Source organism: Kitasatospora purpeofusca (assembly GCF_000718025.1).
In the GTDB taxonomy this organism is placed as follows: domain Bacteria; phylum Actinomycetota; class Actinomycetes; order Streptomycetales; family Streptomycetaceae; genus Kitasatospora; species Kitasatospora purpeofusca.
The window spans coordinates 1-113,761 of sequence record NZ_JODS01000030.1; the positions used below are offsets into that span (position 1 = coordinate 1).

The following is a 113,761-nucleotide window of genomic DNA, read 5'->3' on the forward strand; positions in this document are numbered from 1 at the left end:
ACGCTGACGTTGTCGAGGGCGACCACGCGGGTCTCGCCCTCCCCGTAGACCTTGTTCAGGCCGGTGGCGCGGGCGGCCGCCCGGCCGGTACGGACGGCGGTTGCGGTCGACGTGCTCACGGGGTGCTCCTCGGGTCGGGCATGGCGGACCGGGCCGTGCGGCTCCGGAGGCTGGCCGGCCGGGGCCCTTCCAGGGGCGTCCGGCCGTACCTCCATGCTCCTTCCGGTGATCATGGTTTCTCGTCGCTCCGCCGGACGGTTGGCCCGACCACCGCTGGGCGTACGCCCAGGTGGCGCCCTCCTCCTGCGGTATGACACCGACCCTGAGCGGAGGGCCGGTGGCCGGATCGAGCGGGTCGAGTGGCCAAATCACGAACTGTTCGTCAGATGGCAAGGAAACATGACAACTTCCCCGCCTCGGAACATGCGAAAGGGGATGCCGGGCGACTAGGCTCAGGGGTGGCCCGCACGGGGGCGGAGCGCTGCTCTCCGTTCCGCCGGCCGGGCCGGGTCCGCAGAAGCCCAGATGGTGGAACGCAGACACGGGCAGCTTAAAACTGCTTGGCCGAAAGGCCGTGCCGGTTCGAGTCCGGCTCTGGGCACCGACTCGCGGGGACGCCGACCGGCGTCCCCGCCGGACGTCAGCGGCCGAATCGTTCTCGCGGCGGATGCCGATTCCTTTGCCAAGCCATTACCCTTGTGCTGCGGGCGGTGCAGTGCCGCCACGGAGGGAATGAGCAATGAGAAGCAGCAACCCGGTCTTCTCGCGGGAGGGGTCCTTCACCCGCGAGTCCGGCTACGCGGGTTTCGGGACCACCCAGACCCCGCCGGCCGGGAGCCAGTACGCAGGCAGCCCCTACGGCAACAATCCGTACGGGAACAACCCGTACGCCAACAACCCCTACGGCCAGCAGCCCCAGGGCGGTGCGCCGCTGACCGACGAGCAGCTCGCCGGGATGTACAACGCGCCCTCCGCCGGTCCCGCGGCGACGGGCCGGATGACGCTGGACGACGTGGTCGCGCGCACCGCGATGACGCTGCTCACCCTGGTCGCGGCCGGCGGTCTCGCCTGGGTCGCGCTGCCGGAGCGGAACTTCGGCCTGGCCGGCGTCGCCTCGCTGATCGCGTTCGTGCTCGGCATGGTGATCTCCTTCAAGCGGAGCGTCAGCCCGCCGCTGATCCTGCTCTACGCGGGCCTCCAGGGCTTCGCGCTCGGTGCGATCACCAAGGTGTTCAACAGCGTCTGGGAGGGCATCGCGATCCAGGCGGTGCTGGGCACCGCGGCGGTGTTCGCGGCGATGCTGATCGCCTACAAGACCGGGCGGATCCGGGTCACCCCGCGCTACACCCGGATCGGCATCGCGATCGCCATGGGCTTCGTGCTGCTGATGCTGATCAACCTGGTCGCCTCGCTGTTCGGCGCCGACATGGGCCTGCGCAGCGGCCCGCTGGGCATCGTGGTCGGCCTGGTCGGCATCGGCCTCGGCGCGTTCTTCCTCTCGCTGGACTTCGCGGCGGTCGAGGAGGCCATCGCGCAGGGCGCGCCGCAGAAGGAGTCCTGGCGGGCGGCCTTCGGGCTCACCCTCTCGCTGGTCTGGATCTACATCGAGATGCTGCGGCTGATCGCGATCCTGCGCGGCGACGACTGATCCTCGGTCGTACGACCCGCTGTACCACCACTGCCGCCGGGCCCCGGAGCGACCGCTCCGGGGCCCGGCGGCTTTCGTTCCCGGTGGCCCGTATGCTCGCGGGCATGTCCGAGACGTCCGATGAGAAGACCCTGGCCGAGGCCGTCGACGCCCTGGCCGACCGGTTCCGCGCGATGCCGCAGAGCCGGCTGCTCGGCGCCGTCCCCGGACACCCCTCGCGGGCCGCGGCCGGACTGGCGCTGGCCCGCTGGCTGGCGGAAGCGGCGCGGGCCGCCGAGGCGGTCCGGGTCGACGGCGGGGCGGACGGCGTGCCCGCGCACGAGCTGCCGGACGTCGGGGTGTTCGCCGTCGGCGACCAGCTCGCCGTGGTCGGGCACGACCTGGCGGCGGCGCTGGCCGCGCTGCCGGGGGACGCCGCGGTGGCCCTGCCGGACGGCCCGCCGGTGGCGGCCGGGGCGGTGCGGGCCATGGCCGTGCGGCGGCTGGTGGAGGCCTCGGCGGCGCTCTGAGGGCCCCGAGGCGCAACGGCGGAACGCCGAGGGCCGGCCGGATCGGTAACCCCCTCGATCCGGCCGGCCCTCGGCGTCGGCGCGCCCGCGTCGGCGCGCTCGGGTCAGATGCTGGCCACCACGCGGTCGGCGAGCACGTACACGGCGTCCTCGTCGGTGGAGAAGGTCAGCGAGTAGGAGCCGGAGAACCGGGAGCCGCCGAGCAGTCGGACGTTCTCACCGGCCCGGACGGCGTCGATCAGCCGGTACGCGGCCTCGCGGTCGCCCGGGGCCACGCAGAGCGTGGTGCCGTCGGCGAAGGCGTAGACGTCCAGGGTGCCGAGCGGTCCGGGGCGGACGTCGATCAGTGCGGTGCCCTCGTCGGCCAGCGTGGCCAGCCGGGTGTCGGTCCACTCCCGGGACGGCGTCTGGCTGGGCACGAAGTCGGGGTGCGAGGGGTGGCGGCGCGGGTCGGGCGCGGTGGCCGGGGCCTCCTCGACGGCGGCCTCGGCGTCCAGCAGCCCGGCGTCCAGCCCGGTGGCCAGCAGGTCGGCCTCGCGGCGGGCCCGGGCGTCGCCGGTGCCCTCGCCGGCCGGGTGGCCACCGGCGGGGTGGCCGGCCGGGTGGGCGGGGCGCAGCGGGCTGCCGCCCTCGGGGCCGGTCCCGGTGCCGCCGTCGCCGATGAGGTCCTCCAGCGCCGAGCGCAGGGCCTCGCCGAACTCCGGGTCCATGGTGCCCGGGTGGTCGGCGTTGTCGGCGGCCTCGTTCGGCCCGGTGGGGCGGGGGAAGAAGAGCGGCCACTCGTCGGTGGTGCTGAAGACACCGGCGAACGGGGAGTCGAACAGCGGCGCGTCCTCGGCCGCGCGGGCCTCCTGCTCGGCCCAGAACGCCCGGGCCTCGGTGATCTCCCGCTCGCGGTCGGCGGCCAGGGCCTCGGCGACGGCCCGGCGTATCGCGGCCTCGTCGACGGTCGGGGCGACCGCGGCCTGTGCGTCCAACCGGCGGGAGACGCCCCGGAGGTGGACCAGCACGGCGGTCGAGACGGCGATCAGGATCAGCAACAGGATGGTGTAGACGGCGCTCACGGAACGTACTCCTAGGGAGGAGTGGAACGGGGTTACCTCTCCACACTGCCCCATCCGGCACTGTTACCGCAGTGGCCAATGTCCAATTTGTCGGTGACTTTCGCTCTTGTCCCCAAATTGTTAGGTAGGACCGCTCTACGCAGCGGAGTTGATCCGCTCCGCACCGTCGATTTCCGGTCCGGAAACGAAAGAAAAGAGGGCCGGATCGACCTCGCGGTGTGATCCGGCCCTCAATTACGCTGTGTCACTCCAAATGGGTGGTCTGGACCCTTCGGGGTTGACAGCGCGAGGTCAGCTCAGGCGCTCCAGAACCATCGCCATGCCCTGGCCGCCGCCGACGCACATGGTCTCCAGACCGAACTGCTTGTCGTGCCACTGCAGCGAGTTGATCAGGGTGGTGGTGATGCGGGCGCCGGTCATGCCGAAGGGGTGGCCGACCGCGATCGCGCCGCCGTTGACGTTCAGCCGGTCCAGGTCGACGCCGAGGTCCCGGTAGGACGGGATCACCTGGGCGGCGAAGGCCTCGTTGATCTCGACCAGGTCGATGTCGCCGATGGACAGGCCCGCCCGCTTCAGTGCCTGCCTGGAGGCCTCGACCGGGCCGTAGCCCATGATCTCGGGGGAGAGCGCGCTGACGCCGGTGGAGACCACCCGGGCGAGCGGGGTGATGCCCAGCTCGCGGGCCTTGGTGTCGGACATGATCACCAGTGCGGCGGCGCCGTCGTTCAGCGGGCAGCAGTTACCGGCGGTCACCGTGCCGTCCGGACGGAACACCGGCTTCAGGCCGGAGACGCCCTCCAGGGTGACGCCCGCGCGCGGGCCGTCGTCCGTCGAGACCACGGTGCCGTCGGGGGTGGTGACCGGGGTGATCTCCCGCTCCCAGAAGCCGGCCTTGATCGCCGCCTCGGCGAGGTTCTGCGAGCGCACGCCGAACTCGTCCTGCTCGGCGCGGGTGATGCCCTTGAGCGCGGCGAGGTTCTCGGCGGTCTGGCCCATCGCGATGTAGGCGTCCGGCAGCAGCCCGTCCTCGCGCGGGTCGTGCCACTCGCCGCCACCCTCCTCGGCCCGCTTGGCGGTGCGCGCCTGGGCGTCGCCGAACAGCGGGTTCATGGTGCCGGGCATGCCGTCCGAGGTGCCGTTGACCGACCGGGAGACGGTCTCCACGCCGGCCGAGAGGAAGACGTCGCCCTCGCCGGCCTTGATCGCGTGCAGGGCCATCCGGGTGGTCTGCAGCGAGGAGGAGCAGTAGCGGGTGATGGTGGTGCCGGGCAGGTAGTCCATGCCCATCTGCACCGCCACGATGCGGGCCAGGTTGTGGCCCTGCTCGCCGCCGGGCAGGCCGCAGCCGAGCATCAGGTCGTCGATCTCGCGCGGGTCGAGCTGCGGCACCTTGGCCAGCGCGGCCTGGATGATGTGCGCGGTCAGGTCGTCCGGGCGGACGTCCTTCAGAGAGCCCTTGAAGGCCCGGCCGATCGGCGAACGGGTGGCGCTGACGATGACGGCTTCGGGCATGGCGGGCTCCTCGCTGAGTGGCGGCGGACAGGCGTCCGGGAGGAAAGTTACCGTCTGGTAGCTCAGTCGTCACCCGCCCCGGTGTGTGAGCTGGCCGACGTGTTGCCGGGCGCCGGACCGGCGCTCCCGGAGAGCCCCCCGGACAGGCCCTCGGGCGGGCTCCCGGGTGCCCCGTCGGACGGCCCGCCGACCGGTGCCCCGGTGGCCCAGGAGCCCGGCAGGCCGACCCGCAGCCGGTGCCGCAGCAGCGCCCAGCGCCCGGCCGCGCCGTCCGCGCCGCCGACCGCCGCCACCTCGCTGCCGGACCGGTCGGCCGCGGCCGCCGCGGCCACCGCCACCGGCAGCACCGCCTCGCCGGGGACCGGCCCGTCGGCCGGCTCCTCCTGCGGCCAGAGGCCCAGTGCGGCGCAGACCGACGGCAGCACGGCCATCGCGGCCGTCGCGTAGCCCTGGGCGGAGGGGTGGTAGCGGTCGGCGGCGAACATCTCCGGCCGGGCCGCGAACTCCGGGCCGAGCAGCGAGCCGAGCGAGACCGTCCGGCCGCCCGCCTCCACCACCGCGATGGTCTGCGCGGCGGCCAGCTGGCGGCTGACCCGGCGGGCCACCCAGCGCAGCGGCGGGCGGACCGGCTTGATGGTGCCGAGGTCGGGGCAGGTGCCGACCACCACCTCGCAGCCGGCGGCGCGCAGCGCGGCGACCGTCTCGCCGAGCTGGCGCACCGCGAGCTGGGCCGGGCTGTGCCGGGTCACGTCATTGGCGCCGATCATGATCACGGCGATGTCCGGGCGGCACGCCAGGGCCTGCTCCAGCTGGCCGGCCAGATCGGCGGAGCGGCCGCCCGAGAACGCCACGTTCACCAGCCGGACCGGGCGCTCGGCGACCGAGGCGAGGCCCGCGGCGAGCAGCGCCCCCGGGGTCTCCCGGGCCCGCAGCACGCCCAGGCCGGCCGCCGTGGAGTCGCCCAGGAAGGCCAGCACCAGCGGCGGCTGCGGCGCGGCCGCGCGATCGGCGAAGGCCTCGCCGTAGACCCCGTCGGCCCTCGGCGGGTCGCCGTCCAGGATGCCGATGGCCTGGACGGCCAGCTTGCTCTCGGTCAGCAGCAGGCCGACCAGGCCCACCCCCAGTACCCCCAGCCCGCCGCCGCCGTACGCCGCCGCGGTGGCGATCCGCCGGGCCACCCGGGCCCGCGACTGCTGTGTTCCTGGCACCCCGTGCCCCCTTCGCGTCCTCGTGCCACCCCGACGGGTGCCGTTCCCGATGCGTGTACACCCCTAGTACCCGCCCGGGACGCGGCCTACGACGGGGGTGGGCCGTTCGTGGTGCGCACGGGCTCTCCGGGGCGCCCGGTACGGCCTACGCTTGCGGTACCGACAGCACTCGTATGCCCACACACCGGGAGGACCCCCGTGCGGTACCACAATTCGATCATCGACCTGGTCGGCAACACGCCGCTGGTCAAGCTGAACAAGGTCGCCGAGGGGATCAGCGCCACCGTGCTCGCCAAGGTCGAGTACTTCAACCCCGGCGGCTCGGTGAAGGACCGCATCGCCATGCGGATGATCGAGGCCGCCGAGGCCTCGGGCGCCCTCAAGCCCGGCGGCACCATCGTGGAGCCGACCTCCGGCAACACCGGTGTCGGTCTGGCGATCGTGGCCCAGCAGAAGGGCTACAAGTGCATCTTCGTCTGTCCGGACAAGGTATCCACCGACAAGATCAACACCCTGCGCGCGTACGGCGCCGAGGTGGTCGTCTGCCCGACCGCCGTCGCCCCCGAGCACCCGGACTCGTACTACAACGTGTCCGACCGCCTGGTCCGGGAGACCCCGAACGCCTGGAAGCCGGACCAGTACTCCAACCCGGACAACCCGGCCTCGCACTTCCACTCCACCGGTCCGGAGCTGTGGGAGCAGACCGAGGGCCGGATCACCCACTTCGTGGCGGGCGTCGGCACCGGCGGCACCATCTCCGGCACCGGCAACTACCTGAAGGAGGTCTCCGGCGGCAAGGTCAAGGTGATCGGCGCCGACCCGGAGGGCTCGGTCTACTCGGGCGGCACCGGCCGGCCGTACCTGGTCGAGGGCGTCGGTGAGGACTTCTGGCCGACCGCCTACGACCGCGACGTCGCGGACGGCATCGTCGCCGTCTCCGACAAGGACTCCTTCCAGATGACCCGCCGCCTGGCCAAGGAGGAGGGCCTGCTGGTCGGCGGCTCCTGCGGCATGGCGGTCGTCGCCGCGCTGGAGGTGGCGCGCGGGCTCGGCCCGGACGACGTCGTCGTGGTGCTGCTGCCGGACGGCGGCCGGGGCTACCTCTCGAAGATCTTCAACGACGACTGGATGGCCGACTACGGCTTCCTGCCGTCCGCCACCGACGAGGCGCACATCGGCGAGGTGCTGGCCCGCAAGGACGCCATCGAGCACGAGGGCATTCCGCAGTTCGTCCACATGCACCCCAACGAGACCGTCGCCGAGGCGGTACGGGTGCTGCGCGAGTACGGCGTCTCGCAGATGCCGGTCGTCTCGCCGGGTGCCGGCCACCCGGACATCATGGCCGGCGAGGTGATCGGCTCGGTGGCGGAGAAGCTGCTGCTGGAGGGCGTCTTCGCGGGCGACATCCAGCTGACCGACACGCTGGACCGGGTGATGTCCAAGCCGCTGCCGGTGGTCGGCTCGGGCGAGACCGTCACCAACCTGATGACGGTGCTGGAGAAGGCCGACGCCGCGGTGGTGCTGGTGGAGGGCAAGCCGCAGGGCATCGTCACCCGCCAGGACCTGCTCGGCTTCCTGGCCGGCAGCCGCCTCGGCCACTGAGCCCCGCCGCCCACCGAGCCGCGGTCAGCCGCCGCCCCCGACCCGGTGGCTGAGGAACCGTGGGGCACCGGTTCCGTTTCCGGGCGAACCGGTACACCGGCGTCATCTCCGTGCAGCACGGGCTTAACACGACTGCGGCATGGTTGTGCACACGGCAAGACGCCGAACGGGACGACAACGACCGGCCGGGAGCGGCTCCCCGGCGGCACGGTCCGTCCCGGGCACGACGGTCGGTCCTGACCCGGCCGGTGGTGTCCCTGTCCGCGGAGACGCCGTCGTCCCGCCCCTGCCCGGCTCCGGCCGGCTGCCAGGGTGAGGCGGCTCCCGGACACCCGCGCCGCTCGGCGCGTCCGCACGGCTCCCGGGTGGGGGAGACGGGCGGAAGCGGTGGGGCCGGTCCCTCCTCGAAGGGGGGACCGGCCCCGCTGCGTTTCTCCGGCGCCTCCCGGCGTTCACCGGCGCCTCCCGGCGGGCGGGATCCCGTAGTCTCGGCGCATGACCAGCACTGACACGACCGGCCAGGACAGCCCGCGCTACGTCCGGCTCAGCATCGAGCTCATCGCCGAGATCACCGACGAGGGCGCCCTCAAGGCGGCGGCGCTCGAGCAGGTGACCGCGGACGAGTACCTCGACGACGAGGAGCGCGCGCAGTCCGTCGAGGCCATCGAGGTGGACCCGGCGGGTTCGCTCGCCCACTTCATCGACCCGGTGGCGCTGCTCGGCGACGTCCCGGGTGTCGAGCTCGCCTCGGCGACCTGGGAGTCGGCGAACACCGACTTCGACCCCGAGGACGGGGACTGGGACGAGTACGCGGTGGAGGAGTCGGCCGAGTAGGGCTCGCCCGCCACTTCCGACGAAAGCCCGGCCTGCTGTCCGCAGGTCGGGCTTTTTGTCCATATTTGGCACTTGGTTTCGTCTTCTCATACGATCGCAAGCCGTTGGTGTTGGAACCGTGAACGTACGGATTGCGTTTTTGTATCCGTAATGCCCGGATGAGCAGCAGGGAGTGGGCGACGTGACGGCACGGGACGGTCAGGGCCGGTCGGCCGCGAGCAGCTGGAGCCGACGCGGTGTACTCGCCGGGCTGGTCGGTGCCCCGGTACTGCTGCTGGCGGCCTGCAACGACACCAAGAGCGCGGACAACGGCGCGGGCACCGGAACGACGGGCGCCGGCGGTTCCGACGGCTCCGGCGGCACCGGTTCCGGAAGCGGACAGCCGACGGCGAGCGCCACCAGCACCCCGTCCCCGAAGACCTCGGTCGCGGTGATCACCGTCACCCCGGCCGACGGCACCACGGCGGCCGGCTTCAGCGACCCGGTCCGGGTCGCCGTCGCCGGCGGCACCCTCACCTCGGTCAAGGTCGCCGACTCCACCGGCAAGGCGCTGGCCGGCGCGCTGTCCGACGACGGCACCGTCTGGACCTCCGCCGCCTCCCCGGCCAGCGGCACCAAGTACACCGTGACCGCCGCCGCCGTCGACAAGGACAAGCTGGAGGCCGACGCCAACGCGGTCTTCACCACCGCGACGCCGGCCAACACCTTCGTGGGCTACTTCACCCCCGAGGACGGCTCGGTGGTCGGCGTCGGCATGCCGGTCTCGATCAACTTCAGCAAGCCGGTCACCGACCGCAAGGCCGTCCAGCAGGCCATCACCGTGGTGGCCGAGCCGGGCGTCGAGATCGTCGGGCACTGGTTCTCCAGCACCCGCCTCGACTTCCGCCCGCAGCAGTACTGGGCCAAGGGCACCAAGGTGACCGTCAAGCTCCGGCTCAAGGACGTCCAGGGCGCCAAGGGCGTCTACGGCACCCAGTCCAAGGACGTCCGCTTCACCGTCGGCCGGGCCCAGACCAGCGTCGCCGACCTCGCCACCAAGAAGCTCACCGTCACCACCGACGGCCAGGTCAGCGCCGTCTACGCGATCTCCGGCGGCTCGCCCGAGTTCCGCACCTGGGGCGGCAAGATGGTGATCACCGAGCAGTACCAGCAGACCCGGATGAACTCGCAGACCGTCGGCCTCGGCAGCGAGTACGACATCCCGGACGTGCCGCACGCCCAGCGACTCTCCACCTCCGGCACCTTCATCCACGGCAACTACTGGTCCCCCGCGTCGACCTTCGGCAGCCAGAACACCAGCCACGGCTGCGTCGGCCTGCGCGACGTCAAGGGCGGCGAGGACGCCAACGCGGACGGCTACAAGTTCTTCAAGAGCTCGATGATCGGCGACGTGGTCGAGGTCACCAACTCCGGGGACAAGACCGTCGTCCCGTCCAACGGCCTCAACGGCTGGAACATGGCCTGGGCCGACTGGAAGGCCGGCAGCGCGGTCTGACGCCCCCGAGGCCCGCGGGGGCCGCGGGAGGTCGCACCGCGCGAATTCCCGGTCGCGAGGACAGAACCCCACCCGCCCCCCGAGGAGTCAGGGGGGTGTGAAACGCGAGCAGAGGGAGCGCCTGGACGCCGAGTTCAGCGCGTTCGTGGTCGGCATCGGGCCACGGCTGATCAGGCTGGCCGAGCTGCTGACCGGTGATCCGCACCGGGCCGGTGACATCGTGCAGTCGGCGCTGGAACGCGCCTACCTGCACTGGCCCAGGATCACCGCGAACGCGGACGACCCGGCCGCCTACGTGCGCCGGATCGTCGTCAACCAGCACCGCGACTGGTGGCGGCGGCCGCGCAACCGCGAGCTGCCCACCGACCACGCCCCCGACCGGCCGGTGCCGGCGGACTTCGCCGAGCAGCAGGCCCAGCGGGCCCTGCTGCGCCAGGCGCTGGCCGCCCTCACCCGGCGCGAGCGGGCGGTCGTGGTCCTGCGGTACTACGGGGACCTGAGTGAGGCCGAGACCGCTGCCGAACTGGGCATCGCGCCCGGGACGGTCAAGTCCACGCTGCACCGGGCGCTGTCGAAGCTGCGCGCACGGCCCGAGCTCGCCGACCGCACCGGCGGTCCGGCGGGCCACGACCCGAGCGACATCGAGGTGGCGGTATGAACGGCGGCACGGAATTCGAGGACCGGCTCGGCGAGCTGCTGACCAGGGAGGACACCGCCTGGGGGGCGGGGCGACCCGACCCGGCGGCGGTCATCGCCGGGGCGCGGCGCCGGCGGGCCCGGCGGCGGGTCGGCACCGGGGCCGCCGCGCTGGCGGTCGCCCTGGTCTGCGGGGGGACGGCGCTGACCCTCGGCGACCCCCGGCCGGCCGGCGGCGCGGCGGGCGCGGCGGGGGCGGCGGTCACGACGACGGCCGCGGTGCTGCCCGGCGCGGCCCCCGCGTCGGCGGTGCCGGTCGCCACGGGGGCGGGGGCGCAGCCGGACTCGCCGGTCCGGCTGGTGGAGCCCGGCAAGCAGCTCACGATCGCCGACGGCTACCGGATGAGCGTCACCGCGACGCAGTCCTGCGTCGAGAAGTGGGAGCAGGCCACCGGCACGTGGGAGCAGCCGTTCGGCTGCCGCGACGCCACCAGCGACAACCTCGACCACAGCCGGCCCACCATCGGCGCGCAGAGCCTCGGGGACGGCGAGCGGACCGTGGTGACCGGCCTGTACCTGGGCCCGACGCCGGCCCGGATCCTGGTCGAGCTCAACGGAGTCCAGGTGGTCGCCGACCTGGTCGCCACCACGGAGATGAACGGCTGGACCGCCTACTACGCGGTGGTTCCGGGCGCCGCCCGCTCCTCCTCGGGGCCGAACGGGCCCGACGCCTCCCCCTCCGTCGCGGCCTGGGCCGCCGACGGGACGCGGCTCGCGGACCTGATCGCCCCGCGCCGGTCCGACCCTTGGGCCGCCGCGGGCGCACCGGCCGCGGGCTGACGGCTGACGGCCGGGAGCGGACGGCGGACGGCGGGCTGCGGACTGCGGACGGAGCCGACGGACCCGCGGTCGAACGCGAGGGCCGAAAACCGCCGGACTCCCGGGGGCGGCGGCGGGAGGGTGGGGGCATGACGACCACCACTCCTCCCGCTCCGCCCGCCCCGTCCGTCCTGACCGTCCGGGCCATCGACCGGGCCGTGCACCGCTCCCTGCTGGTGCGCGACGACGCCGGCCGCCCGCCGGTCCGCTCGGTCGACGAGACCGGCGGCGCCCCGCTGCGCTGCTGCCTGGCCCGGGCCGGGGCCGGGGAGCGGATCGCCCTGCTGAGCTACGCGCCGCTGCGGCGCTGGGCCGCCGAGACCGGGGCCGAGCCCGGCCCGTACGAGGAACTCGGCCCGGTGTTCGTGCACGACGGCCCGTGCGAGGGCCCGGCGACCGGGGAGGGCTGGCCGGAGGGCTTCCACGGCGGGCAGCGGGTGCTGCGCGCCTACGACCGGCGCGGGCACATCCTCGGCGGCGTCGTGGTGCAACCGGAGGCCGCCGAGGCGGGCGCGGCGGTACTGCTGGCCGACCCGGAGGTGGCCGTGGTGCACGTCCGGGCGGTGGAGTTCGGGTGCTTCATGCACGAGGTCCGGCGGGGTTGACCGCGCACGTGCGGGGGGCCGCCGACCGGGGGCTCACGAGCGCTTGGCGTAGTCCCCGTAGCCCTGCCAGTCCAGGACGACCGCCGGCTCGTCGCCGACCACCCAGGCGTCGTGGCCGGGCGGGCAGACCATGAAGTCGCCGGGGCCGAACTCGCTCTCCTCGCCGTCGTCCATGACGATCTTCAGCCGCCCCGAGATCATGTAGCCGACGTGCGCGGCCTGGCAGCTGTCCGTCTTCGCGATCGGCTTGACGTGCCGGGACCACTGCCAGCCGGGCCGGAACACCGCCCGCCCGACGCCCCCGGCGTCCAGGTGGACCAGGCGCAGCTCGCCGGTGTCCGCCTCGAACGGGCGGACCTCCTCGGGATCGGTGTCGAAGTTCCTGCGGATGAGAACGGCCATGGGGTGCTCCTCGGGTCTCCAAGGGACAGGAGCGGCCGCGCCACCGGGGCGGGTGGTGCGGCCGCCCTCCTGGTCCCTCCAGTCTGCGCCCGCCGGGCGCGGGGCGGAACCCCCGGCGGCTCAGCCCTGGGCGCCCGTCCTGGCCACGCCGATCGGGCAGCTGGCGCCGGTGCCGCCCAGACCGCAGTAGCCGTTCGGGTTCTTGGCGTCCGACAGGTACTGCTGGTGGTACGGCTCGGCCGGGAAGAACGGGCCGGCCGGGGCGATCTCGGTGGTGATCGGGCCGAGGCCGAGCGCCGTCAGCGCCGGCTGGAAGGCGTCCCGGGTCGCGGTCGCGCTGGCCGCCTGGGCGGGGGAGTGGGTGTAGACCGCGGAGCGGTACTGGGTGCCCACGTCGTTGCCCTGGCGGTTGCCCTGGGTCGGGTCGTGCGCCTCCCAGAAGGTCTTCAGCAGCCGCTCGTAGGAGATCACCGCCGGGTCGAAGACCACCCGCACCGCCTCGGTGTGCCCGGTCAGGCCGCTGCACACCTCCTCGTACGTCGGGTTCGGGGTGTGGCCGCCCTGGTAGCCGACCAGCGTCGTCCAGACGCCGGGCAGCCGCCAGAACGTCCGCTCGGCGCCCCAGAAGCAGCCGAGACCGAAGTCCGCGACCTCGAACCCGTCGGGATACGGGCCGGTCAGCGGGTGGCCGAGGACGGTGTGCGGCTCGGCCGGCGTGAAGTCGGGGGCCGCCCGGCCGGGCAGAGCCTGGTCGGCGGGGACGAGCGAGGTCTTGTGGCGATTGAACAGCACGGCCTGCTCCAACGGTTCGACAGGGGTTGCGGACGTTCCAACGCCGTCGCCCGCCCGGTGATTCCGGACAGTCCCCGGCGGCCGGGAGCCTTCCGGACGCCTTCCGGGCGGCGGCCCGGCGTTCGCCGACTACGCTCGGAGCATGACCGAGCACCAGCTTCCCCAGGGCTTCGAGACCCTCGCCATCCACGCGGGTCAGGAAGCAGACCCCCAGACCGGGGCCGTCGTCACGCCGATCTACCAGGTGTCCACCTACAAGCAGGACGGGGTGGGCGGCCTGCGGGGCGGCTACGAGTACAGCCGCAGCGCCAACCCGACCCGCACCGCGCTGGAGGAGTGCCTCGCGGCGCTGGAGGGCGGCTCCCGCGGCCTCGCCTTCGCCTCCGGCCTGGCGGCCGAGGACACGCTCCTGCGCACGATCCTCAAGCCGGGCGACCACATCGTGATCCCCAACGACGCCTACGGCGGCACCTTCCGGCTCTTCGCCAAGGTGCTGACCCGCTGGGGCGTCGAGTTCTCCGTGGCCAACACCCAGGACCTGTCCACGGTCCGCGAGGCCCTGCGCCCCAACACCCGCGCGGTCTGGGTGGAGACCCCGTCCAACCCGCTGCTGGGCATCACCGACCTGGCCGCGCTGGCCGAGATCGCGCACGGCGCCGGCGCGCTGCTGGTCGTCGACAACACCTTCGCCAGCCCGTACCTGCAGCAGCCGATCGCGCTGGGCGCCGACGTGGTCGTGCACTCGACCACCAAGTACATGGGCGGCCACTCCGACGTGGTCGGCGGCGCCCTGGTGATCGCCGAGGCCGGGCTGGCCGAGGAGGTCGCCTACCACCAGAACGCGATGGGCGCGGTCTCCGGCCCGTTCGACGCCTGGCTGGTGCTGCGCGGCATCAAGACCCTGGGCGTCCGGATGGACCGGCACAGCTCGAACGCCGAGAAGGTCGCCGAGCTGCTGGCCGGCCACCCCAAGGTCAGCCAGGTGCTGTACCCGGGCCTGCCCGAGCACCCCGGCCACGACATCGCCGCCAAGCAGATGAAGGCCTTCGGCGGCATGGTGTCGTTCCGGGTGAACGGCGGCGAGGAGGCGGCGGTCGAGGTCTGCAACCGGGCCGAGCTGTTCACCCTCGGCGAGTCGCTGGGCGGCGTGGAGTCGCTGATCGAGCACCCGGGCCGGATGACCCACGCCTCGGTGGCCGGTTCGGCGCTGGAGGTCCCGGCCGACCTGGTGCGGGTCTCCGTCGGCATCGAGTCGATCGACGACCTGCTGGCCGACCTCCAGCAGGCGCTGGGCAAGTAGCGCCCTCCGCTTCTCAGGCGCCCTGCCGGCCCGCCGAGTACGACTCCATCGAGTGGTTGAAGCGGGCCAGCAGGGCGCAGAACACCTGCTGCTCCTCGGGCGGCCAGTCGGCGACCAGCTGACGCGTCAACTCCGTCCGCCCCGCCCGGACTTCGGCCAGCCGATCGGCGCCGAGCGGGGTCAGGGCGAGCCGGACGGCACGCCGGTCGGCCGGGTCCTGCACCCGGCCGACCAGGCCGGCCGCGACCAGCGGGGCGACCTGCCGGGTGACGGTGGAGGAGTCCACCCCCAGCGCGTCGGCCAGGGCCTTGACGTTGGCGGGGCCGAGGCGCTCCAGCCGCTCCAGCAGCAGGTAGGCGGCCCGGACCAGGGCGGCCACTCCGTCGGATCCGCGGACCTGTTCCATTCTGCGGGCGAACACCGCCAGCTGGTACTGGAGTTGCGTGTGCACGGGGTCGGTGAGGTCGGAGGCCAGGGGCGAGGTCGTCGTCATCGCGGCTCACGATCATCATGCGGTGAGAGAGGCTCAGAAGCAGCAGCGTACGCGGGCCGGGCGGGCCCGGGAACAGGGCCGACGTCCCCGGGCGGGGCACCGGAGGCACCTAGGCTGCTGTCATGCACAGCTGGCCGATCACCCTCGACGATGTCCGCGGCGCCCAGAAGATGCTCGCCGGGGTGGCCCGGACGACGCCGATGGAGGGCAGCCGCCACCTCTCCGCGCTGGTCGGCGCTCCGGTCCACCTGAAGTGCGAGAACCTCCAGCGCACCGGCTCGTTCAAACTGCGCGGGGCGTACGTCCGGATCGCGGGCCTCTCGCCGGTGCAGCGGGCGGGCGGCGTGGTGGCGGCCAGCGCCGGCAACCACGCCCAGGGGGTGGCGCTGGCGGCCTCGCTGCTCGGGGTGCGCTCCACCGTCTTCATGCCGCTGGCCGCGCCGCTGCCCAAGGTCGCGGCGACCCGGGAGTACGGCGCCGAGGTGCGGCTGCACGGGACGACCGTGGACGAGGCGCTGCAGGCCGCCCAGCGGTACGCGGAGGCGAGCGGGTCGGTGTTCATCCACCCGTTCGACCACCGGGACATCGTGATCGGGCAGGCCACGGTCGGGCTGGAGATCCTGGAGCAGTGCCCCGAGGTGCGGACCGTGCTGGTCGGGGTGGGCGGCGGCGGACTGCTGGCCGGGATCGCGGCGGCGGTCAAACCGCTGCGGCCGGACGTCCGGGTGGTGGGGGTGCAGGCGGCGGGCGCCGCCGCCTACCCGCCCTCGCTGGCGGCGGGGCGTCCGGTGTCGCTGGAGCGGTTCGCCACCATGGCCGACGGGATCATGGTGGGACGGCCCGGGGACGTGCCGTTCGAGCTCGTCAACACCTTGGCGGACGGGGTCCGCACGGTGTCGGAGGACTCGCTGTCCCGGGCCCTGCTGCTCGGCCTCGAGCGGTTGAAGCTGGTGGTGGAGCCGGCCGGGGCGGCGCCGATCGCGGCGCTGCTGGAGCAGCCGGACTCCTTCGAGGGGCCGGTGGTGGCGGTGCTCTCCGGCGGCAACATCGATCCGCAGCTGATGCAGCGGGTGCTGCGGCACGGCCTGGCGGCCGCCGGCCGGTACCTCTCGCTGCGGGTGCGGCTGGCGGACCGCCCGGGCGCGCTGGCGGGGCTGCTCGCGGTGCTGACCCGGGTCGACGCCAATGTGCTGGACGTGGCGCACGTGCGGGTCGATCCCCGGCTGGGGCTGACCGAGGTGGAGGTGGACCTGCACCTGGAGACCAAGGGGCCGGAGCACTGCGCGGCGGTGCTCGGCGAGCTGCGGGACGCGGGGTTCGTGGTCTCCGCGTAGGGATCGCCGAACGGGGAGTACGGGGACCGCGCAGGGGCCTCTGCACGGGGCCGGGGGGCTCCGGAGTCGCTGGCCCACCGGGAATGGGGGCAGAGTGGGACAGACCACATGTTGTCCCGCGCAGTCGTCCCCGCCCTTCCGTCCCTCCCCGAGGAGATGAGGCAGGCCCATGGCGCCAGCCATCCAAGCCGAGAACCTGGTGAAGACCTTCGGCGACGTACGAGCCCTGGACGGCGTCAGCCTCGACGTCCCCGAGGGCACGGTGCTCGGGCTGCTCGGCCCGAACGGCGCCGGCAAGACCACCACCGTGCGCGTCCTCACCACCCTGCTCCAGCCCGACTCCGGCCGTGCCACGGTGGCCGGCGTCGACGTCCTCAAGCACCCGAACCGGGTCCGCAGCCTGATCGGCCTCTCCGGCCAGTACGCCGCGGTCGACGAGTACCTCACCGGCTTCGAGAACCTCCAGATGGTCGGCGAGCTCTACCAGATGCCGGTCCGCGCGGCGAAGGCCAGGGCGCTCGAACTGCTGGAGTGGTTCAACCTCACCGAGGCCAAGGACCGCATCGCCAAGACCTACTCCGGCGGTATGCGCCGGCGCCTCGACCTGGCCGCCGCCCTGGTGGTCCGGCCGCCGGTGATGTTCCTGGACGAGCCCACCACCGGTCTCGACCCCCGCAACCGGCTCGCCCTGTGGGAGGTCATCGAGACCCTCGTCGAGCAGGGCACCACGTTGCTGCTCACCACCCAGTACCTGGAGGAGGCCGACCGCCTCGCCCACGACATCGCCGTGGTCGACCACGGCCGGGTGATCGCCCGCGGCACCGCCGACCAGCTCAAGGCGCAGATCGGCGGCGAGCGGATCGAGGTCGTGGTGCACCGGGCCGACCTGGTCGCCGAGGCGGTGGCCGCGCTGTCCGGCTACGCGCTGGGCGAGCCGGCGCTGGAGAAGAACACCCGCCGGATCACCGTCCCGGTCAGCGGCGGCGCCCGGGTGCTCGCGGACGTGATCCGCGAGCTGGACGCCCGTTCGATCGAGATCGACGACATCGGCCTGCGCCGGCCGACCCTGGACGACGTCTTCCTCTCGCTCACCGGCCACCACACCGAGGCCGACCAGGAGGAGGGCGGCGGCAAGGGCCGCTCCGGCGATTCCGGCACGGACGAGCGGGCCGTCCCGGCCGGGAAGGAGCGGTGACATGACCAGTGCCACCGAGCACGCCATCGGCGGGGCGGTGCCCAAGCAGCGCCGGGGCGTGGCCGCCGTACTGCACGACTCCTGGGTGGTCGCCAAGCGGAACCTGCGCCGGATGACCCGGATCCCCGAGATCGTGGTGTTCGGGCTGATGCAGCCGGTGATGTTCGTGCTGCTGTTCTCGTACGTCATGGGCGGCGCGATCCAGATCCCCGGGACGGAGTCCAGCTCCTCGACGTACATCCAGTTCCTGATGGCCGGCATCTTCGCCCAGACCGTCACCTTCGCGGTGGCCGGGGCCTCGGCCGGCATCGCCGAGGACATGTCCAAGGGGCTGGTGGACCGGTTCCGCTCGCTGCCGATGACCCGCTCGTCGGTGCTGGTCGGCCGCACCCTGGCCGACCTCTGCCAGACCGCCTTCACCCTGGTGGTGCTCGCGGTGGTCGCGCTGCTGGTCGGCTGGCGGATCCACCACGGGTTCTGGTCCGCGCTGGGCGCGTTCGGGCTGCTGCTCCTGCTCGGCTACGCGTTCTCCTGGATCGGGGCGCTGATCGGCCTCTCGGTGCGCAGTCCGGAGGCGGCCACCTCGGCCGGGCTGATCTGGCTGTTCCCGCTGACCTTCATCTCCAACGCCTTCGTGCCGGTCAGCTCGATGCCGGGCTGGCTGCAGGGGATCGCCTACTGGAACCCGTTCAGCGCCACCGTGCAGGCCTGCCGCAACCTCTTCGGCAACCAGGTCGGGCCGGTGGACGACGTCTGGCCGATGCAGCACGCGGAGCTGATGTCGGTGCTCTGGTCGCTGGCGATCATCGCGGTGTTCTCCTGGCTCTCGGTGCGCAAGTACCGCTCGGCCGCGGGCTGAGCGGGGCGCGGGCCGAGCGCGGGCCGGGCCCGGTACGGATGCGCGAAGGGCGGCCGTGGCAGGTGCCACGGTCGCCCTTTTCGCCCGTCCGCCGGTCCGGCGGAGCGAGGATCAGCCGGTGTAGGGCTTGACCTCGATGATCTTGACCATGGCCCGCTTGCCGTTCGGCAGCTCGTACGTGGCCTCGTCGCCGATGGTCTTGGCGTCGATGGCGCGGCCCAGCGGGGACTGCGGCGAGTAGATCTCCAGGTCGTCGTCGCCGGCCACCTCGCGCGAGCCCAGCAGGAACTTCATGGTGTCGTCCACGTCGCCGTCGAAGGCGACCGTGACGACCATGCCCGGCGCCACCACGCCCGAGTCGGCCGGGGCCTCGCCGACCTTGGCGCGCTCCAGGAGCTGGGTGAGCTGGCGGATCCGCAGCTCGTACTTGCCCTGCTCCTCCTTGGCCGCGTGGTAGCCGGCGTTCTCCTTGAGGTCACCCTCCTCACGCGCGGCCTCGATCTTCTGCGCGATCTCGATCCGCCACGGGCCGGTCAGGTGATCCAGTTCGGCCTTGAGCTGGTCGTAGCCGGACTGAGTGAGCCAGGTCACGTTCTCGCTGGTCTGGGTCACGGGTGCTCCTCGTAGGTGCTGGGGCTGTGCTGAGGGTGTGAGTCGTCAGCGCGTAGGTGGATGCTGATAACGGTCTTAACTACAAAGCAACGCCCGCTCCCGTACCAGCTGGTGCGGAAGGGGCGAAACCACGAGCCTAACAACTCCTGCCGACAATCGGGAGGGTCGTTGGCGCGTCATTGACGGTGGCGTTGCGCCGGGGTGTACAGGACCGGTGGGCGGGACTCCCCTACGGATGCCCGCCCGTCCGGACGAATATGCGCCGACCACCGGGCCGGCCGCCACCGGATTCCCGGGGCGGGCGGGACCGGAATCCCGGGCGGGTCGGCCTTGCCCCCGGCGCGTTCCGTCACCCGGAGGGCTAGGCGGGCGTACAGCCCAGCAGCTCGGCCGTGGTGCCCCGGGCGGTGGTCCGCAGACTGACCACCGCGTCGTAGCCGGTGCCCGACGCGGGAACGGGGAAGTCGGCGACGCCGACCACCGCGCCGTCCTCGCCCTGCGAGCGGACGGTGCAGCTGCCGGCCGTGCCCTCGGTCTTGCGCACCGCCAGGTGCAGCTGGAGCTCGCTGTCCGAGACCGCCTGGAAGGTCGGCACGGTGCCGTTGATCCGGGTCTCCCGGATCAGGTACGAGCCGCCCAGCCAGGCGATCAGGCCCAGCAGCAGCACCCCGCAGACCGCGCCGATCACCTTGAGCCGGCGGTCGGTCTCGCGGTCGCCGCGCCGCCCGTAGCGCCCCTCGGGGAGCCGCGGGGTCCGGGTGCCAGCACTCATGGGGCTCAGTCCTCTCGTGAGGAGGAGGCCGCGCGGGTGGTGCGGGGGAATGCGGGGCTCCTCCAGTCCGTCACTATAGGAGGGGCACGCCCGCGGCCGGTCCGGCGGGGGCGGGGCTCGGCCGTGTCGCGCCGTGCGCGGCGGCCGCTCCCGCGTGACGCGGCCCCGAGAGCGGCTCGGACGGTGGGCAGACCGGATAGCGCCGGACGCCCGGACTTTGTGGAAGGAACGCACGCGTTGAGTGAGCAGTTGCGACTGATGGCGGTGCACGCACACCCGGACGACGAGTCCAGCAAGGGCGCGGCGACCATGGCCATGTACGTCGACCAGGGGGTGGACGTGCTGGTGGCCACCTGCACCGGGGGGGAACGCGGTTCGGTCCTCAACCCGAAGCTGCAGGGCAAGCCGGAGATCGAGGAGAACATCCACGAGGTACGGCGCAAGGAGATGGACGAGGCCCGCGCGATCCTCGGGGTCAAGCAGGCATGGCTGGGCTTCGTGGACTCGGGCCTGCCCGAGGGCGACCCGCTGCCCCCGCTGCCCGAGGGCTGCTTCGGCCTCCAGGACGTCAAGGAGGCGGCCGAACCCCTGGTCCGCCTGATCCGGGAGTTCAAGCCGCAGGTCATCACGACCTACGACGAGAACGGCGGCTACCCGCACCCCGACCACATCATGACCCACAAGATCACCATGGCGGCCTTCGACGCCGCCGGGGACCCCGACGCCTACCCCGAGGCCGGCGAGCCCTGGCAGCCGCTGAAGCTCTACTACAACCACGGCTTCCCGATGGGCCGGATCCGCGCCCTGCACAAGTACCTCAGCGAGAACGGCCACGAGTCGCCCTACGGCGAGTGGATCGCCGGCTGGGAGAAGAGCGGCCGCAAGGAGCGCGAGATCACCACCCGGGTCCGCTGCGACGACTGGTTCGAGACCCGGGACCGCGCGCTGATCGCGCACGCCACCCAGATCGACCCGGACGGCCCGTGGTTCCGCGTCCCGCTGGAGGTCCAGCGCGAGGTGTGGCCCACCGAGGACTACGAGCTCGCCCGTACCCTGGTCGACGTGGACCTGCCGGAGGACGACCTGTTCGCCGGTCTGCGTACCCCCAGCCTGACGGCCGAGTCGGCCGACACGCGGGACTGAAGCACCCCCCGACGGCCCGGCTCCCCGTGAGCCGGGCCACCATAGAGATATGAGTGCCCCCGTGAACCTCACCCACCTCGCCGCCGAGCTCGCCGTCGACGACGCCAAGGTCACCCCCGGCCTGCTGGGCTTCGTCGTCTTCGCCGCCCTCGGCGTGGCCACCTGGTTCCTGGCCAAGTCGATGAACCGCCAGTTCAAGAAGGTCGACTTCGCCGAGGAGCCGGAGGCCCCGAAGGAGTGAGGTCCGGCCCCCTCCCGGGCGCCGATGCGCAAGGATGGGGGCATGCCGAACCGCCTCGCCGACGCCACCTCGCCGTACCTGCAGCAGCACGCCGACAACCCGGTCGACTGGTGGCCGTGGGGACCGGAGGCCTTCGCCGAGGCGGAGCGCCGCGGCGTACCGGTACTGCTGAGCGTCGGGTACGCCGCCTGCCACTGGTGCCATGTGATGGCCCACGAGTCCTTCGAGGACGACGGCACGGCGGCGTACCTCAACGAGCGGTTCGTCGCCGTCAAGGTCGACCGGGAGGAGCGCCCGGACGTCGACGCCGTCTACATGGAGGCGGTCCAGGCGGCGACCGGGCAGGGCGGCTGGCCGATGACCGTCTTCCTGACGCCCGGGAAGGAGCCGTTCTACTTCGGCACCTACTTCCCGCCCGAGCCCCGGCACGGCATGCCCTCGTTCCGGCAGGTGCTGGAGGGCGTGCACGCGGCCTGGCGGGACCGCCGGGACGAGGTCGGCGAGGTCGCCGGGCGGATCCGGGCCGATCTGGCCGAGCGGGCCTCCGTGTACGCGGTCGGCAGCGGGGTGCACACGCCGCCCGGGGAGGCCGAGCTGCACGAGGCGCTGGTCGGGCTCAGCCGTGATTTCGACGAGCGGCACGGCGGCTTCGGCGGGGCGCCCAAGTTCCCGCCGGCCATGGTGATCGAGTACCTGCTGCGCCACCACGCCAGGACCGGCTCCGAGGCGGCGCTGGAGATGGCCGTCCGCACCGGCGAGGCGATGGCCCGCGGCGGCATCCACGACCAGCTCGGCGGCGGCTTCTCCCGGTACGCGGTGGACGCCCGCTGGGTGGTACCGCACTTCGAGAAGATGCTCTACGACAACGCGCTGCTGCTCCGCGCGTACCTGCACCTGTGGCGCGCGACCGGCTCCCCGCTGGCCCGCCGGACGGCGCTCTCCACGGCGGACTTCCTGCTGCGCGAACTGCGCACCCCCGAGGGCGCGTTCGCCTCCGCGCTGGACGCCGACAGCCTCGACGAGGAGACCGGCGCCAGCAGCGAGGGCGCCTACTACGTCTGGGAGCCGGGCCAGTTGGTCGACCTGCTCGGTCCGGCCGACGCGGCCACCGCCGCCCGGCTGTTCTCGGTCACCGCCGAGGGCACCTTCGAGCACGGCACCTCCGTGCTCCAGCTCCTCGCCGACCCCGAGGACCCCGCCGAGTACGAGGCGATCAGGGCGCGCCTGCTGGCGGCCCGCGCGGAGCGCCCGGCGCCCGCCCGGGACGACAAGGTGGTCGCCGCCTGGAACGGCCTCGCGATCGCCGCCCTCGCCGAGACCGGCGCCCTGCTGGACCGCCCCGACCTGGTCGCCGCCGCCGAACGCGCCGCCGACCTGCTGCTCGCCGTCCACCTCACGCCCGACGGCCGGCTGCTGCGCACCTCCCGCGACGGCCGCCCCGGCGCCAACGCGGGGGTGCTGGAGGACTACGCCGACACCGCCGAGGGCTTCCTCGCGCTGTACGCCGTCACCGGCGAGGCGGAGTGGCTCCAGCTGGCCGGCGGGCTGCTCGACACGGTGCTCAAGCACTTCGCCGACGAGGCGACCGGCGCCCTCTACGACACCGCCGACGACGCCGAGGAACTGATCCGGCGCCCGCAGGACCCGACCGACAACGCGACCCCGTCCGGCTGGACCGCCGCCGCGAACGCGCTGCTCGGCTACGCCGCCTACACCGGTTCGGAGCGCCACCGGACCGCCGCCGAGCGGGCGCTCGGCATCGTCGGGGCGCTTGCCCCCCGCGCGCCCCGGTTCGTCGGCTGGGGCCTGGCCGCCGCCGAGGCGCTGGCCGACGGGCCGCGCGAGGTCGCGGTGATCGGTCCGGCCGGCGACCCGGCGACGGCCGCGCTGCGCCGGACCGCGCTGCTGGGCACCGCGCCCGGCGCGGTGGTCGCGTTCGGCGAGCCGGGCGCGGGCAGCGACGACGTCCCGCTGCTGGCCGGCCGACCGCTGGTCGACGGCGCGCCCGCCGCGTACGTCTGCCGCCACTTCACCTGCGACGCCCCGACCACCGACCCGGCTGTGCTCGCCACCCGGCTGGGCGCGCTCCAGGACGTGCCCGGCCAGTAGAAGAGCGGCAATAGAAGAGCGGCAGCAGAGGAGCAGCAGCAGAGCGGCAGTGGAAATGCGGTGGTGGGAGGCGCGGGAGCCGGGGGAGCATGGGACATGCCCTGGACCATCAGCAGCTCCCTCGACGACTTCCGCGCCCGGGCCGGCGGGTTCCTCGCCGCGCACCCGGCCGAGAACACCGTCCTGCTCACGATCACCGACCGGTTGGCGGCGCGCGGCCCGCACTACTACGGCGACGGCGTGCCGGTGTTCGGCTGGTGGAGCGCCGAGCCGGACGGGCCGGTCGCCGGTGCCTTCCTGCGGACGCCGCCGTTCACCCCGCGGCTGGGGCTGATGCCGGAATCGGCCGCGGCCGAACTGGCCGCCGAACTGGCCACCGAGCCGGCCGCCCGGCCGGCCGGGTCCGCGACGCTCACCGGAGTGGCCGGCGGTGCGCCCGCGACGCTGGCCTTCGGGGCCGCCTGGGCCGAGGCCACCGGCACCACGAGCACCGTCAGGACGAACGAACGGCTCTACCGGCTCGGCGAGTTGGCCGATCCGCCGCGTCCGCCGTCCGGCCGGTCCCGGCTCGCCGGAGCGGCCGACCGCGAGCTGCTGATCCGCTGGTTCGCCGAGTTCGCCGACGAGGTGGACATCCGGATACCCAACCTCGCGACGGTGGTGGACGACCGGACCGCCGCCGGCCAGCTGCACCTGTGGGAGGACGGCGGGCGGCCGGTCGCGGTGGCGGGGGCCAGCGCGGTGATCGCCGGGATGTCGCGGATCGGCCCGGTCTACACCCCGGGCGACGCCCGGGGCCGGGGCTACGCCAGCGGCGTCACGGCGGCCGCCTCGGCCGCCGCCCTCGCCCGGGGTGCGGCGGAGGTGCTGCTCTACACCGACCTCGCCAATCCGACCAGCAACTCGATCTACCAGCAGATCGGTTACCGGCCGGTGGAGGACTGTGTGGAGCTGGCCTTCGGCGACTGAGGCTCGCCTGCCGCCGCCCGACAGCTGCGGGAGCGGGAACCACCGGCGCCGGGCCGGCGTCGGACCGGTGGGGCAGGGCAGGGCAGGGCAGGCGGGCGGAGGGGGCGCGACGGTGGACGCGGTACTCGCACGGGCGGCCCGGCTGGGGCCGCTGGAGGCGGCGGTCGGAGCACTGGCCGGCAACCTCGCGCTGTTCGTGGTGGCCCTGCTGGTCGGGGGCTGGCTGGTCCGCCGCTTCGGCGACCGGCGGCTGACCCCGGCCCCCGCGCCGCCGGAAGGCCGGGAACGGCTGCTGACGGTGGTCGCGGTGCTGCTCAACTCGGCCCTGGGGCTGGTCGGTTGGCTGCTCTGGCGAGCCGGTCCGATCCGGCTCACCGCGGGCACCGGGCCGCGGGCGCTGGCCGATCTGCTGCTGTTCTCGCTGGTGATGGACGCGCTGATGTACGGCGGCCACTGGCTGGCCCACCGCCGTCGGCTCTACCGGCTGGCGCACGAGCTGCACCACGCCTACCCGGACCCGCGCCCGGCCACCCTGTTCGTGCTGCACCCGCTGGAGGTGCTGGGTTTCGGCGGGGCCTGGATCGCAGTGCTCTGCCTCTGGCCGGGGATGTCCGCCGCGGCGCTGGCCGGTTACATCGGCGTCAATCTGGTCTTCGGTCTGCTCGGGCACCTCGGGGTGGAGCCGTTCCCGGTCCGGGTCCGGCGGCTGCCGGTGTTCCGCTGGGTGGCGCTGCCGATGTTCCATGTCGGCCACCACCATGACCCCTCGGTCAACCTGGGCTTCTACACCACGGTCTGGGACCGGTTGTTCGGCACCGTCGACCCTCGCTACGACGCCCGCCGACTGGCGTCGGACCCCGGCCGGTACGACCAGTAGCCGCCGGTGCCGGGTCGGGGCCGGCGCCGGGGTCGGTGCGGTCCGGCTACTCCCAGTCCCAGCTGATGCCCAGGAGGCAGGGCCGCAGGGCGGTCGCGACCAGATGGACGCAGTGGTGGCCGTCGAGGGTCAGCTCCTCGGTCTCGTAGGGCCGTTCGGCGGGGGAGCGGCGGGCGAAGCGGTGGCAGCGGACGGGGAGCGCCGCGGGGTGGAAGGTGATCTGGAGGACGTACTGCCCGGCGCCCGAGTTGAAGCCCCGGACGTACTCGCAGCTGGGGGTGGGGGACGGGGCGTCGTCGAAGCCGTAGCCGAGCAGGTGGGTGTCGCCCGCGCGCAGCCGCCGGTCCAGCAGGAGTTCGGCGACCAGCAGGTCGTGGGCCTGGTCGCGGCGGATGCGGCCGGGGCGGCAGTTCTCCTCGGCGCGGACGCCGACCCGGGTGATGTCGCTGCCGGGGTCGCCCTGGTGGATGGCGAGGTAGCGGTCGATCCCGTCCCGGTGGGCGCGCAGGGCGTGCTGGGAGTCGCGGCGCCGCAGCTGGCGGTCGGCACCGATCCGGATCCGCTCGATGTGGGTGATGGTGTGCAGGCCGGTGTCGCGCGGGCTGGACAGCTCGGTGAGCAGGTCGTCGACGGCGGTGGCCGGGCTGATGAGGTCGCGGTAGGGGCGGACGGGCGGGCCGGCCGGCTCGGCGGGTGTGCCGCGCCGGGGGCCCAGCAGTCTGGTGAGGGAGTGCGCGGGGAGGTCCAGGACCCGCTCCAACTCCCGTACCGCGCGCAGCGACTCCGGCCGCTCGGGGCGGCGGTGGCCCTGCTGCCAGTAGCTGAGGCTGGTGACCCCGATGTGGACGCCGCGCAGCGCGAGGTGGTCGCGGACCCGGTGCAGGGCGAGGCCCCGGACGGCGATGGCGGTGCGCAGGGCGAGGTGGAACGGGCCGGTCCGCAGCGCGGTGGCGAGGTCGGGGTGGTCGGTCCGCTGCATGCGGCCTCCTCGGGGGCGGACGGGGCTGGCCCGGTCGGTCGTGAATATTCACATGTGGAGGGGGGTTTGTCACCGGTCGGGGCGTGACTGGCTGGGGTTCCCGGGCCGGCGTTCACAACGGGGCGGGTGCGTTCACACCCGGTGGAAGGGGCTCCGAGGGGCGTTGACCGGCCATGTCAACAGCGCGATGCTCGGTGGCGCGATCCGGACCGCACCCCCACACCTCTCGACTCCTCTGCCTGTCGCAAGGAGGACAATCCCCCATGTCAGTCGCACGGACACGCCTGCGTCGCACCGTCTCGGTGCTCGCACTCGGCGTCCTCGGCCCGGCGCTCAGCGTCGCGGCCGTCACGCCGGCCCAGGCCACCCCCACGGCCTCGTCCGCCTCCGTCCAGGCCCAGCGGGTACAGCCCGCGGCCGCAGGTGCCACGGCCGATCTGGCCGGCACCTTCAAGAAGCTCAACATCACCATGCAGCAGCAACAGCAGACCAACTGGTGCTGGGCGGCGAGCGGCAACACCATCGCCACCTGGTACGGCTACACCTACAGCCAGAACCAGTTCTGCAACGCCGCGTTCGGCCGTTCGACCAACTCCAGCTGCCCCAACAGCCAGGCCACGCTGGGCGATGTGCAGAACGGCCTGAGCTGGGTCGGCATCAACCCGGGCTCCTACGTCACCGGCTATCTGCGCTACAGCACGGTGCAGACCGAGGTGAACGCCAACCGGCCGATCGAGACCCGGATCCAGTGGAGTTCCGGCGGCGGCCACATGCACGTGGTCTACGGGTTCGACACCTCCAACAACTGGGTCTACTGGGGCGACCCGTGGCCGTCCAACACCCGTTACAACTGGGCGGACTACAACTACTACGTGTCGAACGGCACGTTCTCCTGGACCCACTCCCTGTACCGGATCGGCGCGTGAGGGGCGACATGAGCAGCATGCGTGATGCCGCGGCCGTCCGCGGCGCGACGGTCGTCCTGCTGGCCGCCGGCCTCGGCCTGGCCCTCGCCCCGGCCGCCTCCGCGGCCGGATCCGGCGGGGTGCCCGAGCCGGTGCCCGCGGCGGAGCTGGCCCAGGCCCGCGGCGCGGTGCAGAGTCCGGCGGTGCTGGACCAGGTGGGCCGGTTCTTCGCCCGCAAGGGCGCCCCGTCGACCGGGCAGCTGACGGTCGGGGCGGCCGAGGAGGCTTCGGGTGCGGCCGCCGCCGCGCCCAGGCTGGCCGGTGACACCGTGCCGGTCTACCTGCTGGACGCGGACTTCGTGTCCGGCGCCCCGGGCGCCCCGGTGGCCCGGGCCGAGTTCACCGCGAGCAAGGTGGTCGCGGCGGACGGCCGGATCGCCTCGGTCTGGACGGTCAAGCAGAACGGCGGCTGGCGGGTCGTCAACATCGCCACCGGCGGCGACGAGAGCGACTACGCGGCGCGGGCGGCGGCCGGCGGTGGCGGCACGGCGTTCCGCGAGCCGCAGATCAACGCCTGGTACGTGCTGCGGGACGGCCGGGTGCTGCCGCTGGACGACGAGGCGCGCCGCTCGGTGGGCGAGGCCGGGGTGAGCCTGGCCTCGTACCAGGGGCTGGTCCGGCAGCGGTACGGCGACAAGCTGCCCGGCTCGGCGTACGACCGGGCGGGCAAGGGCGGCGGCTACGAGCCCGGCGCCCAGCAGGCCGCCGGTGCACCGGTGAACGGCGGCAGCGCGCTGCCGGCCGTGACGGCGGTCGCGGCCCTGGGCGTCACCGCGCTCGCGGGCGCGGGCCTGGCGCTCCGGCGGCGGGCGGCGGTGCGCTCGGCGGATCCGCGCGGCTAGCGGATCGGCCCGGACGGCGGACCGGCGGCGGGGCGTTGAGCCCGGCCGCCGGTCCTGCCGTGCGTCACGCCTCGCTGAACCCGTCCTCCAGGATCGCGAAGGTGCGGTGGACGAGTTCGACGATGTCCTCGGTGCCGCCGCCCTCGGCCCACTGCAGCACGGTCTCGGTGGTGGCGCCGCCGATCGCGGCGGCGATGATCCGCATCGCGTAGGTGGGCTCCCGCACCCCGGCCCGCCGGGTCAACGCGGTGAGGTAGAGCTGCTGGGACTCATTGCCGCTGTCGATCATCCGGGCGCGCAGCGCGGGCACGTCCTTGGTCAGCCGCATCCGGACGAGCAGTTCCTCGCGCTCGTGCTCCAGCAGCTGCCGCAGCAGCCCGATCAGGGCCTCCCGGCAGGACCGCAGGAACGGTTCGTCGGCGGGGCGGGCGAGCAGGGCGTCGATCATCGCCGGGTCGTACTCGTCGGTGAGGACGAGGTCCTCCTTGGTGGCGAAGTACCGGAAGAAGGTGGACGGGGAGACCTCGGCGGCGGCCGCGATCTGGTCGACCGTGGTGTTCTCGTAGCCCTGCTCGGCGATCAGCCGGTAGGCCTCGCGCCGGATGGTCTGGCGGGTCTTCAGCTTCTTCCGCTCGCGCAGCGACAACGGCGCCTCCAGCATCGCCTGGATCGGGTTGCCCGTTCCGGCCGGAGGTGCCGTTGCCGACTGCGGTGCGCTCATGTCTTCGATTATCCGTGATCGGTCGCGGGCACGACGGCCTGCCCGGGCTCTCCCGGTTCCCCGGCGGGCGCGGCCGCTCCGGCGGCGGCACTCCCGGCCCCGGCACCCCCGGCGGCGGCCGGCTCCTGCTGGGCGGTGGCCCTGGCGGGTTCGGTGGCCGGCATCCGCAGCGCCACGAGCACCGCCGACAGCACCGCGATCACCCCCGAGACCAGCAGCACGACCGTCATCCCGTGCACATAGGCACCGTGCGCCGAGGCGGCCAGGGCGGGGTCGCCGGTCGCGGCGGCGACCGCGTCGGCGGCGACCACCGAGCGTCCGGCCCGTTCGGCCGCGCCCGCCGCGAGCCCGCCGGTGTCCAGCGCCCCCCGGTAGGAGTCGGCCAGCAGGCTGCCGAACACGGCCACCCCGATCGCGCCGCCGACCTGGCGGAAGGTCTGCAGCAGCCCCGAGCCGACGCCGGCCCGGGCGGGCGGCAGGGTGAGCAGGGCGGTGGCCTGCGCGGTGATCAGGGACAGGCCCATGCCGACCCCGAGCAGGGTGAGCCAGACCGCGGCGAGGGCGTAGCCGTCCGAGACCTCGGTGCGGCTGCCGATCAGCAGCGCGCCGGCCAGCAGGGCCAGCCCGAGCACGATCACGGCCCGGGGGCCGGTCCGGGCGACCAGCCGGTCGCTCAGCCGGGCGGCCACCATCAGGCCGAGCATCATCGGCATCAGCCGCAGACCGGTGCCGAAGGCGTCGGCGCCGAGGACGCTCTGGAAGTACAGCGGGAGGACGAAGAAGGCACCGAACAGGACCAGTGACACCAGCGTCGCGGCCACCGTCGACCAGCGGAAGCCGCCGTCGGCGAGCAGGGCCAGATCGAGCATCGGGGCCTGTTGCCGCCGGCTGCGCAGCACCAGCGCGGTGAGCGCGACCAGCGCGCCGCCGACCGTGCCGAGCACCAGCGGGTCGCTCCAGCCGCGCTCGGGGCTCTCGATGATGCCGTAGGTGAGCGCGGCCAGTCCGCCCGCGCCGAGCAGGGTGGCGGGCAGGTCGATCCGGGGTGCGGCCGGGTTGCGGGTCTCCGGCAGCAGCAGGGTGCAGGCGGTGATGCCGATCACGACCAGCGGCAGGTTGATCGCGAAGATCGCGCCCCACCAGAAGTGCTGGAGCAGGAAGCCGCCGATCAGCGGGCCGAGCGGGGTGCCGACGGCCAGCGCGGCGGCCAGGATCGCGGTGGCGCGGCGCTGCTCGGCGGGCGGGAAGAGGCCGGGGATCACGGCCATGGACATCGGCATGACGAGGGCGCCGGCCAGGCCCATCGCGGCCCGGGCGGCGATCAGGGTGCCCGGGCTGTCGGCCAGCATGCCGACGGCCGAGGCGAGGCCGAACAGGCCGAGGCCCAGGGTGAGGGTGAAGCGGCGGCCGAAGCGGTCGCCGATCAGCCCGGCCGGGAGCATCACGGCGGCGAACACCACGGTGTAGGAGTCGACGATCCACTGCTGCTGCCCGGTGGTGGCCTGGAGCTGCGAGGCGAGCGTGGGCAGGGCCACGTTCAGGACCGTCATGTCGAAGCTGATCACGAGGACGCTGAGTGCGACCGCGACGAGGGCGAGCCAGCGCCGCGGGTCCGGCCCGGGTGGGGCCGCCTGGTCGGTGGGCGGGGTGGACACGGGAACCTCCGGGGCCTGCAAAGGGGAGTCTCTGTCAAATGACAGTAACTCCCAGAATATGGGCGCCCGTCAATGCCGAATCATGGTTCCGAATCGACTACTCTCCGTGATGTGTCCTGGAAGTGCGCGTTCCGCACGGGGAATTGACGCAACGTTGATCTGTCGTTCGCCGCCTTTGGGCGGTTACGGGTGACTGTCGGTAGATACCATGTGGCCGTCGGTCAGTGCGGACCGGTGCGTGCCGAGAGCGGAGAAGGGGTGGGGCGGCACGGGCCGACCACGAGCCCGGCGCAGGAAGGGGAAGCCGAAATGGCCGATCGGGAGTCGGGTGCCCAGATCTGGGGCGCCGCAGTGGTGGTTGCCTCGGCGCTGGCCGTGGTCGCGGCCTATCTGATCAACGGTGCCGCACTGGTGCTGCTGGTCGCCGGGGTCGAGGTGCTGCTGTTGATGGTGTACGTGGGCCGGCGCTGGCGGCTGCTCCGCCAGGCGCCCGAGCCGGACCGCCGGGCGGCGCCGAAGGGCCATCGGACGGCGGGCGGCACGGTGGACGCCGCGCACTGCGAGCGCTGCCGCCGGGCCCGGGAGGCGATCGACGCGCGGCAGGCCGGGCGCCAGCCGCGGACCCCGCACGCGTACGACCGTCACGACCACCACGACCGGTCGCGCGAGCGTCGGCGCGAGGGGCCGCGCGAGCACGGGTCGTACGAGCACGCGCCGCACGAGCGGGCGTCGCACGAGCGCCCGGTCCGGGAGTGGACAGCGGAACGGGCGGCCGTCCGGTCGCACGACCGGTCGACCGCCCGTCATGGGGCGCCGGGTTCAGCCGGCCGCGCTGTAGGCCACCAGTGAGACGCCGACGTACTGGGTGATGAAGGCCCCGAGGGTGAAGGCGTGGAACACCTCGTGGAAGCCGAACCAGCGGGGTGACGGGTCGGGCCGCTTGAGCCCGTACACCACGCCGCCGATGCTGTAGAGCACCCCGCCGACGATCATCAGCACTATCACCGCGACCCCGCCCGTGCGCAGGAAGTCCGGCAGGTAGAACACGGCGGCCCAGCCCAGCGCGATGTACACCGGCGTGTACAGCCAGCGCGGCGCGCCGACCCAGAAGACCCGGAACGCGATCCCCGCCAGCGCACCGCCCCAGACCGCCCAGAGCAGCACCTGCCGGGCGGCGCCGTCCAGCAGCAGGATGGTGAACGGCGTGTAGCTGCCGGCGATGATCAGGAAGATGTTCGCGTGGTCCAGCCGGCGCAGGATCGCGTCTCCGCGCGGGCCCCAGGTGAACCGGTGGTAGACCGCGCTGACCCCGAAGAGAAGCCAGGCGCTGACCGAGTAGATCGTGCACGCGACTCTCGGGGCCCCGGGTTCGGCCAGGCAGATCAGCACGATCCCGGCGGCCACGGTGGCGGGGAACATTCCGGCGTGCAGCCAACCGCGCCACTTCGGCTTGAGCGGCGCACGCTCCGCGCTCTCCAGGAGCTCAGCAGTCATGAGCCGCATGCTACCCGCTACCTACGGATCCGTAGGTTACCCACCCGTAGGAAGTGGCGCTCATCACGACTTGGACGTTTTGGAGCATTGGCGGAGGGGGTGGAGGGGGTGCGAGGCCCCTCGCAGTGCACTGCTACTGGCTGGTAATCATCCTTACTGTAGTAAAAGATGCGTCAACTTTGCCTTCTTGCCGCGTTCCGGCCCAAGGTGCGGAGCTACGCTGCAAGCACCCTCAACCCCCGCTACGCCGTCTCCCCGCCGGGATGGCGTGAAACGGAGCGATCGTGTCGAACGAGAACTCGGCTGCTCTCAGCGCCGCGCCGACCCGCCACCAGCGCCTGCTGGCGTGGGTGCGCGAGATCGCGGAGATCACCCAGCCGGACCGCGTCGAATGGTGCGACGGTTCCGAGGAGGAGTACCAGCGCCTCGCGGACCTGCTCGTCGCCCAGGGCACTTTCAAGAAGCTCAACGAGGACAAGCGACCCAACTCCTACTACGCCGCCTCCGACCCCACGGACGTGGCGCGGGTCGAGGACCGGACCTTCATCTGCTCCGAGCAGGAGAAGGACGCCGGCCCGACCAACCACTGGAAGGCCCCCGCCGAGATGCGGGAGATCTTCCAGGGCGAGCAGGGCCTGTTCCGCGGCGCCATGAAGGGCCGCACCATGTACGTCGTCCCGTTCTCGATGGGCCCGGTCGGCTCCCCGCTGGCCGCGTACGGCGTCGAGATCACCGACTCCGCCTACGTCGCGGTGTCGATGCGCGTGATGACCCGCATGGGCCGCGCGGTGCTGGACCAGCTCGGCGAGGACGGCGACTTCGTCAAGGCCGTGCACACCGTCGGCGCCCCGCTGGCCGAGGGCCAGGCGGACGTGCCGTGGCCGTGCAACAGCACCAAGTACATCTCGCACTTCCCGGAGAGCCGCGAGATCTGGTCCTTCGGCTCCGGCTACGGCGGCAACGCCCTGCTGGGCAAGAAGTGCTACGCGCTGCGCATCGCCTCGACCATGGCCCGCGACGAGGGCTGGCTGGCCGAGCACATGCTCATCCTGAAGCTCACCCCGCCGTCGGGCGAGGTCAAGTACGTGGCCGCCGCCTTCCCGTCGGCCTGCGGCAAGACCAACCTGGCGATGCTCCAGCCCACCGTCCCGGGCTGGAAGGTCGAGACGATCGGCGACGACATCGCCTGGATGCGCTTCGGCGCCGACGGCCGCCTGTACGCCATCAACCCCGAGGCCGGCTTCTTCGGCGTCGCGCCGGGCACCGGTGTCGACACCAACGCCAACGCGATCGACACCCTCTGGGGCAACACCGTCTTCACCAACGTCGCGCTCACCGACGACGGCGACGTGTGGTGGGAGGGCCTCACCGACGAGAAGCCGGCCCACCTGATCGACTGGCGGGGCGACGACTGGACGCCGGAGTCCGGCACCCCGGCGGCGCACCCGAATGCCCGCTTCGCCGTCCCGGCCGCGCAGTGCCCGACCATCGCCCCCGAGTGGGAGGACCCGGCGGGTGTGCCGATCTCGGCGATCCTGTTCGGCGGCCGCCGGGCCACCGCCGTGCCGCTGGTGACCGAGTCCCGCGACTGGCAGCACGGTGTCTTCCTGGGCGCCAACATCGCCTCCGAGAAGACCGCCGCCGCCGAGGGCACCGTCGGCGAGCTGCGTCGCGACCCGTTCGCGATGCTGCCGTTCTGCGGCTACAACATGGGCGACTACTTCGCCCACTGGCTGAAGATCGGCGCCGCGGCCGACGCCGCCAAGCTGCCGAAGATCTACTACGTGAACTGGTTCCGCAAGAACGCCGACGGCCAGTTCGTCTGGCCGGGCTACGGCGAGAACAGCCGCGTGCTCAAGTGGATCGTCGAGCGCCTGGAGGGCAAGGGCGAGGGCGTCGAGACCCCGATCGGCGTGCTGCCGACCGTCGAGGGCTTCGACCTGAACGGCCTGGAGCTGTCGAAGGAGGACCTCGACCTGCTCTTCACCGTCGACGCCGACATCTGGCGTCAGGAGGCCGCGCTCGTCCCCGCGCACCTGGAGATGTTCGGTGAGCACACGCCCACCGAGCTGTGGGACGAGTACCGAGACCTGGTCGCCCGCCTCGGCTGAGCCTGAGCCTCAGCAGGAGCGGTAGAGAGACCGGTGTGCCGCACGAAACGCGCACCGGTCAGCGACAGGACGGCCGGAGACCCGACGGACGATCTTTCCCCGACCAAGGAGATCGCCCGACCGGGACTCCGGCCGTAGCGTTTTTCCGAGTGCCCCGAGTGCCCCGAGTGCCCCGAGTGCGCCGCGGCCGGGCCCGGTGTTCCGGAACGCCCCGCTGCGGGGGCGCTACGGCTGGGTGTAGCCGCTCAGGAAGACACCGATCCGGGTGACCGCGTCGGTGATCTCCTCCGCGCGCGGCAGGGTGACCAGCCGGAAGTGGTCCGGCTCGGGCCAGTTGAAGCCGGAGCCCTGGACCAGCAGGATCCGCTCGGCCCGCAGCAGGTCGAGCACCATCCGTGCGTCGTCCTTGATCTTGAACACCTTCGGGTCCAGCCGGGGGAAGGCGTACAGCGCGCCCCTCGGTTTCACACAGCTGACCCCGGGGATCTCGTTGAGCAGCCGGTAGGCGGCGTCCCGGGACTCCAGCAGCCGCCCGCCGGGCAGCACCAGGTCCTTGATCGACTGCCGCCCGCCGAGCGCCGCGGCCACCGCGTGCTGGGCCGGCATGTTGGCGCACAGCCGCATCGAGGCCAGGACGGTCAGGCCCTCGACGTAGCTGCGGGCCCGGGTGCGGTCCCCGGAGAGCACCATCCAGCCCGAGCGGAAGCCCGCGACCCGGTAGGACTTGGACATGCCGTTGAAGGTGACGCAGAACAGGTCGGGTGCCAGCGTGGCCAGCGGGACGTGCTCGGCGTCATCGTAGAGGATCTTGTCGTAGATCTCGTCCGCGTAGATCACCAGCTGGTGCCGGCGGGCGATCGCGACCAGCCCCTCCAGCACCTCGCGCGGGTAGACCGCGCCGGTGGGGTTGTTGGGGTTGATCACCACCATCGCCCTGGTCCGGTCGGTGACCTTGGCCTCGACGTCGGCGAGGTCCGGGTACCAGTCGGACTGCTCGTCGCAGCGGTAGTGGACGGCGGTGCCGCCGGCCAGCGAGACGGAGGCCGTCCACAGCGGGTAGTCCGGGGCGGGGACGAGCACCTCGTCGCCGTCGTCCAGCAGCGCGGTCATCGCCAGCTGGATCAGCTCGGAGACGCCGTTGCCGAGGAAGACGTCCTCGACCGTCAGGCCGTGCAGCCCGCGCTCCTCGTAGTGCATCACCACGGCGCGGCGGGCGGAGAGCAGGCCCTTGGAGTCGCCGTACCCGTGCGCGGAGGAGAGGTTGCGCAGGATGTCCTGGAGGATCTCCGGCGGCGCGTCGAAGCCGAACAGTGCCGGATTGCCGGTGTTGAGCTTCAGGATGCGGTGGCCCTGTTCCTCCAGCCGCATGGCCTCTTCGAGCACCGGACCGCGGATGTCGTAACAGACATTGGCGAGCTTGCTGGACTGGATGACCTGCATGCCTGCCTACTTTAGGGGCACGAACGGGCGGCCCGGCGCGTGTCGTGGGACACCCGTCGGACCGCCCGGACGCTGCTGTTCCGCTACCCCTTCGATCGGGAGGCGGAGGCGTCAGCTGGCCTTCCAGATCAGCGGCTGGGTGTCCAGAACGCTACCGAAGACGAGGAACTGCGGCGGGGTGCCGTCCGGAACGAGATAGACGGCACACTGCTGCTGGGTCTCGCCGTCGGCCAGGGTGCCCGGCTTCTTGCCGGAGTCGCACTGCGGGATCGACCGCAGGACGGTCGGGGCGGACAGGATGCCGGTGCCCTTGGGCTCGGTCTGCACCTTGAACCGCATCATGAAGTACTCGTCCTGCAGCGGGGCGCCGGTGCGGTTGGTGAAGTTGACCGTCACGTAGTACGGCGTCCTGCCCGCGGTGTCGGCCGGCTTCCAGTTGTACGGCGCGATCTCGGCCGCGGTGCCCTTGACCACCGAGACCGGGGTGACGTCGGCCTTGGTCTTGCCGAGGTAGCTCCCGGTGGCGGTGAGCGCGAGCGGGTTGTCGAAGGTGATCTTGCTGTTGCCGCCGCTCGCCCCGCCGATCGGGTTGCCGCTGGTCGCGGCCGAGGGCAGGCCGCCCGCGGTCGGGCTGCCGCCGCCGGCCGCGCCGCCCGCCGCACCGGCCGCGGGGGCCGAGGTCGGGGCGGCGGCCGTCGGGGCCGCGGTGATCCCGCCCGCCGGGGCCGAGGTGGGCGCGGCGCCGGTCGGGGCGGCGGTGGTCCCGCCCGCCGGGGCGGAGGTCGGGGCGGCGGTGACGGCCGGGTCGTCGTTCTCCGGGCCGCAGGCGGTCAGCGCGAGTGCGAGCGCGGCCACCGGAACGGCCGCGCGCAGAGTGTTCCGAAGCTTCGTCAAGGTGTGTCTCCCCCGTGGATGATGTGGTCGGTGCGGCGCCGCGGATCGGTGGATCCGAGGTGCCGTCAGTGTCGGACGCGGACGGTGTCCGGTCGGTTCCGGAGCGGAACCCGCCGGATCGTACCGCCACCGGAGGAGGAGGGGGCAAGCCGTGATCGCGATCGTGCTGGGAGCGGTCCTGGCGGGGCTGCTGGTGGCACCGGCCCTGCGCGGACTTGTGGTGCGGTACGCCGTGCCCGAGGACCAGCCGTGGTGCCTGGCCTGTCCGGCCTGCGGGCGCGCCCTGCGCGGCCTGCCGCCCACCGGCGGCTGCCCGGGCTGCCGGACCGGACTCGGCCCGGGCCCGTGGCGGGTGGAGGCGGTCACCGCCGCCGCGGCCGCCGCCGCGCTGACCGCGGCCCACCCGGCGGACGCGCTGCTGCTGCTCTGGCTGGCCGGCCCCGGGGTGGTGCTCGGTTTCACCGACGCCCGGGTGCACCGGCTGCCCTACCCGCTCACCTGGACGCTGGCGGCGGGCCTCGCGCTGCTGCTGACGGTGCTGGAGCTGGTGGACGGCAGCCCGGTGACGCTGCTGCGCTGCCTGCTGGTGGCGCTCGCGGCCGGGGCGCTGTTCGAAGTCCCGGTCCAGCTGGGCCGGATGGGCCCGGGGGACACCGTGCTGGCGCTCGGCCTCGGGGCGCTGCTCGGCCGGTACGGCTGGACCGCCGCGCTGGCCGGCCTGGCCGCCTTCGTGCTGCTGGCCGGGCTCTGGTCGGTCGGCGTCCTGCTGGTGGCCCTGGTGCGGCGCCGGCCGGTGCGGGGCCGGGAGGTGCCGCTGGGTCCGTTCATGCTGCTCGGCACCCTGGTGGCGGTGCTCGGGCACTCCGGCTGAGCCGGGCGGGGCCCGGGTCCGCCCGGGGCCGCCCGGATCCACCGGGGAAAGCGGACGGGCCCGCCGTACCGGTCGGGTACGGCGGGCCCGGCGCCGGCGCGCCGGCCCCACCCTCAAGGGGAGGCGCGCCGTGGGGGTGAGGTCCTCTGGCTACGGCATCTGGTGGACGAACGGGCCGACCGTGTTGGAGAAGGAGTTCCCGTTGACGGAGTCCCAGTTGGTGGACCAGGTCATCGCGCCGCGGATGGTCGGCCACTTGGCCGGCGGGACGAAGCTGCCGCAGTTCTTGCCGGTGGCCAGGCAGTCCAGCGCGTTGTTGACGACGCTCGGCGCGACGTAGCCGCCGCCGGCCGCCTTGCTGGAGGCCGGGACGCCGATGCCGACCTGGTCGGGCCGCAGGCCGCCCTGGATCTGGGTGCAGACCTGCGAGGTGATGAAGTCGATGGTGCCCTGGGTGTAGACCTTGCCGTCGCAGCCGTTCATGCCGCCCGAGTTGTAGAACTGGGTGTTGACGACGGTCAGGATGTCCTTGGTGTTCAGCGCCAGCTGGAAGTAGGCGCCCGCGGTGGAGTACATCCCGATGGTCTCCGGGGCCATCGTCAGGACGAAGCCGGGGCCGACCTTGGACTGGAGGCTGTGCAGGGCGTTGCCCATCTGGGTCGCGTTGACCCCGTTCTCCAGGTCGATGTCGATGCCGTCGAAGCCGTAGTCCTTGATGACGGCGTAGGCGGTGTCGGTGAAGGCCTGGGCGGCGGCCGCGTCGTTGACCGAGATCGCGCCGTTCTGGCCGCCGATGGAGAGGATGACCTTCTTGCCGGCCGCCTGCTTGGCCTTCACGTCGGCGCGGAACTGGGCGTCGGTGTAGCCGCCGAGACCGGCCGAGAGCTCGGCGTCCAGCTTGAAGGTGATGGCGCCGGGGCGGTTGGCGACCGAGTCGGCGAAGGACACCGCGATGATGTCGTACGCGCTCTGGACGTCGCTCAGCTTCTGGAGGTTGTTGCCCTTGTTGTCGAAGTTGTGCCAGTAGCCGGTGACGACGTGCTTGGGCAGGCCGGTGGTCGGGTTGCCGGTGCTGGTCGCGGTGGGCGTCGGGGTCGCGGTCTGGGTCGGCGTGGCGGTCGCGGTCGGCGTGGCGGTCGCCGTGGGGGTGGCGGTCGCGGTCGGGGTCGTGGTCGCCGTGGGGGTGGCGGTCGCCGTGGGCGTCGGCGTGGGGGTGGCGGTCGGGCTCGGGGTGGAGGTGCCGCCGGGGCCGCTCAGCACCACGTCGTCGGCGAGGTAGGCGCTCTGGCCGTACCAGCCGTGCAGGTAGACGGTGACGCTCCGGGCGCTCGCGCCCGTGGTGAAGGTGGAGGAGAGCTGGTTCCAGCTGTTCTGGTTGGACCAGCTGCTCGGGTCGGTGCCGCCGGTGCCGCGGGCGCCGAGGTAGACGTAGGGGCCCTGGACCCAGGCGCTCAGGGTGTAGCTGGTGTTGGGCAGCACGCTGATGGTCTGCGTGCACTCGGCGGTGTCCGCCGCGCCCGGGGTGGCCTGCAGCGCGCCCGAGCCGGAGTGGACCGGCGTGGTGACCGCGCTCGCGGAGCCGGTACAGGTCCAGCCGCCCAGCGAGCCGTCGAAGCCGCCGTTGGCGACGAGGTTCCCGGCGGCCGCGTTGGCACCCCCGGCGAAGAGGGCGAGGCCGGTGCCGGCCAGGGCCAGGGCGGTGGCGCCGGCCGCGAGGACCGGGACGGGGCCGCGGCGGCGCTTGTGCGACGCGGGCCGGTTCAGCGTACGGGCCATGGAGGTGCGCTCCTGTGGGGGAGGAGCGGCCGCCGCGGTGGGGGGCGCGGCGGCCGCGTGTGGGGGAGGGGAGGTCCGCAGTACTGCCTCGAGAGGGGCGGTTCCGGTACGCCGTTCCGCCCTGGCACAAAAGCTGGACTAGACCATTGGGGGTCGTCAAGCATTGAACCGTCGGCTTACGGATTCCTTAAGGAAGGAGAGACCGTTCCGTATCCGGCCGCCGGGCGTTCCCCCGGCCGCCCCCGGGGCGCCGCGCGGGTACGTTCCGGCCATCCGCGCCCGGCCCGCGGCGACAGAGTCCGCACAGGACCGTGACCCTCCCGCGACCTGCGGCTTTCCCTGCCGCCACAGCGCGGGAGTAGGCTGCGCCGGGGGTTCTGAAGCACCCGCTGAAGTGAGCACGGAGGGGCCGAAAACCATGGGTCTGCGCGATGTCGTCGAACGCACGCCGGGTCTGCGCGTCCTGCTGGACGGGATGTACGGCCTCTACGGTCGCCGGGTCGAGGTGCACCTCGCCCGCACCCCGCACCACATCGGGGTGATCCTCGACGGCAACCGCCGGTGGGCCAAGGCGACCGGCGGCTCCACCGCGTACGGCCACCAGCGCGGCGCCGACAAGATCAGCGAGTTCCTCGGCTGGTGCGACGAGACCCACGTCAAGGTCGTCACCCTGTGGATGCTCTCCACCGACAACCTCTCCCGCCCGGCCGACGAACTGGTGCCGCTGCTCGGCATCATCGAGGACGCCGTCACCGGCCTGGCCGCCGCCCGCCGCTGGCGGGTCCACCCGGTCGGCGCGCTGGACCTGCTGCCGCAGCACACCGCCGACGTCCTGAAGCGCGCCGCCGACGAGACCGCGGGCATCGAGGGCATCACGGTCAACGTGGCCGTCGGCTACGGCGGCCGGCACGAGATCGCCGACGCCGTCCGCTCGCTGCTCCAGGAGCACGCCGGCCGGGGCACCTCGATCGAGGAGCTGGCCGAGGTCCTGGACGTCGAGCACATCGCCGAGCACCTGTACACCAAGGGGCAGCCCGACCCGGACCTGGTGATCCGCACCTCGGGCGAGCAGCGGCTGTCCGGCTTCCTGCTCTGGCAGAGCGCGCACAGCGAGTTCTACTTCTGCGAGGCGTACTGGCCGGCCTTCCGCAAGGTGGACTTCCTGCGGGCGCTGCGCGCCTTCGAGCAGCGCAACCGGCGGCTGGGGCTCTGACCGGGGGCGTCGGCCCCGCGACGGGGAGCGGCGTCTTCGCGAGCCGGGGGCGGTGCCCTCGCGACGCGTCCGGGAGCAGTGCCCGCCGGGGCGACGGGGAGCGGTGTCCGCCGGAGTGACGGGAGCGGCGTCCGCCGGGGCGTCGGGATTGACCGCCGTAAGAGCTGGCCTACCCGGTGGCAGGGCGAGGCCAAACGTTCACCCGCAATGATCCGTCAGTTCTCCGGGGGCGCGAATGCACCGCCCCCCGCCTGGGAATACTCCGATCAGACCGGCTCCGAGGCCACCGGGGCAGCGGGGCCGGCTTGCCGCGGATGACGCAGGGTCATCCGCCCTGGAGGCCTAGTGGTCAGTTCCAAGAGCCGCCGGACACCAGACCGGCGGACGTACGTTCTCGACACCAGTGTGCTGCTGGCGGACCCGCTGGCGATGACCCGTTTCGAGGAGCACGAGGTCGTCCTCCCCGTGGTCGTGGTCACCGAGCTGGAGGCCAAGCGGCACCATCCGGAGCTGGGCTACTTCGCCCGCCAGGCGCTGCGGCTGCTCGACGACTTCCGGATCCGCTTCGGGCGTCTGGACGAGCCGATCCCGGTCGGCGAGCTCGGCGGCTCCATCCGGGTCGAGCTCAACCACTCGGACACCTCGATACTGCCGGTCGGCTACCGGGCCGGCGGCGGCGAGGCCGACACCCGGATCCTCGCGGTCGCCCGCAACCTGCAGGCCGAGGGGTACGACGTCACCGTCGTCTCCAAGGACCTCCCGCTGCGCATCAAGGCGTCCTCGGTGGGCCTGCTCGCCGAGGAGTACCGCGCCGAGCTCGCGATCACCTCCGGCTGGACCGGCATGGCCGAGCTGCACGTGGCCGCCGACGACGTGGACGCGCTGTTCGCCGCCGGCCACGACGCCGGCGTCGACGTCACCGGCGCCGACGAACTGCCCGTGCACACCGGACTCGTCCTCACCTCCGAGCGCGGCAAGGCCCTGGGTCGCGTCACCGGCGACGGCCGGGTGCGCCTGGTGCGCGGCGAGCGCGAGGCCTTCGGCCTGCGCGGGCGCAGCGCCGAGCAGCGGGTGGCGCTGGACCTGCTGCTGGACCCGGAGGTCGGGATCGTCTCGCTGGGCGGTCGGGCCGGTACGGGGAAGTCTGCGCTGGCGCTGTGCGCGGGGCTGGAGGCGGTCCTGGAGCGCCAGCAGCACCGCAAGGTGATGGTGTTCCGGCCGCTGTACGCGGTCGGCGGCCAGGAGCTGGGCTACCTGCCGGGTTCCGAGTCGGAGAAGATGAGCCCCTGGGCGCAGGCGGTCTTCGACACCCTGTCGGCCGTCACCACCCCGGACGTGATCGAGGAGGTCATCTCCCGGGGGATGCTGGAGGTCCTGCCGCTGACCCACATCCGGGGGCGTTCCCTGCACGACGCCTTCGTGATCGTGGACGAGGCGCAGTCGCTGGAGCGCAACGTCCTGCTGACGGTGCTCTCCCGGATCGGCCAGGGCTCGCGGGTGGTCCTCACCCACGACGTCGCCCAGCGCGACAACCTCCGGGTCGGCCGCTACGACGGCGTCGTCGCCGTGGTCGAGAAGCTCAAGGGCCACCCGCTGTTCGCCCACATCACCCTGACCCGCTCGGAGCGCTCGCCGATCGCGGCGCTGGTGACGGAGATGCTGGAGGACGTTCAGCCCTGATCCGGACTTTCCGGACTTACCGGAATCCAATGGGCAGTTAGGGACAAAACAGTCAATTCCCGGTATAGGGCCCGCTCCTGAGGGAGCGGGCCCTTGTCCCTTTCATCACATCGCGTGCTTTCTGTCCGGTGAACGCCAGTACGGTGAATGTGACATCCGCCACGCAACAGGGAATTGCGTCGACAGTGCCCGGTGCGGCATGGTGAGGGTTCTGTCAGGCCCCGCGTACGGCATGGCAGGGCTTCCGGGAGACCGGAGGTCCGGCCCGGACGGTCCACCAACTCCGGTCAGTGGGCGCACAATTGAAGACCTGAGCCGTACGCCGCCCGATCACAACGCCCGGTCGCCTCACCTCGACCGGACGCCGGGTCAGTACCTCCCGTGACCAGCACCGTACGGAGGGCAGCGCCAAGGGGCATGTTGCGCCTGTACGGTCACGCGTGGGCGATGCTGGAAGGAATCCATGTGACTCGGATCTCGGTCCGGGGAGTCGCTGTCGCCTCCGCCACCGCCGTCACCGCTGTCGGCGCCGTGGTTGGTATGGGCGCGGGCAGCGAGGCAAAGACGACGCAGACGGTCGACGTCGCCGGCGCGACGCTGCTTGCCGAAGTCCCCTCCGGCGCCCAGGCGCAGACCATCAGCGACAACATCGGCTCGCAGGCGACCGCCCAGCAGGCCGCTGCCGACGCCGCCGCCAAGGCTGCCGCGGAGCAGAAGGCCGCCGAGGAGGCAGCGCGCCAGCAGGCCGCCGCCGAGGCGCAGGCCAAGGCCGACGCCGCCGCCAAGGAGGCCGCCGACGCTGCCGCCAAGGTCGAGGCGGACAAGGCCGCGAAGGCCGCCGAGGAGAAGCGGAAGGCCGACGAGGCCGCCGCGAACCGCTCCAAGGCGCGTTCGGCGATGGCCGCCACCGACAGCACCCCGGCTACCCCGCCGGTCTCGGTCAGCCCCGGTTCGGTGCAGGAGCTGGCCCAGCAGATCATCGGCAGCGACTCGCAGTTCCAGTGCTTCAGCCAGATCGTGAAGCGCGAGAGCGGCTGGAACTACACCGCCACCAACAAGAGCTCCGGCGCGTACGGCCTGGTCCAGGCGCTGCCCGGCTCGAAGATGGCCTCGGCCGGCGCCGACTGGCGCACCAACCCGGCCACCCAGATCCAGTGGGGTCTCGGCTACATGAACAGCCGCTACGGCAGCCCCTGTGGCGCCTGGTCGTTCTGGCAGTCGCACCACTGGTACTAGGAACGCCCGCCGCGGCCCCCCGATCACGATCGGGGGGCCGCGGTATTTCGCTTTTCCGGGGTCCGTCGGTTGTTTGCCTGTGGCTCTGCTTGCCCGTTGGCCCGGTCGCCCGTCGGTCCGGGGAGCGGGCCGCGCCGCCCGGGTGGCGCTGACCATTGCGCCACGGGCGGTGCGGTCCTGGTGCGGACGCGGGGACGGGGAGGGGTCCTGGTGACTCCCCGCCCGGCCGGTCCGCCGACAGTTGGCTCCTGGTTCCCGCCCGACTCCTCCCCGCTGTCCCGTGCCTGAAACCACCGGGGACATGATGGTTTGCCCCGGAATCGTCCCCTGTCCGACCAGCCCCGCGCCGCAAGAACCCGGGCGGATCCCGCTCGCCGGGCGGACTCACCGCACCGCGGCCGGGTAGCGTCTATCCCTGACGGCCGTGGCGGGACCCACGGCGTGCCGCCGCACCGGGCGGCTCCGGCGGGGAGAAGTGGTAGCGAGCATGGCGCGGGGCGGAAAGGCCTTCAAGGCCGTGGCCAAGGGCATGGCCGTGGTGGCGAGCGCGGCCGCCGTCATCGAACGGCGCCGACGGGCCGCGATGGCGGCCGACTTCCACGAGACCCTCCACCCGGTGAGCCAGGTGGATCCGGTGGGCCCGGTGGATCCGGCGGCGGCTCCGGCCGGCCGTCCGCTGCCCGGTCCGCGCGCGGCCGCCGTGCCCGCGGAGGCGGCCGTCGTACCGGCCGGGCCGTCCGGTCCGGCCGCCGCGCCCGTCCCGGTGGCCGCACCGCCCGCCTCCGCCGCCGCCCCCGCGCCGGTCGCCGCTCCCGCCGCCGCCCCGCTGCCCCCGCACGGCCACTTCGGCCGGCCCGCCACCCCGGCTGAGGCGGTGCCGTGGAGCCTGCGGGTCGCCGCCGAGTCCACCTGGCGGCTGCTGCTGCTCGGTGCCGCGCTCTACGTCGTCTTCTACATCGTCGACATGCTGCGGCTGGTCGCCTTCGCGGTGCTCGCCTCGCTGCTGATCTCCGCGCTGCTGGAGCCCACCGTCTCCTGGCTGCGCCGGCACGGGGTCCCGCGCTCGCTCGCCGCCGGCGGGGTGTTCATGAGCGGACTGGCCGGCATCGGGCTGGTCGGCTGGTTCGTGGTCTGGCAGGTGACCACCAACCTGGAGACCGTCACCAGCAAGGTCAAGGCCGGTGTCGACCAGCTGCGGGACTGGCTGATCACCGGGCCGCTGCACCTGACCGAGCAGCAGATCACCGACTTCGCCAACCAGATCACCAAGGCGATCAGCACCAACAGCGAGCAGATCACCTCCGCCAGCATCACCGGCGCGCAGATCGCGGTCGAGGTGCTGACCGCCGTCCTGCTGGCGTTCTTCACCACCTTCTTCCTGCTCTACGACGGCGAGCGGATCTGGAACTGGGCCCTGCGCGGCCTGCCCAGGCACTCCCGGTACGCGATGGCCGGCGCGGGCCCCAAGGCGTGGGCCACGCTCACCGCCTACGTCCGCGGCACCGTCTGCGTGGCGTTCATCGACGCGGTCTGCATCGGCGTCGGGATCCAGCTGCTCGGCGTGCCGATGGCGCTGCCGCTCGCCGTGATCATCTTCCTCGGCGCCTTCGTCCCGCTGGTCGGCGCGCTGGTCACGGGCACCGTCGCGGTCCTGATCGCGCTCGTCACCACGACACCGTGGACGGCGCTGATGGTGCTGGTGGTCCTGATCGCGGTCCAGCAGATCGAGGGCCACGTCCTCCAGCCGCTGATCCTCGGCCGCGCCGTCCGGGTCCACCCGCTCGGCGTCGTCCTCGGTGTGGCCGCCGGATCGATCATCGGCGGCATCGGCGGCGCCATCGTCGCCGTCCCCCTGATCGCGGTCACCAACACGGTGGTCACCCACCTCCGCCGCCGCAACGAGGCCGGCCAGGCCGTCTTCACCGCCCTCGAAGCCGCCCGCGAAGCCGCCACCCGCCCCCATCCCCCCACCCCCTGACCAACCACGCGAACGGGCCCTTCGCCCCGGACCGGAGTCCGGGGCGAAGGGCCCGTTGCGTGGTGGTGCCGGGTCAGGCGGTGATGCTCGCCAGGGCGGCCTCGGAGTCGAGGACGCCGGCGACGGCCTGGAGGACGGCGGCGATCTTCATCGAGGCCTGGACGACCTCGCGGTCGACGCCGGCCTTGCGGAGGACGGCCTCGTGCGAGTCCAGGCACTGGCCGCAGCCGTTGATCGCGGAGACCGCGAAGCACCAGAGCTCGAAGTCGACCTTCTCGACGCCGGGAGTGCCGATGATGTTCATCCGCAGACCGGCCCGCATGCTGCTGTACTCCTTGTCGGAGAGCAGGTGCAGCGTCCGGTAGTAGACGTTGTTCATCCCCATGACCGCGGCCGCGCCCTTGGCGGCGTTGTACGCCTCCGGGGAGAGGTTGGCCTTGGCCTCGGGCTCCAGCTCGCGCAGCACGGCGGGGCTGCGGGTGGCCATCGCGCAGGAGAGCACGGTGCCCCACAGCTGCTGGGCGGGGAGGTCGGAGTTGCCGATGACCGAGCCCAGGTTGAGCTTGAGGTCCTTGGCGTAGTCCGGGAGGGCGGACTTCAGGTCGTCGAGAGCCATGGGTCAGCCGGCCAGCAGGGCCTGGGCGTCGAGGGTGTCCTCGCCCTTGGTCCAGTTGCAGGGGCACAGCTCGTCGGTCTGCAGGGCGTCCAGCACCCGCAGGACCTCCTTCGGGTTACGGCCGACGGAGCCGGCGGTCACCATGACGAACTGGATCTCGTTGTTCGGGTCGACGATGAAGACGGCGCGCTGGGCGGTGCCGTCCGCGGCCTCGACGCCGCAGGCGCGCATCAGGTCGTGCTTGACGTCGGCCAGCATCGGGAACGGCAGGTCGCGGAGGTCCTTGTGGTCCTTGCGCCAGGCGTGGTGCACGAACTCGGAGTCGCCGGAGACGCCGAGGATCTGGGCGTCGCGGTCGGCGAACTCGTCGTTCAGCTTGCCGAACGCGGCGATCTCGGTCGGGCAGACGAAGGTGAAGTCCATCGGCCAGAAGAAGACGATCTTCCACTTGCCCTCGTAGGACTTGTGGTTGATCTCGGCGAAGGCGTTCGCGGCGTCCAGGTCGACGCAGGCGTTGAGTTCGAACTCGGGGAACTTGTCACCGATCGTGAGCACGTTCGCTTCTCCTGAAGTTGAGACGAGGGGAGTTTGTCCGTTTTGCGGAACGGTCTCCACCATTCCACATCGTGGACTGATCAGGGAAATAGCTACACTCGATGTGACTGATCGGAGAGAGTTATCAACAGTCCCACGCCCCCCTCCCGCCCCGTCCGTCGCAGGGCCTCCGCCCGTAAACCCGACGCGGCTGTGGGGAACGCCACCTCGCGCGGCCCCCGGGCGCCGACGGTCGCCCAGCTCAGGGCCTTCGTCGCGGTGGCCGAGCACCGGCACTTCCGGGAGGCCGCGGCGGCCACCGGTACGAGCCAGCCGGCCCTCTCCGGGGCGGTCGCGGCGCTGGAGGAGTCGTTGGGCGCGCAGCTCGTCGAGCGTACGACGCGCCGGGTCATGATCACTCCGCTGGGTGAGCGCGTCCTGGAGCACGCGCGCCGGGTGCTCGCCTCCGTGCAGGCGCTCACCGAGGAGGTGGACGCCGCCCGCCGGCCCTTCACCGGGCCGCTGCACCTGGGCGTCATCCCGACCGTCGCCCCGTACCTGCTGCCGACCGTGCTGCGGCTGGTCCGCGACCGCTACCCGGAGCTGGAGCTGCACGTCCACGAGGAGCGGACGCCCTCGCTGCTGGAGGGGCTGGCCGCCGGGCGGCTGGACGTCCTGCTGCTCGCGCTGCCGGCCGGCGGCTCCACGCCGACCCGGGACATCCCGCTGTTCGACGAGGACTTCGTCCTGGTCACCCCGCCCGAGCACGAGCTCGCCGGGCAGGTGGACGTGGCCCGCGACGTGCTGCTCGACCTGGACGTGCTGCTGCTGGAGGAGGGCCACTGCCTGCGCGACCAGGCCCTCGACATCTGCCGCGAGGTCGGCGCCGACCCCGGCGGCTCGACCACCAGGGCGGCCGGACTGTCCACCCTGGTGCAGCTGGTGGCCGGCGGCCTCGGGGTGACCCTGCTGCCCGCCACCGCGCTGGACGTCGAGGCGGGCCGCGCCGACCGGCTGGCCGCCGTCCGCTTCGCCGCGCCCGCGCCGGGCCGCCGGATCGGGCTCGCCGCCCGGCCGGGGTCGGCCCGCAGCGGCGAGTACGACCGTTTCGCGGCCTCGCTGCGGGAGGTGCTGGCCGAGCTGCCGGTCCGGATCGTCCAGTCCTGACAGGGGCGGGGCTCGCATCGGGAGTGCCCGCCCCCGCGCCGCCGCTCAGGACCGCGCCGCCGCTCAGGACCGCGCGGGCGCGCCGAGGCAGAGGCCGACGGTAGTGGCGACGAGCAGGTCGAGCGCCCGGCGGGACTCCGGCTCCGGGTCCTCGCCGGCGGCCTTGAGGACCAGGTAGCGGTCGCTCAGGCCGTTGAAGCCGGCCAGGAAGTACACCGCGACCTCCCCGGCCGGCACCGGCAGCGTCAGCCCGTGCGCGGCGGCGAGCCCGGTGAGCAGCGCGGCGGCGGTGTCCTCGATCTCGTGCTGGAGCGCCCGCATGGTCTCCTGCAGGTCCGGGTCGCGCAGCGCCATCGCGGAGAACTCGGTGATCAGCGCGCACTTGCCGTCCTCGCCGACGGCGCTGTCCCAGAGGGCGTGGACCATCGTCCTGACCTGCTCGCCGAACGGGCCCTCGGCGGGGGCCGAGGCCCGGACCTGGCCGATGAACTCGGCGGTCAGCTGCTCGACGACGGCCCGGTAGAGGTCCTTCTTGGTGCCGAAGGTGTAGTGCACCGTCGCCTGTGCCACGCCCAGCTCCGCCGCGATCGCGCGGGTGCTGCCCGCGGCGATCCCCTCGCGGGCCATCAGGTCGATCGCGGCCTGGATCAGTTGGGGGCGCCGCTCGGCGGCCGGGACGTGAGCCATTGGGCCAGGGTATCGCCATGTTCGGACAACCGGATCGAATGATCTCGTCGGACGTTCGCGTCAGTCGACTTTGTCATGCGACAAAGTTGCGCGTACGGTGAACGGGACGACCGAGCACCGCGCTCCCGCCTGCCCGAACGACCCGATCGAAGGTGCACGCATGGCCACGTACCTGTACCGCCTGGGCCGCCTCTGCTTCCGCCGGAGGAGAACCGTCCTCGCCGTCTGGCTCGCCCTGCTGATCGCGATCGGCGGCGGCGCCGCGGCCTTCGGCGGCAAGACCACCGAGGAGTTCAAGGTCCCCGGGACCGAGGCCCAGGCCACCCTGGACCGGATCAAGGACACCTTCCCGGCCCAGGGCCACGGCTCGGCCCAGGTGGTCTTCCGCAGCGACGCGGCCGGCGGCATCACGGGCCCCGAGAACGCCCGGGCCGTCGGCGAGGCGGTCGCCCGGATCGCCGCCGTCCCGGGTGTCGCGGGCATCCCCGACCCGTACGCCACCGGCGCGGTCTCCCCGGACGGCACGGTCGCGCTCGGCCTGGTCTCCTTCGACAGCAAGCTCGGCGACATCACCGACCAGCAGCGCGACGCGGTCCGGGCGGCGGCCGACCCGGCCCGCGCGGCCGGTGTCACGGTGGCCTTCGGCGGCGACGCCTACAACAAGATGGCCCAGGTCGACGGCGGCGAGGTGATCGGCCTGATCGTGGCCGGGCTGGTCCTGGTGGTCACCCTGGGGTCGCTGGTCGCGGCCGGGCTCCCGCTGCTCACCGCACTGGTCGGGGTCGGGATCGCGATGGCCGGGGTGTTCACCGTGGCCGGCTCCTTCGAGGTCATCTCGACCGCGCCCGTGCTGGCGCTGATGGTCGGCCTGGCGGTCGGCATCGACTACGCCCTGTTCATCGTCTCCCGGCACCGGCGCCACCTCGCCGAGGGCCTGGAGCCGGAGGAGGCCGCCGCCCGTGCCAACGCGACCGCCGGCAGCGCGGTGGTGTTCGCCGGCCTCACCGTCGTCGCCGCGCTGGCCGGGCTGGCCGTCGCCGGGGTGCCGTTCCTGACCGTGATGGGCCTGGCCGCCTCCGCCGCCGTGGTGGTCGCGGTGCTGGTGGCGATCACCCTGCTGCCCGCCGTGCTCGGCTTCGCCGGCCGGGGCATCGACCGGCTGCCGGTCCGGCGGCGGGCGCTGCGGACCACCGGGCGCACGACGCTCGGCGAGCGCTGGGCGGGCTTCGTGGTGCGCCGTCCGCTCGCCGTGCTGCTGGTGGGCCTCACCGCCCTGGTCGCGCTCGCCGTGCCGGCCGCGAGCCTCACCCTCGGCCTGCCGGGCGGCGGCTCTCAGGCCAAGGGCACCGACGCCCGCACCGCGTACGACCTCGTCGACCACAGCTTCGGCCCCGGCTTCAACGCGCCGCTGGTCGTGGTGGTCGACGCCGCCGGGGCGGCGCAGCCGGAGCAGGCGGTCCAGGGCGTGGCCGGGCGGCTCGGCGCGCTGCCGGGTGTGCAGACGCTGCTCCCGCCGCAGTTGGACGGGCCGAGCCGCACCGCGCTCGTCCCGGTCATCCCGAAGACCGGCCCGGACCACGCCGACACCCGGCAGCTGGTCACCGACATCCGCGACCAGCGCGACGCCCTCAAGGCCGAGACCGGCGCGCGGATCGACGTCACCGGCACCACGGCCGCCAACATCGACGTCTCCGCCAAGCTGAGCGACGCGCTGCCGCCGTTCGTCGCGGTGATCGTGGGCATCGCGCTGGTGCTGCTGGCGCTGGCCTTCCGCTCGATCCTGGTGCCGCTGAAGGCGGTGGCCGGCTTCCTGCTCTCCATCACGGCCTCGCTCGGCGCCGTCGTCGCGGTCTACCAGTGGGGCTGGCTGGACGGCCTGATCGACGTGCCGAAGGTCGGCCCGGTGGTCAGCTTCGTGCCGATCCTGCTGATCGGTGTGCTGTTCGGGCTCGCGATGGACTACGAGCTGTTCCTGGTCTCGGGGATGAAGGAGCACCATGTGCACGGCATGGCGCCGCGCGAGGCGGTGGTGGCCGGGGTGAAGAACGGCGCCCGGGTGGTCACGGCGGCCGCGCTGATCATGGTCGCGGTGTTCGGCTCGTTCGTCTTCGGCCACGACCCGATCGTCCAGCCGATCGGCTTCGCGCTCGCGGTCGGCGTACTGGTGGACGCCTTCGTGGTGCGGATGGCGCTGGTGCCGGCCGCGATGGCGCTGTTCGGGCGGGCGGCCTGGTGGTTCCCGAAGAGCCTGGACAAGGTGGTGCCGCGGGTGGACATGGAGGGCGAGCAGCTGATGGCCCGGCTGGAGCCGGCGGCCGGCGCGGCCGCCGACGACCCGGGAGCAAAGCAGCCCGAGCGGGTCTGAGCCGGGTCCGACCCGAGCCGAGCGGAGGGGCTGCCCCGACGTTCCGCGCCGGGGGCAGCCCCTCCGCTCGGCCGCTAGTCCTACGGCAGCCGCTGCTCGAACCAGACCACCTTGCCGGTGCCCAGCCGGGTCGCGCCCCAGCGTTCGGCGCACCGGGCCACGATCTGCAGGCCCCGTCCTCGCTCGTCCTCCGGCCCGGTCCGGCGCGGCCGGGGCAGCAGCGGGCTGTCGTCCCCGACCTCGCAGCGCAGCCGGGTGGTGCGGACCAGGCTCAGCGTCACCGGGCGGGTGGCGTGCTGGACGGCGTTGGTGACCAGCTCGCTGACCATCAGCTCGGTCGCCTCGGTCAGTTCCTCCAGCCCCCAGCGGCGCAGGGTGTGCGCGGCCAGCCGGCGCGCCCGCCCCGGCGTCTCGTTGCGCGGCTGGAGGTACCAGTGCGCGACGTCCCCGGCCGGGATGCCGTCGAAGCAGGCGGCCAGCAGGGCGATGTCGTCGCCCCGGTCGCCCGGCGGCAGGATCCGCAGCGCCTCCTGGCAGAGGTGCTCGGGCGCGTGCCGCAGGGTGCCCGAGAGCCGGGCGCGGAGCAGCTCGAGACCGTCGCTGAGCGGGCGGCTGCGGGTCTCCACCAGACCGTCGGTGAACAGCAGCAGGGCCGATCCCGGCGGCGCGGGCAGTTCGACGGAGGAGAAGTCCACCCCGCCGACGCCGATCGGCGCCCCCGCCTCCAGGTCGAGCAGCTCGGCCGTGCCGTCCGGCTGGACGAGCACCGGCGGCACGTGCCCGGCGTTGGCGAGCACCACCCGGTTGGCGATCGGGTCGTAGACGGCGTAGACGCAGGTCGCCAGGTGCTGTTCGCGGCCGAGCCGCTGGGCCTGCTCGTCCAGGTGGTAGAGCACCTCGTGCGGCGGCAGGTCGAGGGCGGCCAGGGTCTGCGCGCTGGTGCGCAGCTGGCCCATGATGGCGGCCGAGGTGAGCGAGTGGCCCATCACGTCGCCGACGATCAGCGCCACCCGGTTGCCGGGCAGCGGCACCGCGTCGTACCAGTCGCCGCCGACCTGGGCGCCGCGCTCGCCGGGCAGGTAGCGCTGGGCGAGCCGGACGCCGTGCGGCTGGGGCAGCCGCAGCGGCAGCATGCTGCGCTGGAGCTCGTTGGCTATCTCCCACTCGCGGGCGTACCGCAGCGCGGTGTCCACGGCCAGCCCGGCCTGGGTGGCGAGGTGGGTGGCGGTCGCGGTGTCGGCGGCGTCGAAGCCGGGCCGGCCGCTCTTCTCCTCCGGGCGCCGGATCAGCACCAGCAGTCCGAGCACGGCCTTGCGGCCGCGCAGCGGCAGGGCGAGCACCGAGGTGCCGGGGCTGAGCCTGGCCAGGCCCCGGGCGCCGTACAGCTCGCGCAGCAGCTCGGTGGTGCGGGCGCTGCCGCTGTCCTCGGCGGAGCCGAGCACGACCGGTTCGGCGGGCCGCCGGCTGAGCAGGGTGTGCGCGAGCGCGCCGCCGCGGGTGACCGGGGTGGCCGGGCCGGTGTCGGCGGTGGAGCGCGCGCCGTACCGGCTGCCGTAGCGGTCCCCGTAACGGTCGCGCCCGTCGTCGCCGGCCGGGCGGCCGCGGCGGCCCAGCCGGGTGCCCTGGCTGTGGTGGATCCGCAGCTGCTCGGGGAAGCCGGGCTCGCGTTCGACGTTGGGCAGCGGGTCGCGCAGGTGGACGACGGCGGCGTCGGCGAGGGCGGGGACCAGCACCCGGCCGACGTTGCGCAGGGTGGCGGCCAGGTCGAGCGCGCTGTTGATCCGCCGGGTCGCGGAGTCGAGGTAGGCGAGGCGTTCGGCGACCCGGTCCGGCGGCCGGTCCTGCCGGTCCTGCTGCTCCGGCTGCGGGGACCCGGCCGGGGCCGGTGGTGGCGGTGGTGACGGCGGTCGGCGCGGGATCGGCAGGGCAGGCGGCTGTCCGGCCTCGGGTTTGAGCTGGTCGCGCACGGGTGCCTGTCCTGGGATCGGTACGGTCTGGGGCCTGTTGCTGCTCTGGGGTGTGCGGTCCTGCTCCGGTCCGCCGGCGCCGCCGGGGTCCGGCGGGTGCCGACCGGCCGTCAGCCGACCCGCCGACAGCGGAGGAAGAGCTGCTCCTCCGGCGGCAGAGTGGTGCTGGCCGGCGCGTACGGACGCCCCTCCTGCTCCTCGATCACGAACCCGGCGTCCAGCAGGACCCGTTCGAGATCCTCCCGCAGGTACCCGCTGATCCGCAGCTCCCGCCCGAGGAAGGGCAGCGGAACGTGGTCCAGGTCCGCCTCGACCATACCCAGCGCCAGCAGTCCGCCGGGCCGCAGCAGGGCGCGCAGCCGGGCCAGCACGGTCGGGATCTCGTCCTGGGGGAGGAGGATCAGGGAGAAGAACGCGGTGACGGCGTCGAAGGTGCCCCGCCCCGCGGGCCCGAGCTCCGGCAGGTTCCAGGCCGAGTCGGCGCGTTCGGTCGCGAGGTCGTACATGTCGATGCGGTGCAGGGCCGGCGGGTGCGGGCCGGGGAGGTCGGCCTCCCGGGCCAGGGTCAGCATGACGTCCGACAGGTCGACGGCGGTGACCCGCGCCCCGGCCGCGACCAGTTGGCGGACGGTCGGCTCGCCGCTGCCGCAGCCGACGTCCAGCACCGCGGCGCCCGGCTCCAGCCGGGACAGCAGCCGGCGCCCGCAGGCCAGCTGGCCGTGTTTGGAGGGGAACGCCTCCGCGTAACCGGTGCCGATCGTGTCGAAGGCGACCGCCTGCAGGGCGCGCGCGGCCCGGCGGCGCAGGACGTCGGGACCGCCGCCCGCGTCCTCGTCGATGGGGAACGGATCCGATATCTGTCCGGTCGTCACGATTGAGAGGCACCTTTCGGCCGGGCCTCCGGTCGGCCGGTCGAGGCGCGAGGCAGGACCGCCGTGTCCTCCCGGCGCCCGCGCTGCCCCGCCGGCCCGCTGCCGGTGGCGGTACGTCACGCTCCCCGCGTCACACTGACTGCATTGCCACGCTGACTGCACTCTGACACTTTGCACAGACTCTTTGCACAGGGACACTCTGCACTGCGGGAGCGCTGCCGCGCTGCCTTTTGCCGGATGCTCCACCGGAGAAGTGCACTTGTGTGTGTACTGGAATCCGAGAATATGCGTGATCACTCCGCCATGGGGTCCGTTTTCGGCCAACTCGTGGCGGTTGGCCGACGGTACCCCCTTCCCTGGAAGCACGGGGCGCGGGCGGAGGTGGTGCGTCCGGGGCGCGCACGCCGTGCGGTGAGCGGATTCGACCCCGCTGACCTGCGGTGATGTCGGTCCGAGCGCTGACAATCCGACGTTTATCGAACGTCAATCGGCGCGGTGCACAGTGGAGTCCAGCGCCGGGGAAGCGTTGAAGGTGCTCCCGCAGCCGGGGGGCTGCGGGAGCACCGAACGCTCACGGGGAGGACCCCAGGGGGGAAGTACGGGGGAACGGGGTCCTACGGCGCGGGGGGAGGGAAGGGCTCGGTGTGCTGCTGGGAGATGAGGTCCGCCACGGGGGAGGCCTCGGGCACACCGAGCCGCGTGAAGACGGCGTGCGCCTCGCGCAGGCACGCCAGTCCGCGTGCCGGCTGGGCGAGGCCGAGCAACGCCTCGCCCAGCGCGGCGTTCGCCAGGCCCTGGCAGTAGGCGGAGTCCATCTCCAGCCCGATCGCGAGCGACTCCTCGGCCGTCTCCGCCGCCTCGGCCTGCTGGCCGGCGGCGAGCAGCGAGGAGGAGAGCCGGGCGAGGGTGTAGCCCTCCCAGAGCGGGTTCTGCTGGGCCTGGTACAGCTTGTGTGCTTCCCGCAGATGGTCGACCGCCTCGCCGGACGCGAGGACGACGCCGAGCTGGTAGAGCGTGTCGGCCAGGCACGGTCCGTTCTTGGAGGCCCGCGCGGCCGCCACCGCCTCGCTGGCGGAACTGACGGCGACCTCGGTCATCCCCAGCCGTTGCTGGACGCGGGCGATGTTGCTGATGAGCCTGGCCTCGCCGATCGGCGCACCGACCACCCGGCTGATCGCGAGTGCCTGTTCGAAGAACGGCAGCGCCTCGGCGGGGCGGTTGCCGATGCTGAGGATGATGCCGAGGGTGTTGGTGGCGGCGGATCGAAGGACCGTCATGTCGCCGCTGGTCTGGAACTCCAGGCTCCGTCGCAGGGACCGCTCGGCGCCCTGGAAGTCATTGGTGACGGACTGCAGGGTGCCGATCGCGAAGTGCACCCGCGCGAGTCCGGCGGTGTCGTCGGTCAGCTGGGCGTTGCGGTCCGCCACTTCCAGGATCGAGCGGACCCGGGGGCCCTGGGTGGGGTCGGCGCCGAGGCTGTACAGCAGGATCAGCAGGTCCACCGCCGGCCGTCGCAGCTCGCTCGGCCCGCAGACCGCGGTCTCCACCGAGCTGAGCAGGACGGCGTTCTCGGACCGGAGCCACTCCCGGGCGGCGTCGCTCGTCGGCAGCGGCAGTCCGGGGCCGTCCGGCGGACTCAGCGGCTCGGGCAGCTGGTCGTCGGGTTCGATCGCCCGGGCGGCGTTGTACATGGTGGGCAGCAGCAGGTTCAGCAGTCGCCGCACCGCCGCGTTCTGCTGCTCCGTGTCGCCGACCCGTTCGTTCTGGCGCTGGGCGTAGAGCCGCAGCAGGTCGTGGTACCGGTAGCGCCCCGGGGTGAAGCACTCCAGCATGTTGGCCTCGACGAGCGCCTCGGCGACGTCCTCGGCCGTCCGCTCGTCGGTGCCCAGCAGCGCGGCGGCCGCAGCCAGCGGGAAGTCGGGCGAGTCGATCAGCGCGAGCAGGCGAAAGGCCCGAGCCTCGGTGGGGGACAGCTGTCCGTACCCGAGCCCGATGGTGGTCTCCACGGCGAGGTTGCCGAGTTGGAGCTCGTCCAGGCGCCGCCGTTGATCGGCTAACCGACGGGCCAGGTCGGAGACGCTCCACCGGGGGCGGCTGGCGAGCCGGGCGGCGGCGATGCGGACCGCGAGCGGCAGGAAGCCGCAGGCGGTCACCACGGCCATGGCGGCTTCGGGCTCGGCGGCGACGCGCTGCTCGCCGACGATCGTGGAGAAGAGCGCCAGCGCCTCTTCCGGGGTCAGCTCCTCGACGTCCACCAGGTGCGCGCCGGGGATGCCGGCCAGCCGGGAGCGGCTGGTGGCGAGCACCGCGCAGCTGGAGACGCCGGGGATCAGCGGGCGGATCTGCTCGGCGTCCTGGGCGTTGTCGAGCAGGATCAGCATCCGTCGACTGGCGAGCAGTGACCGGTAGAGGGCGGCGCGCTGCTCCAGCGAGTCGGGGTTCTCGGTGACGCCGAGCGCGTGCAGGAAGTCGCCGAGCACCATGGCGGGATCGGCCGGTGAGGCGCCCGCGCCGCGGAGGTCGACGTAGAGCTGCCCGTCCGGGAACTCCGTGCGGACCCGGTGGGCGACGTGCACGGCGAGGGTCGTCTTGCCGACGCCGCCGATACCGGCCAGTGAAGTGACCACCACGGCCTGGCCGGTGGCGCTCATCAGGACGGCCGAGAGGTCGGCCACCATCTCCGCCCGGCCGCTGAAGTCGGAGACATCGGCAGGGAGTTGGGCCGGGGCCGGCTGGGGCGCCGGGTTCTCCTCCCGGGCGGCGGGCGTTGGCGCGGGAGCCACCGGGAGCACCAGTGCCGGGTCCGCGGCCAGGATCCGGGAGTGCATCGCGGAGAGGCCGGTGCCCGGTTCGACACCCAGTTCGTCGATCAGCAGCTTCCGGGTGTCGGTGTAGACGCCGAGCGCCTCCGCCTGCCGGCCGCAGCGGTACAGCGCGAGCATCAGGAGTTCGCGCAGCCGCTCGCGCAGTGGGTGTTCGGCGGTGAGCGCGTTCAGTTCGCCGACCACCTCGGCGTGCAGGCCGATGTCCAGCGCGACCGCGCAGCGTTCCTCGGCCACCGACACCTGGCGCTCGGCGAGCCGCTGCCGCTGGGAGTCCGCGTACGGGCCGGGGACGCCGGTGAGCGGCCGGCCGGCGAACAGCGCCAGCGAGCGGACCAGCAGGTGGTGGGCGTTGTCCAGGTCCCCGGCGCCGCGTGCGGTCGCGGCCTCGACGGCGAGGTTCTCGAAGACGATGACGTCGAGGGCCTCGGCCGGGATGTGCAGGGCGTAGCCGTCGGCGACCGAGACCAGGAACTCGGCGGGACGGCGCACCTCGCGGCGGGGTTCGATGACCGTGCGCAGCCGGGAGACATAGGTGCGCAGAGCCGCGACGGCCTGGGTGGGCGGCCGGTCGCCCCAGAGTCCGTCGACGAGGTCCTGGGTGGTGACCGGGCGGCCGGCGTGCAGCAGGAGCATGGTCAGGACGGCCTGCTGCTGCGGGGAACCGAGGGCGAGCTGCCTGCCGTCGAGCCAGGCCTGGACCGGACCGAGTACCTGGAAGCGCAGCGCCGGAGCAGGCGGCGTCTCCCGAAACTCCATGTAGTCCCCCGATGGCCTGGTGTCGATTTCCCGGTAGGGCGCTCGGCGGTTCCGCCGTTGTGGTGGCTTCAGCTTAGGCGGGGGGCCGACTCTGCCGGACGGCACGGTCAGCCGCACGATGTTTATCGGACATTTAATCAACCCTACGATACTGACTCCGTGCCCGCGCCGAGCCGGTGGGGCACACGACATTTGATGACCGAAAGGCGGCCCGCCCATGGCCAACAACGAGAGCGCGACCCCCGTGTCGACCGAGCCGGCCGTCGAGGCCGTCGCCGGCCAGGCCGTCGAGGGCGCGATCGCGGCGACCCCGAACCCGGCCGAGTACACCGAGCCCACCGCCGACCACAAGGCCGACCTGCTGGACGACGAGTTCGGTGACGAGGGCCAGTACATCGTGGAGGCCGAGAAGGCCGACGGTGCCGAGCCCGGCCAGAAGCGCGAGCCGCAGGGCATCATCGCCGCGCACCCGTAAGCGCGTCGATCAGCAGTTCCGGGGGGAACATCCGTGAAGCACTTCCGTCGCCTCGCGATCGTCGCCGTCTCGACGATCGTGGTGACCACCGGCTACCTCGTGACCGCCACCGGCGCCTCTGCCGGAATCATTGCCGGTCACCCGTAGCTCCACACGCCACCCGAGCGCCCCGCGTCCCGCCACCGGCGGTGCGGGGCGTTCGTGCGTCGGGCCGCCGGCGGCCCTTCGCTTCACGGGATGGGATTCCCGGTGCCAATTCGGCACTGATATCGGCGGAAACCGCCCATGTGTATACGAGTTGATCTCACCCTTGTCGCGTTCACGAGTTGTACGGCCGCGGTCACCGGAGTCTTTGCCGAGAATGTCGGCAATTGCCTCCGGCACATGTCCCCACAGCCCTCCCCACGGCCCGCCCGCCCCGCCCGCCCCGGCCGCGAGCGGTCCGCACGCGTGCCCGGTGGCCGGAACTCGCCGTCGGGCTTGCCCCGCCGGGTGAGGGGTCAGGCCGCGTGGGCGGGGGCGGTCGGGGCCGGGTCGGCGCGGCCGGCGGGTCTGGTGGGGTCGGCCGGGTCGGCGTCGGCGGCGCCGCTGCTCCCGCCGTCGGCCGGGCCGGCCGGGGTGACGTGTTCGGGGCGGGCGGTCCACTCGCAACCGCCCTCGGGCGGGCGGAGGTAGTGCTCCCCGCCGATGGTGTCCATGTAGATGCCGGTGCGTCCGGTCCTGGTGTCGAGGACGGATTCCCCCACGCGCGGCCGGTAGGCCGCGGCGGCGCGCTTTCGGATGCTCACCGCGCTGCTCCTTGCTGCTCCGGTGCGGGCGCGGCGACGGTGGTGGCCGGCCCTGGTCGCTGTCGTGGCTTGGCTTTTTGGTTCGGCTCTGCTCGGCGACTACCCAGCATCTCTAGAGAAGCTAATATCTCTAGAGATGTCAACGGTCCAGCCGGTCCTATCGGCTTACCGGCGGCCGCGGGCGCGCCTACGATTTCCGAGAGGACGAGGGAGAAGGCGATGGTCGGCAGCAGCAGCGGCGAGAAGCAGCCCAAGTACCAACGGATCGCCGACACCCTGAAGGCGGCCATCGACGCCGGCGAGTACCGGGCGGGCGACCGGTTGCCCGGCGAGAACGACCTCATGGACGTCTACGGCGTGGCCAGGATGACCGCCCGTCAGGCCCTCGGCGTGCTGCAGAGCGAGGGCATCGCCGAGGCCCGCCGCGGGGCCGGCGTCTTCGTCCGGGACTTCCGGCCGCTGCGCCGGCGCGGGATCCAACGGCTCGCCCAGGGCCAGTGGGGCTCGGGCCGGTCGATATGGTCGGCCGACATCGACAACCGCACCCTGGTCGTCGACCAGGTGTCGGTCACCGAGCAGGGCGCGCCCGAGCACGTGGCCCGGGTGCTCGGCGTCGACCCGGGCGAGCCGATGTGCGTGCGGCACCGGCGCTTCGTCCTGGACGGCAAGCCGGTGCTGCTCTCGACCTCCTACCTTCCCGCCGGACTCGTGGCCGGTACCGCCATCACCCGTGAGGACACCGGGCCGGGCGGCACCTACGCGCGGCTGGCCGAGATCGGCGCCAAGCCGGTGCACTTCCGCGAGGAGGTCCGCTCCCGGATGCCGGCCGCCGAGGAGACCGTCCGGCTGGAGCTCTCCGCCGGCACCCCGGTGATCCTCATCTGCCGGACCGCCTTCGCCGACGAGGGCCAGGTCGTCGAGCTGAACGAGATGATCCTGGACGCGGCCTCCTACGTCCTGGAGTACGACTTCGACGCCTGACGCCTGACGCCTGACGCCTGCACACCCGGACCCGGACCCGGACCCGGACCCGGACGCGCCACCGCCCCGGACGCGGTCGGCGGCCGGGGCGGCGGGTCCAGCGGGAGCGACGGGGAGCGGCGGGCCCTCCCCGCTGCGCGCTACTCCTTGGAGCGGACCCGCAGGCTGGTGATCAGCGGGCCCTCGGTGGTCTCGCGGAAGAAGTCGTTGCCCTTGTCGTCGACCACGATGAACGCCGGGAAGTCCTCGACCTCGATCCGCCAGACGGCCTCCATGCCCAGCTCGGCGTACTCCAGGACCTCGACCTTCTTGATGCAGTCCTGGGCGAGCCGCGCCGCCGGACCGCCGATGGAGCCGAGGTAGAAGCCGCCGTGCGCGGCGCAGGCGTCGGTGACCTGCTTGGAGCGGTTGCCCTTGGCGAGCATGACCATGGAGCCGCCGGCGGCCTGGAACTGGTCGACGTAGGAGTCCATCCGGCCGGCCGTGGTGGGGCCGAAGGAGCCGGAGGCGAAGCCCTCGGGGGTCTTGGCCGGGCCGGCGTAGTAGACCGGGTGGTCCTGGAGGTACTTGGGCATGCCCTCGCCGGCGTCCAGGCGCTCCTTGATCTTGGCGTGCGCGATGTCGCGCGCGACGACCAGGGTGCCGGTGAGCGAGAGCCGGGTCTTCACCGGGTACTTGGAGAGCTCGGCGCGGATCGCGGACATCGGCTGGTCGAGGTCGATCCGCACCACGTCGTCGTCGAGGTGCTCGTCGGTGGTGTCCGGCAGGTACTTCGCCGGGTCGGTCTCCAGCTGCTCCAGGAAGACGCCCTCGGCGGTGATCTTGCCCAGCGCCTGGCGGTCGGCGGAGCAGGAGACGGCCATCGCGACGGGCAGCGAGGCGCCGTGGCGGGGCAGCCGGACCACGCGCACGTCGTGGCAGAAGTACTTGCCGCCGAACTGGGCGCCGATGCCGATCTTCTGGGTCAGCTCGGTGACCTTGGCCTCCAGCTCCAGGTCCCGGAAGCCGTGGCCGGTCTTCGCGTCGCCGGAGGTCGGCAGCTGGTCCAGGTAGTGCGCGGAGGCGTACTTGGCGGTCTTCAGCGCGAACTCGGCGCTGGTGCCGCCGATCACGATGGCCAGGTGGTACGGCGGGCAGGCGGCGGTGCCCAGCGAGCGGATCTTCTGCTCCAGGAACGAGAGCATGCTGGCCTCGTTCAGGATCGCCTTGGTCTCCTGGTACAGGTACGACTTGTTGGCCGAGCCGCCGCCCTTGGCCATGAACAGGAACTTGTAGGCGTCGCCGTCGGTGGCGTACAGCTCGATCTGGGCCGGCAGGTTGTTGCCGGTGTTCTTCTCGTCCCACATGGTCACCGGGGCCATCTGGGAGTACCGCAGGTTGAGCTTGGTGTACGCGTCGAACACCCCGCGCGCGATCGCGGACTCGTCGCCGCCGGCCGTCAGCACGTTCTGGCCGCGCTTGCCCATCACGATCGCGGTGCCGGTGTCCTGGCACATCGGCAGGATGCCGCCGGCCGAGATGTTGACGTTCTTCAGCAGGTCCAGCGCCACGAAGCGGTCGTTGGGGCTGGCCTCGGGGTCGTCCAGGATGCGGCGCAGCTGGGCGAGGTGGGCCGGGCGCAGGTAGTGCGAGATGTCGTGCATCGCCTCGGCGGTGAGCAGCCGCAGGGCCTCGGGCTCGACCTGGAGGAAGGTCCGGCCGCCGGCCTCGAAGGTGGAGACACCCTCGGAGGTGAGCTTGCGGTAGGGGGTCGGGTCAGCGCCCAGGGGGAGAAGGTCGCTGTACTCGAAGTCCGGCGTGGGAGCCATGGGGGCGGTCCTTAGATGTCCAGTGTTGCCAGTGTTCCGGCTGCGTCGGCGAAGCACCCTGGAGGGCGAAAGCACCCTCAAGGGTAGGCCGCGCGCGAATCGCGCATGCGGGAAGGTCAGCCTGCGTGACCGGGGTCACCCACCGGTGGGGAAGGGTCTTGCCCGGTTGACTAGGCTGGGCCCGTGGAGAACTCGCCGTCGAAGGACCCGCAGGACCAGCGGATGGACGATCAGGGCCGGGGGGCCGTACCGATGACCAAGCCTGCGGCGACGCCGCCCGCGCGACCCGAGCACGCCCCGGTGGCGGAGGCCGAGATCCGGGCCTCGGACGCCGACCGCGAACGGGTGGCGGAGCTGCTGCGCGACGCCTACGCCGAGGGGCGGTTGGACGTCGAGGAGCACGCCGAGCGGATCGAGGCGGCGTACGCGGCCAAGACCCTGGGCGACCTCGTGCCGCTGACCCGGGACCTCCCGGTGCACAGCGGGATCTCCTTCGAGAAGCCGCCGTTGGGCGATCCGGCGGCGGCCCCGCGTCCGGACGGCCCGGTGCGGCTGCCGGCCCGCAACGAGGCGCCGACCATGCTGGCGGTCTTCGGCGGCTCGTCCCGCAAGGGCCGGTGGCGGGTGGGCTCCACCCTGCGGGCGGTGGCGATCTTCGGCGGGGTCGAGATCGATCTGACGGACGCCGTGTTCGAGTCGCCCGAGGTGGTGATCGACGTGGTGGCGATCTTCGGCGGGGTGGAGATCAAGGTGCCGGAGAACGTCAGCCTGCACGGCGGCGGCGTCGGCATCTTCGGTGGCTTCGACGTCAAGGAGCAGACCGCGGCGGACCCGTACGCGCCGGTGGTGCGGGTCAAGGGCACCGCGGTGTTCGGCGGTTGCGAGGCCAAGCCGCGCCGGGGCAAGAAGCTCAAGGAGTGGGTGCGCAAGCAGCTCGGCGCCGACTGAGCCCGCGGGCCCGGTGGTCGGACGGAACGGTCCGGCGGGCCGCCGCGAGGCATTCGGAACGACGGACTCCGCCGCTCGGCGGCCGGTCCGGTGCCCGGCCGGGGACAACTCCCGGCCGGGCACTCGTCGTTGCGTCGGGTGCACGCTGTAGTCGGTTGCGTGCAGTGTGCATGAATCCCGGCGCCGTGGGGTAGTTCCTCTGGCACATCGCTTCTTGTACGGCTGCGTACCGGAGGCGGCCTGAGGCCGGCCCGGGTGTGAACGGGGACCCCGCAGCCGGGCAGGGGAGCGAGCTTCCCCGTGTCCGAGAGCCTCGTCAGGAGTACGGCCGTGCTGCATCCGATCGAGTCCCGCACCACCTCGTCCGCCGTCCCGTCGCCGGCCGCCCCGTCGCCGGTCGCACGGCCGTCCGCCGCCGCCTCGCCGGTGGCCGCGGCGCAGTTGCTGGAGCGGCCCCCGGCACAGCCGGCGGGCGAGGACAGTCCGTGGCACACCGCGGCGGCCTGCCGGCGGGACGAGGTGGGCCTGTTCTTCGCGCCGTCCAAGGAGCCGACCGCGGCCCGGCTGTCGCGCGAGGAGCAGGCGAAGCAGGTGTGTGCCCGCTGCCCGGTGCTGCTGGCCTGCCGGGAGCACGCGCTGGCGCAGCCGGAGCCGTACGGGGTCTGGGGCGGGCTGACGGCGGCCGAGCGCCGGGTGGTGCTGGCGCGGCGCCGCCGGCGGGACGTCGAGCTGTGCGAGCCGGTCCGGGTGCCGGGGGCGAGGGGCCGGATCGCGGGGTGACTCCCGGTGCCGGGTCACGGGGGCGTCGGCACCCGCCCGGCGGGCCCCGCACACGTACACACGCACGTACGCACACGCACACGTAGACGCACACGCCCGCGGCCTCGGCGAAGGGGGATTTCGCCGAGGCCGCGGGTTCGTCGTGGCGCTGCCGTGGCCCGGGCCGCCGGTGGGCGGCCCGGTCACGGGGTCGTTCAGTTGGCGCGGTCGAAGTCGATCGCGCTGTAGGCCCGCAGCTTGGACAGCCGGTGGGTGGCGTGGACCTCGCGGATGGTGCCGCTCTTGGAGCGCATGACCAGCGAGCTGGTGGTGGCGGTCTCCTGGCGGTAGTGCACACCGCGCAGCAGCTCGCCGTCGGTGATCCCGGTGGCGACGAAGAACACGTTCTCGCCGCTGACCAGGTCGTCGGTGCTGAGCACCCGGTCGAGGTCGTGCCCGGCGTCGATGGCCTTCTGCCGCTCGGCGTCGTCCTTGGGCCAGAGCCGGCCCTGGATCACACCGCCCATGCACTTCATCGCACAGGCGGCGATGATGCCCTCGGGGGTGCCGCCGATGCCCATGAGCAGGTCGACGCCGGTGCCCTCGCGGGCGGCCATGATGGCGCCGGCGACGTCGCCGTCGGAGATGTACTTGATCCGGGCGCCGGCCTCGCGGATGTCCCGGATCAGGCCCTCGTGGCGGGGGCGGTCCAGGACGACGACGGTGACGTCCTCGACGGCGATGCCCTTGGCCTTGGCGACCCGGCGGATGTTGACGGCCGGCGGGGCGGTGATGTCGACGAAGTCGGCGGCCTCCGGCCCGGTGACCAGCTTGTCCATGTAGAACACGGCGCTCGGGTCGAACATGGTGCCGCGGTCGGCGACGGCGAGGACGGCGACCGCGTTGTTCATGCCCTTGGCCGTGAGGGTGGTGCCGTCGACGGGGTCCACCGCGACATCGCACTCGGCGCCGGTGCCGTCGCCGACCCGTTCGCCGTTGTAGAGCATCGGAGCTTCGTCCTTCTCCCCCTCGCCGATGACGACGACGCCGTTCATCGAGACGGTGGAGACGAGGGTGCGCATGGCCCGGACGGCGGCGCCGTCGGCGCCGTTCTTGTCGCCACGGCCGACCCAGCGGCCGGCGGCGAGAGCCGCGGCCTCGGTGACCCGGACGAGTTCGAGCGCGAGGTTCCGGTCGGGAGCCTCGGGTGCGACCTCGAGGGAGCTGGGGAGATGGTGCGGGTACTGCGTGGTCATCGTCGTTACCTCTCTGTACGCGACGGCCAGTGAGCGCCCGACTACTGCCTGGTCGAACGCCGTGGTGAGGGTGTTGCGATCGTATCTGCCCACGACATGACTGTCTGTGGCGCGGGTCCCTCCACGGCCCGAGGGGGGCGGCTTCTGCGCGACTCCCGCCCTCGGCGCCCCGACGCGGCCACCCCGGATGCGGGCGATCGCGTCGGCATGAGTCACCATGTGGGGGTGGCTGGAGAGAGCAAGGGCATGAGGGGCCGGCAGACCGTACGGGACATGGTCCTGTCGATGCTGGCCGTCGGCGTCGTGGTCTGGGTCGGGTACCTGTTCCTGCCCCACGACGCGGACGGCGACGGGGTGCGCCCGATCGACTACAGGGTGGCCGCGGCCACCGCCAAGCGCGCCGCACCGTACCCGCTGCTCGTCCCGGAGGGCCTGGCGCCGAAGTGGCGGGCCACCTCGGTGACGTACAACGCGGCGGCGACCAACAACGGCAAGGGCAACGCCTGGCACCTGGGCTTCGTCACCCCCTCGGGCCAGTACGCGGCCGTGGAGCAGAGCGACATCGCGCGTGCCGACGTGCTCAAGGCGACGGTGGCCGACGGCAAGCCGGACGGCACCGAGGACGTCGCCGGGCAGGCCTGGGAGCGGGTGCAGGGCCCGAAGGCGCGGGCGATCACGGCACAGACCGGCAGTGCCACCACGGTGCTGACCGGCACCGCCTCCTACGAGGAGCTGGCGGAGCTGGCGCGGGCGCTGAAGTAGTCCGGTTCCCGACCCCGGAGCGGAGATCTCCGCTCCGGCGGCGGCCGGCAGGGACGCGAAAGGGCCCCGCACGCGGTGCGTGCGGGGCCCTTTGCGCCGTCCGGCCCGGGATCTCGGGGGCGGTCCCGGGTCGGACGGTGGTGGCTCAGACGGTGGTGACGACCTCGTCGTAGGCCAGGCGCGGCGAGCGCGGGTACCAGGCGTTCTCGCCCGGCTTGCCGATGTTCACCACGGCCAGCACCGAGTGCTCGCCGTCGGTGAAGAACTCCTTGTTGATGCCCTCGGCGTCGTAGCCGGTCATCGGGCCGGCGGCCAGGCCGGCGGCGCGCACGCCGATGATGAAGTAGCCGGCCTGCAGGGCGCCGTTCATCGCGGCCGAGGCCTCGCGGACCGGGCGCTCGGCGAAGTAGCCCTTGGCGGCCGGGAAGTGCGGGAAGACGGTCGGGAGCTCCTCGTGGAACTCGTTGTCCACGGCGAGGATCGCGGTCAGCGGGGCGGCGGCGGTCTTGGCCTTGTTGCCCTCGCCGAGGTGCTTGACCAGGCGCTCGCGGCCCTCGGCCGAGCGCACCAGGACGACGCGCAGCGGCTGCTGGTTCATCGCCGTCGGGCCGAACTTCACCAGCTCGTAGATGGCCTGGATCTGCTCGTCGGAGACCGGCTCGTCGGTGAAGGTGTTGGCCGTGCGGGCCTCGCGGAACAGGAGGTCCTGGGCGGCGGCGTCGAGAACCAGGGTGTCGGTGGTCATGATCTGCACCTCGGGGGAGGAAGAAACTGGGGGGCGTCTTTGTCGCGGTGACCGGCCGTGGCCGATCAGACGTTCCCAACATGAGTGAACGTTCAACTGTTCCCCGGGCTGCGTGTGACCCGTGTCACCCCCGCGGCGGAGCGTCCTCCTCGGCGGCCAGCGCGGCGTCCAGCCGGGCCCGCGCGCCGTCCAGCCAGCGCTGGCACACCTTCGCCAGCTGCTCGCCGCGCTCCCACAGCGCCAGCGACTCCTCCAGCGAGGTGCCGCCGTTCTCCAGCTGCCGGACCACCTCCAGCAGCGCGTCCCGGGCGTGCTCGTACCCCAGCGCGTCGTCCGCGGTCGGCGCCTCCACGGCCGCGGCCGCCGTGCTCTGCTCCTCGTCTGCCATGGGAGCCAGCGTAGGGGGCCGGACCGACAGTTCGCCCCGCCCCGCCCGCCCGCCGCTACCGACCCGCCGCCGCGCCGCCGTCCGTCGGGCTGCCGTCCGTGCCGTCCGTGCCGTCCGTGCCGTCCGTCCCGTCGACCGCCGCACTGCCGTCCGCGCCGCCGTCCGCGGTGACGTCGAAGCCGCCGCCCGCCACCCGCGCGTGCAGCCCCTCGCCCGCCGCGACCTGCGCCGGATCGGTCACCACCGTGCCGTCCCGCCGCTGCAGCACCGCGTACCCGCGCTCCAGGGTGGCCGCCGGGGAGAGCGCGACCACCCGGGCCAGGGTGTGCCCGAGATCGCTCTGCGCGTGCTCCAGCCGGTGGTGCAGGGTGCGCCGGGACCGCTCCAGCAGCCCGGCCACCTCCTGGCCCCGCCCGTCCAGCATCCGCTGCGGCGCGGCCAGCACCGGCCGGCTGCGCACTCCGTCCAGCCCGTGCCGCTCCCGCTCCACCCGGGCCAGGACGTACCGCCGCGCCCGGTCCCGCAGCTGCCGGACCTTGGCCAGCTCCTCCCCGACGTCCGGAACCACCCGTTTGGCGGCATCGGTGGGCGTGGAGGCGCGCAGATCGGCGACGAAGTCCAGCAGCGGCTGGTCCGGCTCGTGGCCGATCGCGCTCACCACCGGCGTCCGCGCGGCCGCGACCAGCCGGACCAGGCCCTCGTCCGAGAACGGCAGCAGGTCCTCGACGCTGCCGCCGCCCCGGGCCACCACGATCACGTCCACCTCGGGGTGCTCGTCCAGCTCCCGGACGGCCTCGCTCACCCGCTCCACCGCGCTGACGCCCTGCACCGGGACGTTGCGGATCTCGAAGCGGACGGCCGGCCAGCGCCGCCGGGCGTTCTCCAGGACGTCCCGCTCCGCCGCCGAGCCGCGCCCGGTGACCAGCCCGACGCACTGCGGCAGGAACGGCAGCGGCTTCTTGCGGTCCGCCGCGAACAGGCCCTCGCCGGCCAGCCGCCGCTTCAGCTGCTCCAGCCGGGCCAGCAGCTCGCCCAGACCGACCAGCCGGATCTCCGAGGCCCGCAGCGAGAGCTGGCCGCGCGCCGCGTACCACTCCGGCTTCGCGTGCACGATCACCCGCGAACCCTCCTGCACCGCGTCCGCGACCTGGTCGAAGACGGAGCGGAAGCACGTCACGGTCAGCGAGACGTCCGCCTGCGGGTCGCGCAGCGTCAGGAACACCACGCCCGCCCCCGGCCGCCGGCTGAGCTGGGTGATCTGCCCCTCCACCCAGATCGCGCCGAGCCGGTCGATCCAGCCGCCGATCAGCGCGGAGACCTTGCCGACCGGGAGCGGCGCTTCGGGGGAGCTGGGGTTGGCCATGCGTACGAGACTAGCGACGCCCGCCGACAGCGGAAGCGCTCCGGACGGCCACCACCAGCAGGCCGACCGCCAGCCAGACCAGCCCCACCACCTGTGCCGAGCCGGCCGCCTCGGCCACCACCGCGCCGATCACCAGCACACCCAGCACCGGCACCACCAGGTGCCGGCCCCAGTCGCGCGAGCCGTGCCGCACCACGTACCAGCCCACCACCGAGGCGTGCAGCAGGGTGAAGGCGGTGAGCGCGCCGATGTCCACCACCGAGGTCAGCCGGTCCAGCCCGTCGTCCCGGTCCGCCGCCCAGACCGCCGCCACCAGGGTGATCGCCGCCGACACCAGCAGCGCCCGGCGCGGCACCGCCGAACCCGGGTCGACCACGCCGAGGGAGCGCGGCAGCCGCCCGTCCCGGCCCATCGCGAAGAGCAGCCGCCCGGCCGCCGCCTGCCCGGCCAGGGCGGCGAAGGCCGCGCCGACCGCCTTGCTCGCCGCGACCAGCACGTGCAGCCAGTGCCCGACCGAGTCCTCCACCGTGTCGTAGAACGCCGACCCCTGCGCCGCCGGGTCCGCCGCCAGCTGCTCCGGGGAGAGCGGCTCCAGCAGCGCCGCCAGCCACGTCTGCGCCACGAACAGCAGACCGGACACCACCAGGCACCACAGCACCGCCCGCGCCACCGCCGCCGAGGCGCCGACCGCCTCCTCGACGAAGGTGGCGATCGCGTCGAAGCCCAGGTAGGACAGCACCGCCACCGAGACCGCCGAGAGCACGGCGGACGCGGAGAAGCCGCCGACCGCCGTGAACGGCGTCGCCCAGCCGCGCTGCGCGCCGTCCCGCACCAGCACCACCGAGGCCGCGACCACGAACACCGCCAGCACCGCGAGCTCCGCCACCAGCACCGCGAAGCCCACCGCCGCCGCCGTCCGCACCCCGGCCAGGTTCAGCCCGGTGGTCACCAGCACCGCGAGCGCCGTCCACACCCAGCGCGGCACGTCCGGCACCAGCGAGTGCAGCGCGATCCCGGAGAACAGGTACGCCACCGCCGGGATCAGCAGGTAGTCCAGCAGCGCCATCCACCCGGCCAGGAAACCCGCCGCCTCGCCGAGCCCGGCCCGCGCGTAGGCGTACACCGAACCGGTCCGCGGCACCGCCCGCACCATCTGCGCGTACGAGACCGCGGTGAAGCCCATCGCCACCGTGGCCACCAGGTAGACCGCCGCGACCGCGCCGTGGCTCTTGGCGTCGAGCACCCCGAACACGCCGACCGGCGCCATCGGGGCGATGAACAGCAGTCCGTAGACCACCAGGTCGCGGACGCCGAGGCTGCGCCGCAGTCCGCCCCGGGGCCCGCCGTCGTCGGGCCCGTCCGGCCCGGCTCGCTCGCTCATAGCTTCCACATTTGAGCACCCGGGACCGGTTCCGGCCGGAACGCGACTCCCGTCGGCGCGGCTCCCCTCCGCCCGTACGATGGAGCCATGTCCTCCAACACCGCGCAGCGCCGTGTCCTGCTCGCCGCCCCCCGGGGCTACTGCGCGGGCGTCGACCGCGCCGTGATCGCCGTTGAGAAGGCCCTGGAGCAGTACGGGGCGCCCATCTACGTTCGCAAGCAGATCGTCCACAACAAGTACGTGGTGCAGACCCTGGAGAAGAAGGGCGCGATCTTCGTCGACGAGACGGAGGAGGTGCCCGAGGGCTCGATCGTGGTCTTCTCGGCCCACGGCGTCGCGCCGTCGGTGCACGACGAGGCGCGGGCCGGCAAGCTCGCCACCGTCGACGCCACCTGCCCGCTGGTGACCAAGGTGCACAAGGAAGCCGTGCGCTTCGCCGACGAGGGCTACGACATCCTGCTGGTGGGCCACGAGGGCCACGAGGAGGTCATCGGCACCATGGGCGAGGCGCCGGACCGGATCCACCTGGTCGACGGCGCCGAGGACGTCGCCAAGGTGCAGGTCCGCGACGAGTCCAAGGTCGTCTGGCTCTCCCAGACCACCCTGTCGGTGGACGAGACCATGGCCACCGTCGGCGAGCTCAAGCAGCGCTTCCCGCTGCTGGTCAGCCCGCCCAGCGACGACATCTGCTACGCCACCCAGAACCGCCAGGTGGCCGTCAAGCAGATGGCCCCGGAGACGGACCTGCTGATCGTGGTCGGCTCCAAGAACTCCTCCAACTCCGTCCGCCTGGTCGAGGTCGGCCTGGAGTACGGCGCCAAGGCCGCCCACCTGGTGGACTTCGCCGAGGAGATCCAGGAGGAGTGGCTGACCGGTGTCACCACGGTCGGCCTGACCAGCGGCGCCTCGGTGCCGGAGATCCTGGTCGACGGCGTGCTGGAGTGGCTGGCCGCGCGCGGCTACGACGAGGTCTCCACCGTGAAGACCGCCGAGGAGCACCTGATCTTCTCGCTGCCCAAGGAGCTCCGCCGCGACCTGCGCGCCGAGGCCGCGGGCAAGCTGTAAGGCGCCCGAGCACGGGGGAGGGCCCGGTACCCCGACGGGGTGCCGGGCCCTCCCCCGTGCGGGGCCCGGCGGGCTCTCGTAAGTTGTGGACAGCCAGGCACAGCCATGCACAGCCTGTGGACAACGTTCGGGCGGAGGGCGGTCGAGATGACGGCGGTATTCGGTGTGGACATCGGCGGATCGGGCATCAAGGGTGCCCCCGTCGACCTCGCCAGGGGCGTGCTCGCGCAGGAACGGCACAAGGTCCTCACCCCGCAGCCCTCCGCGCCGGAGGCGGTGGTCGCCGCCGTCCGCGAGGTGGTCCGCCACTTCGACCACCAGGGGCCGGTGGGCCTGACCTTCCCCGGCGTGGTCGTCGACGGGCACACCAGGACCGCCGCCAATGTCGACAAGGCCTGGATCGGCCTGGACGCGGCCGGCCTGTTCCGGGAGGTGCTCGACCTGCCGGCGGTGGTGCTCAACGACGCCGACGCGGCCGGCCTCGCCGAGACCACGCACGGCGCCGGCCGGGGGCAGGAGGGCGTGGTGCTGGTGCTGACCTTCGGCACCGGCATCGGCAGCGCCCTGTTCGTGGACGGCACGCTGGTGCCCAACACCGAGCTGGGCCACCTGGAACTGCGCGGCAAGGACGCCGAGCGGCGGGCCTCCTCGGCCGCCAAGGAGCGGCACGGGCTGAGCTGGGGGCAGTGGGCCGGCCGGGTGGACGAGTACCTGGACCTGGTGGAGATGCTGTTCTCGCCGCAGCTGATCGTGATCGGCGGCGGGGTGAGCCGCAAGCACGAGAAGTTCCTGCCGCTGCTGCGCGAGCGCGGCGCCCGGGTCGTCCCGGCGGAGCTGCGCAACGACGCCGGCATCGTCGGCGCGGCGATGGCGGCCGCCCGGGCCTCGGGCTGAGCCCGTCCGCCGCCCTTCCGCCCGCCGTCCCGCGCTGAAAGGGGAGGCGCCGTTCCCGGAGGCCTCCCCTCAGCGCGCGCGGTGGATCCGGCGCTGGGCCACGAACCGGGCCAGCACGATCGCCGCGGCCAGCCCGGTGCCGGAGAACAGCCAGCCGGCCCGGGTGGCCAGGTTGGTCGCCAGCGCCACCACCTGGGCCGTCACCCCGGAGGAGGTGACCGGGCCGAACAGCAGCAGCGCGGCCGCGAAGGCGATCGGCCCGCTGATCGGCGCGGCCAGCAGGTCGGCGTACCGGACCCGGACCGCCAGCTGGAAGCAGACCAGCAGATAGCCGAGGCCGAACAGCACCCCGAGCCCGCCGAAGACCAGCCGGTCCAGGCCGGCCACCGTGATCGTCGCCGCCAGCGCGGCCACCCCGGCGCCGACAGCGGTCAGCCGGGTCGGCCGGCCGCTGCGCCGCCGCCCGTACAGCCGCCCCGCGACCCGGGCCCGCAGCACCGGCGGGCCGGACACGGGGCGTAGTCGGGAACCGGCGTCGGGGCCCCGCCCCGCCGTCCGTCCGGTGGTCTTGCCGCCCGACTTGCCGGAGCCCTTGCCGGAGCCCTTGGCGGGGGCCTTCCCGGTGGGCCGGACGGCCGGTCCGCCCGTGGTTCCGGGGGCGCGGCCCGGCCCGGGGACGGCGGCCCCGGCCGCGCCGTTCGGCGGTCGGCGTCTGGGCCCTGGCGGCTGGGTACGGATGCTCTGCTCCACCCGCCCAACGTACGGTCCGATCATCGCCACACTGTGTAATGGGCCGTCGGGGCTTGTTCCGTGTCTTCGGACGGAGTATTGGTGTGACCGACGTCCGATCACACCCGGGGGAGTGCATGACCAGCGGATTCACCGCCGAACGATTCACCTTCGAACGGCTCCACCACGTCCAGCTCGACATCCCGGCCGGGGCGGAGGACGAGTGCCGCGCCTTCTGGCACGGCGTGCTCGGCATGACGGAGCTGGCGAAGCCCCCGGTGCTGGCCGCGCGCGGCGGCTGCTGGTTCCGCGGCGGCGGCGTGGAGGTGCACCTCGGGGTGGTGCCGGAGTTCCGGCCGTCCCGCAGGGGGCACCCGGGCTTCCAGGTCGGCGACCTCGACGCCCTCGCCGAGCGGCTGGCCGCGCACGGCCACGAGGTGGTCTGGGACGACAACCTGCCCGGGCACCGCAGGTTCCACTCCAGCGACAAGCTGGGCAACCGCCTGGAGTTCCTGGAGCCCTCGCCGGCGGCGCCGGACGCCTGACCCGCTGCCCGTAGACTGGGGGATCGGCCCGGCGAGCGGGCCGGCCCAACTCCTCCAAGCCCCCGGGACTGCGCTTCATGTCGCTCACGATCGGAATCGTCGGCCTGCCGAACGTCGGCAAGTCGACCCTGTTCAACGCCCTGACCAAGAACGACGTGCTGGCGGCCAACTACCCGTTCGCCACCATCGAGCCCAACGTCGGCGTCGTCGGCGTCCCGGACGAGCGGCTGGCCAAGCTCGCCGAGATCTTCGGCTCGCAGCGCATCCTCCCGGCGACCGTCGACTTCGTCGACATCGCGGGCATCGTCCGCGGCGCCAGCGAGGGCGAGGGCCTGGGCAACAAGTTCCTCGCCAACATCCGCGAGTCGGACGCGATCTGCCAGGTCGTCCGCGCCTTCACCGACCCGGACGTGGTGCACGTGGACGGCAAGGTGTCGCCCAAGGACGACATCGAGACCATCCACACCGAGCTGATCCTGGCCGACCTCCAGACCATCGAGAAGGTCCTGCCCCGGCTCCAGAAGGAGGCGCGCCTCAAGAAGGAGACCGCCCCCGTCCTGGCCGCCGCCGAGGCCGCCCAGGCGGTCCTGGAGACCGGCAAGACCCTCTTCGAGGCCGGCTTCGACACCGCCCCGATCCGCGAGCTGCACCTGCTGACCGCCAAGCCCTTCCTCTACGTCTTCAACGTGGACGAGGCCGAGCTGGCCGACGAGGACTTCAAGCAGGCCCAGCGCGAGCTGGTCGCCCCCGCCGAGGCGATCTTCCTCAACGCCAAGATCGAGTCCGAGCTGATCGAGCTGGAGGACGACGAGGCGCTGGAGCTGCTCCAGTCCATGGGCCAGGAGGAGCCCGGCCTCGCCACCCTCGCCCGGGTCGGCTTCAACACCCTCGGCCTGCAGACCTACCTCACCGCAGGCCCCAAGGAATCCCGCGCCTGGACCATCAAGAAGGGCGCCACCGCCCCCGAGGCGGCCGGTGTGATCCACACCGACTTCCAGAAGGGCTTCATCAAGGCCGAGGTCATCTCCTTCGCCGACCTCGTCGAGACCGGCTCCCTCCCCGAGGCCCGCTCCAAGGGCAAGGCCCGCATCGAGGGCAAGGAATACATCATGCAGGACGGCGACGTCGTGGAGTTCCGCTTCAACGTCTGACCGGCAGGTGCGTGGGTCGAAGAGGGTCGGACTTCCCGGAGTCCGGCCCTCTTCCCGTCTCGTCGACCTGTCCGGCTCTCCCTATGAGTGGTACCGTATCCGGTACCACTCGCCGAAGGGGGTACGTGCCGTGTCCATCACCGCGAGCGAGGCCCGCAAGGATCTCTTTCCGCTGATCAAGAAGGTCAACGAGGACCACGACGCCATCGAGATCGTGTCCAGGCACGGGAATGCCGTGCTCCTTTCCGCCGAGGACTACGCCGCTCTGCGCGAGGGCTCGTACCTCCTGCGCTCGCCGGTGAACGCGCGTCGGCTGCTCAAGGCGTACGAGAACGCACTGAGCGGCAGCGGGCTTTCCGAACGCGCGCTCATCGACCCCGACTCGGCCGATGCCGGGCAGGGTGCCGAGTGAGGCTCGTCTTCGAGGAGGGCGGCTGGGAGGACTGCACGTCCTGGCTCAAGAGCGACCGCAAGATGCTCGCCCGGATCAACAGGCTCATCGAGGACGTCCTGCGCGACCCCTTCGCCGGGATCGGCAAGCCCGAGCCGCTGAAGTACCACCTGCCCGGGGCCTGGTCCCGGCGGATCGACGACGAGCACCGCCTCGTCTACCTGGTCACGGACCGGGAGATCGTCGTCCTGGCCGCCCGTTACCACTACTGATCCGGCCCCGTCTCCGCATGCCGCTCGGCCCGCTGCACCAGCGGGCCGAGCGGTGGTGTCTTCGGTGGGGCTGGTGGGGCTGGGCTTGTCAATGGTGCTGGCGGGGCTTGACGGGTGCATGAGAGCAGCTGGTTGACTGACTGTCACATTGATCGACCAGGTGGGGGACTGATGGAGAACGTGGCGGGCAACAGGCCGAGTCGGCGGGCGGTGCTCGGTGGGGTGGCCGGGGCCGGGGTCGTGGTGATGGCGTCCGGGGCGGGGGCCTCGGCGGAGTCGGCGGGGCGGCGGAACCCGGTCGACCAGGCGGCGGTGGACGCCGTGGCGGCGCGGCTGGACGGCGAGCTGGTCGCGCTGCGGCGGGCGCTGCACGCGAACCCGCAGACCACCGGCCACGAGACCTACGCGGCCGGGGAGGTCGCGCGGCGGCTGCGGGCGGCGGGGCTGGACGTGACCGCCGGGGTCGGCGGGACCACGCTGCCGGACGGCACGGCGGTGCCCGGGAACGGCGTGGTCGCGGTGCTGCGCGGTGCGCGGCCGGGCCGGACGGTGGCCTACCGGGCGGACATGGACGCGGTGCCGGGCGACGGGATCATGCCGCCGAAGGCGGGGCGGCCGGCGGCGCACGCCTGCGGGCACGACATCCACACCGCGGTCGGGGTGGGTGTGGCGCTGACGCTGGCCCGGCTGCGGCAGCGGTTGAGCGGCACGGTGGTCTTCTTCTTCCAGCCGGGGGAGGAGGGCCTGGTGGGCGCCCGGGCGATGATTGCGGAGGGGTGGCTGGAGCGGACCGGGGTCGAGGAGATCCACGCCCTGCACACCGGCCCCTACCCGGTCGGCGGGTTCGCCGTGACGCCGGGCAGCGGGCTGCCGGGCCAGGACTGGGTGAACATCGCGTTCGGCGGGCCGGACGCGGCCGCGTCGGCGGCCCGGCTGGTGGGCGCGATCACCGCGCTCGGCACGGTGCCGCTGCCGCGGGATCCGGCGGCCCTGGAGGCCATGGTCCGGGACGTGCAGACGCCGGACGGACCGCTGGCCCGGTTCCTGGTGACCGGCGCGCGGGTGGCGCCGGCCCCGGACGCCGAGGGGCGGCCGGTCGTCGAGGCGAAGTTCCGGTGCTGGCCGCCGGAGCGGGACGCCGAGGTGCGGGAGGAGATCCGCCGGCTGGCGCAGACGTACCCCGGTGCGGTGGTCGGCTACCCGCGGGACCCGTTCCCGGCGCTGCTCTGCCCGGCGGACGCGGCGAACGCGCTGGCCCGGCGGCTGCGGTGCGAGTTCGGCGCCGGCGCGGTCACGGTGAACCGCACCGCGTTCCCGTACAACGGGGAGGACTACGCGCTGTTCCTGGAGCGGGTCCCGGGCACGTACACCTTCCTCGGGGTGCGCACCCCGGGGGCCGGGATCGAGACGAGCTACCCGCACTACGAGACCTTCGAGCCGGACGAGCGGGCGATCGGTGTCGGGGTGCGGGCGATGGCGGGCTGGCTGGCGGACCGCGCCCGCCGCTGAGACGCGGACGGCGACGGGGGCGGGGCCGGTGCCGGGTGGCACCGGCCCCGCCGTGCTCGGTCCGCCGTGCTTTCCGCCGTGTGCGGTCAGGCGACGGTGACGGTGAGGGCGCCGTCCGGGCCCGCGGTGACGGTGACGGACTCCAGGGTGGCGGCGTGCGCCGTGGGGTGGTGGCCGACCGCGCGGGGGCCGATGCCGACGACCGGGACGCCGGCGGCGCGGGCGGCGGCGATGCCGGCCCCGGAGTCCTCGAAGGCCAGGCAGTCGCCGGGGGCGAAGCCGAGCGCGGCGGCGCCCTTGAGGAAGCCCTCGGGGTCGGGCTTGCTGGCGCCCACGGACTCGGCGGTGATCAGGACCTGCGGCAGCGCGAGGCCGGCGGCGGCCATCCGGACCCGGGCGAGCGGGGCGTCGGCGGAGGTCACCAGGGCGTGCGGCAGGCCGGCCAGGGCGGCGAGGAAGGCGGGGGCGCCGGGGACCGGCACGACGCCCTCGGTGTCGGCCCGCTCGGCGGCGAGCATCCGCTCGTTGTCCGCGAGGTTGAGCTCCGTCGGGCGGTCGGGCAGCAGGACGGCCATGGTGGCGTGGCCCTGGCGGCCGTGGGCCGTGTGCAGCACCTCGACCGGGTCGAGGCCGTGCTCCCGGGCCCAGCGGCTCCAGCAGCGTTCGACCACGGCGTCCGAGTCGACCAGGGTGCCGTCCATGTCCAGCAGCAGGGCGCGGGGGGTGAAGGTCGTGGGCACGGGGCGGCTCCGTCCGGGGGTGCGGGGGCGCGCGAAATGCGAGCCGATTGTTTAATAAGGATACAAAAGATCCTCCCGGATGCCGCCTCCGGGTCTCAGTCCAGCAGGTGCGCGTTGACCGCGCGGGCCTCCTCCGCCAGCTCCGGCAGCTCGACCACCTCGACGCCGGCCGCCTCCAGCAGTCCGGCGCCCCGGGTCTCGGCGACGAAGGTGGACGGCTCGCGCCAGGCCACCACCACCCGGGGGACGCCGGCCGCGAGCAGCAGTTCGGCGCACGGCACCGGGCGGGAGGCCCGCTGTCCGCAGGGCTCCAGCGAGCTGTAGACGGTCGCGCCGCGCAGCCGGGGGTCGCCGGTCGGGAGCTTGGCGAGGGCCGCCTCCTCGGCGTGGTCGTGGCCGTCCACCTCGCGGCTGAAGCCCTCGGCCAGCACCGTGCCGTCGGCGGCGACCACCACCGCGCCGACCGAGAACGCCGTCCGCGAGGGCGGGCAGCGGCGGGACAGCTCCACCGCCCGGCGCAGGAACGCGAGATCGGCCCCGGACGCGGGCTCGGTCACGGGGTGCGGCTCGGACGCGGCGCCGGGCTCGGTCGAGGGGTGCGGCTCGGTCACTGGGCGGGCTCCTTCGGGGCGTACCTGAGCAGGACGACATCGCCCACCGTACGGGCCTCCAGCAGCCGCATCCGCCGGTCCGGGCCGCCGGGGAAGTCCGCCGGGCCGACGAAGCGCGGCGCGCCCGGCTGCCCGACCAGCAGCGGCGCCACCACCAGTTGGAGCTCGTCCGCCAGCCCCTGGGCCAGGAACTGGGTGTGCACCCCGCTGCCACCCTCGACCATCAGCCGCCGCACCCCGCGCGCGCCTAGGTCGTCCAGCACCGCGCCCAGGTCCACGGCCGGGCCGAGTGCGACCACCTCGGCCAGTCCGGCCAGCTCGGGGCGCAGCACGGCGGCGCCGGCGTCCGTGGAGTAGGCGAGCCGCTCGCCGCCGGTGTGCCAGAACCGCAGCGAGCGGTCCAGCCGGCCGCTCGCGCTGAGGGTCACCTTCAGCGGGTACGCGGGCCGCCCGGCCGCCGTCCGGGCGGCCCGCCGTCCGGGGTCGTTGACCAGCAGTCGCGGGTTGTCCGCGCGCAGGGTGTTGCCGCCGACCAGGACCGCGTCGGCGGCGGCCCGCTCGGCGTCCACCCGGTCGAAGTCGGCCGGTCCGGAGAGCAGCAGCCGCTCGGGCGAGGCGTCGTCGAGGAAGCCGTCCAGGGACATGGCGGCGCTCAGCAGGACGAAGGGGCGGGGGCCGGGCATGGTGGCGAGCCCTTCACGGTGGGGCGGTCGGGTGTGCCGTCCACGGTACGGGCCGGGGCGTCCCGCAGTCGGTGGATCGACCGCGATGTGAGACGAATCTTCTTGAAATGCGGGACGAGGAGTAGCGTCGGAGGCGTCGAGGAACCGCCGGTCCCGAGGGGGAGATCACCATGACCGCACCGAAGAACGCCGTCTACACCCATGGCCACCAGGAGCCGGTGCTGCGCTCGCACCGCTCCCGGACGGTCGAGAACTCCGCCGCCTATCTGCGCGACCACCTGCGGCCCGGGCAGGCCGTGCTGGACATCGGCTGCGGACCGGGCACCATCACCGCCGACCTGGCCGAACTGGTCGGCCCGACCGGCCGGGTGGTGGCCGCGGACGCCTCGGCCGAGGTATTGGAGGAGGCCGCCCGGTACGTCGCCGGGCGCGGGCTGACCAACGTCGTGTTCGAGGTCGCCGATGTGCACCGGCTGTCGTACGCGGACGGGGAGTTCGACGTGGTGCACGCCCATCAGGTGCTGCAGCACGTGGCCGACCCGGTGGGGGCGCTGCGGGAGCTGCGCCGGGTCACCGCCGAGGGAGGTGCGGTGGCCGTCCGGGACGTCGACTACGCCAGCATGACCTGGTACCCGGAGGTGCCGGAGCTGGACCGCTGGCTGGAGCTGTACGAGCGGGTCGCCCGGCACAACGGCGGCGAGCCGGACGCCGGACGGCGGCTGCTGTCCTGGGCCAGGGCGGCCGGGTTCACCGAGGTCACCGCCACGTCGAGCACTTGGACGTACGCGACGCCCGAGCAGCGCGAGTGGTGGGGCGGGCTGTGGGCGGAGCGGATCACGGACTCCGGCATCGCCCGGGCGGCGGTGGCCGAAGGGTTCGCGGACGAGGCCGAACTGGCCCGGATCGCGGCCGGGTGGCTGGCTTGGGCGGCGGCCGGGGACGGGTGGTTCGCGATGCTGCACGGGGAGGTGCTGGCCCGGCGCTGACGCCGGGTCCGGGCCGGGCGCGGGCGGTGCGGCGCGGGGGTCGTTCGTGGTGCGGGAAAACGCGGGAGGGTGTTCGGCCGGATCCGGTAGAGTCGCGCGCCTGTTCCCGTACCCGACGGGCCACCGGGCTCCGTCCGCGGGCACCTCGGGTCGTCCTGCCGAGTTGCCGCCCGCCGCCCGCGGGCCGGGGGAGTTAGCACGTGTCCAAGCCCGAGTCCGACGCTGCCGTCGTCCCGGCGCCCACGCCCGAGTCGGGACCGGCCTCCGGGCCCACGCCCGAGCCGGCCCCCGCGGCCGCAGCCGAGTCGGCGGTCACAGCCGAGACTGCGGCTACGCCGGAGCCCGCGGCCGCCCCGTGGACGGCCCCCGCCCCGGCGGCTCCGCCCGTCGCGCCCGCCGAGCCCGTCGCGCCCGCTCCGGCCGACGCCCCCGCCGCCGGTCCGGTGCCGCCGTCCGCCGCCGACCTCTGGGCGGCCCCCGCCGACGCGCCGCCGCCCGCCGGCGCCCCGGCCGCGCCGCAGCCGACCGGCTGGGCCGCCGTCACCCCCGCCTCCCAGAGCGGCTTCCAGCCCGGCTTCCCCTACCCGGCCGCCCCCACCCGCACCAACGGCTTCGCGATCGCCTCGCTGGTCACCGCCCTGTTCTGCCTGTGGCCGCTGGCGCTCGTCTTCGCGGTGGTCGCGCTGGTCCAGATATCCCGGCGCAACGAGAAGGGCCGCGGCCTGGCGGTCTCCGGCCTGGTCGTCGGCGTCCTGTCGCTGATCGTCTCCCTGATCGCGTTCATCGGGCTGGCCGCGATCGGCTTCGACGAGGAGCGGTACGCCGACTCCCGGCACGGGCCGAAGGGCTCGGTGGCCGTCAACGACCTGCGGGTCGGCGACTGCTTCGACCAGCCGCCGCTCAGCGGGGACCCCGGGTCCACCAGCGTCTACTGGGTCCGGGTGGTGCCCTGCACCGCGCCGCACCACGCCGAGGTCGCCGGCACCGTCGTCCTTCCGTCCGGCCGGGACGACCAGTACCCCAGCGGGGCCGAGATGGGCCGGAACGCCGAGAAGCTCTGCGGCCCGGTGCGCGACGACTACGCCTTCGACTCCTGGCTCGTCCCCGACGGCATGGACGATTACTACTACTACCCCGGAACCAGGGCCTGGATGACCGGTGACCGCCGGGTGACCTGCACCTTCCAGGACAAGCAGCAGGCGCACACCGGCAGCGTCCGCACCGACCGGACCAAGCTCACCCAGGCCCAGCGCACCTACCTGGACGCGGTGCTCGGCTACAACAAGGCGCTGTACGCCGAGCCGGAGGAGGACGTCGTCGACGCGCCCGCCGCCTACCACCAGTGGGCGAAGGCGATGGCCGCGGCCTGCCGCAAGGAGGTCGCCGAGCTGTCGGTCAACGGGATCGACTGGCCGGAGGGCGCCCGGAGCAAGCTGATCGAGCTGGGTGCGGTCACGCTGGACGCCGCCAACGCCTGGGACGCCGCGGCCAGGGCCGCGGACCCCGCCGAGCTGGAGCGCGAGGTGGGCAAGGCGGACGCGTTCTCCGTCAAGAGCGGCAAGCTGGCCGTGGACATCCGGCGTGCGCTGGGGCTCTCGACCGGCGAGCGGGCCGCGGACATCCGGGTCTGAGCCCGGGCCCCGGTCGCGGCCGTCGCGTCGATCCCCGCCTAACCGGTTGTTAACAGCCCCCGTACCGGCCGGTAGTGAACGGCGCGTAGTGTCCCGTGCAGCCCCGCCCCGACCCGACCCCCACGCGGGCCGGGGCGGGGCCGCTCCACATCGGCACGCGCGCGTCCTAGCCTGGGCGCATGGACACCTTTCGGGTGATGCGGCAGGACGACAACGGTCAGCGCTTCCGGGTCGTCGGGGGGATCGGGCGGGAGGCGGCCGAACAGCTCGCCGCCGAGTTCGAGGCGCGCGGCCACAAGCAGCTGTACTGGGTCGAGGCCGAGCCCGCCGGGGACTCCCGGGCGCGGGGGCCGTACAGCTGAACCGCACGCCGTAGGGTCGGGGCCCATGGACAAGGCCATGGACCCCGCGGGGGAGAACCGGATCGTCGTCGGCGGCGCGCTGATCCACCGGGGGCGGGTGCTCGCCGCGCGGCGCAGCACGCCCGCCGAGGTGGCGGGGCGCTGGGAGTTCCCGGGTGGCAAGGCCGAACCCGGTGAGACCGAGACCGAGGCGCTGGAGCGCGAGCTGATGGAGGAGCTGGGCGTCCGGGCCCGGGCGCTCACCCGGCTGCCCGGCGCCTGGCTGGTGCGGCCCGGTCTCGAGCTGCGGCTCTGGGCGGCCGAACTGCTCTCCGGCGACCCGCTCCCGCTCCAGGAGCACGACGAGCTGCGCTGGCTCGGCGCCGCCGAGCTGGCCGAGGTGGACTGGCTGGACCACGACCGCGAGGTGCTGCCCGAGGTCGCCCGCCTCCTCGCCGCCTCCTGAGCCCGGCCCCCCGTCCCGCCCCCGAACCCCGTCCCGCACCCCGTCCCGCACCCCGCCGCGCGGCGCGACGCGTGGCGCGGTGCCCCGGCAATCGGAAAGGCCGACGCGGCGGGCGGGATAGCCTTGGTCCTGCTGGGTATGTCACTTTTCGGCACTATTCGTCACCATCGGTGAGCCGCCCCAGCCGGCGCCGCCGATCCCGAGCAGAGCCGGAGGCCGCGTCGGTGTCGAAGAGCGGGAACGGCGGTGGGGGAGCACGCCGGGCGGGCACCGGGGGGAGCGCCGCCGCCCGCGCCCGGCTGCGCCGCGGCGCGAACCGCGCGGCGGCGGCCACCCGGGCCGACACCGGGGGTGCGCTCCCGCCCGGGGCCCGGCCCGCGCAGTCCTCGGCGGCGCCCGACGCGGCCGCTCCGGCCGGAGCCCGGGGCCGCCCGGGCCGGCCGTTCCCCGGGGGGCCGCGCGCCCTCCCGGAGACCCCGGGCCGGGCCGGACCCGGTTCCGCCCCCGGCCCCGGCAGGACGGCCGGCGGCAGCCTCTTCGACGTGGTCAAGGTGGCCATCGCGATCCTCGACACGGCCGGCCGGGTGGCGCTCTGGAGCCCGGCCGCCGAGGAACTGCTCGGTTGGCCCAACGAGCTGCTGGTCGGCCGCCGGATCGACGAGCTGATCCCGGACGAGGACCAGGTGCTCCGGATCCGGGCCGCGATCCAGGACACGCTGCGCAACGGCCGCTGGTCCGGCCCGGCCGAGCTGCGCGACCGGGACGGCGTCCCGGTGCTGGTGGACGCCCGGATCTCGCTCCTCGTCGACGGCGACGGCAACCCGTTCCTCCAGGTCAACCTCTCCGAGGCGGCGGCCGTCCGGGCGGTCGAGCGCGACCTCGCGGTACGGGACGCGCTCTTCGAGCAGTCCCCGCTCGGCATCGCGATCCTCGACACCGAACTGCGCTACACGGCCGTCAACCGGACCCTCGCCGAGATGAACGGCGCCACCCCGGAGGACCACGTCGGCCGCACCACCGGCGAGACCCTGCCCGAGCGCGCCGCCGACGAGATCACCGCGATCCAGCGCCAGGTGCTGGCCACCGGCGAGCCGGTCATCGACGTCACGCTGGCCTCGCCGGTCACCGCCCGCTCCGGGTACCGCTCGATCTCCTACAGCCGGATGACCGACCGCTCCGGACGGGTCCTCGGCATCTCCGGCACCGTGATGGACGTGACCGAGCGTTATCGGGCGGTGGCCAAGGTCGAGCACGCCCGCCGCCGGCTGTCGCTGCTCAACGAGTTCGGCTCCCGGGTCGGTGACCTGCTGGACGCCTCCCGGATCGCGCAGGAGCTGGCCAGTGCGGTGGTCCCCAGGCTGACCGACCACGCGGCCGTGATCCTGCTCCAGGCCGTCGCGCACGGTGACGACCTGCCCCGGCACGGACACGACCGCCGCACCTCGCTGCTCCAGCTCGGCACGGCCTCCGTGCAGGACGGCCCCGAGGTCGAGGTGATGCTGCGGCGCGGCGCCCGTATCACCTTCGCCGAGGACTCCGCCTGCGGCCGGGTGCTGCGCACCGGCGTCCCCGAGCTGCTCTCGGGCGCCGACCAGCTGAGCGACATCACCTACGCCGGCGACCCGAAGATGCAGGCGGCGTACGACCTGGGCGTGCACTCGATGCTGGTGGTGCCGCTGCGGGCCCGGGGCATCGTGATCGGACTGCTGCTGGTCAGCCGGGCCGGCTACCGCGAGGGCTTCGACCGGGACGACCTGGCGTTCACCGTCGAGCTGGCCGACCGGGCGGGCTCCTCGCTGGACAACGCCCGGCTCTACGCCCGGGAGCGCACCGCCGCCCTCACCCTCCAGCGCACCCTGCTGCCGCAGCAGGTGCCGCAGCCCACCGGCGTCGAGGTCGCCTACCGGTACGTGCCCGGCAGCAGCGGCACCGAGGTCGGCGGCGACTGGTTCGACGTCATCCCGCTGCCCGGGGACCGCACCGCGCTGGTGGTCGGCGACGTGATGGGGCACGGCCTGCGGGCCGCCGCGACCATGGGCCGGCTGCGCACCGCCGTCCGGGTGCTGGCCGCCCTGGACCTGCCGCCGGACGTGCTGCTGCGGCACGTCCACGAGCTGGCCGACGACCTCGCCCAGGGGCCGGACGAGGCCCTGCTCGCGACCTGCGTGTACGCGGTGTTCGACCCGGCCACCGCGACCCTGACCGTCGCCAAGGCCGGCCACATCCCGCCGGTGCTGGTGGTGCCGGGGGAGGAGTCGGACGGGCCGACCCGGACCGGCGGCCCGCTGCTCGGGGGCGTCGGCCGGATCCTGGAGCTGCCCTCGGGTGCCCCGCTCGGCGTGGGCGGGGTCCCGTTCGAGGCGGTCGAGCTGAAGATCCCCGAGGGCAGCCTGCTGGCGCTGTGCACCGACGGCCTGGTGGAGTCCCGGGACAAGGACCTGGACGTGGGCCTCGGCCGGCTGGTCACCGTGCTCCAGGAGCCGTACGCGTCGATCCAGGCGGCCTGCGAGGCGGTGCTGGGCACCATGGAGCAGGGCCGGGAGCCGGACGACGTGGCGCTGCTGCTGGCCCGGCTCGGCCACGGGCAGGCCGGCACCCCGACGGCGGGCTGGACCCTGCCCGCCGAGCCGACCGCCGTCTCCCGGGCCCGCCGGCTGGTCCGCGCGACGCTGGCCGAGTGGGGCGTCGAGCAGCTCACCGACACCGCCGAGCTGCTGGTCAGCGAGCTGGTCACGAACGCCGTCCGGTACGCGAGCGCGCCGATCGGGGTGCGGCTGACGCTCGGCGAGACGCTCCTGGTGGAGATCTCCGACCCGCTGCCGGACCCGCCCCGGGAGCGGCACGCGGCCGAGGCGGACGAGGGCGGGCGCGGGCTGGAGCTCGTCGCCCGGCTGGCCCTGCACTGGGGTGCCAGGGCCGAGGGGATGGGCAAGGTGGTCTGGTTCGAGCAGGCGCTGCCGGGCACTCCGGGCGCCGAGTAGAACTCCCTGCATATGCCACCGGAGGGCCTCGGGGGAGCGCGCGCCCCGGTAGGGGGCGCGAGCGTGGCATTGTGGTTGCGCGGGCGGTAGGACAAAAACCTTCGCCCGATCTGATGTTGTGATGTTGAGGGCGTGTGAACGTACCCCTCGATGATGAATACTCGGTCTTCTCGACATCCGGACGGTCGCGGGTTTGGAGGGGTCGGTCCGTTGAACAGCACCCCGGCGCGCAATGCGCCGAGCAGCAGCGGTCATGCCGCTGTACCCGGGCAGGCCGGCGCCCAACACGTGCCGGCCCCCGCCCACCAGTCGCCCGCCCCCGTCCGTGCCGCCCGGCCGGCCGCCGAGGGGCAGCGCTGGGGCGCCGGGGATCCGGGCTCGATCTACGACTACATCCGGGTCGCCACCTTCGCCATCGGCCCCGACGGCCGGATCAGCCAGTGGAGCGAACGGGCCGCCGAGTTCTTCGGCGTCACCGCCGTCGAGGCGGTCGGCGCCGACCCGGTGACCACCTTCGTGCCGCGCGAGCTCTGGCAGCGCGGCCGGACCAGGCTGGAGCGCACCCTCGCCGGCGAGGAATGGGTCGGCACCGCCCCGTACCGGCACGCCGACGGCGGCGAGGGACTCGCCGAGCTCTACCTGATGCCGGACAGCGCGCTGCCCACCGCCGGCGCCACCTGTCTCGCGGTCGACCTCGGCCGGCTCCGCCGGATCGAGACCGATCTGGCCGCGTCGGAGGCGGTTTTCGGCCAGACTCCGACCGGCTTCGTGCTCTTCGACGACCGGCTCCGCCTCCAGCGGGTCAACGACGCCTTCGCCTCCGGAATGGGCCTGGCGCCCACCGACCTGGAGGGCCTCACCCCGCACGACATCTTCCCCGGTGCCGAGGCCGACCGCCTCACCGCCGCCCTGCGCAAGGTCCTCGCCAGCGGCGAGCCCGTCTTCGACCTGCGCTTCCACGCCGCCGTCCCGACCCGCGAGGGCAACCGGCTCTGGGCCGTCTCGCTCTACCGCCTCAACGGCGCCGCCGGCCAGCCGATGGGGGTCGCCGGCCAGGTCTCCGACGTCACCAGCCGGCACGTCGCCGAGCGCGAGGCCGACGGCGTCCGCCGCAACCTCGCGCTGCTCAACGAGGCCAGCGCCCACATCGGCTCCACCCTCGACCTGGAGACCACCGCCAAGGAGCTGCTGGACGTCGTCGTCCCGCCGTTCTGCGACCTCGCCACCGTCGACCTGTACACCGCGCTGCTCTCCGGCGAGACCGTGCCCAGCGCGGGCCGGCTCGGCGACACCGTGCTCACCGACGGCAGCGGCGAACTCCGCCGGGTCGCCGTCTCCAGCGTGGTCGGCGGCGCCTCCTCGGTGCTCGGCTCGGTCACCGGCCTGCCCATCGCCGAGGCCGGCGGCACCCTCTGCTACCCCCGCCGCTCCCCGCACGCCCGGGCCCTGCGCACCGGCCGCAGCGTCGTCCCCGAGCCCGGCCCCGACCCGCTGCTGCGCTCCACCCTGATCGTCCCGCTGGTCGCCCGCGACCAGGTGCTCGGCCTGGTCCAGCTCTCCCGGGCGATCGGCAGCGAACCCTTCGACGCCCGTGACGTCGCCATCGCCGAGGAGCTCGTCGCCCGCGCCGCCGTCTGCATCGACAACGCCCGGCTCTACCGCCGCGAGCACGAGCGCGCGCTGATCCTCCAGCGCAGCCTGCTGCCCCCGGGCAACCCGGCCGCCAGCGGCCTGGAGATCGCCTGCCGCTACCTGCCCAGCAACAACAACACCGAGGTCGGCGGCGACTGGTTCGACGTCATCCCGCTGCCCGGCAACCGCACCGCCCTGGTCATCGGCGACGTGATGGGCCGCGGCCTGCGCGCCGCCGTCGCCATGGGCCAGCTGCGCACCGCCGTCCGCACCCTCGCCATGCTCGACCTCGACCCGGCCGAGGTGCTCACCGCCCTCGACGAGATCGCCCGCGGCCTCGGCGACGACACCGCGCCGGCCGCCCGTTCCACCCCGTACGGACGGCTCACCTCCACCGCCGACGAGGAGGCCCGCGAGGTCTACCTGGCGACCTGCGTCTACGCGGTCTTCGACGCCGTCACCCGGCGCTGCGTCTTCGCCAACGCCGGCCACCTCCCGCCGGTGCTGCTCAGCCCCGGCGAGAGCGCCCGGATGCTGGACGTGCCGCCGGGCCTGCCGCTCGGCGTCGGCGGCGAGCCCTTCGAGGAGGTCGAGCTGACCCTGCCGGACGGCGCCGTGCTCGGCCTCTACACCGACGGCCTGGTGGAGAGCCGCAAGCACCAGCTGGACGAGGGCCTGAAGGCGTTCCGCACCGCGCTCTCCGCCGAGGGCAAGGGCCTGGAGGACCTCTGCGACCACGTCCTCGGCGAGCTCAACCCGCACCACGGCGAGGACGACATCGCCCTGCTGATGGCCCGGGTGCACGCCTTCCCGGCGGACGCCGTCGGCCAGTGGTTCCTGCCGCCCGAGCCCACCTCGGTGGCCAAGGCCCGCGAGGCCGCCTGCAGCTGGCTGCTCGCCCGCGGTCTGGACGACCTGGTCGACACCACCGAGCTGCTGGTCAGCGAACTGGTCACCAACGCGCTGCGGCACGGCCGGGGCGAGATCCGGCTGCGGCTGCTGCGCGACCGGACCATGGTGTGCGAGGTCTGGGACGACGGCTACGCCCAGCCCCGGCAGCGGCGCGCCCACGAGACCGACGAGGGCGGGCGCGGCCTGCAGCTGGTCAGCCTGCTCGCGGAGCGCTGGGGCAGCCGGCGCACCCCCAAGGGCAAGATCGTCTGGTTCGAGCTGGGGCTGTAGGGACCGGGGCAGGTCCCGGCAGCCCCGGTCGGCCGTACCGCCGATCGGGTGCCGCACCCGGTCGGCCGCCGTGTCGCCGCCGCCGGGGGCCGGGCGGCGGCGTTCCATGGCCGCCATGCGCGCCCGCCTCCCCGTCGCAGCCGCCGCGCTGCTGCTCGCCCTCGGTGCCACCTCCGGCTGCCTCGGCGGCCCCGGTCCGGCCCGCACCGCCCGGACCCCCGACCCCGCGCCGCCCGCGCCCGCCGCCGTCACCGGCGACGTCCGCCCGGCCGACCGGGCCGCCGTCCGCGACGGCGGCGCCCTGCGCTGGGCCGTCGACGCCGTACCGGCCACCCTGAACGTCTACCAGCCCGCCGCCACCGCCGACTCCGCGCTGCTGGCGCACGCCCTCTACCCGGCGCTGTTCCGGCCGGACGCGCACGGCGAGTGGACCCCCGACGAGGACTACCTGACCGCCGCCGAGGCCACCCCGCCCGGACAGCTGCCCCAGGTGGTCACCTACCACCTCGCCCCGCGCGCCGTCTGGAGCGACGGCACCCCGATCTCCGCCGCCGACTTCGTCGCCCAGCGGGCCGCGCTCTCCGGCCTGGACCCCGCCTACCGCGCCGTCCGGCCCGCCGGGTACGAGGCCATCGACTCGATCGTCCAGGGCGCCGACCCGCACGAGGTCAAGGTCACCTTCCGGCAGCCCTACGGCGAGTGGCGCGCCCTGTTCGGCCCGCTCTACCCCGCCGCCGAGACCGCCACCGCCGCCGCCTTCGGCCGCCCGCTGCCGGGCGGCACCGCCCACCCGACGGCCGGCCCCTTCCTGGTGTCCGGCTACGACCCGGCCGCCGGCCGGGCCACCCTGGTCCGCAACCCGCACTGGTGGGGCGAGCCGGCCAAGGCCGACCGGATCGACTTCCTGGCCACCCCCGCCGAACGGCGCGGCGCCGAGCTGGCCGAGGGCAGGCTGGACCTCGCCCCGCTGACCACCGCCGTCGACCACGCCGACGGAGACGCCGCCGAGGCGGTCCGCCGCGCCGCGGCCCTGCCCGGCACCGCCCTGCACCGGGCCGCCGGGACCGGCCTCACCCAGCTGACCCTCAACGCCGCCCGCGAACCGCTCACCGACCCGGCGCTGCGCCGCGCCCTGGCCCGCGCCGTCGACCGGCGGCACGCAGCCGAGGCCGCGCTCACCCCGCTCGGCCTGCCCGCCGCACCCCTCGGCCACCACCTGCTGACCGGTGACCAGGCCGGCTACCGGGACAACGCCGACGCGCTGGGCACCGCCGACCCCGGGCGGATGCTGGACGCGGCGGGCTGGCGGCGGCCCGCCGACGGCGGCACCCGGGCCAGGGACGGCCGTCCGCTGACCCTGAGCCTGCTGGTCCCGGCCGGCTCGGCGACCCTCCGGCGGGCGGCCGACGCGGTGGCGGCCGACCTCGGCACGGCCGGGGCGGCCGTCCGGGTGGCCGAGGCCCCGCCGGACGCCTTCGTCCGCGACCACCTGGCCACCGGGGACTTCGATCTCGCCCTGTTCTCCTGGCCGGCCGGCCCCGGCCCGGCCGGCGAGCAGCGGCCCGTCTACGCCAAGCCCCGGCCCGGCCCGGACGGCACCCCGGTGCCCGGCAGCAACTACGCCAGGGCCGGCACGGAGGAGATCGACCGCCTCTTCGACCGCGCCGCCGCCGAGCCCGACCCGGCCGCCCGCCGGGCCCTGCTCCAGGAGACCGATGTGCGGATCTGGCAGCTCGGCCACTCGGTGCCGCTGTTCCAGCGCCCCGAACTGGTGGCCGTCCGCGAGGGCCTCACCGGCGCCGGAGTCTGGGGCTTCACCCACCCGCAGCTGCGGGACATCGGCTGGTCGGCGGGCTAAGGGGCCTCGGCCGGCCGGCGGACCTCGACGGGTCGTTCGAGCGCGTGCTCCAGGGCAGTGATCCGGGTGAGGCCGGGACACTCCCGGCGGGCCCGGTCGAGAGCTCTCCCGGCCTGTTCGGGCCTCCCCGCCGCGATCAGGGCCGCAGCCAGTGAACAGCCTGCCTGGGCCCGCCAGAACGGGGAGAGGGAGGCGTCGACCGCGAGGCGGCGGGCCGCACGGACGGCCGTCTCCGGATCGCCGTTGAAGCGGGCGAGGTCGGCAGCCGGCACCAGGGACCGGAGCTTGGCCCGGTCGTCGTCACCGAAGACGTCCAGGGCCGGTGCCAGCAGTGCCCCAGCCCTGGACCGGGGCAGTTCTCCGCTGTCGCTGCGGCAGACGGTCAGCATCGCGCTGACGACGTGCGCCTGGAGGGCGGAGCAGCCGTGTGCCGATGCCTTCGCGACGAGCCGGTCGGCGTCGTCGTGGCGGCCCTCGGCGAGCGCGACCCCGGCAGCGGTGAGGTACTCCTCGCCCGTGGAGAGTCGGCCCAGCGCGGCGCGCGCCTGCGGGACCAGGCCCCGGTAGAGCAGTCGTTCGGCCGTGATGCCACGCGGTGACCAGAGGTGGGGCTCCAGCGCGCGGGGGCGGAACGGAAGCACGAGGACGGCCCACGCGGAGTTGACCGGCGACGCCCCCTGGAGCAGCAGCAGGAGGACGAGGGTGGAGAGCAGGCCGAGCCCGACACCCCGGGCGGCCCCGGTGCCGGAGACCGCCAGCCAGACCCCCAGCCCGCAGTGCCCGGCGAGCCAGGCGACCGAGCAGACCCACAGCCGGATCCGAGGGGCCCGGACGGGCGTCAGGCCCCAGGAGATCCGCAGGCCCGTCGTGGGCCGCAGCCCCAGGCAGACCGGGACCCCGGCGACCGTCCCCTGCCACAGCCTCCGCCCGCGCCCGTAGGAGACGAAGAGCAGCCGCGCTCCACAGAGCCGGTGGGTGAGCAGGCACCAGAGGTCGGAGAGCGGCTCCTGGCCCAGCAGGGTGCCGAGCAGGAATCCCAGAGCGGTCCACGGCGGGAGGCCGCGGTCGACCATCGCGATCAGGGTGGTGGTGCCGGCGAGGAGGAAGATCCAGGGGAGGGCGAATCGAAGACGGTTGATCACGGCTGAAGCCTGTCCGAGTCCGAACGCGGGGTGAAGGGGAAGTGATCCAGCTGTGATCTTGCTCCCCCGGACGACTCCCGTTTCGGCCGAGCTGGGCGGTTCCCCGTACGATAGGAGGAAGCCGTGGCATGTCCTGCCCGGCGGGTGGACCGGTAGTAGCAGGCGGAACGGGCGGCGGCGATCAACAGGGATCGCCGGTCGGCGTCACGCAGCCGGGCGCCGTAACCCACGATTCCGGGAGAATCCGCTCAGCATGCCCACGCGCAATGACATCCGCAACGTTGCCATCGTCGCTCACGTCGACCACGGCAAGACCACTCTGGTCGACGCCATGCTGAAGCAGGCCGGCGCCTTCGCCGCCCACCAGCACCTCGATGACCGGATGATGGACTCCAACGATCTGGAGCGCGAGAAGGGCATCACCATTCTCGCGAAGAACACCGCCGTCAAGTACCACCCCAAGGAGGGTGGCGCGCCGATCACGATCAACATCATCGACACCCCCGGCCACGCCGACTTCGGTGGTGAGGTCGAGCGCGGCCTGTCGATGGTCGACGCGGTCGTGCTGCTCGTCGACGCCTCCGAGGGCCCGCTGCCGCAGACCCGCTTCGTGCTCCGCAAGGCGCTGACGGCCAAGCTGCCGGTCATCCTCTGCATCAACAAGACCGACCGCCCGGACTCCCGGATCGACGAGGTCATCAACGAGACCTACGACCTCTTCCTGGACCTCGACGCCACCGAGGACCAGATCGAGTTCCCGATCGTCTACGCCTGTGCGCGTGACGGCGTCGCCTCGATGACCAAGCCGGAGAACGGCACCGTGCCGGCCGACAGCGACTCGCTGGAGCCGTTCTTCTCGACCATCCTGCAGCACGTGCCGGCCCCGATCTACGACGAGGACGCCCCGCTCCAGGCGCACGTCACCAACCTGGACGCCGACAACTTCCTCGGCCGCATCGCGCTCTGCCGCGTCGAGCAGGGCGAGCTGCGCAAGGGCCAGCAGGTCGCGTGGATGAAGCGGGACGGCTCGGTCCAGCAGGTCAAGATCACCGAGCTGCTGATGACCGAGGCGCTCACCCGCAAGCCGGCCGAGGTGGCCGGCCCCGGCGACATCTGTGCCGTCGCGGGCATCCCGGAGATCATGATCGGCGAGACCCTGGCCGACCTGGAGAACCCGGTCGCGCTGCCGCTCATCACGGTGGACGAGCCGGCCATCTCGATGGTCATCGGCACCAACACCTCGCCGCTGGTCGGCAAGGGCGGCAAGGGCCACAAGGTCACCGCCCGCATGGTGAAGGACCGCCTGGACCGCGAGCTGATCGGTAACGTCTCGCTCCGCGTGCTGCCGACCGAGCGTCCGGACGCCTGGGAGGTCCAGGGCCGTGGCGAGCTGGCGCTGGCCATCCTGGTCGAGACCATGCGCCGGGAGCTCTTCGAGCTGACCGTCGGCAAGCCGCAGGTCGTCACCAAGGTCATCAACGGCAAGACCCACGAGCCGGTCGAGCGGATGACCATCGACAGCCCCGAGGAGTACCTCGGCGCCATCACCCAGCTGATGGCGACCCGCAAGGGCCGTATGGAGACCATGACGAACCACGGCTCCGGCTGGGTCCGCATGGAGTTCATCGTCCCGTCGCGCGGCCTGATCGGCTTCCGGACCCAGTTCCTGACCGACACCCGCGGCACCGGCATCGCGCACAGCATCTTCGAGGGCCACGAGCCGTGGTTCGGCGAGCTGCGGATGCGCAACAACGGTTCGCTGGTGGCGGACCGCGCGGGCGTCGTGACGCCGTTCGCGATGATGGGCATCCAGGAGCGCGGCACGCTCTTCGTCGAGCCCACCACCGAGGTGTACGAGGGCATGATCGTCGGCGAGAACTCGCGTCAGGACGACATGGACATCAACATCACCAAGGAGAAGAAGCTCACCAACATGCGTGCCGCTTCCTCCGACACCACCGAGAACCTGGTGCCGCCGCGCAAGCTCTCGCTGGAGCAGTCGCTGGAGTTCTGCCGCGAGGACGAGTGCATCGAGGTGACCCCGGAGACCGTGCGTATCCGTAAGGTCGTCCTGGACCAGAAGGAGCGCGGGCGTACCGCTTCGCGCGCCAAGAAGGCCTGATTCCGGCCTTCTGAGCTTCTCCGGCCGTGCTTCGGCCGGAAACCGTCGCCCCCCTTTCCGATGGAGAGGGGGGCGAACTTTTTCAACAACTCGACGGTGCCGGCGCAGGTATAAACCGAATAGCGCTTACCACGTCAAGGTGTCCGCTGAGCGAACGTGACAGTCCGTCATTCATGACGACTGTCCGTTTGATGCCTGTCTGAGTATGTCTCTTATGTCCGATTTTCGAAACTTACCGACCGTTCATGTGACCTAATTGAGATCGGCAGTGGTCACTTTCGTGTCCATGGGTGACACATAGTGGGTGCAGTCAGGCTCGGGTCAAGGGTTAACGCGCAGGGGTGCGCGCCGAAACCACGAGCGCGGACGGCACAGCGGAGCGGTGACAACCGGCCGCGGTGCTCTCCTCGTTGGAAAGTCGAATTCAGGAGGCATCCCCCCATGCGTGGTGCAACCCAGACCAAGTGGCTCGTGGCAGCGACCGCGATCGCTCTCGCGGCGACCGCCTGCAGCACCAGCTCGAAGAGCACCGACAAGGCTGCCTCCGGCGGCGGCACCATCGCCGTCCAGCTCGGTGAGCCGCAGCACGGTCTGATCCCGCAGAACACCGCGGAGTCCGAGGGTGCCGAGGTGCTCGGCGCACTGTTCGCCGGCCTGATCGAGTACGACACCAAGACCAACGAGCCGAAGCTCCGCGTCGCCGAGTCGATCGAGTCTCCCGACAGCAAGCTGTGGACGATCAAGCTGAAGGACGGCTACACCTTCCACAACGGTGAGAAGGTCACCGCGCAGTCCTTCGTCGACGCGTGGAACTGGGGCGCCAACCAGGACCAACGCGTTCTACCCGCTGCCGAAGGCCTTCTTCCAGGACAAGAAGACCTTCGAAGAGGCCCCCATCGGCAACGGCCCGTTCCAGATGGACGGCAAGTGGGAGCACAACCAGCAGATCAAGGTCAAGCGCTACGACAACTTCCCGGCCTCTGACGGCAAGGCGAAGCTGCAGGGCGTCACCTTCAAGATCTACGACAAGCTGGAGACGGCGTACAACGACCTGCGCGCCGACAACATCCAGGCGACCGACAAGCTCCCGATCTCGGCCATGGGCACGGTCAAGGGCGAGTTCGGCGACCGCTACATCTACAAGCCGGAGTCCGGCGTCGGCTACATCGGCTTCCCGATCGCCACCAACCCGGCGACCTACGGCAAGCCGGAGGTCCGCAAGGCGATCTCGATGGCGATCGACCGCGAGGCGATCACCAAGACGATCTTCTCGGGCACCCGCGTCCCGGCCGACGACTTCGTCAACCCGCTGATCCCGGGCTACCGCAAGGGCGCCATGGGCGACGCGGCGAAGTACGACCCGACCAAGGCCAAGGCGCTCTGGGACTCCGTCGGTGGCGTCCCGAACAACACCATCGAGCTGGGTTACAACGCCGATGGTGGCCACAAGGAGTGGATCGAGGCCGTCGCCAACCAGCTGAAGAAGAACCTGGGCGTCGAGGTCACCACCAAGCCGTTCGAGAAGTTCGGCAAGATCCTGGACGCGCTGGGCGCCAAGCAGTACTCCGGTGCCTTCCGCATGGCGTGGTCGATGGACTACCCGTCGATCGAGAACTACGAGCGTCCGATCTTCTCGAAGGTCGCGATCGAGAACGGCTCGAACTACGGCGGCTACGTCAACGAGAAGTTCGAGGCGCTGCTGGACCAGGCCGACCAGGCGAAGAGCCCGGAGGAGGGCCTGAAGCTGTACCAGCAGGCCGATGACGTCCTCATCGAGGACCTGCCGTACATCCCGGTCTACACCTACATGTCGTCCGCGGCGTACAGCAAGAAGATCAAGAACTTCGACACCGACGCCCAGGGTCGTATGAACCTGGACGAGGTCGAGCTCGCCGGCTGATCCGGTTAATCAGACGAACGGGGGCGGGCGGACCGGACTACAGTCCGGGTCCTCCCGCCTCCCTTCCTTGTCCGAAAGTGTGGAGGTCTGATGGGCCGCTATGTGATCCGCCGACTGATACAGGCGATCCCTGTTCTGATCGGTGCGACGTTCCTGATCTACTGGCTGTGCTTCAGCCTGCCTGGTGACCCGGTACAGGCGTTGGCCGGCGAGAAGAAGGCCGACCCGATCGTGGCGGAGATGATCCGCCAGAAGTACCACCTGAACGACCCGTTCCTGCTCCAGTACTGGAACTACATCACGGGCGTCTTCCAGGGGAACCTGGGTGAGAGCCTGACCGGTCGCCAGGTGAGCGACATGATCAGCGAGGCGTTCCCGTTCACCGTCAACCTCGCCATCGTGGCTTTTGTCATCGAGGCGATCATCGGTGTGCTGGCGGGCGTCATGGCGGCCCTGCGCAAGGGCAAGTTCCTGGACCAGCTGGTCCTCATCAGCACGCTGTTCGTGATCTCGATCCCGGTCTTCGTCACCGGCTTCGTGCTCCAGCTCGTCCTCGGCGTCAAGTTGAAGAACGACTACGGCATCGAGATCTTCTCCGTCTCGTTCAATGAGGAAGACGGGCTGCGGGGCTACCTGCTGCCGGCCTTCGTGCTGGCCTCGACCTCACTCGCGTACGTCGCCCGACTGACCCGCACCAGCCTGATGGAGACCATGCGCGCGGACTACGTCCGCACCGCGGTCGCCAAGGGTCTGAAGAAGCGCCGGGTCATCGGTCGGCACGCCCTGCGCAACGCCCTGATCCCGATCGTCACCTTCCTCGGTGCCGACCTCGGCGGTCTGATGGGCGGCGCGGTCATCACCGAGAAGATCTTCAACATTCACGGCATCGGCGGTCTGCTCGCCCAGGCCGTGTACCAGAAGCAGGGCACCATCATCGTCGGCGTCGTCACGCTGCTGGTGATGATCTACCTGATCACCACCCTGCTCGTGGACATGCTGTACGCCGTGCTCGACCCGAGGATCCGCTATGAGTGACACGATCACCAAGGGTGCCGAGGCCCCCTCCGGGGACAACACCCCCAAGGTCTCGACGGAGAAGAAGCAGAAGCCGGAGCGCGTCGCCAGCCTCTGGTCGGACGCTCTGCGCGACCTGCGCCGCAACCCGATCTTCATCATCGGTGCCGCGCTGGTGTCGTTCCTGATCATCCTGGCCGTCGTGCCGGGCTGGTTCACGGACGGGAGCCCGTTCGACAACAACGCGTGCGACCTGGCCGACTCGCTGAAGCGCCCGAGCGCCGAGCACTGGTTCGGCTTCGACGTCCAGGGCTGCGACATCTACACCCGCACGGTGTGGGGTGCCCGCAACTCGATCATCGTCGGTGTCCTGACGACCTCGATGGTCACCCTGGTCGGTGCCCTCCTCGGCCTGCTGGCCGGCTGGAAGGGCGGGATCGTCGACTCGATCCTGTCCCGCTTCACCGAGATCTTCTTCTCGATCCCGCTGCTGCTCGGCGGCATGCTGATCATGTCGATGCTCGGCAAGGGCAACGCCTGGACCGTCTCGGTCGTCATGACCGTGCTCGGCTGGCCGCAGATCTTCCGCATCATGCGCGCCTCGGTGCTGGCCAACAAGAACAACGACTACGTGATGGCCGCCCGCGCCCTCGGCGCCGGCGCCGGCCGGATCACCTTCCGGCACATCCTGCCGAACGCCATCGCGCCGGTGATCGTCGTGTCCGCGATCTCGCTGGGTGTCTACATCGGCGCCGAGGCCGCCCTGTCCTACCTGGGCATCGGCGTCCAACCCCCGGAGATCTCCTGGGGCCTGATGATCAGTGACGCGTCGGTCCGCTTCCTCGACGCGCCGCACGTCCTGCTCTTCCCGTCGGCCGTACTGAGCGTCACCGTACTGGCCTTCATCATGCTCGGCGACGCGGTCCGCGACGCCCTCGACCCGAAGCTCCGCTGAGAGAAGAGGTGACGACCCGATGACCACCGTGATCGAGAAGAACCAGAAGAACGGCCGCCTGGAGGTTGGCACCCCGCTGCTGGAGGTCAAGGACCTCCACGTGGAGTTCCACACTCGGGACGGCGTCGCCAAGGCCGTGAACGGAGTCAACTACTCCGTCGCCGCCGGTGAGACGCTGGCCGTGCTCGGCGAGTCGGGCTCCGGCAAGTCGGTGACCGCCCAGACCATCATGGGCATCCTCGACATGCCGCCGGGCAAGATCAGCCAGGGCCAGATCCTCTTCCGCGGGCAGGACATGCTCGCGATGAGCGAGGAGGACCGCCGGCAGATCCGCGGCCAGAAGATCGCGATGATCTTCCAGGACGCGCTGTCCTCGCTGAACCCGGTGATGACCGTCGGCGCCCAGCTCGGCGAGATGTTCCGGGTGCACCGCGGCTCCTCCAAGAAGGAGGCGCGGGAGAAGGCCATCGAGCTGATGGAGCGGGTGCGCATCCCCGCCGCCAGGCAGCGTGTGGGTGACTACCCGCACCAGTTCTCGGGCGGTATGCGCCAGCGCATCATGATCGCCATGGCGCTCTCCATGGAGCCGGACCTGATCATCGCGGACGAGCCCACCACCGCCCTGGACGTCACCGTCCAGGCCCAGGTGATGGACCTCCTCGCGGAGCTGCAGGCCGAGTACAACATGGGTCTGATCCTGATCACCCACGACCTCGGCGTGGTCGCCGACGTCGCGGACAAGATCGCCGTGATGTACGCCGGCCGGATCGTGGAGACCGCCCCGGTGCACGAGCTGTACGCCAACCCGGCGCACCCGTACACCAAGGGCCTGCTCCGCTCGATCCCGCGCCTGGACCAGAAGGGCCAGGAGCTGTACGCGATCAAGGGCCTGCCCCCGAACCTGCTCAAGGTCCCGGCCGGCTGCGCGTTCAACCCCCGCTGTGACGTCGCCACCGACCTGTGCCGCACGGAGATCCCCAAGCTGCACCAGGTGAGCGACAAGGACGGCAAGGAGCTCACGGGCCGCCGCAGCGCGTGCCACCTCTGGAAGGAGACCCTCCATGGCTGAGCCCATCCTGGAGGTCAAGGACCTGGTCAAGCACTACCCGCTGACCCAGGGCATCCTGTTCAAGAAGCAGGTCGGCGCCGTCAAGGCCGTCGACGGTGTCTCCTTCGAGCTGGCGAAGGGCGAGACGCTCGGTATCGTCGGCGAGTCCGGCTGCGGCAAGTCCACGCTGGCCAAGGTGCTGATGAACCTGGAGCGGGCCACCTCCGGCCAGGTCCTGTTCAAGGGCGAGGACATCTCCAAGCTGTCCGGCGCCGGCCTCAAGGCCGTCCGCCGGAACATCCAGATGGTGTTCCAGGACCCGTACACCTCGCTGAACCCGCGCATGACGGTCCATCGCCCACGACCTCTCCATCGTCCGGCACATCTCCGACCGCGTCGGCGTGATGTACCTCGGCAAGATGGTCGAGATCGGCACGGACGAGGAGATCTACGAGAACGCCACCCACCCGTACACCCAGGCGCTGCTGTCCGCGGTGCCGGTGCCGGACCCGGCGGCCCGTGAGTCCCGCGACCGGATCATCCTGACCGGTGACATCCCGTCGCCGGCCAACCCGCCGTCCGGCTGCCGCTTCCGCACCCGCTGCTGGAAGGCGGAGGAGCGCTGCTCGACCGAGGTCCCGCTGCTGGCGGTGCCCGAGGTGCTGAGCGGTGCGGCCAAGCACGAGTCGGCGTGCCACTTCGCCGCCGTCCGGGAGCCGGCCGCGGCCTGAGCCCGCGTCCGACCCCGCCCGGAGGGGCCCGTAGCCGTTCGCGGCACGGGCCCCTCCGGCGTTTCCCGGCCCGGGCCGGACGGGGCGTCAACCGGGCGCGGCGGTCGTGCACCCGTCCGGGGGTACCCGACTCGCGCCGCCACGGTGCCGCGCTTCTCATGGGGTGTGATGCGTCACACACCTTGAGGAGGGACCTCCATGCCCGTGGCCACCCGTGCTCGATGGGTCCTCGCCGCAGCGACGTCCGTGGCCCTGGTGGCCAGCGGCTGCAGCAGCAGTGGCGGGGGCGGCAGCAGCGGTTCGTCGGACAGCGCCAAGACCTTCAGTTACCAGAGCAGCGAGCCGCAGAATCCGCTGCAGCCGGCCAACGCCAACGAGACCGGCGGCGGGCGCATCATCCAGAACCTCTTCAAGGGGCTGGTCGACTACGACCCCTCGAACGCGAAGATCCGGATGCAGGTCGCGGACAAGATCGACACCAGTGACTCGCAGACCTTCAACATCACGCTGAAGGACGGCTGGACGTTCCACGACGGCACCCCGGTGCACGCCAAGAACTTCGTGGACGCCTGGAACTGGGCCGCGACCACCGCCAACAACCAGATCAACAGCTCCTGGTTCTCCGACATCGAGGGCTACCAGGACGTCCACCCGGCGAGCGGCCAGCCGGCCACCAACAAGATGTCCGGGCTCACCGTCGTCGACGACCTGCACTTCACCGTCAAGCTGAGCGGCAAGGTCTCGTACTTCGAGTACAAGCTCGGCTACATCGCCTTCTCCCCGCTGCCGGACGCCTTCTTCAACGACCCGGCCGGGTACGGGCAGAAGCCGGTCGGCAACGGCCCCTACCAGTTCGTCAGCTGGGACCACAACCAGCAGCTGACCACCAAGGCCTACGCGAACTACCAGGGCGTCGACAAGCCGAAGAACGGCGGCGTCGTCTTCAAGATGTACAGCACCGCCGAGGCAGCCTACGCCGACCTCCAGTCCAACAACCTGGACGTGATGGACCAGGTGCCGCCCTCCGCCCTGGCCACCTACAAGACCGACCTGGGCGACCGGGCCATCGACTCGCCCCAGGGTGCCATCCAGAACATCGGCTTCACGCTCTACCAGGCGGACTGGGCCGCCCCGGACAAGGCGAAGGTCCGTCAGGGCCTGTCGATGGCGATCGACCGCGACACCATCACCAAGACGGTGCTCCAGGGCTCGCGCAAGCCGGCCACCGCCTGGGTGGCCGAGGGCGTCGAGGGCTACAAGGACGGCCAGTGCGGCCAGTTCTGCACGTTCAACGCGGCCCAGGCCAAGCAGCTGGTCACCGAGGGCGGCGGCGTCCCCGGCAACCGGCTGACCATCACCTACAACGCCGACGGCGGCCACAAGGAGTGGGTCGACGCGGTCTGCAACTCGATCCGGCAGAGCACCGGCGTGGACTGCGTGGGCGACCCCAGGCCCGACTTCAAGACCGCCCGCGCGGCGATCACCGGGCACCAGATCAACGGCGCCTTCCGCACCGGCTGGGTCCAGGACTACCCGCTGAACGCCAACTTCCTGGCCGACGTCTACCGCACCGGCGCCGCGTCCAACGACTTCGGCTACAGCAACCCGCAGTTCGACCAGCTCTCCACCCAGGCCGACCAGGCCGCCAGCGTGGCCGACTCGGTGACCGGCTACCAGCAGGCCGAGGCCGTGCTGGCCAGTGGCATGCCGGCCATCCCGCTCTGGTACTACCGCACCAACTCGGGCTACTCCACCAAGGTCCAGAACGTGAAGTTCGACTCCTTCGGCAACCCGGCCTGGACCCAGGTCGAGGTCAAGGGCTGACGAGCTCCCCCGCGCAGGCCCCGCCCTTCCCGCACGGAGGGCGGGGCCCCGGGCACTCGATCACATCCCTAGGAAGGAGGCTCGAATGGGCAGTTATGTGCTGCGGCGGGTGCTGCAGATGATCCCGGTGTTCTTCGGCACCACGCTGCTGATCTTCCTGATGGTCTACACGCTGCCGGGCGACCCGGTCTCGGCGCTGTTCGGGGACAAGGCCGCGGACCCCGCCGTGGTGGCCAGCATCAAGCACAAGTACTACCTGGACCAGCCGATCTGGAAGCAGTACCTGCACTACATGGGGAACCTCTTCCAGGGGGACTTCGGCACCAGCTTCACCGGCCGCCCGGTCAGCGACATCATGGCGGACGCCTTCCCGGTCACCATCCGGCTGGCCCTGATGGCCTTCGCCTTCGAGCTGGTCTTCGGTCTGCTGCTCGGCCTGGTCTCCGGCCTCAAGCGCGGCAGCATCCAGGACACCCTGGTGCTGGTGCTCACCCTGCTGGTGATCTCCATCCCGGTCTTCGTGCTGGCCTACATCGCCCAGACGGTCTTCGCCACCAATCTGGGCTGGGTCACCCCGACGGTGCAGAACTCCAAGGACCTCTCGCAGCTGATCCTCCCCGCCGTCGTGCTGGGCTCGCTCTCGCTCGCGTTCGTCGCCCGGCTCACCCGGACCTCGATCGGGGAGAACCTGCGGGCCGACTACATGCGCACGGCGGTCGCCAAGGGCCTGCCCCGGCGCACCATCGTCACCCGTCACCTGCTGCGCAACTCGCTGATCCCGGTGGTCACCTTCCTCGGCACCGACCTCGGCGCACTGATGGGCGGCGCGATCGTGACCGAGGGGATCTTCAACGTGCAGGGCATCGGCAACGTCCTGTACCGGGCGATCAACCAGAAGGAGGGGCCCACCGTGGTCGGCATCGTCACCGTGCTGGTGATCGTCTACCTGGTGGCCTCCCTCGTCGTCGACCTGCTCTACGCGGTCCTGGACCCGAGGATCCGCTATGCCTGACATCCACGACGAGAGTTCCTTCGAGCGGCACCCGAAGCCGGGGGTGGACCACCTGGACTACGCCGGTGAGCAGGGCATGGCGGTCGAGCAAGAGACCCTGGTCGAGCCGGACCCGGAGAAGCGGGAAGAGGCCCGCAGCCTCTGGGGCGACGCCTGGCGGGACCTCCGGCGGCGCCCGATCTTCCTGATCTCGGCGGTGCTGATCCTGCTGCTGATCGTGATGGCGATCTTCCCCGGGGCGTTCACCGACGCCGACCCGCGCAAGGCCGACCTGGTGAACGACTACCTGAAGCGGCCGGACTGGACGGATTTCTTCGGCGCGGGCTGGTTCGGCTACGACGGCCAGGGCCGCTCGATCTACGCCCGGGTCGTCTACGGCGCCCGGGCCTCGATCACCGTCGGCATCTTCGTGACCGCCATCGTCACCCTGCTCGGCGGGCTGTGCGGCATGGTGGCCGGCTACTTCGGCGGCCCGGTGGACGCGCTGCTCTCCCGGATCATCGACATCTTCTTCGGCATCCCGCTGCTGCTCGGCGCGCTGGTCCTGCTGAACGCCTTCTCCACCCGCACGGTGTGGACCGTGGTCGTCGCGCTCGGTGTGCTGGGCTGGACCCAGATCGCCCGGGTCATGCGCGGCGCGGTGCTGACCGTCAAACAGGCCGACTACGTGATGGCCGGGAGGGCGCTCGGCGCCGGCACCGGACGGCTGATGTTCCGGCACATCCTGCCGAACGCGGTCGCCCCGGTGATCGTGGTGGCGACCATCGCGCTCGGCGGCTACATCGCCACCGAGGCGACGCTGAGCTTCCTCGGCATCGGCCTGCAGGACCCGACCATCTCCTGGGGCATCGACATCTCCTCGGCCCAGAAGGTGATCCGGACGGCGCCCTACGTGCTCTTCTTCCCGGCCGCGGCGCTCTCCATCACCGTCCTGGCCTTCATCATGCTGGGCGACGCGGTGCGCGACGCCCTCGACCCGAAGCTTCGCTGAGCGAGGGGACGCATCGTGACCACAGCAGTCGACACCGGCACCTCCCGCCGGGAGGCACCGTACGAGGGCCCGTTGCTCGACGTCCGCGACCTGCACGTCGAGTTCGTCACCCGGGACGGCGTGGCCAAGGCCGTGAACGGGGTGAGCTACTCGGTGGCGGCGGGGGAGACGCTGGCGGTGCTCGGCGAGTCCGGTTCGGGCAAGTCGGTGACCGCGCAGGCGATCATGGGCATCCTGGACATGCCGCCGGCCCGGATCCCCCGCGGCGAGATCCGCTTCCGCGGCGAGGACATGCTGGGGATGGACAAGGAGCGGCGGCGCCGGATCCGCGGGCAGAAGATCGCGATGATCTTCCAGGACGCGCTGTCCTCGCTCAACCCGGTGCTGACCGTGGGCTTCCAGCTCGGCGAGATGTTCCGCGCCCACCACAAGAGTTCGCGCAAGGAGGCCAAGGAGAAGGCCGTCGAGCTGATGGAGCGGGTGCGCATCCCGGCCGCCAAGGACCGGGTCAACGACTATCCGCACCAGTTCTCGGGCGGTATGCGCCAGCGCATCATGATCGCGATGGCGCTGGCGCTGGAGCCGGACCTGATCATCGCGGACGAGCCCACCACCGCCCTGGACGTCACCGTCCAGGCCCAGGTGATGGACCTGCTCGCGGAGCTCCAGGCCGAGTTCAACATGGGTCTGATCCTGATCACCCACGACCTGGGCGTGGTCGCGGACGTCGCGGACAAGATCGCGGTGATGTACGCCGGTCGGATCGTGGAGACGGCGCCCGTGCACGAGCTGTACGCGCGCCCGGCGCATCCGTACACCCGGGGACTGCTGGACTCGATCCCGCGCCTGGACCAGAAGGGCCAGGAGCTGTACGCGATCAAGGGCCTGCCGCCCAACCTGCTGCGGATCCCGCCGGGCTGTGCCTTCAATCCGCGCTGTCCGCGGGCCCAGGCGGTCTGCCGGCAGGAGGTGCCGGAGCTGTTCCCGGTCACCGAGGACGACGGCACCGAGCTGGCCGGGCGGGGCAGCGCCTGCTTCTTCTGGAAGGAGACCCTCCATGACCGTTGACGGGGCCGGCGCACTCGACGACGGGGCCGGCGCACTCGACTCGCCGGCGGAGGCCGCCTTCGCCCAGGAGGTGGCGAGCGGCGAGCCGATCCTCGAGGTCCGCGATCTGATCAAGCACTTCCCGCTCACCAAGGGCATTCTGTTCAAGAAGCAGATCGGCGCGGTGAAGGCGGTCGACGGGGTCTCCTTCGACCTCATGCAGGGCGAGACGCTGGGTATCGTATCTCCAAGCTGTCCGGCGCCGGCCTCAAGGCCGTCCGCCGGAACATCCAGATGGTGTTCCAGGACCCGTACACCTCGCTGAACCCGCGCATGACGGTCGGCGACATCATCGGGGAGCCCTTCGAGATCCACCCCGAGGTGGCGCCCAAGGGCGACCGCCGCAAGGCGGTCCAGGACCTGCTGGACGTCGTCGGTCTGAACCCGGAGTACATCAACCGGTACCCGCACCAGTTCTCCGGCGGTCAGCGCCAGCGCATCGGCATCGCCCGCGGCCTGGCCCTCAAGCCCGAGATCATCATCTGCGACGAGCCGGTCTCGGCGCTGGACGTCTCGGTCCAGGCCCAGGTGATCAACCTGCTGGAGCAGCTCCAGGCTGTCCGCGGTGCCGGTGCCGGACCCGGCGGCGCGCGAGGTCCGGGACCGGATCGTGCTGACGGGGGACGTGCCCTCGCCGGCCAACCCGCCGTCCGGCTGCCGCTTCCGCACCCGCTGCTGGCTGGCCCAGGAGCGGTGCGCGACGGAGGTGCCGCTGCTGGCGGTGCCGTCGACGCTGTCCGGGCTCGCCGCGCACGAGTCGGCCTGCCACTTCGCGGCCGAGCGCGGGGGGACGGCCCCGAGCGAGCGGTCGGAAAGCGGTTGACAGCGGCCCCCTGCCCCGTCGACTGAGCGCGTCCTCCTTCTGGAGGGCGCGCTCCCTTTTTGTCCACCCGCCGACCTGCGGGAATTCCGGCGGATGCCGACGGGTGATCATCGAAATTGATCATTACGCTTCGTAAATATTCGAATACCGGTGTTATCGGTTCGCTATTCGGAAAGCGGAACCGACGACTCCGCGCGCGATATGGCGGAATTTGCCGAGTATTGTCATGGCTTGATCCCGGCCTGTAATTGAAAAGAGATGTGACGGCGATTCCACCGAAGGGGTCGGGTGATCGATAGTTGCTCTGCGCGTATCAGTGGTCACCTCGCCGGCTGTGCGGATCGGCCCTGAGATGTCGACCCCCGCCGTGCGCGGCACACCGACTGGCGGGGCGCCGTTCGTTCCCAAGCCCCTAAAACGAGGAGCAGTTGAATGAGGCTCACCAAGACGATGCGCTGGACCGCGCTGGCCGCGTGCACCGCGCTCGCGATCTCCGCGTGCACCACCGGCAGCGGCAAGAAGGCCTCGGACGGGGCGAACGCGTCGGGCAAGAAGGGCGGCTCGATCAGCATCGAGTCGGGTGAGCCGCAGCACGGTCTGATCCCGCAGAACACCGCGGAGTCCGAGGGTGCCCAGGTGCTGGCGCAGGTCTTCGCCGGCCTGGTCGAGTACGACCGCAAGACGAACGAGCCGGGCCTGCGGGTCGCGGAGTCGATCGACACCCCCGACAGCAAGGTCTGGACGATCAAGCTGAAGGACGGCTACACCTTCCACAACGGTGAGAAGGTCACCGCGCAGTCCTTCGTCGACGCGTGGAACTGGGGCGCCAACCAGGACTGCTGGGTTACACCGCGTTCTACCCGCTGCCGAAGGCCTTCTTCCAGGACAAGAAGGCCTTCGAGGAGTCCCCGATCGGCAACGGCCCGTTCCAGATGGACGGGAAGTGGGAGCACAACCAGCAGATCAAGGTCAAGCGCTACGAGAACTTCCCGGAGGCGGACGGAAAGGCCAAGCTGGATTCCGTCACGTTCAAGATTTACGACAAGCTGGAAACAGCGTACAACGACCTCCGGGCCAACAACATCCAGATCACCAACAAGCTCCCGATCTCGGCGATGGCGACCGTCGCCCAGGAATTCGGTGACCGTTACATCTACAAGCCGGAGTCCGGCGTCGGCTTCATCGGTTTCCCGATCGCGACCAACCCGGTCGCGTACGGCAAGCCGGAGGTCCGCAAGGCGATCTCGATGGCGATCGACCGCGAGGCGATCACCAAGACCATCTTCTCGGGCACCCGCGTCCCGGCCGACGACTTCATCAGCCCGATCATCCCGGGCTACCGCAAGGGCGCCATGGGCGACGCGGCGAAGTACGACCCGGCCAAGGCCAAGGCGCTCTGGGACTCGGTCGGCGGCGTCCCGAACAACACCATCGAGCTGGGTTACAACGCCGACGGCGGCCACAAGGAGTGGATGGAGGCGGTCGGCAACCAGCTGAAGAAGAACCTGGGCGTCGAGGTCACCTTCAAGCCGTTCGAGAAGTTCGGCAAGATCCTGGACGCGCTGGGCGCCAAGCAGTACTCCGGCGCCTTCCGGATGGCCTGGCAGATGGACTACCCGTCCATGGAGAACTACCTGCGGCCGATCTTCTCCAAGGTCGCGATCGAGAACGGCTCCAACTACGGCGGCTACGTCAACGAGCAGTTCGAGGCGCTGCTGGACCAGGCCGACCAGGCGAAGTCGGTGGAGGACGGCCAGAAGCTGTACCAGCAGGCCGACGACATCCTGATCAAGGAACTGCCGTACATCCCGGTCTACACCTACATGACCTCGGCGGCCTACACCAAGACCGTCAAGAACGTGGTCGTGGACGCCCAGAACCGCATCGACCTCGCCAACGTCGAGCTGGCCTGACCTCCGTCCAGTCCGAACGGCACGCCGGCGCGGGCGGCACGGGCAACCCCCGTGCCGCCCGGCACCGGCGTGCCCCGATCATGAGGAGACCGCATGGGCCGCTATGTGGTCCGCCGGATCATCCAGGCCATACCTGTGATCCTCGGCGCGACGTTCCTGATCTACGCACTGGTCTTCCTGCTTCCTGGTGACCCCATCGCGGCACTGGCCGGTGAGAAGAGGCAGGACCCCGCCGTCGTGGCCGTCCTGCGGGACCGGTACCACCTCGACGACCCGTTCTTCGTGCAGTACTGGGACTACCTGACCGGCCTGTTCAAGGGCGACTTCGGCGAGGACTACCGGGGCAACCAGGTGGTCGACGTGATGCAGCGGGCCTTCCCGTACACCATCAACCTGGCGTTCGTCGCCCTGGCCATCGAGATGGCGGTGGGTGTCACCGCCGGCGTGGTCGCCGCCCTGCGGCGCGGCAAGTTCATCGACAACGTGGTGCTGATCTCGACCCTCATGGTCATCTCGATCCCGGTCTTCGTGATCGGCTTCGTGCTCCAACTGGTCATCGGGGTGAAGCTCAACACCGATTACGGCATCGACTTCTTCCCGGTCTCCTTCAACGAGGAGGCCGGTTTCCGTTCGTACCTGCTGCCCGGCTACGTCCTGGCCTCGACGTCACTGGCGTACGTCGCCCGGCTCACCAGGACCAGCCTGATCGAGGTCATGCGGGCCGACTACGTCCGGACGGCGGTGGCCAAGGGGCTCAGCCCGCTGCGGGTGGTGGTCCGGCACGGTCTGCGCAACGCGCTGATCCCGATCGTCACCTTCCTGGGCATGGACCTCGGCGGCCTGATGGGCGGCGCGGTCATCACCGAGGGCATCTTCAACATCCCCGGCGTCGGACACCAGCTCTTCCAGTCCGTCTACCTGCGGGAACGCACCATCGTCGTGGGCATCGTGAGCGCCCTGGTGATGGTCTACCTGTTCGCCAACCTGGTGGTCGACCTGCTGTACGCCGTCCTGGACCCGAGGATCCGCTATGAGTGAGCCGACGAAGAGCGAGAACACGGGCGCGGCGATCCCGGGGCAGTCCGGCTCCGGTCCGGCCGCGGGCGGTCCGGCCGCCGCGACCGCCAAGGGCTCCGGCGCGCCGGACGCCGGGGGCGAACGGGTCGCCAGCCTCTGGACCGACGCCTGGACGGACCTGCGGCGCAGCCCGCTGTTCCTGATCGGCGGGTTCCTGGTGCTGTTCATGGTCGTCCTCGCGATCGCCCCGCAGCTGTTCACCGACGGGGACCCGCGCGCCGGCGGCTTCTGCAACCTGGCCGACTCGCTGAAGCGGCCCAGTGGTTCGCACTGGTTCGGCTTCGACGTCCAGGGCTGCGACATCTACACCCGCACCATCTGGGGCGCCCGCAACTCCATCATCGTCGGCATGGTGACCACCACGCTGGTGGTCCTGGTCGGCGGCAGCCTCGGCCTGTGGGCCGGCTGGATCGGCGGGATCGGGGACAGCGTGCTCTCCCGGGTCACCGAGATCTTCTTCGCGATCCCGCTGCTGCTCGGCGGCATGCTGATCATGTCCACCTGGGGCGAGGGCAACGCCTGGACCGTCTCCGCGGTGATGGCCGTGCTCGGCTGGCCGCAGATCTACCGGCTGATGCGCTCGGCGGTACTGGCCAACAAGCACAACGACTACGTGGTGGCCGCCCGGGCGCTCGGGGCGGGCACCGGCCGGATCGTCGGCCGGCACATCCTGCCGAACGCCGTCGCCCCGGTGATCGTGGTCTCCACGATCAACCTGGGCGTGTACATCGGCGCCGAGGCCGCGCTGTCCTACCTGGGCATCGGCATCCAGTCCCCGGCGATCTCCTGGGGCCTGATGATCAGTGACGCCCAGGCCCGCTTCCTGAACGCCCCGCACGTGCTGCTGTTCCCGGCCGCGGTGCTGAGCGTCACCGTCCTGGCCTTCATCATGCTCGGCGACGCGGTGCGCGACGCCCTCGACCCGAAGCTGCGCTGAGGAGGGCCGCGGACCATGACTGACATGACGAAACCGGCGAGGGACGGCGCCGGGCCGGGCCCGGACGCGGTGCAGGTGATCGGCGGGGGCCGGGAGAGCCTGGTGCCCGGCACGCCCCTGCTGGAGGTCGACGACCTGCACATCAAGTTCCACACCCGGGACGGCGTGGCCAAGGCCGTCAACGGGGTGAGCTACTCGGTGGCGGCGGGGGAGACACTGGCGGTGCTCGGCGAGTCCGGTTCGGGCAAGTCGGTGACCGCGCAGGCGATCATGGGCATCCTCGACATGCCGCCGGGAAAGATCACCAAGGGCTCGATCCGGTTCCGGGGCGAGGACCTGCTCACCATGAGCCCCAAGGCGCGGCGGGCGGTGCGGGGGCGGAAGATCGCGATGATCTTCCAGGACGCGCTGTCCTCGCTCAACCCGGTGCTCAGCGTCGGCTACCAGCTCGGCGAGATGTTCCGGGTGCACCAGGGCGCCGGTCGCAAGGAGGCCAAGGAGAAGGCCGTCGAGCTGATGGAGCGGGTGCGCATCCCCGCCGCCAGGCAGCGCGTCGGCGACTATCCGCACCAGTTCTCGGGCGGTATGCGCCAGCGCATCATGATCGCGATGGCGCTGGCTCTGGAGCCGGACCTGATCATCGCGGACGAGCCCACCACCGCTCTGGACGTCACCGTCCAGGCCCAGGTGATGGACCTGCTGGCCGAGCTCCAGGCCGAGTTCAACATGGGTCTGATCCTGATCACCCACGACCTCGGCGTGGTCGCCGACGTCGCGGACAAGATCGCGGTGATGTACGCCGGCCGGATCGTCGAGACCGCCCCGGTGCACGAGCTGTACGCCCGCCCGGCGCACCCGTACACCAAGGGCCTGCTCAACTCGATCCCCCGGCTGGACCAGAAGGGCCAGAACCTCTACGCGATCCAGGGCCTGCCGCCGAGCCTGCTGCGGATCCCGTCGGGGTGCGCGTTCAACCCGCGCTGCGACCGGGTCCAGGACGTCTGCCACACCGAACTCCCGCGCCTGGTCCCGGTGCTGGACGCCGAGGGGGCCGATCTGCCGGGCCGCCGCAGCGCCTGCCACTTCTGGAAGGAGACCCTCCATGGCTGAGCCCATCCTGGAGGTCAAGGACCTGGTCAAGCACTACCCGCTGACCCAGGGCATCGTCCTCAAGAAGCAGGTCGGCGCGGTGCGGGCGGTGGACGGCGTCTCCTTCTCGCTGACCAAGGGCGAGACGCTGGGCATCGTCGGCGAGTCCGGCTGCGGCAAGTCCACGCTGGCCAAGGTCCTGATGAACCTGGAGAAGGCGACCTCGGGCCAGGTGCTGTTCAAGGGCGAGGACATCACCCGGCTCTCCGGCGCCGGGCTGAAGGCGGTGCGCCGGAACATCCAGATGGTGTTCCAGGACCCGTACACCTCGCTGAACCCGCGGATGACGGTCGGCGACATCATCGGGGAGCCGTTCGAGATCCACCCGGAGGTGGCGCCCAAGGGCGACCGCCGCCGGGCGGTCCAGGACCTGCTGGACGTGGTGGGTCTGAACCCGGAGTACATCAACCGGTACCCGCACCAGTTCTCCGGCGGTCAGCGCCAGCGCATCGGCATCGCCCGCGGCCTGGCGCTCAAGCCGGAGCTGATCATCTGCGACGAGCCGGTCTCGGCGCTGGACGTCTCGGTCCAGGCCCAGGTGATCAACCTGCTGGAGCAGCTGCAGAACGAGTTCCGGCTGTCGTACATGTTCATCGCGCACGACCTCTCGATCGTCCGGCACATCTCCGACCGGGTCGGGGTGATGTACCTCGGCAAGATGGTCGAGATCGGCACGGAGGAGCAGATCTACTCCCACCCGACCCATCCCTACACCCAGGCGCTGCTGTCCGCGGTGCCGGTGCCCGACCCGACCGGGCGCGAGCACCGCGAGCGGATCCTGCTCAGCGGTGACATCCCCTCCCCGGCCAACCCGCCGTCCGGCTGCCGCTTCCGCACCCGCTGCTGGAAGGCGGAGGAGCGCTGCTCGACCGAGGTCCCGCTGCTGGCCGTGCCGTCGACGCTGCGCGGGCCGGCCGCGCACGAGTCGGCCTGCCACTTCGCGGAGGTTCGGGACGTGATCGGTTCGGGCTGACCGCGTCCGGCACCGCACCCGGGGCCCCGGAGTCCGTCGCGACTCCGGGGCCCTTCCGGCTGCCGGGCCCAGGAATTGCCGGACGGCCCCTGGGTCACTTCTGGAAGCCGACGTTCTCCCAGACGATGTCGGACAGGCCCTGGGCGCCGATGTTGGCGAGGTCGGCGCGGCTCCCGTACAGCTGCGGGCGCTGGTAGAGCGGCAGCACCCCGGCCACCTTCCACAGCTCGGCGTCGGCCTGGTTGATGGCCTCGAAGGCGCCGGCCGCGTCGCCCGCGGCGGAGGCCCGGTCGAGTGCGGCGTCGACGGCGGGACTGCCGGACTGGGAGTGGTTGGTGCCCCCGTTCTGGACGAAGTTGGCCCGGTTGCCGCTGGCCGGGAACGGCGTGCCGAGCAGCGAGTAGGCGGCGATGTCGAAGTCCCGCCGGTTGACGTACTTGTCGAAGTACTCGTTGGGGTTGGCGGTGACCGTGGTGACCTTCACCCCGACGTCCTTGAGCATGCCGGTGGCGACGGCGGCCTCGTTCTGGGCCTGGGTGACCCCGGCCGGGATGACCAGCCGCAGATTGAGCTCCTTGCCGTCCTTGCGGCGGACGTCGCCGTCGAGCTTCCAGCCGGCCGCGTCCAGCTTGCGGACCGCCTCGGCCGGGTCGTAGCGGCTGAGGCCGAGGGAGTTGTCCCGGTAGGCGTTCTGGTTGGCCACCAGCAGGTGGTTGTTGAGGGTGACGGTGGGCCAGTCGAGCCCGGCCAGGTCGGAGCGGGCGATGACGTCCCGGTTGATCGCCTGGAACAGGGCCTGGCGGACGGACGGGTCGGTGAGCGCGGGGCTGCGCCCGTTCAGGGTGAACTGGCGGAAGTCGGGCCCGCCGGCCCGGCGGACGGCGGCACCGGGGGTGCTGCGGATCAGCTGGTAGCCGGCCACGTCCGGGCCGTTGTTGAACAGGTCGATCTCGCCCTTGTTGAAGGCGGCGGCCATCGTGTTGGGCAGCATCGCGCGGAAGACGATCCGGTCCAGCAGCGGCTTGTCGCCCCACCAGGCCGGGTCGGCGACCAGGGTGACGGTCTGCGCCGCCCGGTCCATCCGCTCCACCTTGAACGGGCCCGCGGTGACCGGGATGGCGTCCAGGTAGGAGGTGTTGAAGAGCTCGGGGGTGGAGATCCGGCTCGCGGGCAGCAGCGGGGCGTTGGCGGCCCCGTTGAACATCGACTGCCACTCGGAGAACGGCCGCTCGAAGGTCATCACGGCCTGGAAGTCGTCCTTGCCGCGCTCGACCGCCGAGACCAGCTCGAAGCCGGTGCTGCTGGCCGACCGGTAGGCCGGGTCCTTGCCGTTCAGCGCCCGCCAGTTGGCCTCGATGTCGCGCCAGGTGATCGGGGCGCCGTCGGACCAGCGGGCCTTCGGGTTGAGCGTCCAGACCACCACCTGCCGACCGTCCCGCTGCTCGCTGCGGGCGTCCTGGAGGTAGGCCGGGTTGGGGGTCTGGGTGCCGGCCGCGTCGGAGCGGAAGAAGGTCGGCAGCAGCGGCTTGGTGACGGCGATGGTGGAGGACTCGCCGCCGTCGGTCTGGACCGGCGACCACTGGGTGGAGTACTGGGCCACCGCGACCCGCAGGGTGCCGCCCTGGCGCAGCTCGGCGCGCTCGTGCGGATTGATGTCGACGGCGGTGAGCTTGGGCGTCTCGACCGAGCTCGGGAGGGCCCGGGCGTCGGAACCGGGGCCGTTGCCGGGGCCGCAGGAACAGAGCGTCAGCGACAGCGAGACGGCGGTGAGACCGGCGAGCAGGGCCGTGCGGTGGTACAGGGGGCGGCCCATGGTGGTTCTCCCGGGACGGATGCGGCGGACGAGGACGTCACATCTTGCTGACCGGGGAGCGGAGTTGTCGAGGGGCGGGCCCGGATCCGGACCCGCCCCCCGATAACGGTTCGATCAGACCGGGAACTTGAAGGTCCGGTCCCTGTCGCCGCTCTTGTCGAACAGCGCGGTCACCTGGTCCGCGACGTCCTGCGGGGTGATCGGGACGAGCTGGCCGTTCTTCTTCGTCTTCACCTTGTCGAAGGCGCCGGCGAGCTGGCGGTTCAGCGCGTCGAGGTCCCACTTCGGCACGAGCTTGCCGTTGGCGTCCGGGACGAGGGTGAGCGCCGCGGCCGCGGTCTTCGGGCCGAAGTCGAACCTCTTGGTGCCGGCCATGATGTGGATCTGGCCGTTCGTCACCGACTTGCCGAGGGTGTCCGCCGCGCCCTGGAGGGCCTGCGGGGAGGTCTTCGGCTGGGCGGCCGTGACGGCCAGGGCGACGGGCTGCTCCGACTTGCCCGCGGCGCGGTCGCGGTAGGCCGTGTCGACCAGGTCGACGGCGGCGGCGGAGTCCACGGCCTGGCCGGCCTTGCCCGGGACGACGACGGCGTCGCCGTTCTCGGCGAACTTGACGTAGCCCTCCTGGAGCCCCTGGCCGGAGCCGCCGGCCAGCGCCTCCAACGCGGACTTGAGCTTCGCCCGGTCGACCTTGACCTCCGGCGGGACGGCCTTCTCGTTGCCCTTGAGCGACTTGAGGACGTCCACCGGGTTGTAGGAGTGCTGGGTGAGCCGGTCCACGGTGGCCGTGGTGTCGAAGGCCAGTCCGGCGGCGGTCGGGTCGAGGTCCACGGTCTGCTCGCCGACCTTCAGCTTGACCGGCTGCTGGCCGGCCTTGCCGACGCTCTCGTCGAGCTGGTGGATGGCCTGGTCGCGGTTGCTGCCGCCGATGTCGGTGCCGAGCACCACGGTGCCCTTGGGGATGTCGGACTGGTTCAGCATCAGCCCGGTGCCGTAGGCGGCGGCGCCGAGGAAGGCCACGCCGACGACCGCGTAGGTGGTCAGCTTGACCAGCTTCTTGGCGGCGCTCGGCCGGGGCTTGGCGGCCGCGGCGGGCTTGGCGGCCGGCGCGGGCTTCGGGGCGGACGGGCCGTCCGCCGCCGGTGCGGCGGGCGGTGCGGAGTCCGCGCCGCCGGGCTGCGAGTGGGCCTGGGAGGCGCCGGGGTGCGGGCCGGCGGGTGCCCCCATGGCGTCGGGGACGCCGGGGAAGAGGCTGCCGGGCGCCGGGGCGCCGTGCGGGCCGGCCGCCGGCGGGCGCTGGGCGGCGAACGGGTCGGCGCCGGCCGGGGCGGAGGCGAACAGGCCGGGCTGCGGGCCGCCGCCCGGGGCGGCCGGTCCGGCGGGGGCCCCGGGTATGGGGCCGGCCGGGGTGTTCTCGCGGATCGGCGCGAAGCCGTCGACCGAGGTGTCCTCGGGGTCCGCGGTGCCGGGCCCGGCGGGGGCCTGGCGGCCCCGGCCCTGGGGGGCGCCGCCGGGCAGGCCGGGGCCCGGGGCGAACGGGTCCGCACCGGGGTTGAACGGGGCGGCGCCGGGGTTGTGGAACTGGTCGGCCGGGCCGCCGGTGCCGAAGGGATCGGCCGGGGCGCCGGGCGCGAACGGGTCGGCGGGGCCGCCGGTGCCGAACGGGTCGACCGGGGCGTCCGCGTAGACGCCGGCCTCGTCGGCGGGCAGCTCGCCGCCGGCGCCGTACGGACTGGCGGGCGCGCCGGTCGGACGCGGACCGGGGGCCTGCGCCTGGGCCTGGGCGGGCACCGGGCGGCCGTTGGCACGGGCCGCGGCGGGGCGCTCGGTCTGCGGGCGGCCGCCCTCGGGGCGGGCGCCGTTCGGCCGGGCGGTGCCGCGCTGGGCAGCGGCGGGTGCCGCGGCCGCCGTCGCGGCGGCGGGAGCGGGAGCGCCGGCCGGCACCGCGGCCGGGGCGGAGCCCTCGCCGGGAGCGGCCTTCTTCTGCCGGGGGCGGAACCAGGCGCCGGTGGACTCGGCCTCGGAGGTGGCCGGCGGGATCTGCCACTCCGGCGGCAGGTCCGGCGGGGTGGAGCGGCCGCCGCCGTCCATCACGCCGAGCACCGGGGAGGCGGGCGCGGCGGACCGGTGGCGGGGCCCGGCCGGCTCGGCGGCGGGCGCGGGGGCCTCCTCGCCGGGGCCGTCCTCGTTCTTGACCGTGCTGCGCACCACCACCGGCGGGATCGGACGCGAGCCGGGGATGTTGATCCGGACGCGGGTGGTGAGGGTGGTCTCGGTCTTCGGGCTGTCGTCCTCGCCCTCCGGAGCCGAGCCCTTGGCGGCGGCGCCGGCACCCGCGCGGTCGCCGCCGGGGAAACCCGGTGTGCCGTAGGGCGGGGTGCCCGACGGGTAGGCGTCCGGTCCCGTGCGCCGAGGCGTCGGGTGGGCGTTGTCAGATTCGCGGCTGCTCAATGCTGCTCTGCTCCGGGTTCGCGGGCCGGGCCGTGCGGCGCGACCGCGGTTGTCGGCGCCGGACCAGGCGGGCGGCGTCGGGTACGGCGTTCTGCGGCACCACCATACTGGGAAGAACCGGCCGGTGAACCGGTTCGGACAGATCCCGATACGTCCGGTTCCTCCGGTATGAGAGTACGACCGGACGGTCTTGACTGCCCGTCGTACCGGCCACCGTACGCGGGTCCCCCTCAGGGGCGGCGCGGCGGCCCCGGAACGCCGGGGAACCAGCTGGTCCGGGTCGGCAGGGTGGCACAGATCACGCCCAGGATCGAGCCGACGAACAGCCAGCAGAGCGACGTGGCATTGGTCCAGAGCACGTTGTCCCCCTCCGGGCGGGGCACCATCACCAGCAGCAGGGCCAGGAACCAGCCGGCCGCCGGGATCCCCGCGCCGAGCCGGGTGCCGGTCACCCGCAGGCCGCCGTAGAAGGTCGCGGCGGTGGCGGCGAGCGCCAGCAGGACTCCCACGGGCGGCCACAAGGCCTGCACAAATGCTCCGCAGATCGACACCGCGGTGCCCAGCAGGAAGAACAGGACATAAGCCGCGATCCGTGCCGTGCGCGGGGGCTGGGACTCCTTCAGCCGCTCCTCCCGGCTGCCCAGCAGCGCCGCCGGGATCGAACGGCGCGCGGGCCGGGCGTCGGTCGCGGTCATCGGACGGGCTCCTCGGAGGTGGCGGTGGGGGC

Annotated in this window: 95 protein-coding genes, 1 tRNA gene and 6 pseudogenes (1 of these 102 cut by a window edge); 65 read left to right on the forward strand and 37 right to left on the reverse strand. The window is 72.6% G+C overall.

The genetic code is table 11. The annotated features are described in order from the left end of the window. Positions 1–215: pseudogene (locus IF01_RS51615) on the reverse strand (hypothetical protein); the annotation flags it as partial. Between the two features lie 304 nt (positions 216–519). Here IF01_RS51615 and IF01_RS0131695 point away from each other — a divergent pair. The 3 genes from IF01_RS0131695 to IF01_RS42605 all read left to right on the forward strand — a co-directional run bounded on the left by IF01_RS0131695 (position 520) and on the right by IF01_RS42605 (position 2,157). Beyond that, positions 520–601: transfer RNA gene (locus IF01_RS0131695), tRNA-Leu, on the forward strand. A 138-nt stretch (positions 602–739) separates the two neighbouring features. Then, positions 740–1,648, forward strand: a complete 909-nt coding sequence (locus IF01_RS0131700; protein ID WP_030397041.1) for a Bax inhibitor-1/YccA family protein — start codon at positions 740–742, stop codon at positions 1,646–1,648. Positions 1,649–1,752: 104 nt separating this feature from the next. Beyond that, positions 1,753–2,157 carry a hypothetical protein gene (locus tag IF01_RS42605; protein WP_063764348.1) on the forward strand — a complete coding sequence of 135 codons (405 nt, stop codon included), beginning with the start codon at positions 1,753–1,755 and terminating at the stop codon, positions 2,155–2,157. Between the two features lie 104 nt (positions 2,158–2,261). Here the strand turns inward: IF01_RS42605 and IF01_RS0131710 are convergent, their stop codons facing one another. From IF01_RS0131710 to IF01_RS0131720, 3 genes are all read right to left on the reverse strand, one after another. Then, positions 2,262–3,221, reverse strand: a complete 960-nt coding sequence (locus tag IF01_RS0131710; protein WP_051756603.1) for a hypothetical protein — start codon at positions 3,219–3,221, stop codon at positions 2,262–2,264. Between the two features lie 291 nt (positions 3,222–3,512). Next, positions 3,513–4,733: an acetyl-CoA C-acetyltransferase gene (locus IF01_RS0131715; RefSeq protein WP_030397044.1), complete on the reverse strand. Its 1,221-nt coding sequence runs from the start codon at positions 4,731–4,733 to the stop codon at positions 3,513–3,515. Between the two features lie 62 nt (positions 4,734–4,795). Continuing rightward, positions 4,796–5,941 (reverse strand): SGNH/GDSL hydrolase family protein, encoded by a 1,146-nt coding sequence (locus tag IF01_RS0131720; protein ID WP_078880486.1) that lies wholly within the window; start codon positions 5,939–5,941, stop codon positions 4,796–4,798. Between the two features lie 198 nt (positions 5,942–6,139). Here IF01_RS0131720 and IF01_RS0131725 point away from each other — a divergent pair, with 198 nt between their 5' ends. From IF01_RS0131725 to IF01_RS0131750, 6 genes are all read left to right on the forward strand, one after another. Next, complete coding sequence (locus IF01_RS0131725; RefSeq protein WP_030397046.1) at positions 6,140–7,543, forward strand: cystathionine beta-synthase; 1,404 nt, start codon at positions 6,140–6,142, stop codon at positions 7,541–7,543. A gap of 495 nt (positions 7,544–8,038) precedes the next feature. Further along, complete coding sequence (locus IF01_RS0131730; RefSeq protein ID WP_030397047.1) at positions 8,039–8,377, forward strand: hypothetical protein; 339 nt, start codon at positions 8,039–8,041, stop codon at positions 8,375–8,377. A gap of 172 nt (positions 8,378–8,549) precedes the next feature. Continuing rightward, positions 8,550–9,872, forward strand: a complete 1,323-nt coding sequence (locus tag IF01_RS0131735) for a L,D-transpeptidase (protein WP_030397048.1) — start codon at positions 8,550–8,552, stop codon at positions 9,870–9,872. Positions 9,873–9,969: 97 nt separating this feature from the next. Next, positions 9,970–10,530 (forward strand): SigE family RNA polymerase sigma factor, encoded by a 561-nt coding sequence (locus IF01_RS0131740; RefSeq protein WP_063764344.1) that lies wholly within the window; start codon positions 9,970–9,972, stop codon positions 10,528–10,530. Continuing rightward, positions 10,527–11,348: a hypothetical protein gene (locus IF01_RS0131745; protein ID WP_030397050.1), complete on the forward strand. Its 822-nt coding sequence runs from the start codon at positions 10,527–10,529 to the stop codon at positions 11,346–11,348. Before IF01_RS0131740 ends, IF01_RS0131745 begins: the two co-directional genes overlap by 4 nt. Positions 11,349–11,476: 128 nt before the next feature. Continuing rightward, positions 11,477–11,992, forward strand: a complete 516-nt coding sequence (locus IF01_RS0131750; protein ID WP_030397051.1) for a DUF1203 domain-containing protein — start codon at positions 11,477–11,479, stop codon at positions 11,990–11,992. Positions 11,993–12,025: 33 nt separating this feature from the next. On the opposite strand, the gene IF01_RS0131755 is transcribed toward IF01_RS0131750, so the two are convergent. Continuing rightward, positions 12,026–12,394 (reverse strand): cupin domain-containing protein, encoded by a 369-nt coding sequence (locus tag IF01_RS0131755; protein ID WP_030397052.1) that lies wholly within the window; start codon positions 12,392–12,394, stop codon positions 12,026–12,028. 120 nt (positions 12,395–12,514) lie between these two features. Next, positions 12,515–13,186, reverse strand: a complete 672-nt coding sequence (msrA, locus tag IF01_RS0131760) for a peptide-methionine (S)-S-oxide reductase MsrA (protein ID WP_030397053.1) — start codon at positions 13,184–13,186, stop codon at positions 12,515–12,517. A 142-nt stretch (positions 13,187–13,328) separates the two neighbouring features. Between msrA and IF01_RS0131765 the strand changes: the two genes are divergently transcribed. Continuing rightward, positions 13,329–14,486 carry a cystathionine gamma-synthase gene (locus tag IF01_RS0131765; RefSeq protein WP_030397054.1) on the forward strand — a complete coding sequence of 386 codons (1,158 nt, stop codon included), beginning with the start codon at positions 13,329–13,331 and terminating at the stop codon, positions 14,484–14,486. Between the two features lie 13 nt (positions 14,487–14,499). On the opposite strand, the gene IF01_RS0131770 is transcribed toward IF01_RS0131765, so the two are convergent. Further along, positions 14,500–14,979 carry a MarR family winged helix-turn-helix transcriptional regulator gene (locus tag IF01_RS0131770; protein ID WP_030397055.1) on the reverse strand — a complete coding sequence of 160 codons (480 nt, stop codon included), beginning with the start codon at positions 14,977–14,979 and terminating at the stop codon, positions 14,500–14,502. A 122-nt stretch (positions 14,980–15,101) separates the two neighbouring features. On the opposite strand from IF01_RS0131770, the gene ilvA reads away from it, so the two are divergent. The 3 genes from ilvA (at position 15,102) to IF01_RS0131785 (ending at position 18,367) form a co-directional block, all read left to right on the forward strand. After that, positions 15,102–16,313 (forward strand): threonine ammonia-lyase, encoded by a 1,212-nt coding sequence (gene ilvA, locus IF01_RS0131775; protein ID WP_030397056.1) that lies wholly within the window; start codon positions 15,102–15,104, stop codon positions 16,311–16,313. A 169-nt stretch (positions 16,314–16,482) separates the two neighbouring features. Then, a complete protein-coding gene (locus IF01_RS0131780; protein WP_030397057.1) occupies positions 16,483–17,508 on the forward strand; it encodes a daunorubicin resistance protein DrrA family ABC transporter ATP-binding protein in 1,026 nt (341 codons plus the stop codon). 1 nt (position 17,509) lies between these two features. After that, positions 17,510–18,367, forward strand: a complete 858-nt coding sequence (locus tag IF01_RS0131785) for an ABC transporter permease (RefSeq protein WP_030397058.1) — start codon at positions 17,510–17,512, stop codon at positions 18,365–18,367. 111 nt (positions 18,368–18,478) lie between these two features. On the opposite strand, the gene greA is transcribed toward IF01_RS0131785, so the two are convergent. Together greA and IF01_RS0131795 are read right to left on the reverse strand one after the other, a co-directional pair. Continuing rightward, complete coding sequence (gene greA, locus IF01_RS0131790) at positions 18,479–18,979, reverse strand: transcription elongation factor GreA (RefSeq protein WP_030397059.1); 501 nt, start codon at positions 18,977–18,979, stop codon at positions 18,479–18,481. A gap of 361 nt (positions 18,980–19,340) precedes the next feature. After that, complete coding sequence (locus IF01_RS0131795; protein WP_030397060.1) at positions 19,341–19,751, reverse strand: DUF4307 domain-containing protein; 411 nt, start codon at positions 19,749–19,751, stop codon at positions 19,341–19,343. Positions 19,752–19,988: 237 nt separating this feature from the next. Between IF01_RS0131795 and mca the strand changes: the two genes are divergently transcribed. From mca to IF01_RS0131820, 5 genes are all read left to right on the forward strand, one after another. Beyond that, entirely contained in the window at positions 19,989–20,894 is a 906-nt protein-coding gene (gene mca, locus IF01_RS0131800; RefSeq protein WP_051741248.1) for a mycothiol conjugate amidase Mca, read from the forward strand. Between the two features lie 49 nt (positions 20,895–20,943). After that, complete coding sequence (locus IF01_RS44495) at positions 20,944–21,135, forward strand: hypothetical protein (RefSeq protein WP_030307612.1); 192 nt, start codon at positions 20,944–20,946, stop codon at positions 21,133–21,135. A gap of 42 nt (positions 21,136–21,177) precedes the next feature. Further along, positions 21,178–23,244, forward strand: coding sequence for a thioredoxin domain-containing protein (locus IF01_RS0131810; RefSeq protein ID WP_030397062.1), 2,067 nt, complete (start codon positions 21,178–21,180; stop codon positions 23,242–23,244). 96 nt (positions 23,245–23,340) lie between these two features. Beyond that, on the forward strand, positions 23,341–24,213 hold the full coding sequence (locus IF01_RS0131815) for a GNAT family N-acetyltransferase (RefSeq protein ID WP_030397063.1): 873 nt from the start codon (positions 23,341–23,343) through the stop codon (positions 24,211–24,213). A gap of 112 nt (positions 24,214–24,325) precedes the next feature. Further along, complete coding sequence (locus tag IF01_RS0131820) at positions 24,326–25,090, forward strand: sterol desaturase family protein (RefSeq protein ID WP_063764345.1); 765 nt, start codon at positions 24,326–24,328, stop codon at positions 25,088–25,090. A 46-nt stretch (positions 25,091–25,136) separates the two neighbouring features. On the opposite strand, the gene IF01_RS0131825 is transcribed toward IF01_RS0131820, so the two are convergent. Further along, positions 25,137–26,069, reverse strand: coding sequence for a hypothetical protein (locus IF01_RS0131825; protein ID WP_030397065.1), 933 nt, complete (start codon positions 26,067–26,069; stop codon positions 25,137–25,139). Positions 26,070–26,332: 263 nt separating this feature from the next. Here IF01_RS0131825 and IF01_RS0131830 point away from each other — a divergent pair, with 263 nt between their 5' ends. Both IF01_RS0131830 and IF01_RS0131835 read left to right on the forward strand, forming a co-directional pair. After that, the gene (locus IF01_RS0131830; RefSeq protein ID WP_030397066.1) at positions 26,333–26,995 is read left to right on the forward strand and encodes a papain-like cysteine protease family protein; all 663 of its coding nucleotides are present in this window, start codon (positions 26,333–26,335) and stop codon (positions 26,993–26,995) included. An 8-nt stretch (positions 26,996–27,003) separates the two neighbouring features. After that, positions 27,004–27,876, forward strand: coding sequence for a hypothetical protein (locus tag IF01_RS0131835; RefSeq protein ID WP_030397067.1), 873 nt, complete (start codon positions 27,004–27,006; stop codon positions 27,874–27,876). Between the two features lie 64 nt (positions 27,877–27,940). Here IF01_RS0131835 and IF01_RS0131840 read toward each other — a convergent pair whose 3' ends face one another. Then, complete coding sequence (locus tag IF01_RS0131840; RefSeq protein ID WP_030397068.1) at positions 27,941–28,597, reverse strand: TetR family transcriptional regulator; 657 nt, start codon at positions 28,595–28,597, stop codon at positions 27,941–27,943. An 8-nt stretch (positions 28,598–28,605) separates the two neighbouring features. Further along, a complete protein-coding gene (locus tag IF01_RS0131845; protein ID WP_051756605.1) occupies positions 28,606–30,252 on the reverse strand; it encodes an MFS transporter in 1,647 nt (548 codons plus the stop codon). 309 nt (positions 30,253–30,561) lie between these two features. Here IF01_RS0131845 and IF01_RS0131850 point away from each other — a divergent pair, with 309 nt between their 5' ends. After that, positions 30,562–31,101, forward strand: coding sequence for a hypothetical protein (locus IF01_RS0131850; protein ID WP_030397070.1), 540 nt, complete (start codon positions 30,562–30,564; stop codon positions 31,099–31,101). Here the strand turns inward: IF01_RS0131850 and trhA are convergent. Next, positions 31,072–31,755 carry a PAQR family membrane homeostasis protein TrhA gene (gene trhA, locus IF01_RS0131855; protein WP_030397071.1) on the reverse strand — a complete coding sequence of 228 codons (684 nt, stop codon included), beginning with the start codon at positions 31,753–31,755 and terminating at the stop codon, positions 31,072–31,074. The two genes, IF01_RS0131850 and trhA, sit on opposite strands and share 30 nt — an antisense overlap. Before the next feature lie 275 nt (positions 31,756–32,030). Between trhA and IF01_RS0131860 the strand changes: the two genes are divergently transcribed. Continuing rightward, positions 32,031–33,857, forward strand: coding sequence for a phosphoenolpyruvate carboxykinase (GTP) (locus tag IF01_RS0131860; protein ID WP_030397072.1), 1,827 nt, complete (start codon positions 32,031–32,033; stop codon positions 33,855–33,857). A gap of 225 nt (positions 33,858–34,082) precedes the next feature. On the opposite strand, the gene IF01_RS0131865 is transcribed toward IF01_RS0131860, so the two are convergent. Both IF01_RS0131865 and IF01_RS48620 read right to left on the reverse strand, forming a co-directional pair. Next, complete coding sequence (locus IF01_RS0131865; protein WP_030397073.1) at positions 34,083–35,297, reverse strand: pyridoxal phosphate-dependent aminotransferase; 1,215 nt, start codon at positions 35,295–35,297, stop codon at positions 34,083–34,085. Between the two features lie 111 nt (positions 35,298–35,408). Beyond that, positions 35,409–36,191, reverse strand: coding sequence for a hypothetical protein (locus tag IF01_RS48620; RefSeq protein WP_157855402.1), 783 nt, complete (start codon positions 36,189–36,191; stop codon positions 35,409–35,411). A 151-nt stretch (positions 36,192–36,342) separates the two neighbouring features. On the opposite strand from IF01_RS48620, the gene IF01_RS0131875 reads away from it, so the two are divergent. Then, positions 36,343–37,062 carry a prepilin peptidase gene (locus tag IF01_RS0131875; RefSeq protein ID WP_051756609.1) on the forward strand — a complete coding sequence of 240 codons (720 nt, stop codon included), beginning with the start codon at positions 36,343–36,345 and terminating at the stop codon, positions 37,060–37,062. A 150-nt stretch (positions 37,063–37,212) separates the two neighbouring features. On the opposite strand, the gene IF01_RS0131880 is transcribed toward IF01_RS0131875, so the two are convergent. Further along, complete coding sequence (locus tag IF01_RS0131880; protein WP_030397076.1) at positions 37,213–38,838, reverse strand: chitinase; 1,626 nt, start codon at positions 38,836–38,838, stop codon at positions 37,213–37,215. 418 nt (positions 38,839–39,256) lie between these two features. Here IF01_RS0131880 and IF01_RS0131885 point away from each other — a divergent pair, with 418 nt between their 5' ends. From IF01_RS0131885 to IF01_RS0131900, 4 genes are all read left to right on the forward strand, one after another. Continuing rightward, on the forward strand, positions 39,257–40,051 hold the full coding sequence (locus tag IF01_RS0131885) for an isoprenyl transferase (protein WP_078880489.1): 795 nt from the start codon (positions 39,257–39,259) through the stop codon (positions 40,049–40,051). A 345-nt stretch (positions 40,052–40,396) separates the two neighbouring features. Then, complete coding sequence (gene phoH2 / locus IF01_RS0131890; protein ID WP_030397078.1) at positions 40,397–41,731, forward strand: RNA 5'-3' helicase PhoH2; 1,335 nt, start codon at positions 40,397–40,399, stop codon at positions 41,729–41,731. A gap of 465 nt (positions 41,732–42,196) precedes the next feature. Continuing rightward, positions 42,197–42,967 carry an aggregation-promoting factor C-terminal-like domain-containing protein gene (locus tag IF01_RS0131895; protein ID WP_030397079.1) on the forward strand — a complete coding sequence of 257 codons (771 nt, stop codon included), beginning with the start codon at positions 42,197–42,199 and terminating at the stop codon, positions 42,965–42,967. Positions 42,968–43,454: 487 nt separating this feature from the next. After that, positions 43,455–44,945, forward strand: coding sequence for an AI-2E family transporter (locus IF01_RS0131900; RefSeq protein WP_030397080.1), 1,491 nt, complete (start codon positions 43,455–43,457; stop codon positions 44,943–44,945). A 73-nt stretch (positions 44,946–45,018) separates the two neighbouring features. On the opposite strand, the gene IF01_RS0131905 is transcribed toward IF01_RS0131900, so the two are convergent. Further along, positions 45,019–45,561, reverse strand: a complete 543-nt coding sequence (locus IF01_RS0131905) for an alkyl hydroperoxide reductase (RefSeq protein WP_030397081.1) — start codon at positions 45,559–45,561, stop codon at positions 45,019–45,021. Positions 45,562–45,564: 3 nt separating this feature from the next. After that, positions 45,565–46,116 (reverse strand): peroxiredoxin, encoded by a 552-nt coding sequence (locus tag IF01_RS0131910; protein ID WP_030397082.1) that lies wholly within the window; start codon positions 46,114–46,116, stop codon positions 45,565–45,567. A 192-nt stretch (positions 46,117–46,308) separates the two neighbouring features. Between IF01_RS0131910 and IF01_RS0131915 the strand changes: the two genes are divergently transcribed. Then, a complete protein-coding gene (locus IF01_RS0131915; RefSeq protein ID WP_030397083.1) occupies positions 46,309–47,262 on the forward strand; it encodes a LysR substrate-binding domain-containing protein in 954 nt (317 codons plus the stop codon). A 63-nt stretch (positions 47,263–47,325) separates the two neighbouring features. Here IF01_RS0131915 and IF01_RS0131920 read toward each other — a convergent pair whose 3' ends face one another. Then, a complete protein-coding gene (locus IF01_RS0131920; RefSeq protein ID WP_037781919.1) occupies positions 47,326–47,949 on the reverse strand; it encodes a TetR/AcrR family transcriptional regulator in 624 nt (207 codons plus the stop codon). 160 nt (positions 47,950–48,109) lie between these two features. Here IF01_RS0131920 and IF01_RS0131925 point away from each other — a divergent pair, with 160 nt between their 5' ends. Then, entirely contained in the window at positions 48,110–50,314 is a 2,205-nt protein-coding gene (locus tag IF01_RS0131925; RefSeq protein ID WP_037781923.1) for an MMPL family transporter, read from the forward strand. A gap of 80 nt (positions 50,315–50,394) precedes the next feature. Here IF01_RS0131925 and IF01_RS0131930 read toward each other — a convergent pair whose 3' ends face one another. From IF01_RS0131930 to IF01_RS0131940, 3 genes are all read right to left on the reverse strand, one after another. Further along, a complete protein-coding gene (locus IF01_RS0131930; protein WP_078880491.1) occupies positions 50,395–52,281 on the reverse strand; it encodes a SpoIIE family protein phosphatase in 1,887 nt (628 codons plus the stop codon). A 110-nt stretch (positions 52,282–52,391) separates the two neighbouring features. Further along, on the reverse strand, positions 52,392–53,153 hold the full coding sequence (locus tag IF01_RS0131935) for a class I SAM-dependent methyltransferase (RefSeq protein WP_445972088.1): 762 nt from the start codon (positions 53,151–53,153) through the stop codon (positions 52,392–52,394). Between the two features lie 614 nt (positions 53,154–53,767). After that, complete coding sequence (locus tag IF01_RS0131940) at positions 53,768–56,734, reverse strand: AfsR/SARP family transcriptional regulator (RefSeq protein WP_051741234.1); 2,967 nt, start codon at positions 56,732–56,734, stop codon at positions 53,768–53,770. 217 nt (positions 56,735–56,951) lie between these two features. Here IF01_RS0131940 and IF01_RS49090 point away from each other — a divergent pair, with 217 nt between their 5' ends. Beyond that, the gene (locus tag IF01_RS49090; RefSeq protein WP_030397089.1) at positions 56,952–57,209 is read left to right on the forward strand and encodes a hypothetical protein; all 258 of its coding nucleotides are present in this window, start codon (positions 56,952–56,954) and stop codon (positions 57,207–57,209) included. A 500-nt stretch (positions 57,210–57,709) separates the two neighbouring features. On the opposite strand, the gene IF01_RS47050 is transcribed toward IF01_RS49090, so the two are convergent. After that, positions 57,710–57,997: a hypothetical protein gene (locus tag IF01_RS47050; RefSeq protein ID WP_037781924.1), complete on the reverse strand. Its 288-nt coding sequence runs from the start codon at positions 57,995–57,997 to the stop codon at positions 57,710–57,712. Positions 57,998–58,216: 219 nt separating this feature from the next. Here IF01_RS47050 and IF01_RS0131960 point away from each other — a divergent pair, with 219 nt between their 5' ends. Beyond that, complete coding sequence (locus IF01_RS0131960) at positions 58,217–58,978, forward strand: GntR family transcriptional regulator (RefSeq protein WP_030397090.1); 762 nt, start codon at positions 58,217–58,219, stop codon at positions 58,976–58,978. Between the two features lie 140 nt (positions 58,979–59,118). Here the strand turns inward: IF01_RS0131960 and IF01_RS0131965 are convergent, their stop codons facing one another. Next, entirely contained in the window at positions 59,119–60,786 is a 1,668-nt protein-coding gene (locus IF01_RS0131965; protein ID WP_030397091.1) for a fumarate hydratase, read from the reverse strand. Between the two features lie 222 nt (positions 60,787–61,008). On the opposite strand from IF01_RS0131965, the gene IF01_RS0131970 reads away from it, so the two are divergent. Together IF01_RS0131970 and IF01_RS0131975 are read left to right on the forward strand one after the other, a co-directional pair. Further along, a complete protein-coding gene (locus IF01_RS0131970; protein WP_030397092.1) occupies positions 61,009–61,734 on the forward strand; it encodes a DUF1707 SHOCT-like domain-containing protein in 726 nt (241 codons plus the stop codon). A gap of 426 nt (positions 61,735–62,160) precedes the next feature. Next, positions 62,161–62,514: a WhiB family transcriptional regulator gene (locus IF01_RS0131975; protein ID WP_030397093.1), complete on the forward strand. Its 354-nt coding sequence runs from the start codon at positions 62,161–62,163 to the stop codon at positions 62,512–62,514. A gap of 194 nt (positions 62,515–62,708) precedes the next feature. On the opposite strand, the gene glpX is transcribed toward IF01_RS0131975, so the two are convergent. Continuing rightward, positions 62,709–63,749, reverse strand: coding sequence for a class II fructose-bisphosphatase (glpX, locus tag IF01_RS0131980; RefSeq protein ID WP_030397094.1), 1,041 nt, complete (start codon positions 63,747–63,749; stop codon positions 62,709–62,711). A gap of 225 nt (positions 63,750–63,974) precedes the next feature. Here glpX and IF01_RS0131985 point away from each other — a divergent pair, with 225 nt between their 5' ends. After that, positions 63,975–64,511: a DUF4245 domain-containing protein gene (locus IF01_RS0131985; protein ID WP_244215687.1), complete on the forward strand. Its 537-nt coding sequence runs from the start codon at positions 63,975–63,977 to the stop codon at positions 64,509–64,511. Between the two features lie 145 nt (positions 64,512–64,656). On the opposite strand, the gene IF01_RS0131990 is transcribed toward IF01_RS0131985, so the two are convergent. From IF01_RS0131990 to IF01_RS0132005, 4 genes are all read right to left on the reverse strand, one after another. Next, complete coding sequence (locus IF01_RS0131990) at positions 64,657–65,256, reverse strand: malonic semialdehyde reductase (RefSeq protein ID WP_030397096.1); 600 nt, start codon at positions 65,254–65,256, stop codon at positions 64,657–64,659. A gap of 124 nt (positions 65,257–65,380) precedes the next feature. Then, positions 65,381–65,644, reverse strand: a complete 264-nt coding sequence (locus IF01_RS0131995; protein WP_051741232.1) for an exodeoxyribonuclease VII small subunit — start codon at positions 65,642–65,644, stop codon at positions 65,381–65,383. 55 nt (positions 65,645–65,699) lie between these two features. After that, a complete protein-coding gene (gene xseA / locus IF01_RS0132000) occupies positions 65,700–67,007 on the reverse strand; it encodes an exodeoxyribonuclease VII large subunit (RefSeq protein ID WP_078880493.1) in 1,308 nt (435 codons plus the stop codon). A gap of 10 nt (positions 67,008–67,017) precedes the next feature. Further along, a complete protein-coding gene (locus IF01_RS0132005; protein ID WP_030397099.1) occupies positions 67,018–68,388 on the reverse strand; it encodes an APC family permease in 1,371 nt (456 codons plus the stop codon). A gap of 87 nt (positions 68,389–68,475) precedes the next feature. Between IF01_RS0132005 and IF01_RS0132010 the strand changes: the two genes are divergently transcribed. Next, positions 68,476–69,453, forward strand: a complete 978-nt coding sequence (locus tag IF01_RS0132010; protein WP_030397100.1) for a 4-hydroxy-3-methylbut-2-enyl diphosphate reductase — start codon at positions 68,476–68,478, stop codon at positions 69,451–69,453. Positions 69,454–69,600: 147 nt separating this feature from the next. Beyond that, positions 69,601–70,347, forward strand: coding sequence for a polyphosphate--glucose phosphotransferase (ppgK, locus tag IF01_RS0132015; protein WP_030397101.1), 747 nt, complete (start codon positions 69,601–69,603; stop codon positions 70,345–70,347). 69 nt (positions 70,348–70,416) lie between these two features. Here the strand turns inward: ppgK and IF01_RS47055 are convergent, their stop codons facing one another. Further along, complete coding sequence (locus IF01_RS47055; RefSeq protein ID WP_157855403.1) at positions 70,417–71,097, reverse strand: DUF6542 domain-containing protein; 681 nt, start codon at positions 71,095–71,097, stop codon at positions 70,417–70,419. Between the two features lie 116 nt (positions 71,098–71,213). Here IF01_RS47055 and IF01_RS0132025 point away from each other — a divergent pair, with 116 nt between their 5' ends. The 5 genes from IF01_RS0132025 to IF01_RS0132050 all read left to right on the forward strand — a co-directional run bounded on the left by IF01_RS0132025 (position 71,214) and on the right by IF01_RS0132050 (position 74,944). Continuing rightward, positions 71,214–71,621, forward strand: coding sequence for a VOC family protein (locus IF01_RS0132025; RefSeq protein ID WP_030397103.1), 408 nt, complete (start codon positions 71,214–71,216; stop codon positions 71,619–71,621). A gap of 77 nt (positions 71,622–71,698) precedes the next feature. Further along, the gene (gene ychF / locus IF01_RS0132030) at positions 71,699–72,772 is read left to right on the forward strand and encodes a redox-regulated ATPase YchF (RefSeq protein WP_030397104.1); all 1,074 of its coding nucleotides are present in this window, start codon (positions 71,699–71,701) and stop codon (positions 72,770–72,772) included. Positions 72,773–72,902: 130 nt separating this feature from the next. Beyond that, positions 72,903–73,184 carry a type II toxin-antitoxin system Phd/YefM family antitoxin gene (locus IF01_RS0132035; protein WP_030397105.1) on the forward strand — a complete coding sequence of 94 codons (282 nt, stop codon included), beginning with the start codon at positions 72,903–72,905 and terminating at the stop codon, positions 73,182–73,184. Further along, positions 73,181–73,435 carry a Txe/YoeB family addiction module toxin gene (locus IF01_RS0132040; protein ID WP_030397106.1) on the forward strand — a complete coding sequence of 85 codons (255 nt, stop codon included), beginning with the start codon at positions 73,181–73,183 and terminating at the stop codon, positions 73,433–73,435. The genes IF01_RS0132035 and IF01_RS0132040 overlap by 4 nt, the downstream gene beginning before the upstream one ends. A gap of 171 nt (positions 73,436–73,606) precedes the next feature. Then, entirely contained in the window at positions 73,607–74,944 is a 1,338-nt protein-coding gene (locus IF01_RS0132050; protein ID WP_030397107.1) for a M20 metallopeptidase family protein, read from the forward strand. An 86-nt stretch (positions 74,945–75,030) separates the two neighbouring features. Here the strand turns inward: IF01_RS0132050 and IF01_RS0132055 are convergent, their stop codons facing one another. Beyond that, positions 75,031–75,684: an HAD-IA family hydrolase gene (locus IF01_RS0132055; RefSeq protein WP_030397108.1), complete on the reverse strand. Its 654-nt coding sequence runs from the start codon at positions 75,682–75,684 to the stop codon at positions 75,031–75,033. A gap of 95 nt (positions 75,685–75,779) precedes the next feature. Further along, positions 75,780–76,978 (reverse strand): annotated as a pseudogene (locus tag IF01_RS46120) (dihydrofolate reductase family protein). Positions 76,979–77,148: 170 nt separating this feature from the next. Between IF01_RS46120 and IF01_RS0132070 the strand changes: the two are divergent. From IF01_RS0132070 to IF01_RS0132105, 7 genes are all read left to right on the forward strand, one after another. Further along, positions 77,149–77,964 carry a methyltransferase domain-containing protein gene (locus tag IF01_RS0132070; protein WP_030397111.1) on the forward strand — a complete coding sequence of 272 codons (816 nt, stop codon included), beginning with the start codon at positions 77,149–77,151 and terminating at the stop codon, positions 77,962–77,964. A gap of 200 nt (positions 77,965–78,164) precedes the next feature. After that, complete coding sequence (locus IF01_RS0132080) at positions 78,165–79,595, forward strand: DUF4190 domain-containing protein (RefSeq protein WP_157855404.1); 1,431 nt, start codon at positions 78,165–78,167, stop codon at positions 79,593–79,595. Between the two features lie 179 nt (positions 79,596–79,774). Beyond that, on the forward strand, positions 79,775–79,957 hold the full coding sequence (locus IF01_RS0132085) for a hypothetical protein (protein ID WP_030397114.1): 183 nt from the start codon (positions 79,775–79,777) through the stop codon (positions 79,955–79,957). Between the two features lie 25 nt (positions 79,958–79,982). Continuing rightward, entirely contained in the window at positions 79,983–80,402 is a 420-nt protein-coding gene (locus IF01_RS0132090) for a (deoxy)nucleoside triphosphate pyrophosphohydrolase (RefSeq protein ID WP_233290182.1), read from the forward strand. Between the two features lie 224 nt (positions 80,403–80,626). Beyond that, positions 80,627–83,383: a SpoIIE family protein phosphatase gene (locus IF01_RS0132095; protein WP_051756611.1), complete on the forward strand. Its 2,757-nt coding sequence runs from the start codon at positions 80,627–80,629 to the stop codon at positions 83,381–83,383. A 210-nt stretch (positions 83,384–83,593) separates the two neighbouring features. Continuing rightward, entirely contained in the window at positions 83,594–86,197 is a 2,604-nt protein-coding gene (locus IF01_RS0132100; protein WP_369826146.1) for a SpoIIE family protein phosphatase, read from the forward strand. A gap of 115 nt (positions 86,198–86,312) precedes the next feature. Further along, a complete protein-coding gene (locus IF01_RS0132105; RefSeq protein ID WP_157855405.1) occupies positions 86,313–88,055 on the forward strand; it encodes an ABC transporter family substrate-binding protein in 1,743 nt (580 codons plus the stop codon). On the opposite strand, the gene IF01_RS0132110 is transcribed toward IF01_RS0132105, so the two are convergent. Then, positions 88,052–89,197, reverse strand: coding sequence for a tetratricopeptide repeat protein (locus IF01_RS0132110; protein WP_030397119.1), 1,146 nt, complete (start codon positions 89,195–89,197; stop codon positions 88,052–88,054). The genes IF01_RS0132105 and IF01_RS0132110 overlap by 4 nt on opposite strands. Positions 89,198–89,450: 253 nt before the next feature. Here IF01_RS0132110 and typA point away from each other — a divergent pair, with 253 nt between their 5' ends. The 17 genes and pseudogenes from typA (at position 89,451) to IF01_RS0132190 (ending at position 108,773) form a co-directional block, all read left to right on the forward strand. Then, the gene (gene typA, locus IF01_RS0132115; RefSeq protein WP_030397120.1) at positions 89,451–91,319 is read left to right on the forward strand and encodes a translational GTPase TypA; all 1,869 of its coding nucleotides are present in this window, start codon (positions 89,451–89,453) and stop codon (positions 91,317–91,319) included. Between the two features lie 441 nt (positions 91,320–91,760). Further along, positions 91,761–93,219: pseudogene (locus IF01_RS42630) on the forward strand (peptide ABC transporter substrate-binding protein). 90 nt (positions 93,220–93,309) lie between these two features. Next, entirely contained in the window at positions 93,310–94,254 is a 945-nt protein-coding gene (locus IF01_RS0132125; protein ID WP_030397121.1) for an ABC transporter permease, read from the forward strand. Then, on the forward strand, positions 94,247–95,188 hold the full coding sequence (locus tag IF01_RS0132130) for an ABC transporter permease (protein ID WP_030397122.1): 942 nt from the start codon (positions 94,247–94,249) through the stop codon (positions 95,186–95,188). The genes IF01_RS0132125 and IF01_RS0132130 overlap by 8 nt, the downstream gene beginning before the upstream one ends. A 19-nt stretch (positions 95,189–95,207) precedes the next feature. Further along, complete coding sequence (locus IF01_RS0132135; protein ID WP_030397123.1) at positions 95,208–96,257, forward strand: ABC transporter ATP-binding protein; 1,050 nt, start codon at positions 95,208–95,210, stop codon at positions 96,255–96,257. Then, positions 96,247–96,967 (forward strand): annotated as a pseudogene (locus IF01_RS42635) (oligopeptide/dipeptide ABC transporter ATP-binding protein); the annotation flags it as partial. The gene IF01_RS0132135 and the pseudogene IF01_RS42635, both read left to right, overlap by 11 nt. Before the next feature lie 198 nt (positions 96,968–97,165). Beyond that, positions 97,166–98,791 (forward strand): peptide ABC transporter substrate-binding protein, encoded by a 1,626-nt coding sequence (locus tag IF01_RS0132145; RefSeq protein WP_030397124.1) that lies wholly within the window; start codon positions 97,166–97,168, stop codon positions 98,789–98,791. 85 nt (positions 98,792–98,876) lie between these two features. Next, a complete protein-coding gene (locus IF01_RS0132150) occupies positions 98,877–99,803 on the forward strand; it encodes an ABC transporter permease (RefSeq protein ID WP_030397125.1) in 927 nt (308 codons plus the stop codon). Positions 99,804–99,879: 76 nt separating this feature from the next. Further along, complete coding sequence (locus tag IF01_RS0132155; protein ID WP_030397126.1) at positions 99,880–100,794, forward strand: ABC transporter permease; 915 nt, start codon at positions 99,880–99,882, stop codon at positions 100,792–100,794. Positions 100,795–100,809: 15 nt separating this feature from the next. After that, the gene (locus IF01_RS0132160; protein WP_030397127.1) at positions 100,810–101,862 is read left to right on the forward strand and encodes an ABC transporter ATP-binding protein; all 1,053 of its coding nucleotides are present in this window, start codon (positions 100,810–100,812) and stop codon (positions 101,860–101,862) included. Further along, positions 101,852–102,724: pseudogene (locus tag IF01_RS42640) on the forward strand (oligopeptide/dipeptide ABC transporter ATP-binding protein). Before IF01_RS0132160 ends, IF01_RS42640 begins: the two are co-directional and overlap by 11 nt. A gap of 450 nt (positions 102,725–103,174) precedes the next feature. Further along, positions 103,175–103,498: pseudogene (locus IF01_RS51185) on the forward strand (ABC transporter substrate-binding protein); the annotation flags it as partial. 38 nt (positions 103,499–103,536) lie between these two features. Then, complete coding sequence (locus IF01_RS42645; protein WP_279617281.1) at positions 103,537–104,637, forward strand: peptide ABC transporter substrate-binding protein; 1,101 nt, start codon at positions 103,537–103,539, stop codon at positions 104,635–104,637. A 93-nt stretch (positions 104,638–104,730) separates the two neighbouring features. Beyond that, positions 104,731–105,675, forward strand: a complete 945-nt coding sequence (locus tag IF01_RS0132175) for an ABC transporter permease (RefSeq protein WP_030397128.1) — start codon at positions 104,731–104,733, stop codon at positions 105,673–105,675. Then, on the forward strand, positions 105,668–106,651 hold the full coding sequence (locus tag IF01_RS0132180) for an ABC transporter permease (protein ID WP_078880495.1): 984 nt from the start codon (positions 105,668–105,670) through the stop codon (positions 106,649–106,651). Before IF01_RS0132175 ends, IF01_RS0132180 begins: the two co-directional genes overlap by 8 nt. 15 nt (positions 106,652–106,666) lie before the next feature. Beyond that, on the forward strand, positions 106,667–107,761 hold the full coding sequence (locus tag IF01_RS0132185; RefSeq protein WP_167349785.1) for an ABC transporter ATP-binding protein: 1,095 nt from the start codon (positions 106,667–106,669) through the stop codon (positions 107,759–107,761). Next, on the forward strand, positions 107,754–108,773 hold the full coding sequence (locus tag IF01_RS0132190) for an ABC transporter ATP-binding protein (RefSeq protein WP_030397131.1): 1,020 nt from the start codon (positions 107,754–107,756) through the stop codon (positions 108,771–108,773). The genes IF01_RS0132185 and IF01_RS0132190 overlap by 8 nt, the downstream gene beginning before the upstream one ends. Before the next feature lie 94 nt (positions 108,774–108,867). Here IF01_RS0132190 and IF01_RS0132195 read toward each other — a convergent pair whose 3' ends face one another. The 4 genes from IF01_RS0132195 to mshB form a co-directional block, all read right to left on the reverse strand. Continuing rightward, positions 108,868–110,586, reverse strand: coding sequence for an ABC transporter family substrate-binding protein (locus IF01_RS0132195; RefSeq protein ID WP_030397132.1), 1,719 nt, complete (start codon positions 110,584–110,586; stop codon positions 108,868–108,870). A gap of 114 nt (positions 110,587–110,700) precedes the next feature. Beyond that, the gene (locus IF01_RS0132200; RefSeq protein WP_030397133.1) at positions 110,701–113,034 is read right to left on the reverse strand and encodes a peptidoglycan binding domain-containing protein; all 2,334 of its coding nucleotides are present in this window, start codon (positions 113,032–113,034) and stop codon (positions 110,701–110,703) included. A 230-nt stretch (positions 113,035–113,264) separates the two neighbouring features. Further along, positions 113,265–113,729 carry a DUF6113 family protein gene (locus IF01_RS0132205; protein ID WP_244215691.1) on the reverse strand — a complete coding sequence of 155 codons (465 nt, stop codon included), beginning with the start codon at positions 113,727–113,729 and terminating at the stop codon, positions 113,265–113,267. Further along, a protein-coding gene (gene mshB / locus IF01_RS0132210) for an N-acetyl-1-D-myo-inositol-2-amino-2-deoxy-alpha-D-glucopyranoside deacetylase (RefSeq protein WP_030397135.1) crosses the window boundary here: on the reverse strand, positions 113,726–113,761 show its end. It continues 891 nt past the right edge of the window; only the last 36 of its 927 coding nucleotides appear in the window; the start codon falls outside the window, past its right edge — the gene reads right to left on this strand; the stop codon is at positions 113,726–113,728. Before mshB ends, IF01_RS0132205 begins: the two co-directional genes overlap by 4 nt.

What these genes read in the sequence shown, in the direction of transcription:
- IF01_RS0131995 (WP_051741232.1), bottom strand. Translation starts at nt 65,644, where the DNA reads ATGGCAGACGAGGAGCAGAGCACGGCGGCCGCGGCCGTGGAGGCGCCG.
- IF01_RS44495 (WP_030307612.1), top strand. Translation starts at nt 20,944, where the DNA reads ATGAGTGCCCCCGTGAACCTCACCCACCTCGCCGCCGAGCTCGCCGTC.
- IF01_RS49090 (WP_030397089.1), top strand. Translation starts at nt 56,952, where the DNA reads ATGGCCAACAACGAGAGCGCGACCCCCGTGTCGACCGAGCCGGCCGTC.
- IF01_RS0132005 (WP_030397099.1), bottom strand. Translation starts at nt 68,388, where the DNA reads ATGAGCGAGCGAGCCGGGCCGGACGGGCCCGACGACGGCGGGCCCCGG.
- IF01_RS0131965 (WP_030397091.1), bottom strand. Translation starts at nt 60,786, where the DNA reads ATGGCTCCCACGCCGGACTTCGAGTACAGCGACCTTCTCCCCCTGGGC.
- ppgK (WP_030397101.1), top strand. Translation starts at nt 69,601, where the DNA reads ATGACGGCGGTATTCGGTGTGGACATCGGCGGATCGGGCATCAAGGGT.
- IF01_RS0132175 (WP_030397128.1), top strand. Translation starts at nt 104,731, where the DNA reads ATGGGCCGCTATGTGGTCCGCCGGATCATCCAGGCCATACCTGTGATC.
- trhA (WP_030397071.1), bottom strand. Translation starts at nt 31,755, where the DNA reads ATGCGGCTCATGACTGCTGAGCTCCTGGAGAGCGCGGAGCGTGCGCCG.
- IF01_RS0132150 (WP_030397125.1), top strand. Translation starts at nt 98,877, where the DNA reads ATGGGCAGTTATGTGCTGCGGCGGGTGCTGCAGATGATCCCGGTGTTC.
- IF01_RS0132190 (WP_030397131.1), top strand. Translation starts at nt 107,754, where the DNA reads ATGGCTGAGCCCATCCTGGAGGTCAAGGACCTGGTCAAGCACTACCCG.
- IF01_RS0132025 (WP_030397103.1), top strand. Translation starts at nt 71,214, where the DNA reads ATGACCAGCGGATTCACCGCCGAACGATTCACCTTCGAACGGCTCCAC.
- glpX (WP_030397094.1), bottom strand. Translation starts at nt 63,749, where the DNA reads ATGACCACGCAGTACCCGCACCATCTCCCCAGCTCCCTCGAGGTCGCA.
- IF01_RS0131835 (WP_030397067.1), top strand. Translation starts at nt 27,004, where the DNA reads ATGAGCAGCATGCGTGATGCCGCGGCCGTCCGCGGCGCGACGGTCGTC.
- IF01_RS0131715 (WP_030397044.1), bottom strand. Translation starts at nt 4,733, where the DNA reads ATGCCCGAAGCCGTCATCGTCAGCGCCACCCGTTCGCCGATCGGCCGG.
- IF01_RS0131765 (WP_030397054.1), top strand. Translation starts at nt 13,329, where the DNA reads ATGACCGAGCACCAGCTTCCCCAGGGCTTCGAGACCCTCGCCATCCAC.
- IF01_RS0131940 (WP_051741234.1), bottom strand. Translation starts at nt 56,734, where the DNA reads ATGGAGTTTCGGGAGACGCCGCCTGCTCCGGCGCTGCGCTTCCAGGTA.
- IF01_RS0132085 (WP_030397114.1), top strand. Translation starts at nt 79,775, where the DNA reads ATGGACACCTTTCGGGTGATGCGGCAGGACGACAACGGTCAGCGCTTC.
- IF01_RS0131785 (WP_030397058.1), top strand. Translation starts at nt 17,510, where the DNA reads ATGACCAGTGCCACCGAGCACGCCATCGGCGGGGCGGTGCCCAAGCAG.
- IF01_RS0131830 (WP_030397066.1), top strand. Translation starts at nt 26,333, where the DNA reads ATGTCAGTCGCACGGACACGCCTGCGTCGCACCGTCTCGGTGCTCGCA.
- IF01_RS0131770 (WP_030397055.1), bottom strand. Translation starts at nt 14,979, where the DNA reads ATGACGACGACCTCGCCCCTGGCCTCCGACCTCACCGACCCCGTGCAC.
- ychF (WP_030397104.1), top strand. Translation starts at nt 71,699, where the DNA reads ATGTCGCTCACGATCGGAATCGTCGGCCTGCCGAACGTCGGCAAGTCG.
- IF01_RS0132195 (WP_030397132.1), bottom strand. Translation starts at nt 110,586, where the DNA reads ATGGGCCGCCCCCTGTACCACCGCACGGCCCTGCTCGCCGGTCTCACC.
- IF01_RS0132010 (WP_030397100.1), top strand. Translation starts at nt 68,476, where the DNA reads ATGTCCTCCAACACCGCGCAGCGCCGTGTCCTGCTCGCCGCCCCCCGG.
- IF01_RS0131755 (WP_030397052.1), bottom strand. Translation starts at nt 12,394, where the DNA reads ATGGCCGTTCTCATCCGCAGGAACTTCGACACCGATCCCGAGGAGGTC.
- IF01_RS0131780 (WP_030397057.1), top strand. Translation starts at nt 16,483, where the DNA reads ATGGCGCCAGCCATCCAAGCCGAGAACCTGGTGAAGACCTTCGGCGAC.
- IF01_RS0131850 (WP_030397070.1), top strand. Translation starts at nt 30,562, where the DNA reads ATGGCCGATCGGGAGTCGGGTGCCCAGATCTGGGGCGCCGCAGTGGTG.
- IF01_RS0132070 (WP_030397111.1), top strand. Translation starts at nt 77,149, where the DNA reads ATGACCGCACCGAAGAACGCCGTCTACACCCATGGCCACCAGGAGCCG.
- xseA (WP_078880493.1), bottom strand. Translation starts at nt 67,007, where the DNA reads ATGGCCAACCCCAGCTCCCCCGAAGCGCCGCTCCCGGTCGGCAAGGTC.
- IF01_RS0131880 (WP_030397076.1), bottom strand. Translation starts at nt 38,838, where the DNA reads ATGGCCCGTACGCTGAACCGGCCCGCGTCGCACAAGCGCCGCCGCGGC.
- IF01_RS0131900 (WP_030397080.1), top strand. Translation starts at nt 43,455, where the DNA reads ATGGCGCGGGGCGGAAAGGCCTTCAAGGCCGTGGCCAAGGGCATGGCC.
- IF01_RS0132090 (WP_233290182.1), top strand. Translation starts at nt 79,983, where the DNA reads ATGGACAAGGCCATGGACCCCGCGGGGGAGAACCGGATCGTCGTCGGC.
- IF01_RS0131825 (WP_030397065.1), bottom strand. Translation starts at nt 26,069, where the DNA reads ATGCAGCGGACCGACCACCCCGACCTCGCCACCGCGCTGCGGACCGGC.
- typA (WP_030397120.1), top strand. Translation starts at nt 89,451, where the DNA reads ATGCCCACGCGCAATGACATCCGCAACGTTGCCATCGTCGCTCACGTC.
- IF01_RS0132180 (WP_078880495.1), top strand. Translation starts at nt 105,668, where the DNA reads ATGAGTGAGCCGACGAAGAGCGAGAACACGGGCGCGGCGATCCCGGGG.
- IF01_RS0131920 (WP_037781919.1), bottom strand. Translation starts at nt 47,949, where the DNA reads ATGGCTCACGTCCCGGCCGCCGAGCGGCGCCCCCAACTGATCCAGGCC.
- IF01_RS0131840 (WP_030397068.1), bottom strand. Translation starts at nt 28,597, where the DNA reads ATGAGCGCACCGCAGTCGGCAACGGCACCTCCGGCCGGAACGGGCAAC.
- IF01_RS0131810 (WP_030397062.1), top strand. Translation starts at nt 21,178, where the DNA reads ATGCCGAACCGCCTCGCCGACGCCACCTCGCCGTACCTGCAGCAGCAC.
- IF01_RS0131990 (WP_030397096.1), bottom strand. Translation starts at nt 65,256, where the DNA reads ATGACCACCGACACCCTGGTTCTCGACGCCGCCGCCCAGGACCTCCTG.
- IF01_RS0131885 (WP_078880489.1), top strand. Translation starts at nt 39,257, where the DNA reads ATGGGTCTGCGCGATGTCGTCGAACGCACGCCGGGTCTGCGCGTCCTG.
- IF01_RS0132205 (WP_244215691.1), bottom strand. Translation starts at nt 113,729, where the DNA reads ATGACCGCGACCGACGCCCGGCCCGCGCGCCGTTCGATCCCGGCGGCG.
- IF01_RS0131795 (WP_030397060.1), bottom strand. Translation starts at nt 19,751, where the DNA reads ATGAGTGCTGGCACCCGGACCCCGCGGCTCCCCGAGGGGCGCTACGGG.
- IF01_RS0131865 (WP_030397073.1), bottom strand. Translation starts at nt 35,297, where the DNA reads ATGCAGGTCATCCAGTCCAGCAAGCTCGCCAATGTCTGTTACGACATC.
- IF01_RS0131750 (WP_030397051.1), top strand. Translation starts at nt 11,477, where the DNA reads ATGACGACCACCACTCCTCCCGCTCCGCCCGCCCCGTCCGTCCTGACC.
- IF01_RS0131745 (WP_030397050.1), top strand. Translation starts at nt 10,527, where the DNA reads ATGAACGGCGGCACGGAATTCGAGGACCGGCTCGGCGAGCTGCTGACC.
- IF01_RS0132135 (WP_030397123.1), top strand. Translation starts at nt 95,208, where the DNA reads ATGACCACCGTGATCGAGAAGAACCAGAAGAACGGCCGCCTGGAGGTT.
- IF01_RS0131970 (WP_030397092.1), top strand. Translation starts at nt 61,009, where the DNA reads ATGGACGATCAGGGCCGGGGGGCCGTACCGATGACCAAGCCTGCGGCG.
- IF01_RS0131960 (WP_030397090.1), top strand. Translation starts at nt 58,217, where the DNA reads ATGGTCGGCAGCAGCAGCGGCGAGAAGCAGCCCAAGTACCAACGGATC.
- IF01_RS0132185 (WP_167349785.1), top strand. Translation starts at nt 106,667, where the DNA reads ATGACTGACATGACGAAACCGGCGAGGGACGGCGCCGGGCCGGGCCCG.
- IF01_RS0132145 (WP_030397124.1), top strand. Translation starts at nt 97,166, where the DNA reads ATGCCCGTGGCCACCCGTGCTCGATGGGTCCTCGCCGCAGCGACGTCC.
- IF01_RS0131730 (WP_030397047.1), top strand. Translation starts at nt 8,039, where the DNA reads ATGACCAGCACTGACACGACCGGCCAGGACAGCCCGCGCTACGTCCGG.
- ilvA (WP_030397056.1), top strand. Translation starts at nt 15,102, where the DNA reads ATGCACAGCTGGCCGATCACCCTCGACGATGTCCGCGGCGCCCAGAAG.
- IF01_RS0132125 (WP_030397121.1), top strand. Translation starts at nt 93,310, where the DNA reads ATGGGCCGCTATGTGATCCGCCGACTGATACAGGCGATCCCTGTTCTG.
- IF01_RS0132050 (WP_030397107.1), top strand. Translation starts at nt 73,607, where the DNA reads ATGGAGAACGTGGCGGGCAACAGGCCGAGTCGGCGGGCGGTGCTCGGT.
- IF01_RS0132155 (WP_030397126.1), top strand. Translation starts at nt 99,880, where the DNA reads ATGGCGGTCGAGCAAGAGACCCTGGTCGAGCCGGACCCGGAGAAGCGG.
- IF01_RS0132105 (WP_157855405.1), top strand. Translation starts at nt 86,313, where the DNA reads ATGCGCGCCCGCCTCCCCGTCGCAGCCGCCGCGCTGCTGCTCGCCCTC.
- IF01_RS42605 (WP_063764348.1), top strand. Translation starts at nt 1,753, where the DNA reads ATGTCCGAGACGTCCGATGAGAAGACCCTGGCCGAGGCCGTCGACGCC.
- IF01_RS0131815 (WP_030397063.1), top strand. Translation starts at nt 23,341, where the DNA reads ATGCCCTGGACCATCAGCAGCTCCCTCGACGACTTCCGCGCCCGGGCC.
- IF01_RS0131925 (WP_037781923.1), top strand. Translation starts at nt 48,110, where the DNA reads ATGGCCACGTACCTGTACCGCCTGGGCCGCCTCTGCTTCCGCCGGAGG.
- IF01_RS0132130 (WP_030397122.1), top strand. Translation starts at nt 94,247, where the DNA reads ATGAGTGACACGATCACCAAGGGTGCCGAGGCCCCCTCCGGGGACAAC.
- IF01_RS0131905 (WP_030397081.1), bottom strand. Translation starts at nt 45,561, where the DNA reads ATGGCTCTCGACGACCTGAAGTCCGCCCTCCCGGACTACGCCAAGGAC.
- IF01_RS0131700 (WP_030397041.1), top strand. Translation starts at nt 740, where the DNA reads ATGAGAAGCAGCAACCCGGTCTTCTCGCGGGAGGGGTCCTTCACCCGC.